At 71.7% G+C, this 112699-nt stretch carries 104 protein-coding genes, 3 rRNA genes and 3 pseudogenes (2 of these 110 cut by a window edge); 45 read left to right on the forward strand and 65 right to left on the reverse strand.

The features are described from left to right. From ACLGIH_RS14180 to hemL, 3 genes are all read right to left on the reverse strand, one after another. Positions 1 to 189: the beginning of a polysaccharide deacetylase family protein gene (locus ACLGIH_RS14180; protein WP_416525606.1), read on the reverse strand. Its footprint begins 1065 nt before the window's first position; only the first 189 of its 1254 coding nucleotides appear in the window; the start codon lies at positions 187 to 189; its stop codon lies beyond the left edge, outside the window. Positions 190 to 333: 144 nt separating this feature from the next. Further along, positions 334 to 1029, reverse strand: a complete 696-nt coding sequence (locus ACLGIH_RS14185) for a histidine phosphatase family protein (protein WP_416525607.1) — start codon at positions 1027 to 1029, stop codon at positions 334 to 336. Continuing rightward, the gene (hemL, locus tag ACLGIH_RS14190) at positions 1026 to 2342 is read right to left on the reverse strand and encodes a glutamate-1-semialdehyde 2,1-aminomutase (protein WP_416525608.1); all 1317 of its coding nucleotides are present in this window, start codon (positions 2340 to 2342) and stop codon (positions 1026 to 1028) included. The genes ACLGIH_RS14185 and hemL overlap by 4 nt, the downstream gene beginning before the upstream one ends. A 518-nt stretch (positions 2343 to 2860) precedes the next feature. On the opposite strand from hemL, the gene ACLGIH_RS14195 reads away from it, so the two are divergent. After that, complete coding sequence (locus tag ACLGIH_RS14195; protein ID WP_416525609.1) at positions 2861 to 3496, forward strand: hypothetical protein; 636 nt, start codon at positions 2861 to 2863, stop codon at positions 3494 to 3496. A gap of 113 nt (positions 3497 to 3609) precedes the next feature. On the opposite strand, the gene ACLGIH_RS14200 is transcribed toward ACLGIH_RS14195, so the two are convergent. Next, positions 3610 to 3840, reverse strand: a complete 231-nt coding sequence (locus ACLGIH_RS14200) for a DUF397 domain-containing protein (RefSeq protein ID WP_416525610.1) — start codon at positions 3838 to 3840, stop codon at positions 3610 to 3612. Continuing rightward, positions 3837 to 4718: a helix-turn-helix domain-containing protein gene (locus ACLGIH_RS14205; RefSeq protein ID WP_416525611.1), complete on the reverse strand. Its 882-nt coding sequence runs from the start codon at positions 4716 to 4718 to the stop codon at positions 3837 to 3839. Before ACLGIH_RS14205 ends, ACLGIH_RS14200 begins: the two co-directional genes overlap by 4 nt. Before the next feature lie 182 nt (positions 4719 to 4900). Here ACLGIH_RS14205 and ACLGIH_RS14210 point away from each other — a divergent pair, with 182 nt between their 5' ends. Both ACLGIH_RS14210 and ACLGIH_RS14215 read left to right on the forward strand, forming a co-directional pair. Next, complete coding sequence (locus ACLGIH_RS14210) at positions 4901 to 6223, forward strand: NsdA family TPR-like regulatory protein (RefSeq protein WP_416525612.1); 1323 nt, start codon at positions 4901 to 4903, stop codon at positions 6221 to 6223. 19 nt (positions 6224 to 6242) lie between these two features. Continuing rightward, positions 6243 to 6959, forward strand: coding sequence for a 2'-5' RNA ligase family protein (locus ACLGIH_RS14215; protein WP_416525613.1), 717 nt, complete (start codon positions 6243 to 6245; stop codon positions 6957 to 6959). On the opposite strand, the gene ACLGIH_RS14220 is transcribed toward ACLGIH_RS14215, so the two are convergent. Continuing rightward, the gene (locus ACLGIH_RS14220; protein ID WP_416525614.1) at positions 6937 to 7332 is read right to left on the reverse strand and encodes an ATP-binding protein; all 396 of its coding nucleotides are present in this window, start codon (positions 7330 to 7332) and stop codon (positions 6937 to 6939) included. The two genes, ACLGIH_RS14215 and ACLGIH_RS14220, sit on opposite strands and share 23 nt — an antisense overlap. Positions 7333 to 7432: 100 nt before the next feature. On the opposite strand from ACLGIH_RS14220, the gene ACLGIH_RS14225 reads away from it, so the two are divergent. From ACLGIH_RS14225 to ACLGIH_RS14235, 3 genes are all read left to right on the forward strand, one after another. Beyond that, positions 7433 to 7861 (forward strand): hypothetical protein, encoded by a 429-nt coding sequence (locus ACLGIH_RS14225; protein ID WP_416525615.1) that lies wholly within the window; start codon positions 7433 to 7435, stop codon positions 7859 to 7861. A gap of 25 nt (positions 7862 to 7886) precedes the next feature. Then, the gene (locus tag ACLGIH_RS14230; protein WP_416525616.1) at positions 7887 to 8282 is read left to right on the forward strand and encodes a hypothetical protein; all 396 of its coding nucleotides are present in this window, start codon (positions 7887 to 7889) and stop codon (positions 8280 to 8282) included. Between the two features lie 131 nt (positions 8283 to 8413). Beyond that, positions 8414 to 8971 (forward strand): DUF5753 domain-containing protein, encoded by a 558-nt coding sequence (locus tag ACLGIH_RS14235; RefSeq protein WP_416525617.1) that lies wholly within the window; start codon positions 8414 to 8416, stop codon positions 8969 to 8971. Positions 8972 to 9219: 248 nt separating this feature from the next. Here the strand turns inward: ACLGIH_RS14235 and ACLGIH_RS14240 are convergent. The 6 genes and pseudogenes from ACLGIH_RS14240 to ACLGIH_RS14265 form a co-directional block, all read right to left on the reverse strand. Further along, a pseudogene (locus tag ACLGIH_RS14240) lies at positions 9220 to 9403 on the reverse strand (MFS transporter); the annotation flags it as partial. Beyond that, positions 9400 to 10797, reverse strand: a complete 1398-nt coding sequence (locus ACLGIH_RS14245) for an NAD(P)-binding domain-containing protein (protein WP_416525618.1) — start codon at positions 10795 to 10797, stop codon at positions 9400 to 9402. The gene ACLGIH_RS14245 and the pseudogene ACLGIH_RS14240, both read right to left, overlap by 4 nt. Positions 10798 to 10827: 30 nt before the next feature. After that, positions 10828 to 10998, reverse strand: a complete 171-nt coding sequence (locus ACLGIH_RS14250; protein WP_416525619.1) for a hypothetical protein — start codon at positions 10996 to 10998, stop codon at positions 10828 to 10830. A 255-nt stretch (positions 10999 to 11253) separates the two neighbouring features. Continuing rightward, positions 11254 to 12318 (reverse strand): ArsO family NAD(P)H-dependent flavin-containing monooxygenase, encoded by a 1065-nt coding sequence (locus tag ACLGIH_RS14255; protein ID WP_416525620.1) that lies wholly within the window; start codon positions 12316 to 12318, stop codon positions 11254 to 11256. Beyond that, a complete protein-coding gene (gene arsB / locus ACLGIH_RS14260) occupies positions 12315 to 13424 on the reverse strand; it encodes an ACR3 family arsenite efflux transporter (RefSeq protein ID WP_416525621.1) in 1110 nt (369 codons plus the stop codon). Before arsB ends, ACLGIH_RS14255 begins: the two co-directional genes overlap by 4 nt. Further along, complete coding sequence (locus tag ACLGIH_RS14265; RefSeq protein WP_416525622.1) at positions 13421 to 13729, reverse strand: ArsR/SmtB family transcription factor; 309 nt, start codon at positions 13727 to 13729, stop codon at positions 13421 to 13423. Before ACLGIH_RS14265 ends, arsB begins: the two co-directional genes overlap by 4 nt. 180 nt (positions 13730 to 13909) lie before the next feature. On the opposite strand from ACLGIH_RS14265, the gene ACLGIH_RS14270 reads away from it, so the two are divergent. Then, positions 13910 to 14098 carry a low molecular weight phosphatase family protein gene (locus ACLGIH_RS14270; RefSeq protein WP_416525623.1) on the forward strand — a complete coding sequence of 63 codons (189 nt, stop codon included), beginning with the start codon at positions 13910 to 13912 and terminating at the stop codon, positions 14096 to 14098. Between the two features lie 40 nt (positions 14099 to 14138). Continuing rightward, positions 14139 to 14558, forward strand: a complete 420-nt coding sequence (locus tag ACLGIH_RS14275) for an arsenate reductase ArsC (protein ID WP_416525624.1) — start codon at positions 14139 to 14141, stop codon at positions 14556 to 14558. A 138-nt stretch (positions 14559 to 14696) separates the two neighbouring features. Here the strand turns inward: ACLGIH_RS14275 and ACLGIH_RS14280 are convergent, their stop codons facing one another. Then, a complete protein-coding gene (locus tag ACLGIH_RS14280; RefSeq protein ID WP_416525625.1) occupies positions 14697 to 15080 on the reverse strand; it encodes a thiol-disulfide oxidoreductase DCC family protein in 384 nt (127 codons plus the stop codon). Between the two features lie 190 nt (positions 15081 to 15270). Here ACLGIH_RS14280 and ACLGIH_RS14285 point away from each other — a divergent pair, with 190 nt between their 5' ends. Both ACLGIH_RS14285 and ACLGIH_RS14290 read left to right on the forward strand, forming a co-directional pair. Next, entirely contained in the window at positions 15271 to 15639 is a 369-nt protein-coding gene (locus tag ACLGIH_RS14285) for an ArsR/SmtB family transcription factor (RefSeq protein ID WP_416525626.1), read from the forward strand. Between the two features lie 110 nt (positions 15640 to 15749). Then, positions 15750 to 16223 carry a GNAT family N-acetyltransferase gene (locus ACLGIH_RS14290; protein WP_416529377.1) on the forward strand — a complete coding sequence of 158 codons (474 nt, stop codon included), beginning with the start codon at positions 15750 to 15752 and terminating at the stop codon, positions 16221 to 16223. Between the two features lie 17 nt (positions 16224 to 16240). Here ACLGIH_RS14290 and ACLGIH_RS14295 read toward each other — a convergent pair whose 3' ends face one another. Together ACLGIH_RS14295 and ACLGIH_RS14300 are read right to left on the reverse strand one after the other, a co-directional pair. Then, positions 16241 to 17032 carry an NAD(P)-dependent oxidoreductase gene (locus ACLGIH_RS14295; RefSeq protein ID WP_416529378.1) on the reverse strand — a complete coding sequence of 264 codons (792 nt, stop codon included), beginning with the start codon at positions 17030 to 17032 and terminating at the stop codon, positions 16241 to 16243. Between the two features lie 11 nt (positions 17033 to 17043). Next, a pseudogene (locus ACLGIH_RS14300) lies at positions 17044 to 17920 on the reverse strand (EamA family transporter); the annotation flags it as partial. Between the two features lie 78 nt (positions 17921 to 17998). On the opposite strand from ACLGIH_RS14300, the gene ACLGIH_RS14305 reads away from it, so the two are divergent. Then, positions 17999 to 18913 (forward strand): LysR family transcriptional regulator, encoded by a 915-nt coding sequence (locus ACLGIH_RS14305; protein ID WP_416529379.1) that lies wholly within the window; start codon positions 17999 to 18001, stop codon positions 18911 to 18913. A 99-nt stretch (positions 18914 to 19012) separates the two neighbouring features. Here ACLGIH_RS14305 and ACLGIH_RS14310 read toward each other — a convergent pair whose 3' ends face one another. The 6 genes from ACLGIH_RS14310 to ACLGIH_RS14335 all read right to left on the reverse strand — a co-directional run bounded on the left by ACLGIH_RS14310 (position 19013) and on the right by ACLGIH_RS14335 (position 25219). Further along, entirely contained in the window at positions 19013 to 20437 is a 1425-nt protein-coding gene (locus tag ACLGIH_RS14310) for an ArgE/DapE family deacylase (protein ID WP_416525627.1), read from the reverse strand. Between the two features lie 51 nt (positions 20438 to 20488). Further along, positions 20489 to 22024 (reverse strand): HAMP domain-containing sensor histidine kinase, encoded by a 1536-nt coding sequence (locus tag ACLGIH_RS14315; RefSeq protein WP_416525628.1) that lies wholly within the window; start codon positions 22022 to 22024, stop codon positions 20489 to 20491. Positions 22025 to 22105: 81 nt separating this feature from the next. Further along, complete coding sequence (locus tag ACLGIH_RS14320) at positions 22106 to 22840, reverse strand: response regulator transcription factor (protein ID WP_416525629.1); 735 nt, start codon at positions 22838 to 22840, stop codon at positions 22106 to 22108. Positions 22841 to 22988: 148 nt separating this feature from the next. Further along, positions 22989 to 24077: an LLM class flavin-dependent oxidoreductase gene (locus ACLGIH_RS14325; RefSeq protein WP_416525630.1), complete on the reverse strand. Its 1089-nt coding sequence runs from the start codon at positions 24075 to 24077 to the stop codon at positions 22989 to 22991. A 114-nt stretch (positions 24078 to 24191) separates the two neighbouring features. After that, a complete protein-coding gene (locus ACLGIH_RS14330; RefSeq protein ID WP_416525631.1) occupies positions 24192 to 24668 on the reverse strand; it encodes a MarR family winged helix-turn-helix transcriptional regulator in 477 nt (158 codons plus the stop codon). Between the two features lie 74 nt (positions 24669 to 24742). Then, the gene (locus tag ACLGIH_RS14335; protein ID WP_416525632.1) at positions 24743 to 25219 is read right to left on the reverse strand and encodes a hypothetical protein; all 477 of its coding nucleotides are present in this window, start codon (positions 25217 to 25219) and stop codon (positions 24743 to 24745) included. A 364-nt stretch (positions 25220 to 25583) separates the two neighbouring features. Here ACLGIH_RS14335 and ACLGIH_RS14340 point away from each other — a divergent pair, with 364 nt between their 5' ends. Then, on the forward strand, positions 25584 to 25922 hold the full coding sequence (locus tag ACLGIH_RS14340) for a YnfA family protein (protein WP_416525633.1): 339 nt from the start codon (positions 25584 to 25586) through the stop codon (positions 25920 to 25922). A gap of 66 nt (positions 25923 to 25988) precedes the next feature. Further along, entirely contained in the window at positions 25989 to 26756 is a 768-nt protein-coding gene (locus tag ACLGIH_RS14345) for an SDR family NAD(P)-dependent oxidoreductase (RefSeq protein WP_416525634.1), read from the forward strand. 354 nt (positions 26757 to 27110) lie between these two features. Here ACLGIH_RS14345 and ACLGIH_RS14350 read toward each other — a convergent pair whose 3' ends face one another. Then, positions 27111 to 28304: an RtcB family protein gene (locus ACLGIH_RS14350; protein ID WP_416529380.1), complete on the reverse strand. Its 1194-nt coding sequence runs from the start codon at positions 28302 to 28304 to the stop codon at positions 27111 to 27113. 267 nt (positions 28305 to 28571) lie between these two features. Between ACLGIH_RS14350 and ACLGIH_RS14355 the strand changes: the two genes are divergently transcribed. The 9 genes from ACLGIH_RS14355 to ACLGIH_RS14395 all read left to right on the forward strand — a co-directional run bounded on the left by ACLGIH_RS14355 (position 28572) and on the right by ACLGIH_RS14395 (position 37937). After that, positions 28572 to 29480, forward strand: coding sequence for a DUF3558 domain-containing protein (locus ACLGIH_RS14355; RefSeq protein ID WP_416525635.1), 909 nt, complete (start codon positions 28572 to 28574; stop codon positions 29478 to 29480). Between the two features lie 131 nt (positions 29481 to 29611). Continuing rightward, entirely contained in the window at positions 29612 to 30514 is a 903-nt protein-coding gene (locus ACLGIH_RS14360; RefSeq protein WP_416529381.1) for a DUF3558 family protein, read from the forward strand. A 108-nt stretch (positions 30515 to 30622) separates the two neighbouring features. After that, the gene (locus ACLGIH_RS14365; RefSeq protein WP_416525636.1) at positions 30623 to 31918 is read left to right on the forward strand and encodes a DUF2637 domain-containing protein; all 1296 of its coding nucleotides are present in this window, start codon (positions 30623 to 30625) and stop codon (positions 31916 to 31918) included. Between the two features lie 472 nt (positions 31919 to 32390). Then, positions 32391 to 33341, forward strand: coding sequence for a hypothetical protein (locus ACLGIH_RS14370; RefSeq protein WP_416525637.1), 951 nt, complete (start codon positions 32391 to 32393; stop codon positions 33339 to 33341). After that, positions 33342 to 33854, forward strand: a complete 513-nt coding sequence (locus tag ACLGIH_RS14375) for a hypothetical protein (protein ID WP_416525638.1) — start codon at positions 33342 to 33344, stop codon at positions 33852 to 33854. 54 nt (positions 33855 to 33908) lie between these two features. Beyond that, positions 33909 to 36167 (forward strand): glycoside hydrolase domain-containing protein, encoded by a 2259-nt coding sequence (locus ACLGIH_RS14380; RefSeq protein ID WP_416525639.1) that lies wholly within the window; start codon positions 33909 to 33911, stop codon positions 36165 to 36167. Positions 36168 to 36173: 6 nt separating this feature from the next. Continuing rightward, the gene (locus tag ACLGIH_RS14385) at positions 36174 to 36659 is read left to right on the forward strand and encodes a hypothetical protein (protein ID WP_416525640.1); all 486 of its coding nucleotides are present in this window, start codon (positions 36174 to 36176) and stop codon (positions 36657 to 36659) included. A gap of 17 nt (positions 36660 to 36676) precedes the next feature. After that, on the forward strand, positions 36677 to 37447 hold the full coding sequence (locus tag ACLGIH_RS14390; RefSeq protein ID WP_416525641.1) for a hypothetical protein: 771 nt from the start codon (positions 36677 to 36679) through the stop codon (positions 37445 to 37447). Between the two features lie 106 nt (positions 37448 to 37553). After that, on the forward strand, positions 37554 to 37937 hold the full coding sequence (locus tag ACLGIH_RS14395; RefSeq protein ID WP_416525642.1) for a hypothetical protein: 384 nt from the start codon (positions 37554 to 37556) through the stop codon (positions 37935 to 37937). Positions 37938 to 38021: 84 nt separating this feature from the next. Here the strand turns inward: ACLGIH_RS14395 and lysS are convergent, their stop codons facing one another. Next, positions 38022 to 39764: a lysine--tRNA ligase gene (lysS, locus tag ACLGIH_RS14400; RefSeq protein ID WP_416525643.1), complete on the reverse strand. Its 1743-nt coding sequence runs from the start codon at positions 39762 to 39764 to the stop codon at positions 38022 to 38024. A gap of 152 nt (positions 39765 to 39916) precedes the next feature. On the opposite strand from lysS, the gene argS reads away from it, so the two are divergent. Then, positions 39917 to 41689, forward strand: coding sequence for an arginine--tRNA ligase (argS, locus tag ACLGIH_RS14405; protein ID WP_416525644.1), 1773 nt, complete (start codon positions 39917 to 39919; stop codon positions 41687 to 41689). 99 nt (positions 41690 to 41788) lie between these two features. Here argS and ACLGIH_RS14410 read toward each other — a convergent pair whose 3' ends face one another. After that, positions 41789 to 42181 (reverse strand): peptidase inhibitor family I36 protein, encoded by a 393-nt coding sequence (locus tag ACLGIH_RS14410; protein ID WP_416525645.1) that lies wholly within the window; start codon positions 42179 to 42181, stop codon positions 41789 to 41791. 304 nt (positions 42182 to 42485) lie between these two features. On the opposite strand from ACLGIH_RS14410, the gene ACLGIH_RS14415 reads away from it, so the two are divergent. Both ACLGIH_RS14415 and ACLGIH_RS14420 read left to right on the forward strand, forming a co-directional pair. Then, entirely contained in the window at positions 42486 to 43268 is a 783-nt protein-coding gene (locus tag ACLGIH_RS14415; RefSeq protein ID WP_416525646.1) for a peptidoglycan-binding protein, read from the forward strand. Positions 43269 to 43275: 7 nt separating this feature from the next. Next, positions 43276 to 44118 (forward strand): helix-turn-helix domain-containing protein, encoded by an 843-nt coding sequence (locus ACLGIH_RS14420; protein WP_416525647.1) that lies wholly within the window; start codon positions 43276 to 43278, stop codon positions 44116 to 44118. Between the two features lie 204 nt (positions 44119 to 44322). On the opposite strand, the gene ACLGIH_RS14425 is transcribed toward ACLGIH_RS14420, so the two are convergent. The 3 genes and pseudogenes from ACLGIH_RS14425 to hemB all read right to left on the reverse strand — a co-directional run bounded on the left by ACLGIH_RS14425 (position 44323) and on the right by hemB (position 48145). Then, positions 44323 to 46482, reverse strand: coding sequence for a peptidoglycan recognition protein family protein (locus ACLGIH_RS14425; protein WP_416529382.1), 2160 nt, complete (start codon positions 46480 to 46482; stop codon positions 44323 to 44325). 380 nt (positions 46483 to 46862) lie between these two features. Continuing rightward, a pseudogene (locus tag ACLGIH_RS14430) lies at positions 46863 to 47054 on the reverse strand (PLP-dependent aminotransferase family protein); the annotation flags it as partial. Positions 47055 to 47149: 95 nt separating this feature from the next. Next, entirely contained in the window at positions 47150 to 48145 is a 996-nt protein-coding gene (gene hemB / locus ACLGIH_RS14435; protein WP_416525648.1) for a porphobilinogen synthase, read from the reverse strand. A 237-nt stretch (positions 48146 to 48382) separates the two neighbouring features. Between hemB and ACLGIH_RS14440 the strand changes: the two genes are divergently transcribed. Continuing rightward, positions 48383 to 49774: an FAD-binding oxidoreductase gene (locus tag ACLGIH_RS14440; RefSeq protein ID WP_416525649.1), complete on the forward strand. Its 1392-nt coding sequence runs from the start codon at positions 48383 to 48385 to the stop codon at positions 49772 to 49774. An 18-nt stretch (positions 49775 to 49792) separates the two neighbouring features. Here ACLGIH_RS14440 and ACLGIH_RS14445 read toward each other — a convergent pair whose 3' ends face one another. Beyond that, positions 49793 to 50725, reverse strand: a complete 933-nt coding sequence (locus ACLGIH_RS14445; protein ID WP_416525650.1) for a helix-turn-helix domain-containing protein — start codon at positions 50723 to 50725, stop codon at positions 49793 to 49795. 361 nt (positions 50726 to 51086) lie between these two features. Between ACLGIH_RS14445 and ACLGIH_RS14450 the strand changes: the two genes are divergently transcribed. Both ACLGIH_RS14450 and ACLGIH_RS14455 read left to right on the forward strand, forming a co-directional pair. Next, positions 51087 to 51911 carry a helix-turn-helix domain-containing protein gene (locus ACLGIH_RS14450; RefSeq protein WP_416525651.1) on the forward strand — a complete coding sequence of 275 codons (825 nt, stop codon included), beginning with the start codon at positions 51087 to 51089 and terminating at the stop codon, positions 51909 to 51911. Beyond that, positions 51908 to 52126 (forward strand): DUF397 domain-containing protein, encoded by a 219-nt coding sequence (locus ACLGIH_RS14455; protein ID WP_416525652.1) that lies wholly within the window; start codon positions 51908 to 51910, stop codon positions 52124 to 52126. Before ACLGIH_RS14450 ends, ACLGIH_RS14455 begins: the two co-directional genes overlap by 4 nt. 119 nt (positions 52127 to 52245) lie before the next feature. Here the strand turns inward: ACLGIH_RS14455 and ACLGIH_RS14460 are convergent, their stop codons facing one another. The 5 genes from ACLGIH_RS14460 to ACLGIH_RS14480 all read right to left on the reverse strand — a co-directional run bounded on the left by ACLGIH_RS14460 (position 52246) and on the right by ACLGIH_RS14480 (position 58018). After that, positions 52246 to 53940 (reverse strand): bifunctional uroporphyrinogen-III C-methyltransferase/uroporphyrinogen-III synthase, encoded by a 1695-nt coding sequence (locus ACLGIH_RS14460; RefSeq protein WP_416525653.1) that lies wholly within the window; start codon positions 53938 to 53940, stop codon positions 52246 to 52248. After that, positions 53937 to 54947, reverse strand: a complete 1011-nt coding sequence (hemC, locus tag ACLGIH_RS14465) for a hydroxymethylbilane synthase (protein WP_416525654.1) — start codon at positions 54945 to 54947, stop codon at positions 53937 to 53939. The genes ACLGIH_RS14460 and hemC overlap by 4 nt, the downstream gene beginning before the upstream one ends. Beyond that, on the reverse strand, positions 54944 to 56689 hold the full coding sequence (locus tag ACLGIH_RS14470) for a glutamyl-tRNA reductase (protein WP_416525655.1): 1746 nt from the start codon (positions 56687 to 56689) through the stop codon (positions 54944 to 54946). Before ACLGIH_RS14470 ends, hemC begins: the two co-directional genes overlap by 4 nt. Further along, on the reverse strand, positions 56686 to 57447 hold the full coding sequence (locus ACLGIH_RS14475) for a redox-sensing transcriptional repressor Rex (RefSeq protein WP_416525656.1): 762 nt from the start codon (positions 57445 to 57447) through the stop codon (positions 56686 to 56688). Before ACLGIH_RS14475 ends, ACLGIH_RS14470 begins: the two co-directional genes overlap by 4 nt. A gap of 274 nt (positions 57448 to 57721) precedes the next feature. Further along, positions 57722 to 58018, reverse strand: coding sequence for a glutaredoxin family protein (locus ACLGIH_RS14480; protein WP_416525657.1), 297 nt, complete (start codon positions 58016 to 58018; stop codon positions 57722 to 57724). 174 nt (positions 58019 to 58192) lie between these two features. Here ACLGIH_RS14480 and ACLGIH_RS14485 point away from each other — a divergent pair, with 174 nt between their 5' ends. From ACLGIH_RS14485 to ACLGIH_RS14495, 3 genes are all read left to right on the forward strand, one after another. Next, positions 58193 to 59107, forward strand: a complete 915-nt coding sequence (locus ACLGIH_RS14485) for an HAD family hydrolase (RefSeq protein ID WP_416525658.1) — start codon at positions 58193 to 58195, stop codon at positions 59105 to 59107. Between the two features lie 330 nt (positions 59108 to 59437). After that, positions 59438 to 60226, forward strand: a complete 789-nt coding sequence (locus tag ACLGIH_RS14490; protein WP_416525659.1) for an ECF subfamily RNA polymerase sigma factor, BldN family — start codon at positions 59438 to 59440, stop codon at positions 60224 to 60226. Between the two features lie 240 nt (positions 60227 to 60466). Continuing rightward, the gene (locus tag ACLGIH_RS14495) at positions 60467 to 61711 is read left to right on the forward strand and encodes a DUF5667 domain-containing protein (RefSeq protein WP_416525660.1); all 1245 of its coding nucleotides are present in this window, start codon (positions 60467 to 60469) and stop codon (positions 61709 to 61711) included. A gap of 58 nt (positions 61712 to 61769) precedes the next feature. Here ACLGIH_RS14495 and ACLGIH_RS14500 read toward each other — a convergent pair whose 3' ends face one another. The 10 genes from ACLGIH_RS14500 to ACLGIH_RS14545 all read right to left on the reverse strand — a co-directional run bounded on the left by ACLGIH_RS14500 (position 61770) and on the right by ACLGIH_RS14545 (position 72887). After that, positions 61770 to 62840: a lysophospholipid acyltransferase family protein gene (locus ACLGIH_RS14500; protein WP_416525661.1), complete on the reverse strand. Its 1071-nt coding sequence runs from the start codon at positions 62838 to 62840 to the stop codon at positions 61770 to 61772. Between the two features lie 14 nt (positions 62841 to 62854). Beyond that, entirely contained in the window at positions 62855 to 63916 is a 1062-nt protein-coding gene (locus ACLGIH_RS14505; protein ID WP_416525662.1) for an NAD-dependent epimerase/dehydratase family protein, read from the reverse strand. Positions 63917 to 64164: 248 nt separating this feature from the next. Next, the gene (locus ACLGIH_RS14510) at positions 64165 to 64263 is read right to left on the reverse strand and encodes a 30S ribosomal protein bS22 (RefSeq protein WP_003948845.1); all 99 of its coding nucleotides are present in this window, start codon (positions 64261 to 64263) and stop codon (positions 64165 to 64167) included. Between the two features lie 154 nt (positions 64264 to 64417). Next, on the reverse strand, positions 64418 to 64627 hold the full coding sequence (locus tag ACLGIH_RS14515; RefSeq protein ID WP_416525663.1) for a helix-turn-helix domain-containing protein: 210 nt from the start codon (positions 64625 to 64627) through the stop codon (positions 64418 to 64420). A 129-nt stretch (positions 64628 to 64756) separates the two neighbouring features. After that, complete coding sequence (locus ACLGIH_RS14520) at positions 64757 to 65572, reverse strand: phosphatase (protein ID WP_416525664.1); 816 nt, start codon at positions 65570 to 65572, stop codon at positions 64757 to 64759. A gap of 193 nt (positions 65573 to 65765) precedes the next feature. Beyond that, positions 65766 to 66938, reverse strand: a complete 1173-nt coding sequence (locus ACLGIH_RS14525; RefSeq protein ID WP_416525665.1) for an acetoin utilization protein AcuC — start codon at positions 66936 to 66938, stop codon at positions 65766 to 65768. Between the two features lie 72 nt (positions 66939 to 67010). After that, positions 67011 to 67655, reverse strand: a complete 645-nt coding sequence (locus ACLGIH_RS14530) for an HAD family hydrolase (protein ID WP_416525666.1) — start codon at positions 67653 to 67655, stop codon at positions 67011 to 67013. 61 nt (positions 67656 to 67716) lie between these two features. After that, positions 67717 to 67833: ribosomal RNA gene (gene rrf / locus ACLGIH_RS14535) — 5S ribosomal RNA — on the reverse strand. An 87-nt stretch (positions 67834 to 67920) separates the two neighbouring features. Further along, a 23S ribosomal RNA gene (locus ACLGIH_RS14540) occupies positions 67921 to 71042 on the reverse strand. A gap of 316 nt (positions 71043 to 71358) precedes the next feature. After that, a 16S ribosomal RNA gene (locus ACLGIH_RS14545) occupies positions 71359 to 72887 on the reverse strand. The 16S, 23S and 5S rRNA genes sit together here, the layout of an rRNA operon. Before the next feature lie 821 nt (positions 72888 to 73708). On the opposite strand from ACLGIH_RS14545, the gene trpS reads away from it, so the two are divergent. Continuing rightward, positions 73709 to 74743, forward strand: coding sequence for a tryptophan--tRNA ligase (gene trpS, locus ACLGIH_RS14550; protein WP_416525667.1), 1035 nt, complete (start codon positions 73709 to 73711; stop codon positions 74741 to 74743). On the opposite strand, the gene ACLGIH_RS14555 is transcribed toward trpS, so the two are convergent. Next, positions 74674 to 75693 (reverse strand): GlxA family transcriptional regulator, encoded by a 1020-nt coding sequence (locus tag ACLGIH_RS14555; RefSeq protein ID WP_416525668.1) that lies wholly within the window; start codon positions 75691 to 75693, stop codon positions 74674 to 74676. The two genes, trpS and ACLGIH_RS14555, sit on opposite strands and share 70 nt — an antisense overlap. Before the next feature lie 81 nt (positions 75694 to 75774). Between ACLGIH_RS14555 and ACLGIH_RS14560 the strand changes: the two genes are divergently transcribed. Next, the gene (locus ACLGIH_RS14560; RefSeq protein WP_416529383.1) at positions 75775 to 76359 is read left to right on the forward strand and encodes a cysteine hydrolase family protein; all 585 of its coding nucleotides are present in this window, start codon (positions 75775 to 75777) and stop codon (positions 76357 to 76359) included. A 113-nt stretch (positions 76360 to 76472) separates the two neighbouring features. Here ACLGIH_RS14560 and ACLGIH_RS14565 read toward each other — a convergent pair whose 3' ends face one another. From ACLGIH_RS14565 to ACLGIH_RS14595, 7 genes are all read right to left on the reverse strand, one after another. Beyond that, positions 76473 to 78281: a laminin G domain-containing protein gene (locus ACLGIH_RS14565; RefSeq protein ID WP_416525669.1), complete on the reverse strand. Its 1809-nt coding sequence runs from the start codon at positions 78279 to 78281 to the stop codon at positions 76473 to 76475. Between the two features lie 204 nt (positions 78282 to 78485). After that, positions 78486 to 79298, reverse strand: a complete 813-nt coding sequence (proC, locus tag ACLGIH_RS14570; RefSeq protein WP_416525670.1) for a pyrroline-5-carboxylate reductase — start codon at positions 79296 to 79298, stop codon at positions 78486 to 78488. 143 nt (positions 79299 to 79441) lie between these two features. Continuing rightward, positions 79442 to 80245, reverse strand: coding sequence for an ABC transporter permease (locus ACLGIH_RS14575; RefSeq protein ID WP_416525671.1), 804 nt, complete (start codon positions 80243 to 80245; stop codon positions 79442 to 79444). Beyond that, complete coding sequence (locus tag ACLGIH_RS14580; RefSeq protein ID WP_416525672.1) at positions 80242 to 81156, reverse strand: ABC transporter ATP-binding protein; 915 nt, start codon at positions 81154 to 81156, stop codon at positions 80242 to 80244. Before ACLGIH_RS14580 ends, ACLGIH_RS14575 begins: the two co-directional genes overlap by 4 nt. Before the next feature lie 32 nt (positions 81157 to 81188). Beyond that, the gene (locus ACLGIH_RS14585) at positions 81189 to 82046 is read right to left on the reverse strand and encodes a class I SAM-dependent methyltransferase (RefSeq protein WP_416525673.1); all 858 of its coding nucleotides are present in this window, start codon (positions 82044 to 82046) and stop codon (positions 81189 to 81191) included. 116 nt (positions 82047 to 82162) lie between these two features. After that, positions 82163 to 82687 carry an EamA/RhaT family transporter gene (locus ACLGIH_RS14590; protein ID WP_416525674.1) on the reverse strand — a complete coding sequence of 175 codons (525 nt, stop codon included), beginning with the start codon at positions 82685 to 82687 and terminating at the stop codon, positions 82163 to 82165. A 44-nt stretch (positions 82688 to 82731) separates the two neighbouring features. Next, positions 82732 to 83055: an SH3 domain-containing protein gene (locus ACLGIH_RS14595; RefSeq protein ID WP_416525675.1), complete on the reverse strand. Its 324-nt coding sequence runs from the start codon at positions 83053 to 83055 to the stop codon at positions 82732 to 82734. A gap of 194 nt (positions 83056 to 83249) precedes the next feature. Between ACLGIH_RS14595 and ACLGIH_RS14600 the strand changes: the two genes are divergently transcribed. After that, the gene (locus tag ACLGIH_RS14600; protein WP_416525676.1) at positions 83250 to 85433 is read left to right on the forward strand and encodes a serine/threonine-protein kinase; all 2184 of its coding nucleotides are present in this window, start codon (positions 83250 to 83252) and stop codon (positions 85431 to 85433) included. Positions 85434 to 85563: 130 nt separating this feature from the next. On the opposite strand, the gene ilvD is transcribed toward ACLGIH_RS14600, so the two are convergent. From ilvD to ACLGIH_RS14620, 4 genes are all read right to left on the reverse strand, one after another. Next, positions 85564 to 87417 carry a dihydroxy-acid dehydratase gene (gene ilvD / locus ACLGIH_RS14605; RefSeq protein WP_416525677.1) on the reverse strand — a complete coding sequence of 618 codons (1854 nt, stop codon included), beginning with the start codon at positions 87415 to 87417 and terminating at the stop codon, positions 85564 to 85566. Between the two features lie 401 nt (positions 87418 to 87818). After that, positions 87819 to 88451 (reverse strand): TetR/AcrR family transcriptional regulator, encoded by a 633-nt coding sequence (locus ACLGIH_RS14610; protein ID WP_416525678.1) that lies wholly within the window; start codon positions 88449 to 88451, stop codon positions 87819 to 87821. Further along, positions 88448 to 89278: a sugar phosphate isomerase/epimerase family protein gene (locus ACLGIH_RS14615; RefSeq protein ID WP_416525679.1), complete on the reverse strand. Its 831-nt coding sequence runs from the start codon at positions 89276 to 89278 to the stop codon at positions 88448 to 88450. The genes ACLGIH_RS14610 and ACLGIH_RS14615 overlap by 4 nt, the downstream gene beginning before the upstream one ends. A 231-nt stretch (positions 89279 to 89509) precedes the next feature. Beyond that, a complete protein-coding gene (locus ACLGIH_RS14620) occupies positions 89510 to 90442 on the reverse strand; it encodes a Ppx/GppA family phosphatase (protein WP_416525680.1) in 933 nt (310 codons plus the stop codon). 107 nt (positions 90443 to 90549) lie between these two features. Between ACLGIH_RS14620 and ACLGIH_RS14625 the strand changes: the two genes are divergently transcribed. Beyond that, positions 90550 to 91380, forward strand: a complete 831-nt coding sequence (locus ACLGIH_RS14625; protein ID WP_416525681.1) for a DUF3109 family protein — start codon at positions 90550 to 90552, stop codon at positions 91378 to 91380. Positions 91381 to 91501: 121 nt separating this feature from the next. Here ACLGIH_RS14625 and ACLGIH_RS14630 read toward each other — a convergent pair whose 3' ends face one another. Then, positions 91502 to 93316: a BACON domain-containing protein gene (locus ACLGIH_RS14630; RefSeq protein ID WP_416525682.1), complete on the reverse strand. Its 1815-nt coding sequence runs from the start codon at positions 93314 to 93316 to the stop codon at positions 91502 to 91504. Between the two features lie 226 nt (positions 93317 to 93542). On the opposite strand from ACLGIH_RS14630, the gene radA reads away from it, so the two are divergent. Further along, complete coding sequence (radA, locus tag ACLGIH_RS14635) at positions 93543 to 94952, forward strand: DNA repair protein RadA (protein ID WP_416525683.1); 1410 nt, start codon at positions 93543 to 93545, stop codon at positions 94950 to 94952. Positions 94953 to 95032: 80 nt separating this feature from the next. Further along, entirely contained in the window at positions 95033 to 96157 is a 1125-nt protein-coding gene (disA, locus tag ACLGIH_RS14640; RefSeq protein ID WP_416525684.1) for a DNA integrity scanning diadenylate cyclase DisA, read from the forward strand. A 103-nt stretch (positions 96158 to 96260) separates the two neighbouring features. Here disA and ACLGIH_RS14645 read toward each other — a convergent pair whose 3' ends face one another. Further along, positions 96261 to 97103: a hypothetical protein gene (locus tag ACLGIH_RS14645; RefSeq protein WP_416525685.1), complete on the reverse strand. Its 843-nt coding sequence runs from the start codon at positions 97101 to 97103 to the stop codon at positions 96261 to 96263. 174 nt (positions 97104 to 97277) lie between these two features. Here ACLGIH_RS14645 and ACLGIH_RS14650 point away from each other — a divergent pair, with 174 nt between their 5' ends. Then, the gene (locus ACLGIH_RS14650; protein WP_416525686.1) at positions 97278 to 97925 is read left to right on the forward strand and encodes a phosphatase PAP2 family protein; all 648 of its coding nucleotides are present in this window, start codon (positions 97278 to 97280) and stop codon (positions 97923 to 97925) included. 8 nt (positions 97926 to 97933) lie between these two features. Here the strand turns inward: ACLGIH_RS14650 and ACLGIH_RS14655 are convergent, their stop codons facing one another. Further along, a complete protein-coding gene (locus ACLGIH_RS14655) occupies positions 97934 to 98599 on the reverse strand; it encodes a response regulator transcription factor (protein ID WP_416525687.1) in 666 nt (221 codons plus the stop codon). Continuing rightward, on the reverse strand, positions 98596 to 100137 hold the full coding sequence (locus tag ACLGIH_RS14660) for a sensor histidine kinase (RefSeq protein WP_416525688.1): 1542 nt from the start codon (positions 100135 to 100137) through the stop codon (positions 98596 to 98598). Before ACLGIH_RS14660 ends, ACLGIH_RS14655 begins: the two co-directional genes overlap by 4 nt. 845 nt (positions 100138 to 100982) lie before the next feature. Between ACLGIH_RS14660 and ACLGIH_RS14665 the strand changes: the two genes are divergently transcribed. The 5 genes from ACLGIH_RS14665 to cseC all read left to right on the forward strand — a co-directional run bounded on the left by ACLGIH_RS14665 (position 100983) and on the right by cseC (position 105793). Then, positions 100983 to 101936, forward strand: a complete 954-nt coding sequence (locus tag ACLGIH_RS14665) for an HhH-GPD family protein (protein ID WP_416525689.1) — start codon at positions 100983 to 100985, stop codon at positions 101934 to 101936. 494 nt (positions 101937 to 102430) lie between these two features. Beyond that, complete coding sequence (locus tag ACLGIH_RS14670; RefSeq protein ID WP_416525690.1) at positions 102431 to 102970, forward strand: SigE family RNA polymerase sigma factor; 540 nt, start codon at positions 102431 to 102433, stop codon at positions 102968 to 102970. Continuing rightward, positions 102958 to 103659, forward strand: a complete 702-nt coding sequence (locus tag ACLGIH_RS14675) for a hypothetical protein (protein ID WP_416525691.1) — start codon at positions 102958 to 102960, stop codon at positions 103657 to 103659. Before ACLGIH_RS14670 ends, ACLGIH_RS14675 begins: the two co-directional genes overlap by 13 nt. A 64-nt stretch (positions 103660 to 103723) precedes the next feature. Beyond that, positions 103724 to 104425, forward strand: coding sequence for a two-component system response regulator CseB (gene cseB, locus ACLGIH_RS14680; RefSeq protein ID WP_416525692.1), 702 nt, complete (start codon positions 103724 to 103726; stop codon positions 104423 to 104425). Positions 104426 to 104434: 9 nt separating this feature from the next. Then, entirely contained in the window at positions 104435 to 105793 is a 1359-nt protein-coding gene (gene cseC, locus ACLGIH_RS14685) for a two-component system sensor histidine kinase CseC (protein WP_416525693.1), read from the forward strand. Positions 105794 to 105967: 174 nt separating this feature from the next. Here the strand turns inward: cseC and ACLGIH_RS14690 are convergent, their stop codons facing one another. The 4 genes from ACLGIH_RS14690 to ACLGIH_RS14705 all read right to left on the reverse strand — a co-directional run bounded on the left by ACLGIH_RS14690 (position 105968) and on the right by ACLGIH_RS14705 (position 108732). Next, entirely contained in the window at positions 105968 to 106414 is a 447-nt protein-coding gene (locus ACLGIH_RS14690) for a VOC family protein (protein WP_416525694.1), read from the reverse strand. 40 nt (positions 106415 to 106454) lie between these two features. Continuing rightward, positions 106455 to 106901, reverse strand: coding sequence for a helix-turn-helix transcriptional regulator (locus ACLGIH_RS14695; RefSeq protein ID WP_416529384.1), 447 nt, complete (start codon positions 106899 to 106901; stop codon positions 106455 to 106457). 65 nt (positions 106902 to 106966) lie between these two features. After that, positions 106967 to 107647 (reverse strand): ABC transporter ATP-binding protein, encoded by a 681-nt coding sequence (locus ACLGIH_RS14700; RefSeq protein WP_416525695.1) that lies wholly within the window; start codon positions 107645 to 107647, stop codon positions 106967 to 106969. Further along, the gene (locus ACLGIH_RS14705; RefSeq protein WP_416525696.1) at positions 107644 to 108732 is read right to left on the reverse strand and encodes an ABC transporter permease; all 1089 of its coding nucleotides are present in this window, start codon (positions 108730 to 108732) and stop codon (positions 107644 to 107646) included. Before ACLGIH_RS14705 ends, ACLGIH_RS14700 begins: the two co-directional genes overlap by 4 nt. Before the next feature lie 171 nt (positions 108733 to 108903). On the opposite strand from ACLGIH_RS14705, the gene ACLGIH_RS14710 reads away from it, so the two are divergent. Next, positions 108904 to 110229 (forward strand): sensor histidine kinase, encoded by a 1326-nt coding sequence (locus tag ACLGIH_RS14710; RefSeq protein ID WP_416525697.1) that lies wholly within the window; start codon positions 108904 to 108906, stop codon positions 110227 to 110229. Further along, positions 110226 to 110861, forward strand: a complete 636-nt coding sequence (locus ACLGIH_RS14715; protein WP_416525698.1) for a response regulator — start codon at positions 110226 to 110228, stop codon at positions 110859 to 110861. The genes ACLGIH_RS14710 and ACLGIH_RS14715 overlap by 4 nt, the downstream gene beginning before the upstream one ends. A gap of 240 nt (positions 110862 to 111101) precedes the next feature. On the opposite strand, the gene ACLGIH_RS14720 is transcribed toward ACLGIH_RS14715, so the two are convergent. Both ACLGIH_RS14720 and gap read right to left on the reverse strand, forming a co-directional pair. Beyond that, on the reverse strand, positions 111102 to 111803 hold the full coding sequence (locus ACLGIH_RS14720; protein WP_416525699.1) for a M23 family metallopeptidase: 702 nt from the start codon (positions 111801 to 111803) through the stop codon (positions 111102 to 111104). Between the two features lie 537 nt (positions 111804 to 112340). After that, positions 112341 to 112699: the 3' end of a type I glyceraldehyde-3-phosphate dehydrogenase gene (gene gap, locus ACLGIH_RS14725; RefSeq protein ID WP_416525700.1), read on the reverse strand. 640 nt of this gene lie beyond the right edge of the window; 359 of the gene's 999 nt are visible here — the last part of the coding sequence; the start codon falls outside the window, past its right edge; the stop codon is at positions 112341 to 112343.

The raw sequence follows: 112699 nt of genomic DNA on the forward strand, positions 1-112699 counted from the left end.
GCCGATGGGCTTGGCGGGCGGCGCACCGGTCCCGGACGGCGAGGGCCGCCGGCCGGAACCGCCCGCGGTCCCGGAGCCGTCGGTGGAGGTGTGCGGGTCCGACGAGTGGGAGCCGCAGCCCGCCAGTCCGACGGCCGCCGCGGCGCCCGCGCCGAGCCCGAGCATTCCCCTGCGGGTGAGAGAGCGCATCGCTTCCCCGATTCTCACGTCCTCTGGTGGTCACCCAGTCAGAGGACGTGAGAAAGAGGGAGGTTCCTGCCACTTACCGGAAATGTGTGCGGATTCCGTAACGAACGGCGATCAAGACGGACGAACCGCTCGGCTGATACGGGCTCAGGCCCCGTACGCCTTGGACTGTCCCCGGACCGGCTTGGCGCCGGCGAGGAGATGGGGCGGGACGAGGTCGCGGGCCGGCTCGGTGTAGCCGACGGACACGATCCGGTCGCCCTGGTACGTGAACGTCGTCAGGGACGCGAGCGTGCACTGCCGCTTGCGCGGGTCGTGCCACAGGCGGCGCTTCTCGACGTACGACCGCACGATCCAGATCGGCAGCTGATGGCTGACCAGCACGGCCTCGTGGCCGCGGGCCTTGTCCTTGGCCGCGTCGAGCGCGCCCATCATGCGCACGACCTGGTCGACGTACGGCTCGCCCCAGGACGGCTTGAACGGGTTGACCACGTGCCGCCAGTTGCCCGGCCGGCGCAGGGCGCCGTCGCCGATGCCGAAGGTCTTGCCCTGAAAGACGTTCTCGGCCTCGATCAGCCGCTCGTCGCTGTCCAGATCCAGACCGTGCGCCTTGGCGATCGGCGCCGCCGTCTCCTGCGCCCGCTCCAGCGGGGAGGAGACGACGTACGTGATGTCGCGGGGGGCGAGGTGCTCGGCGACCCGGTCGGCCATCCGCCGGCCCAGCTCGGACAGGTGGTAGCCGGGCAGACGGCCGTAGAGGATGCCGTCCGGGTTGTCGACCTCACCGTGCCGCATCAGGTGGACGACGGTGACGTCACGGTTCGCGTCGGCCGCGGCGCTCATGCCGTGGCCTCCGCCGCCGCCCGGGCCGCCGCCGGGAGGGCGTCGGCGATGCGCTGCACGGCCCGCTCGTCGTGCGCGGTGGAGACGAACCAGGACTCGAAGGACGACGGCGGCAGGTAGACGCCGTCGGCGAGCAGCGAGTGGAAGAAGGCGGTGTACCGGAAGGACTCCTGCGCCTTGGCCTCCTCGTAATTCGTCACCGGCCGGTCGGTGAAGAAGACGGAGAACATGTTGGAGGCGTTCTGCAGCCGGTGCGCGACGCCTTCCTTGCTCAGCGCCTCGGTGACCAGGGCCTGGATCTGCTCCGACACGGCGTTGACCTTGTCGTACGCCGCGTCGTCGAGAAGCCGCAGCTGGGCGAGGCCGGCGGCGGTGGCGACCGGGTTCCCGGAGAGGGTGCCGGCCTGGTAGACGGGGCCGGCCGGGGCGAGGTGCGCCATGACGTCGGCCCGCCCGCCGAACGCGGCGGCGGGGAAGCCACCGCCCATGACCTTCCCGAAGGTCATCAGGTCGGGGACGACGCCCTCGACGCCGTACCACCCGGCGCGGCTGGTGCGGAACCCGGTCATGACCTCGTCCGAGACGAACAGCGCGCCGTTCGCGGCACAGGCGTCCTTGAGCCCCTGGTTGAAGCCGGGCAGCGGCGGTACGACGCCCATGTTGCCGGGCGAGGCCTCGGTGATCACGCAGGCGATCTCGCCGGGGTGGGCGGCGAAGGCGGCGTGCACGGCGTCGAGGTCGTTGTACGGCAGCACGATGGTGTCGCCGGCCTGGGCGCCGGTGACGCCCGGGGTGTCGGGCAGGGCGAAGGTGGCGACACCGGAGCCGGCCGAGGCGAGCAGCGAGTCGACGTGCCCGTGGTAGCACCCGGCGAACTTGATCACCTTGGTGCGCCGGGTGAAGCCGCGGGCGAGCCGGATGGCGGACATGGTGGCCTCGGTCCCGCTGGAGACCAGCCGCACCTGCTCCAGCGGCGCGATCCGGGCGACCATCTCCTCGGCGAGCGCGACCTCGCCCTCACCGGGCGTGCCGAAGGAGGTGCCGCGGGCGACCGCCTCCTGTACGGCGGCGATCACCTCGGGGTGCGCGTGCCCGAGGATCATCGGCCCCCAGGAGCACACCAGGTCGACGTACTCCCGCCCGTCTGCATCCGTCAGGTAGGGCCCGGTCCCGGACACCATGAACCGGGGCGTGCCGCCCACGGCGCGGAACGCCCGCACCGGGGAGTTCACACCGCCGGGCGTGACGGCCGCCGCACGGTCGAAAAGGGCCTGCGAGGCCGGGGCTTCGTACGGGTATGCCTGTTCGCTCATGACCTGCGACTTCTCCGACCTTCTCGACCTTCTCCGACTTCTCGGACTCCGGTTGCGGGGGTGACCTCCTCAGGGTAGGCGACCGGGGGACGACGGTCCGAGGCGATCCGGTACAGCACGGCGACCGGGCCTGATGCGGGGCGATGACCGGTTCCGGTGCGGCACGGTGACCGGCCCGGAGGTGCCGGGGTGACCGGCCCGGAGGTGCCGGGGTGACCGGCCCGGTGTGGTGGGGTGACCGGCCCGGAGGTGCCGGGGTGACCGGCCCCGAAACGGCGCGATGATCGGACAACCCGTCCCTGCGCCGTGTCGTCTGCCAGACTGGAGCCGGATACACGCAGTTCACACGCGCATGCGGGCAGGGCATGCGGATCGAGGGCTGCCAAAATCCTGCGGACATCCTGCGGACAGATGTTTCACCGCACGTTTCGGCGGGCGGCCGTGGGGGAGGTCACTGACACGATGATCGGGTTGCGCGGCGGGGGCCACGCGTCCTAGAAAAGCAGTCGGGTGGAGATATGCATCGCGGTGGCGGACTGGGCGAGGGGACCGACGACCTGGGTCCTCGACGCGCCCGGCGGGGAAGGCACCGGCGCGACGCGGAGGAAACGACCGAGGCACGTCAGGCGTACGGTGCGGAGAGCGCACCGAGCGGGCCGGACCGGCACGACCGACGGGTCGACCGGCCGGGGGCGGGGAGCAGAAATGGTGGTCGGGTGGGGGTGACGTACAAGTACTTCGGCGCGCCCGACGGCGCCACCGCGGCCCGGGTCCCGATCTCCATGCGCCCCGAGGAGCTGGGCGGCGACGAGCTCGGCATGAACGGCATGTTCACCAAGATCAAGCCGGAGACCATGGCCGCCATGGTCCTCACCGGCATCGAGGGCGTTCCGCTCCACAAGGTGCCCCCGCTGGAACTGGTCGTCCTGCACCCCGACTACGCGGTCGTGAAACTCCCGATGACCGTCGTCGACCCCCTGCGCGGCATCGGCGAGGAGGCGGTCGGCGCCGCGGCCTTCATCTGGTCGACGGTGCCGGACCGGGGCGGGCCGCGGGATGCGTTCAACGTGTACCAGTTGCTGCACGAGTGGCAGGACTTCTCGCATCGGCTGCATGAGGCGGGGCATCAGCCGTATTGCCTGGTGTGGCCCTGAGCTGGGGTTTCGGAGGCACGATCTGGAGGAACAGCTTGTCGGACTGATCGCTCACGCGGGCATTCTCCAGTTGTCGGCTGAAACGGGCGCATGTGTGCGGCTCGGGCAGTGCCTCAGCCGATACAAGTCTCGCCGTCGGTGTATTGGTCCAGCAGATCGCCCAGGGCGGAACGGCTGAGGATCACAGGTGCCAGGTCGAGAGCCTTGGAATCGCGCACCGCCGCGTACGCACCGAGGTCGGCAATCTCGACGCAGTCGTTGGCGCCTCCGCTGTAGGAGCTCCTGCGCCAGTGCGCGTTGTGCAGTTCATCAGCGCGGGGGCGGCGGGACGGAATCGTGCTCAAGGTTTGAGCTCCTCGGCAGTGCGGATGAGGCGGGTAAGGGTCTCGGCCGGGCTGAGGGCGGAGGCCCTGAGCTGGTCGAAGGTGTCCGTGTAGTTCTGGACGTCGCTGCGGGACTCCAGATACACGGAGTTGTTGGGGTTCTCCAGCCAGACCAGCGGAGCTGTGGGCTCAGGGAAGGTAAGGATGACGAAGGGGCCGTACAGACCCGGATGGGCGCCGAGGGCGAACGGGAGGAGCTGGATGGTGACGTTCGGTTGTTCGCCGACCTGGACCAAGCGCGCGAACTGCTGGCGCATCACGATGGGTGAGCCGATGACGCGATGGAGGACGGCTTCGTCCAGGACGGCCCGCAGTTCGGCGGGGTGCTCACCGGACAAGCGGCTTTCCTGGCGTTCCATGCGTACCTTGACCAGAGCGTCCACCTGATCGGCACTGAGATCAGGACGCATCTGGGCGATGACGGCACGGGCGTAGTCCTCCGTCTGAAGCAGGCCGGGAACGAGCAAGGGCTGGTAGTTGGCCAGCGCGATGGCACCTGCCTCCAGGGCCAGGTAACCGTCGTAGCGGGTCGGGGCGAGAACCGTGGAGTACTTGCGCCACCAGGGCTTCTGCTGTTCCTTGTCGGCACGCACCAAGTCCAGGATGCCGTCGCGCAGCTCGGTGTCCGTGACGGCGTAGCAGTCGAGGAGAGCCCGGACCAGAACCGGAGTGGTGCCGCGCTCACCGGTCTCGATCCGGCTGAGAGACCCCTGGTTGACTTCGATCTGCTCCGACACCTCGGTGAGGGTCAGGCCGGACGCCTCCCGTAACTCGCGCAGCCGTGTGGCGAGCTGGCGTCGGTAGACCGACTGAGGGACCAGCTTCCTCTTCAGTGCCATGGAGGCAGTCTGTCCATCCACCCGTTGGCGGACAACCCGAACGGGCCAACTTGGCCAGGCATATTGCCTAGTTGTGCTTTGCGTCGGCACTCTTGCGTAAGACACCCCGTACGTCGCACGGTCCGGCGTGCGTGCCGTTCGCCGAGGAGCCCCTGGTTCCGCGACGTGTTGGGAGGTCTTCCATGCCCCGGAACACGCTGCTGCGGCAGTTACTCGAAGAGCGCCACCTCACGACCTACACGGCGTTCGAGGTGCAGTTCTCCCGCGCGGCCCGGAACCTGGCCAAGGAGGCGGGTGACCCTCGGCTGGCCTCGGTCGCGGTCTCTTCGCGGCAATTCGACCGGTGGCTGAGTGGGGAACTGAAGCAGCTTCCCCGCCCCGACACGTGCCGCATTCTGGAGGAGCTGCTGGGCAGGGCTGCCCGCGACCTGTTCGCTTCGGCCTCGGCTTGTCCGCCGACCGCCCCAGAGCCGCTACCTGCGGACGTTCCGCCTTCTCCCCAGGCCGGCCCGACCGCCCACGATGACGACCCGGCGGAGATCGTCGCCCGAGCCCGCCAGCTGGCCTGCGGCAACGTCGACCAGACCACTCTGTCTTTTCTCGCCTCCCGGATCGAGATGATCACCGAGCGGTACGAGAAGGAGGGGCCGGACGGCCTGTGGGGACAGACGAACAGCCTGCGCAGCATGGGGCACGCCCTGCTCGCCGGTCAGCAACCTCCGTACGCACGCAGGGAACTGTTCCGGATCACCGCACGCGCTGGCGGGCTGCTCGGCTACATGGCGGTGAACACCGGCGCGTTCCCCCTGGCTGAGGCGTACTGCGCCGAAGCGCTGGAACTGAGCCGGGCGATCGGCGATCTCGACACCGAGATGTGGGCCTGCGGCACCCAGTCCTTCGCGGCGTACTACGCAGGCCGTTACGACGAGGCCGACGCGCGGGCCGCCGCCGCGGTGGACCGGGCGCCGAACCACCCGCAGGCCATCCGGCTGCTGGTCAACGGCCGGGCCCGGGCGCTCGGCAAGCTCAGTGACCGGAACCAGGCCGAGCGGGCCATCGGGCGGGCGCTGGAGCTCTCCGACCGGCATGACGTGGCCCCCGGCCTGACCTCCTGCATCTCCTTCGTGCCGTATGGGCGGGCCCGCACCCTGGCCAATGCGCTGACCGCCCGTGTCGCTCTGCAGGACACCGGGCACGTGCTGCGGGACGCCGAGGACCTCGACGACCTGGTCGAAAAGTCCGACTCTGCGTGGAGCCGCTCACTGGTCCGCCTCGACGTGGCCACCGCTGTGCTTCAACAGCGAGCACCGGACGTGGAGCACGCCATGTCCCTCGGGCAACAGGCGATCACTCTGGCCAGTCCGCTGCCGATCAGCTCGGTGCGGCAACGCTCTCGGGACCTGTACGAGCGAGCAGCCCCTTGGCGGTCCCGGCCGGCGGTGCGCGAGTATGGCGAACAGCTCCGTGCCTGGGGCCGTCAGCTCCCGCCTGCCGAGGCGGGGTGATCACGAAGGAGTTCGCCGGGTGCCTTGGCCGCACGTCCAGCTCAGCGCCGATCCCGCAGCCTTCCCTACCCACCCCCCGGCCGACCTGAGTGACCCGGCGGTGATCGCGGCACACGACCAGGCTGCCTTCGACGCCGTGGAGACCATGGTCGATCACTGGGATCGGCCCGGCTGGACGGCACAGACCCGGGCGTACTACTGGATGCTCACCTTCCCCGGCAGCCCAGCTTTGGCCGACCTCGCTCTTCGCTGCCAGCAGCACCTCGCGCGGCTCGGCCTGGACCCGGTCCCCGACGACGGGTTGCACATCACGCTCACACGCGTCGGCTCCGCCGCAACGCTGCCGCTGAGCCGTCTCGATGACGTCATCAGCGCAGCGGCCCCGCTTCTCCCGGCGGCCTTCCGCCTGCGGGCGGTCCCGCTCGCGGGTTCTCGGGGAGCCGTACGCCTGACGGTCGCCCCTTGGGGCCCGGTACTGGCGCTGCACTCGGCCCTCAGCGAGTCCATGGCTTCGCTCGGGCTGGCGCCCCGCAAGCCGACCGCGCTGTTCCGCCCCCACCTGAGCCTGGCCTACAACAACCGGCCACGCCCCGCTGCCCCGGTCATCGAGGCCGTCACCCCACTCCGGGGCCTTGCACCAGTCGATCTGCACGTCCAGGAAGTGCAGTTGGTGGAGCTGCGACGCGAGGACCGCGCCTATCGGTGGAACGTCGTCAAGAGCCTGCCGCTCGGCTGACTGCCGTTTCCCCGCGCGGCAGGACGGCAACGACCGCCTTGCCGACGGCGGTGGTCTCCACGTACCACCGACGTGCCAGCGTCTGCACCAGCCACAGCCCACGGCCGGACTCGGCCAGCGGATCGGCAGCCGTCTCCGACAGGTGCACACGACCGTCGTCAGGCTCCGGGTCGTGGACCGCGACGATGACCTGATCCCCGCCGATCTCGATGGTCAGACAGTCAGGGCCGGCCGTCGTGTGTCGCACGGCGTTGCCCACCAGCTCGGATACGACCAGCACAGCGTCGTTCACGCAGGGGGCGACGTCGGCCAGGACGGTACGTGCCCGGTCACGGGCCGAGGCAAGGGGATCGCACCGACCGGCCAGGGCCACCCAGTGCGTGTGCGGACTGGGCACTGCCGGGCTTGAGTCGTTCAGCATCGCGGTCGCTCTTCCGGGCGGATTCCTGCGCGTCACCGTCCGCCCGCACATCATGGGCCCCCTCAACCCGAGGGTCGCCGACCTCGGTCCCTCCAACCCGCGCTCACTGAAGTGGCTGGGCCGCGCCGCGTTCAACGCACTCGTCGACATCTACGTCGGCCTGGACCGGCTCGTACGCCGCAAGACCCGCCCGCGCCCCGAACTTGACCCGGGCAGCGGACCCGTCAGCCTCCGCGAGGTCTATAGCGTCCGTCGCCTGGAGGACATGCACATGTACGACGACGCCCGCTACTACGTGCAGATGATGCAACGCCGGGTCTTCGACTCCACCGAGATCTTCCTACGCGACCACAACGTCGACATCGCCGCCTACCGCCAGCAATCCACTGCGATCTACAACTTCGGCGTCATGAACGGCGGCACGATGAGCGGCCCGGTCCAGGCCGCGCCGTTCTCGGCCAACCCCTCCATGACCAACTGACCCACAAGCCCGACAGGAGACCCACGTGTCCATCCGCCGACAGCCTGACCCAATTCCGAGCGGCACCAACTTCGGCATCATCAACACCGGCCACATGACCGGACCCGCCCAAGCCGCGCCATTTTCTCAGAACACCACCCAGACCAACAACATCACCAACGAAGCTGTAGACAAAGCCCGCGAAAGCATCGATGACCTGCGGCGACGCCTTGAAGAACTGCGCGGCCAGTACCCCGAGGTGGACGCCGCGCTGCGCGACCTAGACATGATCACCCCACGGCTGGACGAACCAGACCACGATCCGGGCACCATGCGCTACATGCTCCAAAACCTCGTCGAACGATGCGGGGGCATCCCTGGCGTCCTGGCAGCAGCCCAGCTCGTCCAGTCCACGGTCGTGGCACTACTGCCCGGTTCTTGAATCCCCTCGCCGCACAGGAGACATCCACCGACGCGCTCGCCCGTTCAAATGGCCAGGAGGGAAGGCAGTGACCAAGTCAGTACCGTGGCAGGAGCACCTGTCCACCGGCACGGAAGCCGTCCAGTGAAGACGTGATCCGCTGGTATCAGCGCACGAAAGAAGGCAAAGCGTACGTCCCCAACATGATCTGGGGGACTCTCCAGACCGAGGCGTACGCCACCGTAATTCTGAAGCAGGTCGTACGCTTTCTCGGCGTTCCCGACGACGTGCCGGCCGGAGTTGCCAAGCGCATGGAGCGGCAGCGGATTTTACACGAGGGCGAGCACCACTACGACGTCATCCTCGGTGAGCAGGCCCTCTACACGAACATCGGTGGCCCCACGGTAATGCGCGGCCAGATCGACCGCCTCCTGCGCGACATCGACCTGCCATCCCTCACCTTGGGCATCATCCCTGCCGCAGCGCGCCTGGCCATGTTCCCCGCCCCCGCCTTCGGGATCTACGGCGAGGGCGACACCGTCAACGTGGAACTCGTCTCCTCCGAGCTGGACATCACCGACGAGAGCGAGGTCGATCTCCACCACAAGATGTTCGACTTGCTACGTGAGGGAGCCGCCTACAGCACAGAGGCCGCTTCTCTTCTGCGACAGGCTCAGTCCTTCTGGGCCGAGACACCTCTCACGGACTAGGTCCGACGGACAGCCGCATCGCCCCCACCTCGATGCTCCGAGCCGCAAAGCTCGGCGGCCGCGCACACAGCGTCGGCGCGGACCGGTCGATGATGGCCCATGGGAGCAGGGCGTTGGTTCCTTCGAGGCCGTTCAGCGATTTCGAGCCCGGGGCTGGATGCCCAGCCGCTGGGCTCAGTACCCCACCCCTCCCAATCGCTGCACGAGTGGCAGGACTTCTCGCATCGGCTGCGTCGTCGGCGCCCCTCTGTCGCTCCGGCCGACCAGCCGGTCGCGGCGGTGATCTGGGGGTTGAGGACGGGGAAGGCGTAGTGGACGATGCCCCAGCCTCACGATCTGCGTCGGGCAGAGGGCGGGCAGAGTGGCGCGGGGCCGCGACCGGTCCCCTGTTCCGGTCGCGGCCCCGGCGTCGTGGGTGCTGAGGCCGGTCACGAGCCGCAGCAGCCGCCCGCCGGAGCTTCTTCGGCGGCCGGGCCCACTGCCGCGGGCGCGGCGAGCTGGACGAGCGGCGGTTCCGGGGCGGCGCAGCAGCCGCCGCCTTCGGCCTGCTGGGGGTCGGGGGTGTCGAACAGGCCGGCGCCGCCGCAGACTCCGGTCTCGGGGAGGGTGAGTTCGACGCGGTCGGCGGAGTCGAGGTCGCCGGCGATGGCCGCGGCGACGGAGCGCACCTGCTCGTACCCGGTCATGGCCAGGAAGGTGGGGGCGCGGCCGTAGGACTTCATGCCGACCAGGTAGAAGCCCTGTTCGGGGTGGGAGAGCTCGCGGTGGCCGTGCGGGTAGACGGTGCCGCAGGAGTGCTGGTTGGGGTCGATCAGCGGGGCGAGTTCCACCGGGGCCTGGAGGCGCTCGTCCAGGCCGAGGCGCAGCTCGTCCAGGAAGGACAGGTCGGGGCGGAACCCGGTCAGCACGATCACCTCGTCCACCGCGTCCAGGCGGCGTCCGTCCTCGCCGAGGAGGACGAGACGTCCGTCGCCGTCGCGTTCGAACGCCTCGGTGCGGAAGCCGGTGACCGCGTCCGCGTGGCCCTTGTCGACGGCGGCCTTCGCGGCGAGGCCGAGCGCGCCGCGGGCGGGGAGCTGGTCGGCGGTACCGCCGCCGAAGGTGGAGCCGGACATGCCGCGGCGCAGGATCCACACCGCGTGCGTCCCCCTGCCGTCCTCGGACTCGGCCAGCTCGGAGAGGTGGGCGAGCGCGGTGAAGGCGGAGGCGCCCGAGCCGATGACGGCCGTGCGCCTGCCCGCGTACCGGGCACGGACGGCCGGGTCCTTCAGGTCCGGCACGCGGTAGGTGATCCGGTCGGACGCCGCCTTCTCGCCGAGCGCGGGCAGGCCGCTGCCGCCGGCCGGGCCGGCCGTGGCCCAGGTGCCGGAGGCGTCGATCACCGCACGGGCGAAGAGGCGCTCCTCGCGGCCGTCGGCGTACCCGACGTGCACGACGAACGGCTGCTGCTCCCGGTCGGCGTCGACGATCCGGTCGCGGCCGGCCCGGGAGACGCCGGTGACGGTGGCACCGGTGCGGACCTTGTCGCCGAGGGCGTCGGCGAGCGGCTGCAGGTACTGCTCGGCCCAGTCTCCGCCGGACGGATAGGTCGCCGGGTCGGGCCTGGTCCAGCCGGTGGGGGCCAGTAGCTTCTCGGCGGCCGGGTCGACGACCTCGCCCCAGGTGGAGAACAGCCGCACATGGCTCCACTCACGAACGGCCGCGCCGGCACGGTCGCCCGCTTCCAGAACGAGGGGCTCGATGCCGTGCTCGACGAGGTGGGCGGCGGCGGCGAGTCCGGTGGGACCGGCGCCGATGACGACGACGGGGAGTTGCTGGGTGCTCATGATGCTCGGTCTCCTTCGGGGACGAGGGGGTCAGCGCGTGTGCGTGAGGGCGGCCGGCTGGGCGTGCTGCCGGCGTTCGGCCGCCCGGGTGGCGCTGTCGCCGACCTGAGCGCAGCTGTCGCAGAAGCTGACGCCGGCCAGGTGGCGGGCGGTGCGGCGGGCCCGGGCCGCGGTGAGCACGGTACGGAGGGCGGTGATCACGGCGGCCCCTTGCTTCGATGCCTGTCGATGCCTGTCCACGCCTCGGAGCTTGCCACCCATATCGACGAGTGTCAACATAGACGCATGTCAAAGTCAGGGCCGCGGAACTGCCCGTCCGCAGGCCGCACGCGTGCTGTCCCGGCTCAGTCACTCACGCTGACAACGGCGTTCCGGGCGCGTTCCGCTCCGGGCTGCCGGAAGCGGCGGCACGCCCGGCAGCGGGCCTCCGGGCGTGCCGTACCGCTGGTTGCGGGGTCAGGTGTGCAGCTGACGCGCGATCCGGTGGGCCGCCTCGCGGGCAGGACGGCCCACGCCGACAAGGGTGGCGGAGGCGGGTCCGGTCCAGTCGCCGTAGCCGAGCAGGTGCAGGCGGGGCTCACCAACGGCGAGAGTCCCGGAGGTCGCGACGCGGCCGCGCGGGCCGCGCAGTCCGAGCGGGGCGAGGTGAGCCAGGGCGGGCCGGAAGCCGGTGCACCAGATGATCACGTCGGCGTCCGACCGGCTGCCGTCAGCCCACTGGACGCCGGCGGCAGTGAGCCGGGTGAACATCGGCCGGGCTCCCAGGAGTCCGGCATCACGGGCGGCGCGGACAGGGGGGACGGCGACGACGTCCCCGAGCGAGGCGACCCCACCGGTGTCGCTGCGTCCTTCATCGAGGGCGCGGCGGCGTGCGGTGGCGACGTCGAACAGAACGCGGCCGTCGACGTCGTCGGGGAGGAAACGGGGCGGGCGCCGGGTCACCCAGGTCGTCTCGACGTTGTCATCCAGTGCGAGGTCGGCTGCGATCTGGGCGCCGGAGTTTCCTCCACCGACTACGAGGACGCGTTGACCGGCGAAATCGCCTGGACGGTGGTAGTTCACGGTGTGCAGTTGCCGACCGGTGAAATCGGTGCCGCCCGGCACGGCGGGGACGAAAGGCCGCGACCAGGTGCCGGTGGCGCTGACGACTGCCCGGGCCCGCCAGGTGCCGGAGTCGGTCTCGACCAGGAGCCGGTCGCCGTCGCGGTGCACGGCGTCGACCTGGGTGCCGTGCTGGACGGGCAGGTCGTAGCGCTTCTCGTAGTCGGCGAGGTAGTCCACCACGTGCCCGGCGTCCGGATAGGTCTCGCCGGGCTGGGCGGGCATGAGCCGGCCGGGCAGGGAGGAGTGGTCGGCCGGGGAGAACAGGCGCAGCGAGTCCCACATGTGCTGCCAGGACCCGCCCGGCGCCGGATCGGCGTCGAGGACGGTGAAGTCAAGGCCCTGGCGACGCAGGTGGTAGCCGGCGGCGAGCCCTGCCTGGCCGCCGCCGACCACCACCACGTCCACGTGCCGCGTCACGGGGCCGTGGTCACCGCGTCGGTGGCGAACTTCCTGCGCCAGGCGAGCGCGACGTAGACCAGGCCGATCAGCACCGGGACTTCGATGAGCGGCCCGACGACGCCGGACAGGGCCTGGCCGGAGGTGACGCCGAAGGTGGCGATGGCGACCGCGATGGCCAGCTCGAAGTTGTTGCCCGCCGCGGTGAACGCCAGCGTCGTGGTGCGGTCGTAGGCCAGGCCGAGGCCCTTGCCGAGGAGGAAGGTGCCGAAGAACATGACCGCGAAGTACACCAGCAGCGGCAGCGCGATCCGGGCAACGTCCAGCGGCTGCGAGGTGATCGTCTTCCCCTGCAGGGCGAAGAGGATGACGATCGTGAACAGCAGCCCGTACAGCGCCCACGGCCCGATCTTCGGCAGGAAGCGCTGCTCGTAGCCCTCGCGGCCCATCTTCTTCTCACCGACGCGGCGGGTCAGGAAGCCGGCCAGCAGCGGGACGCCGAGGAAGATGACCACGTTCAGCGCGATCTCCCACATCGAGATGTCCAGGTGCTCGCCGTCACCGAGGCCGAGCCAGCCGGGCAGCAGGTCGAGGTAGAACCAGCCCAGCAGACCGAACGCCAGAACCTGGAACACCGAGTTGAGCGCGACGAGCACGGCAGCGGCCTCGCGGTCGCCGCAGGCGAGATCGTTCCAGATGATCACCATGGCGATGCAGCGGGCCAGGCCGACAATGATCAGTCCGGTGCGGTACTCGGGCAGGTCCGGCAGGAAGATCCACGCCAGGGCGAACATGACCGCGGGTCCGAGCACCCAGTTGATGACCAGGGAGGAGATCATCAGCTTCCGGTCGCCGGTGACGGCATCCAGCCTGTCGTAGCGGACCTTCGCCAGGACCGGATACATCATGATCAGCAGTCCGAGGGCGATCGGCAGGGAGACACCGCCGATCTCGACCTTCGCCAGCGCGTCGTTCAGCCCTGGGACGAGCCGTCCGAGCCCGAGGCCGACGGCCATGGCGATGAGGATCCACACCGCCAGGAAGCGATCGAGGGTGGAGAGCTTCTTGACGATCGAGTCGTCCCCGCCCCCGGCCTGAGCGGAGGTGGTGGGCTCGGTGGCGGTCACGGGCAGGCCCTCTTGTTCTCGGCGGCGTTGCGGGCGGACTCGGCCAGGCCGGCGAACTGCCCGGCGAGCTGGGCGATGACATCGGGGCGCAGCTTGTAGTAGGTGAAGCGCCCGCACGGCTCGGTCTCGACGACCCCGGCCTCGCGCAGGACCCTCAGGTGGTTGGAGAGGTTGGTCTGCCGGGCGCCGGTCTCCTCGACGAGGTGGGTGGTGCACAGCGTCTCGCGGGCGAGCAGGGTCACGATCCGGAGCCTGAGCGGGTCGGCCAGCACCCGGACCAGGTCAGCGTCGACTGACGTCATCATGGGCTGATACTGTCACATCACCCGGCGCTGATACCAGCCGGGGCTGACCCACAGGCCCGTCGAAAGGGTCTTCCCATGTCCGCCGTCCCCACTCCCGCTCCGCCCGGCGGGCGCCTTGCCGCCGGGGAGCGTTGTGCCGCCGGGAGCGTTGTGCCGCCGAGCGCCTCGACGCTCTCGCCCATGTCCAAGGCGCACCGGGCGCCGGTCACCATGGGCTGCGGGGACGCCTGCCCGATCGTGTCCGGCCGTCGCCACCTGGACTGGCCGGTGGCCGACCCCGAGGGCGCCCCACCCGGGCTCGGCCGTCGAATCCGCGACGGCATCGGCCATCGAATCACCGATCTGCTCACCGGCCTGCCGAGCACCTGAACTCCGCACCACCTGCCGCCACTTCGTGAAGGAAGAACGCATGCCCTCCGCTCCGCTCGCCTCCGTGCTCTTCGTCTGCGTCCACAACGCCGGCCGCTCCCAGATGGCCGCGGGCTTCCTCCAGCACCTCGCGGGCGACCGCATCGAGGTCCGCTCCGCCGGCTCCGTCCCCGGCGACCGGGTCAACCCGGCCGCCGTCGAGGCGATGAAGGAGGTCGGGGTCGACATCGCCGACGCACAGCCGAAGATCCTCACCACCGAGGCCGTCCAGGCGTCCGACTACGTCATCACCATGGGCTGCGGCGACGCCTGCCCGGTCTTCCCCGGCAAGAAGTACCTCGACTGGGCCCTGGAGGACCCGGCCGGCAAGGGCGTCGAAGCCGTCCGCCCCATCCGCGACCAGATCAGGACTCGCATCGAGGCGCTCATCGCCGAGATCGACGCGAAGCGGGAGGCATGACCTCAGCGACCGACGACGGAGTACGACCACCTCCAGGCCCAGGCCCTCAGCCCCGAGAGCAGTCGGGGCCTCATCACCGACGTCACCAAGACGTACATCGACGCGGCGATCCGCCCCTGTGCGCGCGCAGTGCCGGCGTCAGCGGCGGCGGCCCGCGGGGAGGGCGCAGGCCGCGGTGCCGCCCGGCAGACGACCGCGGTTGTTCGCGACGATCCGGTAGACGCCGTGAGCGATCCAGCGCAGGGGCGGCAGGGTGAGCAGCGCGCCGAGAACGGCCCACCCCCTGCCCGCCCGCAGCAGCAGCCGGGCGACCGCCTGCGCACCGCCGTACACCGCCCCGGCGGGGGTGATCCACAGCACCTCGTACTCGGCCCGCCGCTGAGTGGCGCCGAGGGCGGCCAGGTCCGCGAACTGCCACGGCGTGACGGAGCAGTCGGGCCGCAGCAGGCGTTCGAGGAAGGTCACTGACGTCGTGCAGAAACGGCAGTCACCGTCGTAAACCAGCACAGGTCGGGTCCGCATGACACGATCCTGCCTCACCAGCGCACCCGGTGCCGAAGCGGAACCCTGCCCGAGCGGCTGCTCGGTGATCGGCCGCTCAGCAGCCGGCGGAGGGCGTGGTCGCGTCGGCGGCGCCGATCCGAAGGGTGGCCGGGGCGCCGCGACAGCCGCCACCTCGACCGTCTGGATCGACGTGTGTCAACATAGATGCATGTCGAATGACACGGTTCTCCCGCTGATCGAGTCCGACGCCGTGGCGCCGTGCTGCCCGCCGCTGACCGAGCGTCCGTTCACCGCCGAGGAGGCCGAGACGGCCGCGCGGATGTTCAAGGCGCTGGGCGACCCGGTGCGGCTCCGCCTGTTCTCCGCGGTCGCCTCGCACGAGGGCGGCGAGGCGTGCGTGTGCGACATCTCCGACGTCGGTGTCTCCCAGCCGACCGTCTCCCACCACCTGAAGAAGCTGAAGGAGGCCGGGCTGCTCACCTCCGAGCGACGCGGCACCTGGGTGTATTACCGGGTCGAGCCATCGGTGCTGGCCGCGATGGGCAAGCTGCTGGCCGTCGCGCCGGCCACGGCGTGACCGGCGGGCGGGAGGCGAAGGAGATGAAGGAGGCGAAGGAGGCGAAGGAGGCGAGGTACACGGGGGAGTACGCCGCCGTGGCCACACCGACCAGCGTGTCCGTCGTGCCGATGACCACCGCGCACGCCGATGAGGTCCTCGCCATCTACCAGGCGGGGATCGACGAGGGAAACGCCACCTTCGAGACGACGGCGCCGACCTGGCGGGCGTTCGACGAGGCGAAGCTGCCCGAGCACCGCTTCGTCGCCCTCGACGAGCACGGCACGGTGCTCGGCTGGGTCGCCGCCACCAAGGTCTCCGACCGCTGCGCCTACACCGGTGTCGTCGAGCACTCCGTGTACGTCCACGCCGACGCCCGTGGCCGCGGTGTGGCCTCCGCGCTGCTGAAGGCGCTGCTCGACTCCACCGACGCGGCCGGGGTCTGGACCGTCCAGTCCGGGATCTTCCCCGAGAACACCGCCAGCCTCGCCCTGCACCGGCGGGCCGGGTTCCGCGTCATCGGCACCCGCGAGCGCATCGGCCGCCACCACGGCCACTGGCGCGACGTCGTACTCCTGGAACGCCGCAGTCCGGTGGTCGGCTGACCGCCCGCCGGCCCCGCTCAGACCGGCAGGCGTTCCTCGCGGTGGGCGACCGTGATGTGCGGTACGGCACCGGGGGCCTCGACTTCGTCGAGCACGGCGACGGCAAGGTCCTCGGCACTGATCCACGACCGCCCGTCGGCGCCGGTGAGCAGGGTGTCGGTGCCTCGCCGGTAGCGGCCGGTCCGTTCGCCGGGTTCGAGCAGGGCCGGCGGGCTCAGGTAGACCCAGTGGCTGCCGGGGTGGTCCTGGCAGGTCCGCAGCTGGGCGACTCCGGCGGCGGCGACGGCCTGCCACTCCGAGGGCACGTAGGCGGGGTCGTCGGCGACCAGCAGACCGTGGTCGCCGGGGCTGCGCAGCGCGCCCGCCCCACCGACCACGAGGACGGGGATCCCCAGCTGCGCGGAAACGTCCAGCACCGCACGGGTGGCACCGACCAGGAACTCCCGGTCGACCGGCATGGTCCGCACGGTCAGCACGACGGCGTCCGCTCCGCCGTGCGTGCCGGACCCGGCAAGTGCCTCGCGCAGGGCGGGAACGTCGGTCACGTCCACGGCGATCGGCGTCACCCCCGGGTCCTCGCTCGTCGGCTTGCGGGACAGGGCGAGCACACGGTGTCCCCGGGCGCGCGCCTCGGTGATCACCCGGCTGCCGACCATGCCGGTGGCGCCGAGCACGGCGATCGTCTTCACCGGATCGGTCTCCATCGGATCGGTCTCCGTGAGATCGCTCTTCATCGGTTCGGTCTCCGTCAGATCGCTCTTCATCGGATCGGTCTCCATCGGATCGGTCTGCATCGGGTCGGTCTGCATCGGGTCGGTCCTCCTGCGGACGTTTCGGGGGTCGAGCTGCGCGGCGAGCAGGGCGGCCAGGGCGAGGACGAAGCCGAGGGACTGGAGCGGGCTCAGGGATTCGCCCAGCGCGATGCCGATGACCGTCGCGACCAGCGGCGACAGGAGCACGAGCGGCGCGGAGGCACCGACCGGCAGCCTTCCGATGCCGCCGAACCACAGGGTGTACGCGATCAGCCCGCCCATGCTGCCGAGCCACAGGTAGCCGCCGACGGCTCCGGCGTCGATCCGCTGCGGAACCCCCTCGGCCGCGAGCGTGAGCGGCAGCAACAGCAGGCCGCCGGCGGCCAGTTGCCAGCCGGCCAGGGTCAGGGCGCCGACCCCCGCGGGGCGGCCCCAGCGCTTGGTCAGGACGACTCCGCCGGCCATGGCGGCCGTACCGCCGAGACCGGCGAGCACGCCGACGGCGTCCAGCCGGGCCCCGGGCCCCAGCACGACGAGTCCGACACCGAGCACCCCGAGCACCCCCCAGGCCAGTCCCCATGCCGTCGGCCGGACGCGGAGCACCGCGACGGCCAACCCGGCGACCAGCAGCGGCTGGCCGGCGGCGAGGGTGGCGGCGACACCTCCGGGGAGCCGTTCGGCCGCCAGGAACAGCAGGGGGAAGAGGGCGCCGATGTTGAGCGCGCCGAGCACGGCGGCCTTCCACCACCAGTCCCCGCGCGGGAGCACCCGGGTGATCGCGAGCGCCAGCAACCCGGCGGGCAGGGCGCGCATCAGGCCGGCGAACAGCGGGTGCCCGGGCGGTAGCAGCTCCGTGGTCACGACGTACGTCGTGCCCCAGGACGCGGGAGCGAGGGCGGTCAGCGCGACCGTCGCCGTCTGCTGCGCGTACGTCGAGAAACGCATGTGATGAAGTCTCGGGCCCACACGCCATGAGTCCAACGCATGCTTGTCATGGCAACCATGAACGAGAACGATGCCCGGGTGGATCTCCAGCAGATGCGGTACGTCGTCGCCGCCGCCGAAACCCGCAACTTCACCCGTGCTGCGGAGCGTTGCTCCGTCGTGCAGTCCTCGCTCAGCCACCGGATCGCCGCCCTGGAACGCGAACTCGGGGTCAAGCTGTTCGCCCGGTCCAGCCGTCGCGTCGAACTCACCAGCGCGGGGGCGGCGTTCGTGGCCGAGGCGCGTGAGTGCCTGGCCGCCGCCGACCGCGCGGCCGCCGGCGCCGCCGCCGCGACCGGCGTGGTCCGCGGCCGGCTCGCCGTCGGCGTGATCGTGACCACGGCCGCCGTGGACGTACCGGAGTTGCTCCAGCGGTACCGCGCCCGGTACCCGGACGTCCGTATCGCCCTCCGTTCCGGGCGCAGTGACGAACTGGCGGCTGCGGTCCGCAACGGCGACCTGGACATCGCCTTCCTCGGACTGCCGGAGGGTGAACAGCCGTCCGGTGTGGAGACCGTCGTCCTCGATCACGACGAGCACGTCCTCGTCGTGCCGGCCGGGCACCGGCTCGCGGACGCTCCCCGGGTCACGCTGGCGGAGATCGCCAGCGAGCCGTTCGTGGAGTTCGTGGCCGGGACACCCGCCCGAGCCCAGTCCGACCAGGCGTTCGCCGCCGCGGGCCTGGTCCGGGACGTCGCGTACGAGGTCGGTGTGGTGGAGCTGATCACCGGGCTGGTCCGGCGCGGCCTCGGCGTCTCGCTGCTGCCGTCGGCGTTCATCCGGTCCCTGGCCGCCGACGACCCGGAACTGGCCCTCGTCCCGGTGGTCGACGGGCCGCGTCGCCTCGAGTACCTGGTCTGGGGCCGGTTCAACCCGAGCCCGGCCACCCGGGCGATGCTCGGCGTCCTCGGCGTTCTCGACGTTCTCGGCGCCGGGCCGGCTCCAGGGGCTTGAGGCGCCACGGTCCGCCGTCGGTGCTCGGCGCCGGGCCACCGCGTGAAGGTGGTGCGGGGTGTGGCCGACGTCAGGCGGTGGAAGGGGCCGCCGCCCGGCTCAGCCGCTGACGCGTCTCACCGTCGTACCTGTCGTCCCCGTCGTACCCGTGCCCGTCGTCCCCGTCGTACCCGAGCCCGTCGTCGCCGTCGTACCCGTCGTCCCCGACGTACCCGTCGTACCCGAGCCCGTCGTCCCCGTCGCACTCGTGCCCGTCGTCGCCGTCGTCCCCACGGTCCGCAGTACCGTCACCACCAGGGTCCGCGTCACCTCCAGCACCTCCCGCAGCGCGACGTGCTCCCGCTCGCTGTGCGCGACCTGGATGTCGCCGGGGCCGTACTGGAGCGTGGGTATCCCGGCGGCGGCGTACAGGCGCAGGTCGCTGCCGTAAGGTGCGCCGCGTTCGCGCAGGTGCGGCCCGCCGGTCGCGTCGGCGCGCGCGGTGCGGAGCACGCCGGGCAGCGGGTGGCCGTCCGGGAGCCGGCCGGAGGCGAACCGGCCGCCCGGCCAGGTCACCGTCGCCGGATGGTCCCGCAGCCAGGGGTCGGCGGCGCAGGTCTCGGCGACCCTGGCCTCCAGCGCGGCCCGGGCGTCGGCCGGGTCCTCGTCCAGGCGGACGCCGAGCCGCCCCTCGGCGACCAGCAGGTCGGGCACGCTGCTCGCCCAGTCGCCCGCGCGCAGCGTGCCCACGGACAGGGTGTAAGGGACGGGGTAGTCCGCCATGAGGGGCGCCACGTCTGCGTTCCGCTCCGCCTCCAGCGCCGCCAGCGCCCGGTGCAGCGGCGCGTAGGCGTCGATCGCGCTGATCCCCGCGTACCGCGAACCGGCGTGCGCCGCCCGCCCCGGCACGCTGATCTGGAAAGTCAGCGCGCCCGCGTTGGCGGTGATGAGCGTCCCGGCGGTCGGCTCGGCGATGACGCAGGCGTCACCGCGGTGGCCGCGGCGCAGGGTGCCGAAGGCCCCGATGCCGCCGTCCTCCTCGCCGACCACGAAGTGCACGGCGACCCGGCCGCGCAGCCGGACTCCGGACGCCCGGATCGCGGCGAGCGCCGCCAGGTGCGCGGCCAGGCCGGCCTTCATGTCGCAGGCCCCGCGGCCGTGGACGACGTCGCCGGTCACGCGCGGCACGAACGGGTCGCCGGCCCAGGACGAGAGGTCGCCGGGCGGTACGACGTCCACGTGGCCCTGGAGGATCAGCGTCGGGCCGTCGCCGCCGTCCGCCGTGGCCCCGACCAGCCCCCAGGCCTCGTCGCGGGGCGCCTCCGTACCCGGGAAGTCCGGGTCGGACAGCAGGGCGGGCAGGTCCATGGACCACAGGTCGACGTCCAGGCCGAGCCACTCCAGCCGGCCCGCCAGCTGGTGCTGGAGCTCCGACTCCGCCGGGCTGCCGGTCACACTGGGCACCGCGATCAGCTCCAGCAGCGTCTGAGCCAGACCCGTCTCGTCGATCGCCGCCAGCGCGGCGGCCTCCTCGTCACTGAGCACGGCGCCCGTCCTCCCCCTCGGTCAAGTACCCGTCTCCCGACCGATACCTGCTCATCCGGGCCCGTCGGTATGCGGGCCGCGGTCCTGCCCGGCCCCCTGACCCACCGTGAAACCGATCACCGCTCCGCCGCCGTCCCGCCGGAAGGCGAACGGCGCTCCCCCATGGGCCAGGGCCACCTCCCGCACGATGGACAGGCCCAGCCCCGAGCCGGGCCGGGAGCGGGCCTCGGCGGCGCGGTAGAAGCGGTCGAAGACCCGGGTCAGATCGCCGTCGGCGATACCGGGGCCGCGGTCGCGGACCTCGATCCGGACGATCCCGGCGGACCCGGCGGACCCGGCCGACCCGGCCGACCCGGCCGACCTCGCCACCCCGGCCCTGCGGCGGGCCGGGCCGCTCACCGCGACCTCGATGGGGGCCACGCCCTCGGGGTCGAACTTGGTGGCGTTCTCCACCAGGTTGGAGATGGCCCGGGTCAGCATCCCCGGCCGGCCCTCCGCCGCCGTGTCGCCGGCGGCCTGCACGGTGATCTCCCGGCCGGTACGGCGACGGGCCAACGCCGCGACGTCGTCGGCGAGTTCGGCGACGTCCACCCGCTGCGGCGGCTCGGCGTCCGACTGGCCGGCCGCCAGATCGACCAGCTCGTTGACCAGATCGGTCAGTTCGCGGGCCTCCTGGCCGAGGTCCGCGACCAGTTCCTCGCGGGCGGCGGGCGGCAGTTCATCGATCCTGCGCAGCAGCGAGATGTTGGTACGCAGCGAGGTCAGCGGCGTGCGCAGCTCATGACCGGCGTCCTGGACCAGACGGCGCTGGTCCTCCTCGGACTGCGCGAGCCGGCCCAGCATGCGGTCGAAGGCCCGGCCCAGCCGGCCCACCTCGTCGTGTCCGGTCACCGGGACCTGGATGCCGAGCCGGCGGGTGCGGGCGACGTCCTCGGCCGCGGAGGTGAGGACCACCAGCCGGCGCGTGATCCGCCGGGCCAGCCACCAGCCGAACAGTCCCGCCGCGGTCACCACCGCCGCCATCAGCAGCAGGGTCCGCCGTTGCAGGGCCCGCAGCAGGTCCTCGGTGTCGCTGAACTCCTGCGCCACCTGCACCGCGCCCCGGCCGCCGCCGAGGGCGACAGTCGCGATGCGGAAGACGTCGGCGCCGACGTACACGTCCTGGTGCTGCACCATCCGCCCGGCGGTCGCGGCGCCCGCGATCCGCCGGTCGGCGTCGGTGACCGGCAGCCGCGGGCCGGAGTCGTCGGTGACCGTGCCGTCCGGGCCGAGTACCTGCACATCGGTGCGGGCCGGGCGCACGACGTCGTGGCCGGGCGCGGAGGACAGGAAGTCGCCGGGGGTCATCCGCTGCTGCCGCACCTCGTCCCGCAGGTCCCGCACGACCTGGCCGAAGACGGTCTCCTGGTCGACGCGGAGCAGCCGGGCGGCGGCGCTGTACGAGAGCACGCCGATGAGCACGGTCACCACGGCGGTCACCGCCGCGAACGACACGGCGAACGTGGTCCGCAGCGAGGCCAGCCGGGGCCGCCGCCCGTACGGCACCGATCCGGCGGCCGACGCCGCCCCCGTGGCCGACGTCCGCACGGCCGGCCTCCCCGCGGCCGGCCTCCCCGCGGCCGAGGCGTGCTCCTCCCGCGTCCCCGGCCATGCCGAACGGCCCCCCACTCAGTCCTCCCGCAGCACGTAACCCACCCCGCGCACCGTGTGGATCAGCTGCGGCGTGCCCGGCTCGTCGAGCTTGCGCCGCAGGTAGCCCACGTAGACGGCGAGGTTCTTCGAGCCGGGCCCGAAGTCGTAGCCCCAGATGCGGTCGTAGATGGTGGAGTGGTCCAGGACGATGCCCGCGTTGCGGACCAGCAGCGCCAGCAGCTCGAACTCGGTCCGGGTCAGCTCCAGTTCGCGTCCGCCCCGCCAGGCGCGGCGGGCCCCCGGGTCCATCCGTACACCGGCCGCCTCCAGGTACCGGGCCGGCGGCGGCCCGGGGGTCCGCCGTGGCTTCGGAAGCCCCGGGGAAGCGGCCTGCGTCTCGGCGGAGGCGGTGCGGCGCAGCAGGGCGCGCAGCCGGGCGAAGACCTCCTCCACGTCGAACGGCTTGACGACGTAGTCGTCGGCACCGGCGTCCAGGCCCGCGATCCGGTCGGCGGTCTCCACGAGCGCGGTCAGCATCAGGATCGGCGTGGCGTCGCCCTCGGCACGCAGTTCCCGGCAGACCTGGAGCCCGTCGAGGCCCGGCATCATCACGTCCAGCACGACCACGTCCGGCCGGCCGCGGTGGGCCTGCGCGAGCGCCTCGGCGCCGTCGGCGACCGCGGTCACCCGGTAGCCCTCCAGGGTGAGCGCGCGTTCCAGGGCGTTGCGGATGGCGCGGTCGTCCTCGGCGAGCAGCACAGTCTGGGGCACGCGTCCAGTCTGCCAAGCCCCCCGGCGCGGGACCGGCCCGGACGGTTCCCCTTCTTACCGGGCTCTCACCTGGCCGCTCACCTGGCCGCTCTTCGCGCGCCCACCCGGCCGGGACGACCCGGCCGGGTGGGCGCGCGAAGAGCGAGCCTCACGCCACGGTCGCCTTCCGGGCGTCGGCCAGCAGCGAGGCGTGGGTGGGCGCGTCCGGCACGTCGGCCGGCCGCCCCTTGGCGAACTCCTCGCGCAGCACCGGAACGACCTCCTCGCCCAGCATGTCGATCTGCTCCAGCACGGTCTTCAGCGGCAGCCCGGCGTGGTCCATCAGGAACAGCTGGCGCTGGTAGTCACCGGCGTACTCCCTGAAGCCCAGCGTCCGCTCGATCACCTGCTGCGGGGATCCCACGGTCAGCGGCGTCTGCGCCATGAAGTCCTCCAGCGAGGGACCGTGCCCGTAGACCGGCGCGACGTCGAAGTAGGGCCGGAACTCGCGCACGGCGTCCTGCGAGTTCTTCCGCATGAACACCTGGCCGCCGAGGCCGACGATCGCCTGCTCGGGCGTGCCGTGCCCGTAGTGGGCGTACCGGGTCCGGTACAGCTCGACCATGCGCTTGGTGTGGTCGGCCGGCCAGAAGATGTTGTTGTGGAAGAAGCCGTCGCCGTAGAACGCGGCCTGCTCGGCGATCTCCGGGGAGCGGATCGACCCGTGCCAGACGAACGGCGGGACCCCGTCCAGCGGGCGGGGCGTGGCGGTGAAGCCCTGGAGCGGCGTACGGAACTTGCCCTCCCAGTTCACCACGTCCTCACGCCACAGCCGGTGCAGCAGGGCGTAGTTCTCGATGGCGAGGTCGATGCCCTGCCGGATGTCCTGCCCGAACCAGGGGTAGACGGGCCCGGTGTTGCCGCGGCCCGTCATCAGGTCCACCCGCCCGTCGGCCAGGTGCTGGAGCATCGCGAAGTCCTCGGCGATCTTCACCGGGTCGTTGGTGGTGATCAGGGTGGTGGACGTGGACAGGATCAGCCGTTCCGTCCGTGCCGCGATGTAGCCGAGCATCGTGGTCGGGGACGACGGCACGAACGGCGGGTTGTGGTGCTCGCCGGTCGCGAAGACGTCGAGCCCGGCTTCCTCGGCCTTCAGAGCGATGGCGACCATGGCCTTGATGCGCTCCCGTTCGGTCGGCGTACGGCCGGTCGTCGGGTCCGGCGTGACATCGCCGACGGAGAAGATCCCGAACTGCATGGTCGCTCAACCTCCATGTTGTTTATCGTTCAACTATACCGTCGAACGGTCCCCCTGCCGGCGTTATTCCACCGCCGCCGCCCCCTGCCCCACCCCCTACGGCCGGCCGGGCGCTCAGACCGCGCCGCCCCGCAGCCGCTCCACCTGCGTCACGCTGAACTCGGTCGTCCGCCGCAGGTGATCGATGAGCAGCGTCAGCTGCGCCTCGTCCAGGTCGTCGAAGAGCGTCACCCAACCGTCGCCGAGCCGCTCCCACGTCCGCCGGAACTCGGCGATCCGCTCCGGCACCGTCGCCACCAGCACCCGCCGCCGGTCGGCCGCGTCCCGCTCCCGGACGACGTACCCCGCCCGCTCCAGCCGGTCCACCAGCCGCGTCGCCGACCCGGTCGTCAGCCCCGTCAGCTCGGCGACCCGCCCCGTGGTCACCGACCGCCCCTCCAGCATCAGCAGGTTCAGACACTGAAGATCGGTGGGGTGCAGGCCCAGACGGTCGGCCGCGGCCTGGTTGAACAGGGCGTACGAGGCCAGATACCGGCGGGAGACGGTGGACAGCTCCTCCAGCAGCCGCTCCCGCGCCCTTCCGGTGCCCATACCGCTCGCCTCCGCCTCTCCCCCCTCCGTCGCTCCGTCTCTCCCCACCCGGCCGCGCCCGGCCGCCGCCCCGGTCAGAAGTGGTACGCGTCCCCCGTGTCGAGGACGAGCACGCGCTGCCGGTCGTTCTGCCGGTTGCGGTCCACCGCGCCCCCGCCCCACACCGTCTCCAGCTCCACTACCACCTCCGACGGCGCGTCCGGCAGCCACATCCGCAGCGCGATGCGCTCGCCCGCGCCGTCCGCGGCCAGCGCCCCCGTTCGGCACAGCACCACGTGCGGCTCCGACCGCGCACACCCGGCGGGCAGCTCGTGCCGCACCGCCGGCGGCACCGACCAGCGCAGCCGCACGGTCGCGTCCGGGACGGCGGCGGGACCGTGGTTGAGCGGCACGAAGGCGACGTCCACGCGCCCGCCGTCCAGGACCGCAGACCCGTGATACGCCAGATCGGCCTCCGGCGCCCCGGCCGCGCCCGCCTCGCCCGCCAGACCGCCGGCCGCCATCAGCACGGCCCCGCAGACCGCGAGCACCCGCACCCTCCGCTTCGGCATCGGTGCCTCCCGCGCACATGTCGTCGGACGATCGCCCCATCAGCTCATACGCATGTATTCCACGCAGACCCGGCGCCAGGCGCCCTCCATCAGGTGACGCGGAGGGCAACGCGGCCGGCACCGGGGCGCCGGCGGGGCCGTCGGCGGGGTCCACCGGGCCGACCGGACGACGGCAGGACGACGGACCCGCGCCAGCAGGGGCACCGACCGGGACAGCAGCCGACGCGACGGACCGGTGCCGGCACCGGACAGCGAAGGACCGGTGGCGGCACCGGACAGCGAAGGACCGGTGGCGGCACCGCCATCCGCACAGGCCCCGACGCGGCCCCCGGGGCCCCGGCCGAGCCGTGCGAAGCTGCCCCCCATGCTCATCCTCCGCTCCGCCGCCCTCTTCGTCGTCGCCGCCCTGTTCGAGATCGGCGGCGCCTGGCTGGTCTGGCAGGGCGTGCGGGAGCACCGGGGCTGGCTGTGGGTCACCGGGGGCGTGCTCGCGCTCGGCGCCTACGGGTTCGTCGCCACCTTCCAGCCCGACGCCCACTTCGGCCGCATCCTCGCCGCCTACGGCGGGATATTCGTCGCCGGCTCGATCCTGTGGGGCGTGGTCGCGGACGGGTACCGCCCCGACCGCTGGGACATCACCGGCGCGCTGATCTGCCTCGCCGGCATGGCGGTGCTGATGTGGGCCCCGCGCAACGGCGGCTGACCGCTCCGGGCGCCCCGTCGCCTACCCTGAGCGACGACCGGTCGTCCCCATGCCGAGGAGCAGCCCATGGCCACCGCCGCACCGTCCCGCATCGCCGTCGTCACCGGTGCGAGCAGCGGAATCGGCGCCGCCACCGCCCGGCAGCTCGCCGCCGCCGGTTACCGGGTCGTCCTCACCGCCCGCCGCAAGGACCGGATCGAGGCGATCGCCGAGGAGATCCACGCCGCCGGGCACTCGGCGACGGCGTACCCGCTCGACGTCACCGACCGGGCCGCCGTCGACGAGTTCGCGACCGCCTTCAAGACCATCGGCGTCCTGGTGAACAACGCGGGCGGCGCACTCGGCGCCGACCCGGTGGCCACCGGCGACCCCGACGACTGGCGCCGGATGTACGAGACGAACGTCATCGGCACGCTCAACCTCACCCAGGCCCTGCTGCCCAAGCTGGAGGCGAGCGGCGACGGCACGGTCGTGGTCGTCTCCTCCACCGCCGGCCACGCCACCTACGAGGGCGGCGCGGGCTACGTCGCCGCCAAACACGCCCAGCACGTCCTCGCCGAAACCCTCCGCCTGGAGATCGTCGGCCGCCCGGTGCGCGTCATCGAGATCGCGCCCGGCCTGGTGAAGACCGAGGAGTTCGCCCTGACCCGCTTCGGCGGCGACGCGGAGAAGGCGGCCAAGGTCTACCAGGGCGTGGCCCAGCCCCTGACCGCCGACGACGTCGCCGACACCATCACCTGGGCGGTCACCCGCCCCGCCCACGTGAACATCGACCTCCTCGTCGTCCGCCCCCGCGCCCAGGCGTCGAACACCAAGGTGCACCGGGAAGGCTGACGCCGACGGGTAACTCACAGGAGTGAATGAACTCCGGTCCCTCGAACGGGAGTTGGACTGACGATCCAGGCTCGCGCCACAACAGCAAACATGACGGCCCTCGGCCGGGATGCCGGTCCCGACCGAGGGCCTGACCAGCAAGGAAGTGGGTCTTCCCGGTGGCTGAAGGCGAGCCTGGTGGTTACCAAGCTCGGCAGCCCGACGGCAGCCGCCGAAGTGCTCGGAAGGACGCCACAGAGTTGCAACCTCCGCTTGTGGCGTCTCCGCTCCGGCCAAGTGCTCCTTGCCCACTGAGCAATGATCGGTTGAGCGAAGCCCCTGGAACCCGCCGTCCGGGACCGGGGGTTTCGCGCATCAGCCCTTGACGCACACGAACTGCTTCAGCTTCGCCACCACCTCGACGAGATCGCGCTGCTGCTGCATCACCTGGTCGATGTTCTTGTAGGCGCCAGGAATCTCGTCCAGCACACCGGAGTCCTTGCGGCACTCCACACCCCGAGTCTGCTCCTCCAGGTCCCGCACTGTGAAGCGCCGCTTGGCCGCATTGCGGCTCATGCGCCGACCAGCGCCATGTGAGGCGGAATTGAAGGCCTTCTGGTTGCCAAGGCCCTTCACGATGTACGAGCTGGTGCCCATCGAGCCCGGGATGATCCCGTACTCGCCCGAGCCGGCCCGGATCGCGCCCTTCCGGGTCACGAGCAGGTCCATGCCCTCGTACCGCTCCTCCGCCACGTAATTGTGGTGGCAGGAGATCTCTGACTCGAAGGTCGGCTTCGCCTTCTTGAACTCCTTGCGGACCACATCCTTCAGGAGTGCCATCATGATCGCGCGGTTGTACTTGGCATACTCCTGAGCCCAGTAAAGGTCGTTGCGGTAGGCCGCCATCTGCGGCGTGTCCGACACGAACACCGCCAGGTCTCGGTCGATCAAGCCGTGATTGTGCGGAAGCTTCTGCGCGACACCGATGTGGTGCTCAGCCAGTTCCTTGCCGATGTTCCGGGAGCCCGAGTGCAGCATGAGCCAGACCGAACCTGACTCATCGAGGCAGAATTCGATCATGTGGTTGCCCCCGCCCAGCGTCCCCATCTGCTTCTCGGCACGCTCGTGACGGAACCTGACCGCCTCGGCCACCCCGCCGAACCGCTCCCAGAAGTCACCCCACCCCGATGTGGCGAACCCGTGCAGCCGCCCGGGGTCGACCGGGTCGTCGTGCATGCCCCGCCCCACCGGAATCGCCTGCTCGATCCTCGACCGCAGCCGGGAGAGGTCACCGGGCAGGTCGTTCGCCGTCAGGGACGTCTTCACCGCCGACATCCCGCAGCCGATGTCCACACCCACCGCCGCCGGGCATACCGCCCCCTGCATGGCGATCACCGAACCGACCGTGGCGCCCTTGCCGTAGTGCACGTCCGGCATCACGGCCAGGCCCTTGATCCACGGCAGGGTCGCGACGTTCCGCAGCTGCTGGAGGGCCCCCTCCTCGACCGTCGCCGGGTCGGTCCACATCCGGATCGGCACCTTGGCGCCCGGCATCTCCACGTACGACATATCGTCCTCATTCCCCCGAAAAGCAACAGAAGTCTCTGAACGCAAAACCGGCGCCAAGGTCAACGAACAGGACATCCGACCGGCATCCACGGCAGCGCGTGCGATACACATTGTCTCCGGGGGGCGCCCCCGTGCGGCAAGCGAATAACCGGCGGGGACACTGGAACGCCGAGCCGAGTCCCCCTGGCCCCACCGGCCCACTGGTCCCGTCGGCCCCACACCGGCCCCACCGGTCCCACCGGTCCCACTGTCGAGAGGAGCCTGACCGTGCAGCGGAAGGCCTACGTACCCGGCGCCGCCGCACTGCTCGCGGCGTTGCTGGCCGGCTGCACCGGCGGCTCCGGTGAGGGCGGCACCGCGGACGACTCCAACCCGGGCGACACCGGCGCCGCTTCGGCGGTGGCCGAGCCGGGGAAGTACCGCACCCTCCCCGACCCCTGCACCGTGATCCGGCACGAGACGCTCGACGCGCTGCTGCCCGGCATCGGGCAGATCACGGACGAGGAGCAGCGCGAGAAGACGTACGAGGGCGAGCCGACGCTCACCTACGACACCGACCGCAAGGTCGGCTGCGGCTGGAAGGTCGAGTCGGCGGACGCCACCAACCACCTGTTCGTCGACTTCGAGCGGGTGGTGTCGTACGACGGCACCGTCAGCGACGACGACCAGGCGCAGACCCTGTTCGCGGCAAAGGAACTGGCCGCCGACCTCCCCGCGCCGACCGTGACCTCGTCCGACGCGCCCGGCGAGGCGACCGGCGGCGAGACGGTGAGCGAGACCGGCGACGGTTCCGCGGTCGAGGCCGCGGACGGAGTCGAGGCCGCGGACGGAGTCGAGGCCGCGGACGGGAGCGCCGGACCGAGCAGCTCCCCCGCCTCCCCCTCCGCGTCGGGCAGCCCCTCCGCCACCCCGTCCACGAACGCCACCCCCACCGGACTCCAGCCCCGCGTCCTGGACGACCTCGGCGACGAGGCGTTCGTGGACGACGAACTGAACAACACCGGTTCGACGGCCAAGCGCCGCACGGTCACTGTGGCGTTCCGCACGTCGAACGTCATCGTGACCATCGAGTACGCCGAGCAGCCGGCCACGGTCGGAGTGGTGCCGGACAGCGAGGAAATGCAGGACAGGGCGCGGAAGCTGGCCGCCGGCCTGGCGGATTCGCTGGGCGGCTGAGCCGCGTTCGGCCCGCCGCCGCCCCGCGCGCGAAGCTCGCCGACCGGAACCGCGGGGTTGGCTCACCGCGTACCGTGGCCCCCCGGACCCGTTCCATCGCAGGAACCACGAGCGTCATGAGTGAAGGAACCATGCAGCGACGAGCCCAGCTTGACCAGCGTGTACAGCGTGACCCGGGGGTATCGCCCACGCCGTCCGGGCAGCGGGGGAGAGCCAAGCGCCGCCACCGCGCCCTTGTCTGCGTGACCGCCGTGCCCGCGATGCTGGTGGCCGCCGGCTGTTCCTCCGACTCCGGCTCCGAGGGCGGCGGGGACAAGAGCGCCGAGAAGTCCGCCTCGGCGTCCGCGAGTCCGTCCCCGACGGTGCGGGCGGCGGTGTACGGGCAGCTTCCGGCGGAGCCCTGTTCCGCGGTGACCGAGAAGACTTTGGGTGAACTGGTACCGAAGGGTGCGAAGTCGGGCAAGGAGGGCGCGTCGAACGACACCGCGACGCGCGCCAGCTGCTCCTGGGACAGCCTCGACAACAACGGCGTCAAGGGCTCGCAGTTCCGCTGGCTGAACGTCTCGATGCTGCGCTTCGAGTCGGACGTCACGCGCGGCGAGGGCGACAAGCGGGCGCAGGAGTACTACCAGAAGCAGGTCGAGGACGCCCAGGCGGTCGAGGGCGCCAAGGGGACGAAGACGCAGCCGCTGTCCGGGACGGGCGACGAGGCGACGGCGGTGCGCTACGACCTGAAGAAGAAGGAAGGCACGTTCAAACAGCAGACCGTCGTGGTCCGCACCGAGAACGTCGTCGTCACCGTCGACTACAACGGCGCGGGCCTCGCCGGGGACAAGACCCCGGACGCCGACGACCTGATGAAGGACGCCCGGAAGGCGGCCGAGGAGGCGGTGGCCGCGGTGGCCGCCGCGAACGACGAGGGCGGTGCGTCGAAGGCCCCCTCGAAGGACCCGTCGAAGACCCCCTCCGGCGACGCGTCCAAGAGCTCCGCCAAGGGTGCCTCCAAGAGCGCCTCGCCGTCCACGAAGAGCTGACGAGGCGCACCGGCCACCCGTCCCCCGTACACATGTGCCACCCTGTTGCGCGCAACATCAGGCACTGGGAGGGGAGTACGGGTGGCCGCGCCACTTAAGCTGACACGGATGCACCGCGTTCTCATCGGCGTGGTCGTCTTCGGTGCCGTCATCATCGCCGCGATCGGTTTCGCCGGTTCGTACGCGGCCGTCCGCGAGCTGGCTCTCAAGAAGGGCTTCGGGGACTTCAGTTACGTCTTCCCGATCGGCATCGACGCGGGCATCTGCGTCCTGCTCGCCCTGGACCTGCTGCTGACGTGGATCCGCATCCCGTTCCCGCTGCTGCGCCAGACGGCGTGGCTGCTGACGGCGGCGACGATCGCGTTCAACGGCGCGGCGGCCTGGCCGGACCCGCTGGGCGTGGGCATGCACGCGGTGATCCCGGTCCTGTTCGTGGTGGCCGTCGAGGCCGCCCGGCACGCGATCGGCCGGATCGCCGACATCACCGCGGACAAGCACATGGAGGGCGTCCGCCTCACCCGCTGGCTGCTCTCCCCGGTGCCGACGTTCCTGCTGTGGCGCCGGATGAAGCTGTGGGAGCTGCGCTCCTACGACCAGGTGATCAAGCTGGAGCAGGAGCGCCTGGTCTACCAGGCCCGGCTGCGCTCCCGCTTCGGCCGCGGCTGGCGCCGCAAGGCCCCGGTGGAGTCCCTGATGCCGCTCCGCCTGGCCCGCTACGGCGTCCCGCTGGCCGACACGGCCCCGGCCGGCCTGGCGGCGGCGGGCATCGAACCGGCTCTGCTGCCCCCGGCGCCGCAGCAGGCCGAGGCGGTCGGGGACGGCCGTGCCGCCGGGGCGGCGCCCGTGGCGCGGCAGGCAGCGCCTCCCGCCGAGCAGCGCCCGGAGCTGGTCGGCGGCCCGGGCACGGAGAACCCGGCGCGCCCGGCGGGCTCCGCGGACCCCGCGGACGCCCCCGAGCCCGAGCAGAGCCCGTGGTTCAACACGCCCCGCCAGGTCGAATACCACGGCGGCTACGACCCCGCCTACGACCCGGCCGAGCAGTACGCGCACTGGTACGAGGAGCAGCAGCAGGCCGACCAGTACCGCGACCAGTACGAGGAGGAGCCGCCGCTCCAGGAGCCCTCTCCCGAGGAGACCGGCAGCTTTCCCATCCCGGTGGGCCCGAACCGCACACGCGAACTGGGCGACGGCGGCGGCCTTCCCGCGCCGGAGCCGGACGAGGAGGCGTACTACCAGGTCTTCAAGAAGTCGATCACGGGCAGTGGCTACCCGACGCCCCGGGAGTTCGGCGACAACGTCGAGGCCGAGTTCCGCATCAGCCTCCCCGAGCAGGAGGCCAAGCGCATGGTCAACCGCTTCACCAACCGCTTCAACGCGGAGCTGGAGGAAGACCACATCGCGTAGGACGACGTCGCGTGCGCGCACCACGTCGCATAGGCACGCAGGCGTGCAGGCGTGCAGGCGTGCAGGCGTGCAGGCGTGCAGGCGTGCAGGCGTGCAGGCGTGCAGGCGTGCAGGCGTGCAGGCGAGAATCAGCCGTCCCTCACACACGGCATCGGCACCGCATCGACACCGCCACCACCATCTTCACGAAAAAGCCACAGGCCACCGCGCCCGCCGGGGCCGCGCCGGCGGCCACGCCGCCCCGACGGCATGGTCGGCTGATTCCGGCCAGTGTGAGGACGGGACATTGCACCGGCCGACGCGGCGCTTAAAGTGATCACACCGGGAATTGGACCAGACCACCACTCACCCCCCTCCCCTGTCGTCTGCATGTCATGCCCATGATGGCCGCAACGGCGCGGCTCTCGGCGCCACCGGACGGAGCAGGACGAACGGCCCTATCACCGCACCCTGAGAGACGGGACCTGGGACTTTGGCCACCAAGAGGATCGCCTTGGGCTGCGCCGTGCTCGTACTGGCGCTCGCCGGCTGCGGGACGCAGCGCGCCGGCGACGCCGCCGGCGGCCGGCAGCCGGCCGGAGCGGCCGCCGCCGCGCAGCCCGTCACCGGCGTCCCGCTGAGCAGCGTGCCGACGGCTCCCACGAAGGGGCTGGCCAAGGGACTGACGCTGCCGCTGGACGAGTACACCTACAGCGCCAGGGACCGGTACGCCTGGCAGATGGCCGTCCAGCAGGGGTGGCGGGCGTGCATGCAGCGCTACGGCTTCGCCGGCTTCGGCCCGCCGCCCCCGCCGGCCGGGACCGTCACCACACAGGCGGAGTCGGACATGGGTCGCCGCTACGGGATCACGGACCTGGCCGGTGCGCAGAAGCACGGGTACCACCTGGAGGGGACGGCCGAGTCCCCGCACTGGGAGCCCGCTCCCGGGGCCGAGACGGCCGTGTTCACCGGCGCGGGCCCCGAGCTGAGCGAGGGCACCTACGACGGCAAGGAGGTCCCCGAGGGCGGCTGCCGCGGTGAGGTCGGCCGCCAGTTCCCGCTCCCCCGGTCCACCGAGGCCGAGAAGGCCGAGATGGAGGCGTTCGAGGAGTCCCGCGACGACTCCCGGGTCGTCACCGCGGTCGCCGCCTGGTCCGCCTGCATGGAGAAGAAGGGCTACCGGGTGGAGCACCCGTTCGACGCTCCCGACCTGGTCAACGAGTCCCTCTCCGCCCCGGAGCCCTCCGCCGAGGAGATCCGGCTCGCCTCCGCCGACGTCGCCTGCAAGGGCCGGACGGGCCTGGTCCCGGCATGGCACGAGGCCGAGACGGAACGGCAGCGCTCGAAGATCTCCGAGCACAGGGCCGGGCTCTCCGAGAACAAGAAGGCCAAGGACGCCGCAGTCGCCAAGGCCGTCACCGCGTACGAGCAGGGGGCGAAGTAAGTGACCGGGAGATTCCTCGAGCGGGCGGCCGTCGTCGTCGCGTCCTTCGCGGCGGTCATCGGCTTCACCGGCCCGGCCTCCGCCGCCACGTCCTACTCGGCCGACGAGTGCACCTCCAGCGGCAACGCCTACTGCTTCGTCATCCACTACAACAGCCGCTCGGCGGCGACCTACTACTCGGCCAGCTCCTGCTTCGTGGCGAACCGGAGCATCCCCGACTACTACGGATACTCCCCCAACGGTGCCGTTCTGCTCCGGTTCGTTTTCGAGTACGGCATGATCTCGGGGAACTACAACACCTGCCGGCTCGGCAACTCCGGCGAGGGACAGCCGGTGAAGAACAACGCCGCCTCCGCCTCGAACGGTGAATGCGTGGCCAGTCACCGGGTCTACTACAACTCCGGTCACCAGGGCACCAGCCAGACGTTCTCCCCCACCTGCGGCGACTACTGGCCGTCGGAGAACCTGATCTCCGCCCTCAAGAACGAGAACGCCTCGGCGAAGCGCCTGTGACGCAGCGCCCCTTCCCCTTCCTGAGACATCCGCCACTCCTGCGAGAGGGATTTCGTGGCCGACGAGATGGTGCTTCGCGCCCAACGGTTCATCAACACCACGTACAACAACGGCGCGACACTCGGAATATCCAAGCTGGACGAGAACGGCCGGACCAGCTGGACCGTGATGTACGCCCTCACCCGAGCACTCCAGTACGAGATGGGCATCACCGCCCTGTCGAACAACTTCGGTCCGACCACCCTGGCGACGATCGGGGAGAAGTACGGCAAGCTGGACGAGACCACCATCCCGTCGGCGAACTTCTGCCGCGTCATCCAGTCCGCCCTGTACTGCAAGGGCTACGACGGCGGGGGCATCGACGGACAGTACAGCGACCGCGTCAAGGCCGCGGTGTGGCAGCTGAAACGGGACATGGGCGCGCACGTGCCCTACCCGGACGACGCGCTGTGGCCCAAGGTGGTCAAGGGCCTGTTCAACATGGACGCCTACGTCACCGTGAACGGCGGATCGAGCACGATCCGGCTCATCCAGCAGTGGCTGAACGGCCAGTACCTGCTGCGCAAGGACTTCTACATCATCCCCTGCGACGGTCACCACTCCCGGGACGTGGCCAAGGCGATGCTGCTGGCCATCCAGTACGAGCTGGGCATGGCCGACGGCGTCGCGAACGGCGTCTTCGGCCCCGGAACGCAGAGCGGGCTGCGCAACCACACCCTGTCCGCCGGTTCCTCGGGCGTGTGGGTCCAGCTCTTCACCGCGGCCATGACGCTCAACGCCCGGCCCGGCGGCTTCGCTAGCGCCTGGTCGTCCAGTCTGACGGCCGCCGTCCGGGAGTTCCAGGCATTCGTCAAGCTCCCCGTCACCGGCCAGGGCGACTTCCCGACCTGGTCCTCGCTGCTGGTCTCCTACGGCGACCAGTCCCGCAAGGGGGAGGCCTGCGACGGCGTCACGGCCATCACCGCCGCCCGCGCCCAGACGCTGAAGAACGCGGGATACAAGTACATCGGCCGCTACCTGTACAACCCCTCCACGACCAGCCTGCCGGAGAAGGAGATCCAGCCCGGTGAACTGGCGACCATCAAGGAATACGGCCTGCGCTGCTTCCCGATCTACCAGACGTGGGCGCGTTCGGTCGACTACTACAGCCCCGAACAGGGCGTCTCCGACTGCATGCACGCCGCGTACAAGGCCGAGGAGCACGGGTTCAAACCGGGCAGCCGGATCTACTTCGCGGTCGACTACGACGCGGTGAACGACGAGGTCACCTCGCACATCCTGCCGTACTTCCAGAGCCTCAAGGCCCGGATGGACCGGATGGGAAGCCCCTACCGGATCGGCATCTACGGCCCCCGTAACGTCTGCTCACGGGTGTCCGACGCCGGCTACGCGGAGACGAGCTTCGTCTCCGACATGTCGTCCGGGTTCTCCGGCAACCTCGGCTACCCCCTGCCGGCGAACTGGGCCTTCGACCAGATCGTCACCAAGACCCTGGGCACCGGCGCCGGCGCGATCGAGATCGACAACAACATCGCCTCCGGACGCGACACCGGCCAGGGCGACTTCGTTCCCCGCCCGTCCCAGAAGCTCGACATCGGCTTCAGCCTCGCCTACTGGGACGCGCTGCTGAAGGAAGCCGACGACTACATGGTGTCCATCGGCCGGCCGGCGAGCGGCGGCGAGTCGGGCAACGGCTACGTGTACACCAGGCGGCAGTGCCTGGAGACGATCATCGACCTCGACGATGTGGTCACGTCCGGGGCGCGCAGGTACCGCATGCGCAAGGCCCTCATCCAGACCTCGGCCTTCTGGGAGTTCTGCCACTACAGCCAGGTGGACGTCGTCCAGGACGCCGGAGTGGTCTGGTACTACACCGGGGCGATTCCCGACTGGGCCACCGGACTTCCCGGCATCTCCAAGCTGACCGACAGCAGCACCGGCGTGTCCAAGATCCAGGGGCGGACCGGTATCCTCGCCCGGAACAACTCCGTCCGGGCAGGACTCCTCGACGGGCAGATCCTCGACCCGGCACCGGGTGACGACCGCTGGGCGATGTGGCAGCGACTCAACCAGGACAACCCGTACAACCTGAGCACCGTCCCGCACATGCACATCTGGGGGGCGGACGGCAAGGCCGGCGACTCGGACGAGACACCGATGCGCAGGCCCGCACTCGACTACACCGCGGACGAGACCTACGAGATCCTGCGCCGCTACCAGGGCTCGGGCCCCGAGGCCGAGGCGGACGCGGAGTTGCGCATGCCCCTCTACGCCATCTTCGAGAAGTACAACCGCCTCATCCGGGAGGCCTGAACCCTCATGACAACGGCGTCCGGCACCGGCACGGGCCACCACGGCCTGGTCCTCGTCGCGATCATCATGGGCGGGCTGGTCGCCGTTGTCGCCCTCTGCGCCTACCTCGGCTCGGCGGTGACCCGGCGCCGCCGCCACGCCTCCACCCCCGTCACCCGGTGGCGCGACCTGTCCCTCCTGTGCGCCACGGCGGCGCTCGCCCTGTACGTCTGGGGGTGCCTGCGCATCTTCCTCCTCTACGGGAAGGAAGGCGGAGAGGACTGCTTCACCCTGGACGACCTGCGCAGCGGCGTGCGGCTGGACGAAGCCGCCGGGGACTTCGTGCCGCTGCGGCTGGTCTGCCACATGTCGGACGGACGCAGCGTCTCCATCGTCGTCCCCGACTACGTCAACCCGACCATCGCCGTGCTGCTGCTGCTCTCGCTGGCCTGTGGCGTCACCTCCGCCCTCCTGCACCGCAAACGGCACACCACACCTCTGAAGGCAGGCTGACCACGATGCACGGAGAGATGTCCCGCAGACGGGCCCTCGCCACCACGGCCGGCGTCACCGCCGCGGGCCTGACCACCACCGGCCTCCTCGCCTCCCCGGCCACCGCGGCACCGCGGCTCCCCGGCGCGGCACCGGCGCAGGCCTCGAAGCGGAAGCCCCCGAGGAACGAGGAACTCAAGCGGGCCCTGCGCGAGTTCGAGGCCCGGCGCCGCCACATCCTCACCGGCCGTCCGTCCGCCAACCAGTGGGACATGCAGAAGGCCGTCGACGCCGACGGCGACATCGTCACGCGCCCGGTGCCCGGCACCGGACTGGACGTCGCGGTACGCACGGGCGACGCAGGAACGCTGCTGATCCACGCGGTCAGGCGCTTCCACTACGAGATCGACGCACTCGGCCTGCCGGGCGAACCCACGCCACTCGTGGGCTGGGTCGCTCCGTCGGCCGTCCGCGACAGCCGCCTTCCGCTCTCGAACCAGGCCTCGGGCACCGCCGTACAGATCCGGCCGGGTTCCTACCCGCCCGGAGCGCGGGGCGGCTTCACCAAGGCGCAGCAACTCGTCATCCGGGACATCATCGCCGACACCGAGGGCCTGCTCCGGTGGGGAGGCGACGACCGCCCGGCCCACGAGGGCCTGTTCCACGTCACCGCACGGCCCGGCGACCCTCGCCTGCCCCGCGTCGCCGCCAAGCTGCGGACCTGGAACGAGACCCCCGGCACCGGGGCCGGCGTCATCGCCGACATGACCGAGCCCACCCGGCGCCGTCGCGCCGCGCGCTATCAGTGAGCGCCTGACGTACGACGGCAAGGGGGCGCCCTGCACCGGTACGCTGAGTTCCCTTTTCGGATGATCGGATGATCACAGGATGACCGCCGAGCGCTGAAGGGCGCCCATGCTCACATCCGTACCCCTCGCAGGGCTGTTGCTGCTGGCCGCGGCCGCCACCGCCCTGTCCAGCTGTGTCCTGGGCAGCTGGATCCCCTTCCGCCCGTTCCGTATCGCCTACCCGGTGACCATGGTCACCCTCGGCGCGGTCCTGGTCGTCGTCTGCCGGTTGCAGGGCTTCGGTCTGGCCGAGGCACTCGTCATGTACTCCTGCGCCCACATCGGCCTGACGCTCGGACTGCTGCCCCAGCGGAGGCTGTTCCGGGAGGTGCTGGAGCTGTGGCGCCGGGGAGAGCCCACTCACCACCTGAAGGCCCGGGCCGGCCACCAGGTCTTCCTCGCCGTCTGTGTGGTCGGCGTCCTGTTCGCCGGCTTCGCCCTGACCCGCTGACCCGCTGACGACGAAAGGGGGCGCCCGGTGTTCGCCGGGCGCCCCCCTTTCGTCGTAGCACGCGGTCCGCGCGCCTGCCGCCGGCTACTCGCCGAGCAGGCGCCGCACCCGCTCCTGCCCCACCGCCAGCAGCAGCGTCGGCAGCCGCGGACCGGTGTCGCGGCCCACGAGCAGGTGGTAGAGCAGGGCGAAGAAGGACCGCTGGGCGGTCTTGATCTCCGGCGGCAGCTCCTTCGGCGTGGCGTCGGCGGAGAACCCGGCCTGCACCTTGGGCACGCCGTAGACGAGGTGGGTCAGCCCGTCCAGCGACCAGTGCTCGGCCAGGCCGTCCAGCAGCAGCCGCAGCGACTGGCGGCCCTGCTCGTCCAGCGACTTCAGCAGCTCGGCGTCGGGCTCCTCACGCACGATGGTCCGCTGGTCGGCGGGCACGTACGTGTTGATCCACGCCTCGGCCTTGTCGTACCGCGGCCGGGCCTCCGCCAGCGAGGCCGGCGGGTCGGACGGGTCCAGCTCGCTCAGGATGCGCAGCGCCTGGTCCTCGTGGCCGGCGGTGACGTCGGCGACCGAGGCCAGCGTCCGGTACGGCAGCGGCCTCGGCGTCCGCGGCAGGTCACCGGCGGCCGTGCGCACGGCGCGCGAGTGCGCGGCGACGTCGGCCGGCAGCGCGGTGCCGTCGGCGACCTTGGCGTCGAGCCGGTCCCACTCGTCGTACAGCCGCTGGATCTCCTGGTCGAAGGCGATCTTGAAGGACTGGTTGGGCCTGCGCCGCGCGTACAGCCAGCGCAGCAGCTGCGGCTCCATGATCTTCAGCGCGTCGGCGGGCGTCGGGACGCCGCCGCGCGAGGAGGACATCTTGGCCATGCCGCTGATGCCGACGAACGCGTACATCGGCCCGATCGGCTGCTTGCCGCCGAAGATCCCGACGATCTGGCCACCGACCTGGAACGACGACCCCGGCGAGGAGTGGTCGACACCGCTGGGCTCGAAGATCACGCCCTCGTACGCCCAGCGCATGGGCCAGTCGACCTTCCAGACCAGCTTGCCGCGGTTGAACTCGCTCAGCCGGACCGTCTCGGAGAAGCCGCACGCGGTGCAGGCGTACGTCAGCTCGGTGGAGTCGTCGTCGTAGGCGGCGACGGTCGTCAGGTCCTTCTCGCAGTTGCCGCAGTACGGCTTGTACGGGAAGTACCCGGCGGAGCCGGAGCTGCCGTCGTCCTCGCTCGCCGCGCCGGAGCCCTCGGCGGCCTCCAGCTCGGCCTCGTCGACCGGCTTCTGCTGCTGCTTCTTCGCCGGGGCCTTCTTGGTCCGGTACTGGGCGAGGATCGCGTCGATGTCCGCGCGGTGCCGCATGGCGTGCAGGATCTGCTCGCGGTAGACACCGGAGGTGTACTGCGCGGTCTGGCTGATGCCGTCGAACTCCACGCCCAGCTCGCCGAGCGCCTCGACCATCGCGGCCTTGAAGTGCTCGGCCCAGTTCGCGTGCGGGGAGCCCTTCGGGGCCGGGACGGAGGTGAGCGGCTTGCCGATGTGCTCGGCCCAGGACTCGTCGACCCCCGCGACACCGGCCGGCACCTTGCGGTAGCGGTCGTAGTCGTCCCACGAGATCAGGTGCCGGACCTGATACCCCCGCCGCCGGATCTCGTCGGCGACCATGTGCGGGGTCATGACCTCGCGCAGGTTCCCGAGGTGGATGGGGCCGGAGGGGGACAGCCCGGACGCGACGACGACCGGTTTGCCCGGGGCACGGCGCTCCGACTCGGCGATGACCTCGTCCGCGAAACGGGAGACCCAGTCGGTGGTCTCTGTGCTCTGAGCCACGATCGGCACGTCCTTCTTTCTCCATCTTGGGCAGCCGGTACGGTCGCACGGCCGGCCGCTCCATTGTCCCAGTCGCGACCGCGTCCGCGAAAACCGGTTTACCCCCCATGGGATACTGGCCGGGTCTATCCATCCCCACGAGGAGAACGGCACCCCAACTTATGGCCTCGGTCACGTCCCTCAGCGACTCCGTCCAGCAGCAGCTCGCGTCCGCCCTGACGGCCACCCGGCCCGAGGCGGCCGGCGCGGACCCGCTGCTGCGACGAAGCGACCGGGCCGACTACCAGGCCAACGGCATCCTCGCACTGGCCAAGAAGGCGAAGGCGAACCCCCGGGAGCTGGCCGCCGAGGTCGTCTCGCACATCACCACCGGCGGTCTGATCCAGGACATCGAGGTCTCCGGCCCCGGCTTCCTGAACATCACCATCGGCGACCGGGCGATCACCGAGAACCTCGCCGCGCGGTACGCGGACGACACCGGCCGCCTCGGCGTGCCGTACGCCGGGCACCCGGGCACCACGGTGATCGACTACGCCCAGCCGAACGTGGCCAAGGAGATGCACGTCGGCCACCTGCGCTCCGCGGTGATCGGCGACTCGGTGGCGCAGCTGCTGGAGTTCACCGGCGAGACGGTGGTCCGCCGGCACCACATCGGCGACTGGGGCACCCAGTTCGGCATGCTCATCCAGTACCTGGACGAGCACCCGCACGAGCTGGACCACAAGACCGGCGAGGACCTCCAGGCCTCCGGCGAGGAGGCGATGTCCAACCTCGACCGGCTCTACAAGGCGGCCCGCAGGCTCTTCGACGCCGACGAGGAGTTCAAGACGCGGGCCCGGCGCCGGGTGGTCGACCTCCAGGCGGGCGACCCGCGGACACTGGCCATGTGGCAGAAGTTCGTCGACGAGTCGAAGATCTACTTCTTCTCCGTCTTCGACAAGCTGGACATGGAGATCCAGGACGCGGACATCGTCGGCGAGTCCGGGTACAACGACATGCTGGCGGAGACCTGCCGGCTGTTGGAGGAGTCCGGCGTCGCGGTCCGCTCCGAGGGCGCGCTGTGCGTGTTCTTCGACGACATCAAGGGCCCGGACGGCAAGCCGGTCCCGCTGATCGTGCAGAAGTCGGACGGCGGCTACGGCTACGCGGCCACCGACCTGTCGGCGATCCGCGACCGCGTGTTCAACCTCAAGGCGAACACGCTGCTGTACGTGGTCGACGCCCGACAGTCGCTGCACTTCAAGATGGTCTTCGAGACGGCGCGGAAGGCCGGCTGGCTCAACGAGGACGTCAAGGCCGTCCAGCTCGCCTTCGGCACGGTGCTCGGCAAGGACGGCAAGCCGTTCAAGACCCGTGAGGGCGAGACGGTCCGGCTGGTCGACCTCCTCGACGAGGCGATCGACCGCGCCTCGGCGGTCGTCCGGGAGAAGGCCCAGGACCTGTCCGAGGAGGAGATCGCCGAGCGGGGCACCCAGGTGGGCATCGGCGCGGTGAAGTACGCGGACCTGTCGACGTCGGCGAACCGCGACTACAAGTTCGACCTGGACCAGATGGTCTCGCTGAACGGCGACACGTCGGTCTACCTCCAGTACGCCTACGCCCGTATCCGGTCCATCCTGCGCAAGGCCGGCGACACCCGCCCGCAGGCCCACCCGGAGCTGGCGCTGCACGAGGCCGAGCGCGCGCTGGGCCTGCACCTCGACGCCTTCGGGGAGACGGTGGCGGAGGCGGCCGCGGAGTACGCCCCGCACAAGCTGACGGCCTACCTGTACCAACTGGCGTCGCTGTACACGTCGTTCTACGACAAGTGCCCGGTGCTGAAGGCCGGGACGCCGGAGCAGGTGGCCAACCGGCTGTTCCTGTGCGACGTGACGGCCGGGACGCTGCACCGGGGCATGGCCCTGCTGGGCATCCGCACCCCCGAGCGGCTCTGAGCGCGCCTCTGCGACGAACCGCGGCCCGTCCTCTCCCCCGCTGGGAGGACGGGCCGCGGCCGTTCATGGGGTCGGTTCAGACGGTCGGACCAGGGCGCGTCAGCGGCAGTTGACCCACTTGTTGGACTTGATGTAGTGGTACGCGCTGTCGGTCGTCTTGTAGCCCCTCGGGATGACACCGCTGGAGCCGCGGTAGTTCTTCGCCGAGTACCACTTGAAGTCGCAGGACGCGCCGTGGTTGTACCACGACCTGAAGCCCTGGAAGACCGAGTACTTGGTCAGGTCCTCGTTCTTGCCCGCGACCTTCTGCATCCGGCCGGTGTAGTTCTTCCCGGACCAGACGCAGAACCAGCCCGACGGGCAGTCCTTCGCCGCCGTCGGCGCGGCCGGTGCCGCCGGTGCCGCCCCGGCCGTCCCCGCGCTCCCGGCCAGCAGACCCCCGGTCAGTGCCACGCCACTGGCGACGACAGCGAGCTTCTTGGTCAGGTACATGCTGTTCCCCCTTCAGGTCTGGGTGGGCCGGCCTGCACCGGCCGGCTCGGCACCAAGACTGCGGGGCCCGGGGCACAGGTCTCCACAGTTGCCGCGGAACTGACGCACTCACGGGACGTCCCACCCGCTGACCTGCAAGGACGCCGCCCGCCGAGTCGGTGCGGCGGGACGCCCGGGACGGGCGGGTGGCCGATTCCGCACCCGTGCGGAAGCCACCGTTCGGTACGGACCGGGGCCACTGGGGCAGAATGCGGCCAGGGGAAGGGTCCCGTGACCGGGGACCGCGTACGCGAGTGGGGGGAACATGTCGCGTTGGAAAGAGCTGCCCGCAGACCTCGACCCGCGCGTGCGCCAGTTGGTGGTGCGCCTGCGCCGGCTGAAGGACCACGGCGGTTTCAGCATGCGCCAGTTGGCGGCGAAGACCGGGTACAGCGCCAAGTCGTGGGAGCGGTATCTGAACGGCAGGTCGCTGCCGCCGAGGGAGGCCGTCGAGGCCGCCGCCCGGCTCGGCGGTGACGAGCCGACCCGGCTGCTCGCCCTGCACGAGGTCGCCGCCGCGGTCTGGGCGGACCGGCGCGGGGACGCGTCCGCGCCGCAGACGCCCGGCGATGCGCACGGAACGTTGCCGCGCGAGCGCCTGCGCGGGCGCTCCCTCGTCGCGCTGGTGGCGGCGGCCGTGGCCCTGGTGCTGGCCGCCTCCTCGGCGGTGCTGCTGGTGGCCCAGAAGACCGGCGGCGACGGCGAGGACGCGGCGGGCCAGTCGGGCCCGGCCACCACCGCCCCGGCGTCCGCTCCGGCGTCGGCCGCCCGGTCGCCGGTCACCTACAGCTGCCGGGTGGAACGGATCGACGGACGCTGGTACGCGGGCAACAGCCGTACCCGGGACGCCATCCTGGCGTACGGGCACGCCGGGCCGGAGGTCGCCGAGGCGCAGTGCCTGCTGCACCGGGCGGGCCTGGAGCCGGGGGAGATCGACGGGATCTACGGCCCGCTGACGCAGAGCGCCGTCAAGCGCGTCCAGAAGCGGGAGGGTCTGGTCGTGGACGGCATCATCGGCCCGCACACCTGGCGGGCGCTGCGGAGTTGACCACGGTATGACCAGTACGTCGACGTCCACGTCACCGGAGCGGGCGCGGCTCACCGCCGCGCTGCGGGAACTGAAGGCGCGCACCGGCCTGAGCCTGGCGGGCCTGGCGGAACGCACCACGTATAGCAAGTCCTCGTGGGAACGCTATCTCAACGGCAAGGCGCTGCCGCCCCGCCGGGCGGTGCGGGACCTGTGCCGGCTCGCCGGTGAAGCGGACGGGCGGTGCCTGGCCCTGTGGGAGATCGCGGAGGCGGAGTGGAGCGGACGCGGTACGCCGTCACCGCCGCCTGCCGAACCGGTGGCGGCACCGGCACCGGCACCGGCGCCACCGCGGGACGACGGCCGTACCGGCGCCCGGCGGAGCAGGGCGGCCGTGACACTCCTGGTGCTGCTGTGCGCGCTGGCCGCGGGCAGCGTGGCGGTGGCCGCCGTCCTGCTGGCCCGCCAGGACGGCACATCTCGGTCGTCCCCGCCGGCCCCGTCGCCGTCCGCGCCCGGACCGCGCTGCCGGGACGCCGGCTGCGAGGGCCAGAACCCGATGCACATGATCTGCGGCGGCGCCCCGAAGACCCTGTCCACGCACCGCACGGCCACCGGGGCCCGGGTGGAGCTGCGCTACAGCGAGGAGTGCCGGGCGGGCTGGGCCCGGATGTGGGGGACGCGCGTCGGCGACCGGCTGGAGGTGGCCGCGGGCGGCCCCACCCATGACGTCGAGATCGCGGACGCCCTCGACGCGGAGGCGTACATCCACACCACCATGACCGCGGCCCGCCCCGGAGCCGTCCTGCGCGCCTGCTTCGGCCCCGCGGCGGACGGCGAGCGCGAGTGCTTCACCACCCGGGTGGAGTGAGCCGCGGCCGGCGCCACGCTCCCGGAAGGGTGTGTTCAAGGCGAGCGGCGGGCATCACCTTCGGGCGGTGACGTGCGGTCCCGCCGTGGGAGGGGAACACCACGGTCGGCAGACGTCCCGACCAGGGGGACGGCGGGGTCGGTCTCGGGGGGCTGCCCGGAAGCCGGGCCCCGGGCACGGACGTCGCCCGTGGCCGGGGAGACGTCATCGGAGGTAGACGAGTCCGTCGGTGGTGACGGTCGGACGGCCCTGGGTGCCGACCACGACGATCTTGATGGTGTGCTTGGCGCTGGTGCTCCAGGTCCTGGTCCAGATCGCGTCGCGGTACTTGGTGGTGGCCGACTTCAGGTCGACGGTGGCGGCTTTGACGCCGTCGACGTAGACGTGCGCCTGTCCGGAACCCGAGGCGCGGGAGACCACCCAGGCCGCTGACCGGCCGGTGAAGGTCCACGTCAGGCTCGCGTTCCTGGCCGTGCTGGAGTACGACTTCCCGCCCAGGTAGCTGGTGGACGACTTGGTGCTCCAGGTGCCGGAACGGGTGGCGGAGGTCTCCTGGAGGATGACGGGAGTGCCGGTGACAGAGGCGGAGGCAGCGTTGCCGGCCTGGTCGTGGGCGGTCATCCTCCAGGTCGTGGCCACACCGGACTTCGCGGTGTGGGAGGCGCTGTAGGTGGTGGGGCCGTACGTCTTGGCGACCGGCGCGGTCAGGCGTACCTCCTTCAGTGCGGCGCTGTCGGTGGCCTTCCACTTCAGCGTGAGCGGGACGGCCGTGGTGTTGACCGTGCCGGTGCGCAGGGCGAGGTTCGGCTTGGTGGTGAAGCTCGGGGCGGTGGTCTCCGCGACGACGGTGGCCGCGGGTGTCGTGGAGGTCCTGCCGGACTGGTGCACGGCCCCCACCGCGACCTTGTGACTGCCGACGGCGAGGGTGGCCTTGGCGGAGGTGGCGGTCGCCGCGGCGGTGGAGAGGGGCTTGCCGTCGACGAGCAGCTCGTACCGCGAGATCAGCGATGACGGTGTGCCTGCCGACCAGTTCACCGTGATGCCGGCTTTGGTGTAGTAGGTCGTGCCGGACACCCCGGCGCCGGTGACCGACTTGATGGCCAGGCCGGTGACGGGACCGGCGGCCCAGGAACGGACGGTGGCGAGCCGGCCGTAGAAGGCGTCACCGGGACACTGGGTGTTGTAGCCGTCGCGGTGGCCGTGGACGGCGGGGAAGGACACCTGGGCGCCACTGGCCCAGGTCTTGCCGGAGTAACTGCGGCCGCTCGCACCCGCGGTGAGCGTGGCGGTGCTCGCGGGATCGACGCCGTACTGGCCGAGCTTCCAGGCGGCCACCCGCGCCACGGCGGCCATCGCGGCCTGTGACGGGGCGGTGTCGGTGTAGGTGCCGAGCACGGAGATGCCGGTGGTCTCGGAGTTGAAGCCGTAGGCGTGCGCTCCCATGACGGGCCGGTCGACGCCGCCCTTGCGGCCCTCGTAGACGGTGCCGCACTTGTCGACGAGGAAGTTGTAACCGATGTCTTTCCAGCCCAGCTGCTTCACGTGGTAGGCGTAGATGCCGCGGACGACCGCCGGGGCCTGGGCGCAGGTGTAGCTGTTGGACTCGGCGGTGTGGTGGACGACGACGGCCTTGATCCTGCCGCCGGGAAGATATCCCGGCTCCTCCGGGCTGATCGACTCGTCCGCGCCCCAGCCGGCCCGAGAGGTGATCGGCGGTTGCTGCACGGTGGACGGCGGGGCCGGGGGGACGCTCACCGTCGGCGCGGGGCTCGACGATGCGGAGGACTCGGGGGCGGAGGGCGTCGGGGAGATGCTCGGGGTACCGGACGGGGTCGCCGAACCGGTGCCGGCGGGCTCCTCGGGTGTGGCGCCGGCCGGGGGAGTCTCCGGTTCGGTCGGTGCCGCCGAGGGCGTGGGAGCATCGGCCGACTCCGAGGGCACGTCGGCCGGAGGCGGGGACGCGGGCACCTCGGCCGGAGGCGGGGACGCGGACTCCTCGACGGCGAACGCCGCCGGCTCCATACCGCTGGCCCTGCCACTGCCGGGGTCGATCATGTCCAGTCGCAGACCGGCGGGGAGCCCGGCCGATGTCCTCCCGTCCGCCGCGCGCAGACGAACCTCGACGCCGTCCGAGGGCCCGGCCCACGCGGGTTCGGTGCCGCCGCGCGAGGCTCCCCTCTCGCCCTGACCGCTGTCGCCTTCGAGTCGCAGCCACGTCGACCACTGCCCGGACTCCGTGGAGCGCGTCCGGACCTCGACCGTGCCGCTCACGCGTGCCGACGGATCGGTCCATGTGACGCCCAGCATGCTGAACGGCTCCGTGTCACGCTGCGGAAGAGAGGCGGAACGGCCCTCGTCATCCATCGTCAACCGCACGGTCCGCGACTCGGCACTGACCGGCGTCGGCCCCGCGCCGACCGTCCCGTCCTGGTCCGAGGTACCGGTCAGCCCCTGGAAGCAGAGCACTCCGCCCAGTCCGGCGACCGCGGTGGCCGCCGCCACCCATGCCCGACGCTGCCGCACGCGGCCCTCCCCCTTGGTAGAACGCCCTCGACGGGCGCCACGGGGCGACTCGGCCGCCCCTCCCTCCCCCTGCGAAGAGAGAAAGTACACCGTCGTGCGGCGGCGCTCTCCTCCGGGTGGGCAGGCAAGGCGCATCAATGTCCTGGACCCGGGTAGAGATCTATGGATTTGCGACCCGGACCGCTGCGTGTCTCACCATCCCGCCACCCGTGGTGCCCGCGTCATGGCCGCTCCGGCGACCGGGCCGCCCCCAGCGCCTCCCCCGGCCTGCGCAGCCCCTCGGTGGTTTCCTCCGGCGTCTGCGTCACGAAGCACAGCCGGAGCGTGCGACGGTCGGCGTCCCCGGCGGAGGAGGGCGCCCCGGGGACGTACGCCACGTCGTGCCGGACCACCTCGGGAAGCAGGGGAGATGTATGTGCCGCCTACAAGCACATTTCCGCGATGTGGGCCGGGCTGCGGGGCCCCGCCCGCCACCCGCCGGCCGCCCGGGCGCCCGCCTCCGGGCGGGCTACCGGCCCAGCTTCTGCGCCACCTCGGTCGCCCAGTACGTCAGGATGTTGCGCGCCCCGGCCCGCTTGATGCCGGTCAGGGTCTCCAGGATCGCCCGGTCCCGCTCGATCCAGCCCTTCTCGGCGGCGGCCTCGATCATCGCGTACTCGCCGGAGATCTGGTACGCGGCGACCGGTACGTCCACTGCGTCCGCGACGCGCGCGAGGATGTCGAGGTAGGGCCCCGCCGGCTTCACCATCACCATGTCGGCGCCCTCTTCGAGGTCGAGCGCCAGCTCCCGCATCGACTCCCGCGCATTGGCGGCGTCCTGCTGATAGGTCTTCCGGTCGCCCTTGAGGGACGACCCGACGGCCTCCCGGAACGGCCCGTAGAAGGCGGAGGCGTACTTGGCGGTGTAGGCGAGGATGGCGACGTCCTCCCGCCCGATCTGGTCGAGCGCGTCCCGGATGACGCCGATCTGCCCGTCCATCATCCCGCTCGGGCCGACCACATGGGCCCCGGCGTCGGCCTGCACCTGCGCCATCTCGGCGTACCGCTCCAAGGTGGCGTCGTTGTCGACCCGCCCCTCGGCGTCCGGTACCCCGCAGTGCCCGTGGTCGGTGAACTCGTCGAGACACAGGTCGGACATGACGAGCAGCTCGTCACCGACCTCGGCCCGCACATCGCGCAGCGCGACCTGCAGGATCCCGTCCGGATCGGTACCCGCCGTCCCCGCGGCGTCCTTCTTCGACTCCTCCGGCACGCCGAACAGCATGATCCCGGAGACCCCGGCCGCCACCGCCTCCGCGGCGGCCTTCTTCAGGGTGTCCCGCGTGTGCTGCACGACCCCCGGCATCGCCCCGATCGGCACCGGCTCGCTCACACCCTCGCGCACGAAGGCCGGAAGGATGAGGTCGGCGGGGTGCAGCCGGGTCTCGGCGACCATCCGACGCATGGCCGGGGTGGTCCGCAGCCGCCGGGGCCGGGTGCCGGGGAAGGATCCGTACGTCGTCATGCCACCTACGCTACGCCCGCCCCGGCGGTGCCTTTGCCGACGCCCAGTCGGTGCGACGGCCCCCGCGTGCGGGCGGCCCCGGCCGGGAGGATGCTGGTGGAACAGGGACCCGGCAACTCCCTGCGCCACGAACCCGATCCCTGCGACAAGGACCCCGACGGCGTCCGCCTTCCGCCGCTCGTCGACGCCTGACCGGTGCCGCCGCCGTCCCTCCGTAGCCGCACCGCGGAGGACGCGATGACCGCCACCCACCACCCCCGCCCCGACCTGTCCGGCGCCGTCCGCGGCCCGGTCCTGTACCCCGGCGACGACGCCTACGCCGCCGAGGTGACCGGCTTCAACCTGGCCGCGCCCCACAATCCCGACCTCGTCGTCGGAGCCACCTGCGCCGACGACGTGGTGGCCGCCATGCGCTGGGCCGCCGCCACCGGCACCCCGGTCGCCGTGCAGGCCACCGGTCACGGCGCCAACTTCCCGATCATCGGCGGCCTGCTGGTCACCACGAGCCGGATGACGGACGTCCACGTCGACCCGCGCGAGCGCACCGCGACGATCGCCGCCGGCGCGAAGTGGCGGCACGTCCTGGAGGCGGGTGCCCCGCACGGGCTGGCCGCGCTCAGCGGCTCCTCCACGGACGTCGGCGCCGTCGGCTACACCCTGGGCGGCGGCCTCCCCGTCCTCGGCCGCACCTACGGCTACGCCGCCGACCACGTCCGCTCCTTCGAGGTCGTCACCCCCGACGGCACCCTGCGCCACACGGACGCCCTGCATGAACCCGAGCTGTTCTGGGCGCTGCGCGGCGGCAAGGGCAACGTGGGTGTGGTGACCTCCCTGGTGTGCGAACTGCTGCCGCTCTCCCGCATCCTCGGCGGCGGCGTCCACTGCCGCGGTGAGCACGCCGAGGCCCTGCTGAGCGCCTGGGCCGACTGGACGCGGACCGTACCGGAACAGATGTGCAGCGCCTTCTCACTCCTGCGCCTGCCCCCGCTCCCCCAGATCCCGGAGCCGCTGAGGGGCGGCTTCTGGGCCCGCGTCGCGGTGGCCTGGACCGGCGACACGGCCGAGGGCGAGCGCCTGCTGGCACCGATCCGCGCCGCCGCCCCGGTGGCGATCGACACCGTCGAGGAGATCCCGTACACCGCCATCGACAGCGTCTACGCGGAACCGTCCGACCCGCTCCCCGCCCGCGAGACGTGCGCACTGCTGCGCGAACTGCCCCCCGAGGCGCGGCGGGCCCTCCTCGGCCAGGCCGGCCCCGGGGCAGCGGAGGACTACCCGATCCTGAACGTGGGACTGCGCCACATGGGCGGCGCCCTGGCCCGCCCCACGCCCGTCGCGGACGCCGTCAGCGGACGCGACGCCGGCCACCTGCTCGAAATCGTCGCGGTCCTGGCCGCTCCACAGGCCGCCGCACACGTCGAACGCGCCCTCCGGGGCCTCTGCGGGGCGATGGCCCCCTACGGCACCGGCTGCACCCTGGTCAACATCCACGGCGCCCCCGGCAACGCCACCGACCGGGCCCGCGCGTGGACCCCGGACGTCTACGCCCGCCTGGTCCGCGCCAAGCAGCACTACGACCCGGCGGACCTCCTGCGCTACGGCCACGCGGTGCCGGTGGACGCGGTCTGACCGGACGCCGGGCCCGGCTCAGGCCGCACGCACGGCATCCACCGTCGCCGTGCGGGCAGGGGACACGGAGCGGCAGTCGCGGCAGCGGCCCGGCTCGGGTGCGCGGAAGACGCGATGACAGCCGTCGCAGTCCTGGAACGGGTGCGGCCGGTGCCGCCCGGTCCCGGTGCCGGTTGCAGGGGCCTCCGGCTGGGGTGGCAAGGGCGGCGGGAGCAGTTCTCGCAGCCGGTGGGCGAGCAGGCTGGCCGGGCATTTCACGAGGGCGGGAAGGTCGGCGGTCAGGGCGTGGTGCACGGCCGCCCTGCCGATCCCGTTGTCGAACCAGGCGGTGACCGCCGGGGTCAGCCGGTGCACGTCCCGCGCGGAGAGGGTGAGGCGGCTGTCCGTGCGGCGCAGACCCGCGAGGAGGGCGAAGGCCTGGTCGTGATGCTCACTGCGGGGCGGCTCCGCAGGCTCGACACGGTCAGCGGGCGGGGGCGGTACGCACTCCCGTGCCGGGGGTTCGTCCCGTACGGCTACGGCCGCCTCGCTGCCACCCGCCTCGCACGCCTCGCGCGGCATCTGCCGCTCCGCCGCGGCCCGGCTCAGGGCCGGGGCATGGTGGGCGTACGTCCGCGTGACCACCCGCCCACCGCCGACCCGCTCCCGCACCCGGTCGATGTACCCGGTCGCCTCCAGCTCCCGCAGCGCGAAGGCGATGCGGTCGCGTCCCTCGGGAAAGTGGGCGGCGAGGGTGCGGATGTCCGCGGAGGCGCCCTCCGGCAGCGACAGGATGTGGACGGCGAGCCCGATGGCGGTCAGGGACAGCCCCCGGTGCTGGGCCAGGTGGTTCCCGATGATCGTGTACCGGTTGGGCTGGTACGCACGTACGTGGGTGACACCGGAGTGGGTGGCGCTGTGCGGAACGCCCTGACGCGGGCGCAGGGCAGCGTTAGGCTTCGTCTCAGCCATGGGGAAGGTCCGTTCTTCCTCGTTGGTCAGGCCCTCGCACTGGGATTGCCGTCCCGGCGGGGGCCGATGCATGTCTGCGGTTGTCTGGCCCGAGACTGCCCGCCCAATCCCCCACCGCGCCAGCCGAGTTGCGGCGGTTCACTCCCCCGGGTGACGTACACGGGGTTTGGTCGGGTTGGGAAGGTTCTTTCCCCACAGTTCTTTCTCTTTGACCGCCCGCACCCCCGGCGGACAGCCCACCGGCTCCCGAGTTTCCGGCCTCCGGTTGTTCACCGATTACCGTCACCCAACGTGTTCATGCGTGCGTACGCTGTAAAGAGAGCGGCCCGTACGGCCAAGGGGTATCGGGAGGGCAACGGACGTGAGCGACTGGGACGCGGGGCCGGATGACGAGGAGGCCGGGGCCGTCATGCGGACGGTGTCCCGGCAACTGAAGCTGTGGCGCGAGGCGGCCGGGCTCACCCAGGCCGAGTTCGGTGCGGCCATCGGGTACGGGGAGGACCTGGCGTCGTCGGTGGAGCGGGGGCGGCGCATCCCCCGTCCCGAGTATCTGGACGGCGCGGACGAGGTACTGGGGGCCGGAGGCAAGATCGCGGCACTGAAGCGGGATGTGGCGGAGGTCCGGTATCCGAAGAAGGTGCGGGACGTGAAGCGCCTGGAGGCCGGGGCTGTAGAGATCTGCTCCTACAACAACTCGGTCATCGACGGCCTGTTGCAGACCAGGGAGTACGCCCGGGCCGTGTTCAGTTCCCGTCGCCCGCCGTTCATGGAAGAGGAACTGGACCAGCGGGTTGCGGCACGGATGGCCCGGCAGGAGATCCTCTTTTGCAACCCTATGTTCAGCTTCGTGCTGTGTGAAGCGACCCTCCGCCGCCGGATCGGCGGCGAGATGGTGCTGCGCGGACAACTCGAACGGCTGTTGGAAACAGCCGAGCAGCCGAACGTGGACCTACAGGTATTGCCGCTGGGCCGAGAGGAGAACTCGGGCCTCGGCGGCCCCTTCCGGCTGCTCAAGCTGAAGGACGGAACCACAGTCGGCCTCTACGAGGTACAGCTCACCAACCGCGCGATCACCGACCCGAAAGAGACCACGATCCTCGACATGCGCTATGGGATCATCCGGGCGCAGGCTCTCACGCCACGGGAGTCGTTGGCCTTCATCGAGAAAGTGCTGGGAGAGTCATGACCCTCAAGTCCTCTGGCGGAGCCGGTAGCGAGCTGGGGTGGATAAAAAGCAGTTACAGCTCGGACGACGGCCCGTCCTGTGTGGAGGTCGCCGCCATCCCCCACCGCATCCTCGTCCGCGACTCCAAGAACCCCCACGGACCCCGCATCGCCCTCACCCCCACCACGTGGGCCGACTTCCTGCCGTACGCCACCGCGTACGGCGACATGCCCTAGCGATCCCGGGCGCGGGATGCCGTGGCCCCGGTGTCCACCACCGCGAGCCCGGAACGTGTCGGCCCACAGCCCTGCGTCGCCGAGGCGGGGCGGCCCCGTCGAGGGCGCCCCGCCTCACCTCACGTGGTCGTCGACCGGCGTCTGCGCGCCCCCGGCCGCCGCTCGCTCGGCCGGGTCACCGGGTCGCCGGCCTCGATCGCCGCCGCCCGGCGCTTGGCGCCGAACTCGGCCAGCGCCTCGGCCAGCTTCAGCACGGACGGCTCGGGCGCCATCACGTCGACCCGCAGCCCGTGCTCCTCCGCGGTCTTGGCCGTGGCCGGGCCGATGCAGGCGATCACCGTCACGTTGTGCGGCTTGCCCGCGATGCCGACCAGGTTCCGCACCGTCGAGGACGACGTGAACATGACCGCGTCGAAACCGCCGCCCTTGATCGCCTCACGGGTCTGGGCCGGCGGCGGCGAGGCGCGCACCGTCCGGTAGGCGGTGACGTCGTCCACCTCCCAGCCCAGCTCGATCAGCCCGGCGACGAGCGTCTCCGTGGCGATGTCCGCACGGGGCAGGAAGACGCGGTCGATCGGGTCGAAGACCGGGTCGTACGGCGGCCAGTCCTCCAGCAGGCCGGCGGCCGACTGCTCGCCGCTCGGCACCAGGTCCGGCTTGACGCCGAAGGCGATCAGGGCCTTAGCCGTCTGCTCGCCGACCGCGGCGACCTTGATCCCGGCGAAGGCGCGGGCGTCGAGGCCGTACTCCTCGAACTTCTCCCGGACCGCCCTGACCGCGTTGACCGAGGTGAACGCGATCCACTCGTAGCGGCCGGTCACCAGGCCCTTGACCGCACGTTCCATCTGCTGGGGCGTGCGCGGCGGCTCGACGGCGATGGTCGGCACCTCGTGCGGCACGGCCCCGTAGGACCGCAGCTGGTCGGAGAGCGACGCCGCCTGCTCCTTGGTCCGCGGCACGAGCACCTTCCAGCCGAACAGCGGCTTGGACTCGAACCACGACAGCTGGTCGCGCCGGGCGGTGGCGCTGCGCTCGCCGACCACGGCTATCACCGGGCGGCCGCCGTCCGGGGACGGCAGCACCTTCGCCTGCTTCAGCGTCTGCGCGATCGTGCCGAGGGTCGCCGTCCAGGTGCGCTGGCGGGTCGTGGTGCCGGCGATCGTCACCGTCAGCGGGGTGTCCGGCTTGCGGCCCGCCGACACCAGCTCGCCCGCGGCCGCCGCCACCGAGTCCAGCGTGGTCGACACCACGACCGTGCCGTCGGAGGCGCCGACCTCGGTCCAGCAGCGGTCCGAGGCGGTACGGGCGTCCACGAACCGGACGTCCGCGCCCTCGGCGTCGCGCAGCGGCACACCGGCGTACGCGGGGACGCCGACGGCGGCCGCGATGCCGGGGACCACCTCGAAGGGGACTCCGGCGGCGGCGCAGGCCAGCATCTCCTCGGCGGCGTACGTGTCGAGCCCGGGGTCACCGGACACCGCACGCACGACCCGCCTGCCGCCCCGCGCGGCCTCCATGACAAGATGTGCGGCATCCCTCATCGCAGGGGCACCAACGGTTTTTGACGTGCCGTCAACGACCGTGAGCTGAGGCGTGCCCGACGAGGACTCGTCACCGTCGGTCTGCACCTCGGCGACGCCCTGCCGCGCATGCGTACGTACGACGTCGAGCACCTCGTGCTCGGCGACGAGGACGTCCGCGTTCGCCAGCGCCTCCACGGCGCGCAGAGTCAGCAGTCCCGGATCCCCGGGTCCGGCACCGAGGAAGGTGACGTGCCCGTGTTCCGGACCGGCGGGAAGGGTGGTGGGGCTCATCGTGCTCGCTCCCCCATCAGACCGGCCGCGCCCTGGGCAAGCATGTCGGTGGCGAGTTCGCGACCGAGCGCCAGCGCCTGGTCCTGCGTCTCGGGCACGGGACCGGTGGTGGACAGCTGCACCAGCGTGGAGCCGTCGGTGGTGCCGACGACGCCCCGCAGGCGCATTTCCTTGACAATCTGCCCGTGGGCCTGGGGGTCCCCCCGCTCGAGCGGAGCCGAGAGCAGGGGAAGGTCGGCCAACGCGCCCACGGGGGCGCTGCAGCCGGCCTCCAGGGCGGCGAGCAGGGACCGCTCGGCCGTCACGGCGGCCCGCGTGAGCGGGTCGTCGAGCTCGCCGAGCGCGGCGATCAGATCCGCGTCGTCCGCGGAGCATTCGATCGCCAGGGCCCCCTGGCCGGGGGCGGGCAAAACCGTGTCGACCGACAGGAAGTCGGTCACCTCGTCGGTCCGGCCGATCCGGTTCAGTCCGGCGGCGGCGAGCACGACGGCGTCCAGCTCGCCCTTGCGGACGTACCCGATCCGGGTGTCGACGTTGCCGCGGATCGGCACCGTCTCGATCTCCAGCCCGTGCGCGCGGGCGTACGCGTTCAGCTGCGCCATGCGCCGGGGCGCACCAGTACCGATCCGCGCCACCCCGGTCGGGGAGGACGCGGCCAGATCGGTGAACTTCAGCGCGTCCCGGGCGACGAGCACGTCCCGCGGGTCCTCGCGCTGCGGCACGGCGGCCACCACCAGGTCGTCGGGCTGCGCGGTCGGCAGGTCCTTCAGCGAATGAACCGCGAAGTCGACCTCACCCCGCAGCAGCGCCTCACGCAGTGCCGCCACGAACACGCCCGTGCCGCCGATCTGCGCGAGCTGCTCCCGCGACACATCGCCGTACGTGGTGATCTCGACCAGCTCGACGGGCCGCCCGGTCACCTGGCTCACGGCCTCGGCCACCTGCCCGGACTGGGCCATGGCGAGCTTGCTCCGCCTGGTCCCCAGCCTCAGTGCCTTGTCAGTCATGCCGGCCCTCGGTTCTTCTCGGTGCTGTTTCCGGCCCGGGAGACGGACGCGACCGTCTCCGGGTCGAGGTCGAACAGGGTGCGCAGCGCGTCCGCGTACCCGGCGCCGCCGGGCTCCGCCGCGAGCTGCTTGACCCGCACGGTCGGCGCGTGCAGCAGCTTGTCGACGACGCGCTTGACGGTCTGGGTGATCTCCGCGCGGTGCTTGTCGTCGAGGCCGGGCAGCCGCCCCTCCAGCCGGGCGATCTCGCCGGCCACGACCTCCGCGGCCATGCTGCGCAGCGCCACGACGGTGGGCGTGATGTGCGCGGCCCGCTGCGCCGCGCCGAAGGCGGCGACCTCGTCGGCGACGATCCGGCGGACCATGTCGACGTCGGCCGCCATCGGTGCGTCGGCGGAGGCCTCGGCCAGCGATTCGATGTCCACCAGCCGCACCCCGCCCAGCCGGTGCACGGCGGCGTCGATGTCCCGCGGCATCGCCAGGTCGAGCAGGAAGAGCGCGGGCCGTGGGCGCGGCACCTCGGCGACCGGCTCGGGCCGGCGGCGCTCCGGGATGCGGCCGACGGTCGCGGCGGTGGCGGCGAGCGCGGTGATCAGCTCGGCGTCGGCCTCGGCGTCCGCCTCGGGGCTGCGGCGCCCGCTCTCCCGCGTCCGGTCCACGGCCGTGCCGCCCGCGACCCACGCCGCGTGCTGCTCCAGCGTCGCCGCGTCCATGCCGGCCACGGCGGCCTCGCCCATGACGGAGAAGCCGGACGGCACGGTGGACAGGTCCAGCGGGCAGCCGTCCTCGGCGACGGAGGTGGGCGGCAGCGGCGTCTCGCGGACGTCGCGCCCCTCTCGCACGTCCGTGGCGGCGGCGGTGCCACGGCGGTCACTGCCGGTCTCCGCGACCGGCTCGCCGGTGCGGCCCTCGACGGCCGTCACCACCGCGTCGGCGGTCAGCACCAGGCCGGTCGCTCCGGTGCAGGAGACGGCCACGTCGGCACGTGTCAGCTCGACCGGCACCGACTCCATCGGTACCGCGCGGGCCAGCACGTCCGTGTCGTCGCCCTCGCTCAGGATCGCGGCGAGGCGCTCGGCGCGGTCGAAGGTGCGGTTGGCGACGACGACCTCGGCGACCCCGGCCCGCGCCAGCGTGGCGGCGGCCAGCGAGGACATCGAACCGGCGCCGATGACCAGGGCCTTCTTGCCGCGGGCCCACGCCGCCACATCGCCTCCGGCAGCCAGCTGCTCCAGGCCGAAGGTGACCAGGGACTGCCCGGCGCGGTCGATGCCGGTCTCGGAGTGGGCGCGCTTGCCGACCCGCAGCGCCTGCTGGAACAGGTCGTTCAGGAGCCGTCCGGCGGTGTGCTGGTCCTGCGCCTTGGCGAGGGAGTCCTTGATCTGGCCGAGGATCTGCCCCTCGCCGACCACCATCGAGTCCAGCCCGCAGGCCACCGAGAACAGGTGGTGGACGGCCCGGTCCTCGTAGTGCACATAGAGATAGGGGGTGAGTTCCTCCAGGCCGAGCCCGCTGTGCTGGGCGAGCAGCGTGGACAGCTCGGCGACACCGGCGTGGAACTTGTCCACGTCGGCGTACAGCTCGATGCGGTTGCAGGTGGCCAGCACCGCGGCCTCGGTGGCGGGCTCGGCGGCGACGGTGTCCTGGACCAGCTTGAGCTGCGCGTCCGCGCTGAGGGAGGCCCGCTCCAGCACGCTGACCGGCGCGCTGCGGTGGCTCAGTCCGACGACGAGGAGGCTCATGCCGGCATCACGGCGGGGACGTCCCCGTCTGGCCCTTCGTGGGCGGACCGCTTGCGGGCGGCGACCGCCGGTACGGCACCCTCGGCGGCGGCCTCCTCGCCGGCCTTGCGCTGCTCGTGGAAGGCGAGGATCTGCAGCTCGATGGAGAGGTCGACCTTGCGCACGTCGACGCCCTCGGGGACGTTCAGGACGGTCGGCGCGAAGTTCAGGATGGAGGTGACCCCGGCGGCCACCAGCCGGTCGCAGACCTGCTGGGCGGCGCCGGCCGGGGTGGCGATCACGCCGATGGAGACGCCGTTGCCCTGGATGATCGACTCGAGCTCGTCGGTGTGCTGCACCGGGATGCCGGCCACGGGCTTTCCTGCCATCGTGGGGTCGGCGTCGATGAGCGCGGCGACCCGGAAGCCACGGGAGGCGAAGCCGCCGTAGTTGGCGAGCGCGGCGCCGAGGTTACCGATACCGACGATCACAACCGGCCAGTCCTGGGTCAGGCCGAGTTCACGGGAGATCTGGTACACGAGATACTCGACGTCGTAGCCGACGCCCCTGGTCCCGTAGGAGCCGAGGTAGGAGAAGTCCTTGCGCAGCTTCGCGGAGTTCACGCCCGCCGCGGCCGCCAGCTCCTCGGAGGAGACCGTGGGTACCGAGCGCTCCGAGAGCGCGGTGAGGGCACGGAGGTACAGCGGAAGCCTGGCGACGGTGGCCTCGGGAATCCCTCGGCTACGGGTCGCCGGTCGGTGTGTTCGGCCAGTTGCCACGGTGCTCCTGCGGGTAGAGCGGGGCTCTAGGCGGTCATACGTCCCTACATGACCGCCCCGTCGAATGCAGGCTATGTCTTTGTGAACGCGTGCACAAAGATGGTGTCCGATTTGCCCGGCCAACGTGACCGGGGTCACGCGCCCCCGGCGCACGGACGCGGAACCGGCGCACTCGCGCACTCGTTCCTCTCTCATTGGGGGCAAAACCGCACACGCTCCTCACGATCATCGCCCCCGAGACCACGTCGCCATCGATCCTAAGCGACCATCCGGACTACTTGGACTGCTCGGTCAGTGCCTTGCGCAGCCGGCCCTCGTTCACACGCCAGAAGGTGTGCTGCCTGCCGTCGACCAGCACGACGGGGATCTGCTCCCAGTACTGGTCGTGGAGTTGGCGGTCCTGGGTGATGTCCTTGGACTCCCAGGGAACGCCGAGATCGGCACACACCTTCTCGACGACGGTCTGTGCGTCATCACACAGGTGGCAGCCGGGTTTGCGGATGAGGGTGACGAGATGGTTCTCAGGGCGCTGAGAGGTCTTTCCGCGGAACAGGGGACTCATGTCGGCCATTCTCCCGCGGTGCGGCCCGTCGGGGAGCCCCGCCGGGACGAGCAGTCCGCCCGCCCCGGCCGCACGCCGCCGCGCCGGCCGGACGAGCCGTTTAACGACACGGTCGCGGAGAGTTCACAGCCTGCGAACCTCTCGACTCCGGTACGCCCGAACAAACTGGCTATGCTCACGGGCATGGCCGCTCTCGGATGGCTCACCCCCCGTAGGCGCTCCGCCACGGCGCGGAGCGTGTTGGCAGGCGAGGCCTCGGCGGAGGCAGCCCGCAAATCCACGCAGGAGGCACCGGTCACCGGGGAACCGGATTTCCCGGTCCACGGCGACGAGCGGGCGGCGGCGTTCTTCGACCTCGACAACACCGTGATGCAGGGCGCGGCGCTGTTCCACTTCGGGCGGGGCCTGTACAAGCGGAGGTTCTTCGAGACCCGGGACCTGGCCCGGTTCGCCTGGCAGCAGGCGTGGTTCCGGCTGGCAGGGGTCGAGGACCCGGAGCACATGCAGGACGCGCGCGACTCGGCGCTGTCGATCGTGAAGGGCCACCGGGTCTCCGAGCTGAAGTCGATCGGCGAGGAGATCTACGACGAGTACATGGCCGAGCGCATCTGGCCGGGCACCCGGGCCTTGGCCCAGGCCCACCTGGACGCGGGCCAGAAGGTGTGGCTGGTGACGGCGGCACCGGTGGAGATCGCGCAGGTCATCGCCCGCCGACTGGGCCTGACCGGCGCGCTGGGCACGGTGGCGGAGTCGGTCGACGGCGTCTACACGGGCAAGCTGGTCGGCGAGCCGCTGCACGGCCCGGCCAAGGCGGAGGCGGTCCGCGCGCTGGCGATCGCGGAAGGGCTGGACCTCACCCGCTGCGCCGCCTACAGCGACTCCCACAACGACATCCCGATGCTGTCGCTGGTCGGTCACCCCTACGCGATCAATCCCGACTCGAAACTGCGCAAACACGCGCGCCGGCTGGACTGGCGCCTGCGGGACTACCGCACGGGGCGGAAGGCGGCGAAGGTCGGCATCCCGGCAGCGGCCGGCGTGGGCGCGGTGGCGGGCGGCACGGCGGCGGCCATCGCCCTGCACCGCCGCAGGCGCTGACACGGGCCGCGGAGCCGCGGAGGCGCGGGCAATTCAACTGACGTACCCGCCCGGGACCCGCCCCACTCCTCCCTCATCCCACCCGACCACAAGACGCGCTACGAACATCCGGAACCCGGACCGTTCCGATCAGAAATCGATCACTCTCTGGCATCTGATCAGCCGTCAATCGGCTACAGAAGCGACGTAATCGATGATTTGAGCAACTGGGCGTAGCAGGGCCTGCACGAAGCGTTATTCTCCTCAGACGCAAACCGGTACCCCTCCGTCGCTACGACGGGTGAAAGGTCCCGCACTGCACGTGATGGAAGCTCTGCCTCTGGGAGTCCCGTGTACCCACACGTCGGGGTTGACGCCTCGGGCCTGGCTACGCTGCGCGCAACGGTCGATTCGGTCAAAGGCCTGCTGCGCGAGTTCGTCCCCACCGCGTACGCCGTCCCCGCCCTCGCCGCAGCCACCGCCCCCGCCGCGCCGTGCTACGCGCTCGCCGACGGCAGCGCCGCCGTCGGCAGACGCGGTCGGTCGTCCGGGGCGGGGGCCACCACCACCCGGCGTCCCGCCGCGGACAGCGACAGCGCCCGCATGATGGACCTCGTGGAGCGCGCCCAGGCCGGCGAGGCCGACGCCTTCGGGCGGCTCTACGACCAGTACAGCGACACCGTGTACCGCTACATCTACTACCGGGTGGGAGGCAAGGCGACCGCCGAGGACCTGACGAGCGAGACCTTTCTGCGGGCGCTGCGCAGGATCGGCACCTTCACCTGGCAGGGCCGCGACTTCGGCGCCTGGCTCGTCACCATCGCGCGCAACCTCGTGGCCGACCACTTCAAGTCCAGCCGCTTCCGGCTGGAGGTGACCACCGGCGAGATGCTCGACGCCAACGAGGTCGAGCGCTCCCCGGAGGACTCCGTCCTGGAGTCCCTGTCCAACGCCGCCCTGCTCGACGCCGTCCGCCGGCTCAACCCCCAGCAGCAGGAATGCGTGACCCTGCGCTTCCTGCAGGGCCTCTCCGTCGCCGAGACCGCCCGCGTCATGGGCAAGAACGAGGGCGCCATCAAGACCCTCCAGTACCGGGCCGTCCGCACCCTGGCCCGGCTGCTGCCGGACGACGCACGCTGACACCGGCAGCGCAACTCTCCGCCATTCCCAAGTCACCTTCGGTGAAGTTCTGTTGACTCCGCGGTCCGCTCATCCACCGTCCGTAACCCAAGTGCCGCGCCACTCGTTGTGCGGGATGCAGGCTCCCTGTGGTCACTCCCTGGCCGACTCCGATCACACGATCGTGTGGTTTCGGTCGGGGTGTGCAACCCTCAGGACCCCCTGGGGAGTCGACCGTCATGACGAGAGGAGGTGCCGCCAGTGATCGCGAACGTATCGGCGCACCGGCGGGCGAACGCCTTCGCCCAGGCTCTGGAGGAGCAGTCCGATCGGGGCGCGGCAGCCGAGCAGACCGAAAGATCCGCACCGGCCGACGATGCGGCGGAACAGACCGAGCAGGGGCGCCTGTTGGCCCTCACCACCGGTCTCGAGTCGCTGCCCCGTCCGGAGCTGGACCCCGAGGTCAAGGTCGTCCAGCGGGCCCAGCTGGTGGCCGCGTTCGAGGCCATGCTGCAGGAGGGCGGCGCCGGAGGCGAGGCGGCGGACCCGTCGGTGCCCGAGCAGCGCCGGGCCCGTGGGGCCCATCGGGCGACCCCGCTGAAGCGGTTCCGGCCGCGCACCCGCCTGGCCAAGGGCCTCACCGCGGGCGGACTCAGCGTCGGCGTGGCCGCGGGAGCCTTCGGCGGAGTCGCCGCTGCCAGTTCGGACGCCCTGCCCGGCGACTCGCTCTACGGCCTCAAGCGCGGCATCGAGGACTTCAAGCTCGGTCTCGCCGACGGGGACGGCGAGCGCGGCCGGGCCTTCCTGGACCAGGCGTCGACCCGGCTGAGCGAGGCCCGCCGGCTGCTGGAGCGCGGCCGCAGCGGCCACCTCGACCACGAATCCGTCGGGGAGATCCGCCGCGCCCTGTCCGGCATGCGGCACGACGCGTCCGAGGGCCACCGCCTGCTCAGCGCGGCCTACGCCCGCGACCCCGACTCGCTCGGCCCCATGCAGGCCCTCTCCGCCTTCTCGCAGGCCCACCGCGAGACCTGGGGAGCGATCCGTGAGCGCCTGCCCGTGCAGCTCGGGGACGTGAGCGAGCAGGTGACGTCGGTGTTCGACGCCATAGAAGAGGACGTGGCCCCGCTGCGGTCCCTGCTGCCGGAACCCCCGGCACAGGACGACGGCGAAGGCCGGCAGCGCGGCGGCTCCGAGTCGACGGTCACGGACACGCCCGGCCACGACCGCTCGACGCCGCCCAGCACCGGCAGCCGCGACAGCTCGTCCGACGGCGGCCGCACCGACAGCAAGCGCCCCAGCGAGTCCGCGGGCTCCGGCAGCGAGGACGACGGCCTGATCGGCGGCGGCACGGGCGGACTGCTCGATCCCCCGAAGGACAGCGGCAGCGCCTCGCCGTCCACGGGCGGCGGCCGGACGCCGGTCCCCGAGCCCGACGTCACGCTCCCGCCCCTGCTGCCCGGCCTGCTGCCCGGCCTGGGCATCGAGGGCGAGGACACCGACTGAGGCGGCTGATCGACACGGCGATGGGGGCGCTCCCTGCGACAGGGGGCGCCCCCGTCGCCTAGAAGAACACCGACCGGCGCTGCACCAGCAGCTTGTAGAGGGTGTGCTGGATCTGCTCCCTGACCTGGTCGGTCAGGTTGAACATCAGCATCGGGTCCTCGGCCGCCTCCGCCGGATACCCGTCCGTCGGGATCGGCTCGCCGAACTGGATCGTCCACTTCGTCGGCAGCGGCACCGCCCCCAGCGGCCCCAGCCACGGAAACGTCGGCGTCAGCGGGAAGTACGGGAAGCCCAGCAGCCGCGCCAGCGTCTTGGCGTTGCCGATCATCGGGTAGATCTCCTCCGCCCCCACGATCGAGCACGGCACGATGGGCGTGCCCTGCCGCAGCGCCGTGGAGACGAAGCCGCCGCGGCCGAACCGCTGGAGCTTGTAGCGCTCGCTGAAGGGCTTGCCGATGCCCTTGAAGCCCTCCGGCATCACCCCGACCAGTTCCCCCTGGCCGAGCAGCCGCTCGGCGTCCTCCGCGCAGGCCAGGGTGTGGCCGAGCTTCCGGGCGAGTTCGTTGACGACCGGGAGGACGAAGACCAGGTCGGCGGCGAGGAGGCGCAGGTGCCGGCCCGCCGGGTGGTTGTCGTGCACGGCGACCTGCATCATCAGGCCGTCCAGCGGCAGCGTCCCGGAGTGGTTGGCGACGATCAGCGCACCACCCTCGGCCGGGATGTTCTCCACGCCCTTCACCTCGACCCGGAAGTACTTCTCGTACACCGGGCGCAGCAGGGACATCAGCACCTGGTCGGTCAGTTCGGCGTCGTAGCCGAAGTCGTCGACCTCGTAGTCGCCGGTGAGGCGGCGGCGCAGGAAGGCCAGGCCGCCCGCGACACGGCGCTCCAGCCCGCCCCCGGCCTCGTCGTCCGGCTGCTCCCGGGGCGGGTCCACCGGACCCTGCCGCGTCACCGGGACCTCGTCCTGCGCGGCCCCCCGCACCGGCAGGGGCTGCACCTCACGTACCGGCGCGGGCTCCGCCGCACCCTTGCGCCGGCTCCCCGCCGTGCGGCGCCGCGACGGGCGCTGCACCGCGCCCCCGCGGGACCGGTCGTCGTCGAACGGAATGACCTTGGCGTCCGCCATCGTTGATGCGCTCCTCAGTTGGCGCTCTGCGTCGGGGGGTGACCGCTGCCCCTGAGGGACAGCGCCGCGATCCGGTCGACGGCCCCCGCAAGGGCCTCCGGCGGGAGCAGTCCGGGTCCTCGGCTGCGCGCGAAGTCCGCGAACGCCTCCGCGGTCGTGTGTTTCGGCTGGAACCCCAGCGTTTCGCGCATCTGGGTGGTGTCCACGACCCGGCCGTGGGTGAGCAGCCGGATCTGTTCGGGAGAGAAGTCCGTCATCCCCAGCGTACGCATGACGGTGCCCGCCCAGGTGACCGCCGGCAGCAGCAGCGGCATCGTGGGGCGGCCCAGCCGCCTCGAGCACTGGGAGAGCAGCAGGACGCCGTCGCCGGAGATGTTGAAGGTGCCGCTGTTGAGGGTGCCGCGCCGCGGCTCGTGCGAGGCGATCCGGAGCACCTCGATCACGTCGTCCTCGTGCACGAACTGCAGCCGCGGGTCGTAGCCGAAGACGGTCGGCAGCACCGGCAGCGAGAAGTAGGAGGCGAGCGGGGTCTGAACGGTCGGACCCAGGATGTTGGCGAACCGCAGCACGCACACCGCGACGTCCGGCCGCCGGCGCGCGAAGCCCCGTACGTACCCCTCCACCTCGGCCGTGTCCTTGGCGAAGCCGCCGCTGGGCAGGGACTTCGGCGGGGTCGTCTCGGTGCAGACGGCCGGGTCGCGGGGCGCGGAGCCGTAGACGCTGGTACTGGACTTCACCACCAGCCGCTTCACCGCCGGGGACTTCTGGCAGGCGCCGAGCAGCTGCATGGTGCCGATGACGTTGGTCTCCTTGACCGAGGTCCGGCTGCCGCTGCCCAGCGGGGTGCCCGTCACGTCCATGTGGACGACCGTGTCGGCGCCCGTCTCGGCGAGCACCCGGCCGATGGTGGGCTGCCGGATGTCGGCCTGGACGAAGTCGGCGCCGCCCAGGTGGTGGCCGGGCGGGGCGGCGTCCACGGCCACGACCCGGTCCACGTCGGGGTCGCGCTGGATCCGCCGGACGAACCGGCCCCCCAGCTGTCGGGCCACTCCGGTCACGAGCACGACCTTGCCCAAGATCAGCGCCTTCCTTCCGCCCTGGCCGCCCGGTCGGCAGCCGGACCCTGCCGTCGTTCCGCTGCTCGTACCCTGCCGGGTTCCCCGTCTGCGGCCAACTTAGCGGGTCGGTGTCGCGCTGTGATGACCGCCGGATGCACCAAGTGACGAGAATTCGCGGTCGTCCGCCGAAGGCCCCGGACACGGCTGTGGCCCCTCACCGCATGCGGTGAGGGGCCACAGGTCACGCTCTCGCGGCGTCGCGACGCTTACTTCTTGTTACGACGCTGAACGCGCGTGCGCTTGAGCAGCTTGCGGTGCTTCTTCTTCGCCATCCGCTTGCGCCGCTTCTTGATAACAGAGCCCACGACTACCCTCGCTCACTTCTCATCACTCGGTTGTTTGGGCGCCATGGGCCCACACGACCTACGAGGGGCTAGCCTACCCGCCCGAGCGCTGAGGTCGTAATCGAGGGGGCGGAGGAGGCCCGACGAAGCTCTGAGGGCCTCCTCCGGGCCGCCGTCAGGCGGTGTCCACCCCCACGAAACTCTCGCGGAGGTAGTCGTGAACCGCGTTCTCCGGGACGCGGAACGACCGTCCCACCCGGATCGCAGGCAGATGACCGCTGTGCACCAACCGGTACACGGTCATCTTCGACACTCGCATCACCGAGGCTACTTCCGCCACGGTCAGGAATTGAACCTCGCTCAGAGGCCTCTGGTCAGCAGCCATGACACACCTGAACCTTCCGCACTCGACGGCCACCGGCTTCCCCTTCCGGTGACTCTTCGTCGCTGCGTGCTCACTCCCCAATGTAGGTGCGGGTGATGCGAGTGGGGAAGAGGTGCACCCATCAACGTCCTACTGGGACAGACACGCTCGTTTGAGTACGTAGCGGGTAAGCGGCCGGTAGTAATCAGACCGCACAGCGTCATCAAGTGGAACGACCACGGACACGGACCCCTCCGCCTCACCGACGAACAGCGCGGGGTCGTCCGTATCGGCCAGCCCGATGGCCTCGAACCCCAGCTGACCTGCTCCGCAGACCCATCCGTGGTCTCCGATCACCAGCTCCGGCAGCGGTCCGCCGGCGTCCGCCGCCGCGGCCAGCACGGTACGAACCGGCAGCGGCGAATGCGTGTGTGCGCCGGGCTCACAACCGGGGCGGGAGGCGCCGGGTTCTCGCATCAGCGCGACTCCTCGTACGTAGGCGAGGTTGTACGTGCGTAGGCCGAACCGGGTCGTTATGTCGACACAGCGACCCTGCGCCGGAGTGAGGACAACACATCCCGCCGCCGACAGAGCGTCTGCGAGACCGGCGTAGAAGCCGAGGAGCCGGTGCGGGTGCCCGGTGCCGAGCAGCACCGGCGCCCGTCGCCGCGCCACCGCGGCGAGCCGGCCGGCGAAGGCGTCCAGGGCCGTCAGCGTCCGGTCCGGGTCGATCACATCCTGACCTTCGGTGTGCCGCGGATCGGCCGAAACCCCGCACCTGTCCGCCATCAACCCGATCAAATCCCGCTGCGTCCATGCACCTTGGGGATCGATGCCAATCAGCACGCGCGGGTCCCGGGCCGCGAACAGCCGGTAGCTCCGCAGACTCACCTCTCGGGAGGTGGCTACGACCCCGGCCAGCCGGGCGCGCAGAAGATGAGCCCGAAGCGCTCCACGATCCCACACCCTGCGAGCGTGCCGAATCAATGCCGGGAACGCCCGAAGAACGGGAAAACACCCCACGCCCGGCGTAAGCCCCGGCCCCGCCCCACCGAACCTGCCCAGTACCCCCGGGACGGCACGGGCGGACACGGGCGCACCTCACCGCCCGCCCCGCAAATCGCCGATCAGCCGCAGCCGCAGCCGCGCCGTGCAACCGTCACGCCAACAATCCCCGCAGCGGAAACACCGCCCGCCGAGCCGCCAGCACCGCCTGATCCAGCCGGTCGGCCGGGTCGTACCCGTCCTCCCACCCGCCCCACTCCACAGGCCACCGCCCATCGGTCATCCGTGCCGGCGCCAACTGCCGAGTCCGGGCGAAGACCTCCTGCCGCCACCCCGCAGGGATCACCGCCTCCGGCTCCACCGCCTTCCCGGCCGCGATCCCCACCAGATGCGTCCACGACCGCGGCACCACGTCCACCACCGCGTATCCACCCCCACCCAGCGCCACCCACCGCCCGTCGGCGTGCTCGTGCGCCAGGTCGTGGCACGCCACCTGCACCGCCCGCTGCGCATCCAGCGACACCGCCAGATGCGCCAACGGATCCTCGAAGTGCGTATCGGCGCCGTGCTGCGTCACCAGCACCTGCGGCCGGAAGTCGGCGATCACCTCCGGCACCACGGCGTGGAACGCCCGCAGCCATCCCGCGTCCCCGGTCCCCGCCGGCAACGCCACATTCACGGCCGACCCCTCCGCGCAGTCGGCCCCCGTCTCCTCCGGCCATCCGGTCTGCGGGAACAGCGTCCGCGGATGCTCGTGCAGCGACACCGTCAGCACCCGCGGGTCCTCCCAGAACGCCGCCTGCACCCCGTCCCCGTGGTGCACGTCGACGTCCACGTACGCCACCCGCTCGGCCCCCAGTTCCAGCAGCCGCGCGATCGCCAGCGCCGCGTCGTTGTAGACGCAGAACCCCGATGCGCACCCGGGCATCGCGTGGTGCAGCCCGCCGGCGAAGTTCACCGCGTGCGGCGCCTCTCCGCGCCACACGGCCTCCGCCGCCCCGACCGAGAGCCCGGCGATCAGTGAGGAGACCTCGTGCATCCCCGCGAACGCCGGATCATCCATCGTGCCGAGCCCGTACGACCCGTCCGCGGCCCCGGGGTCCGCGGACGCCGCCTTCACCGCGTCGATGTAGTCCTGCCGGTGGACGAGCCGCAACGTCGATTCCCCGGCCGCCTTCGCGGCGACCACGTCCATCTCCCGGTCCAGCCCGAAGGCGTCGACCAGGCGTCGGGTGAGGGCGAGCCGGACCGGGTCCATCGGATGGTCCGGGCCGAAGTCGTAGCCCGTTACTGCCTCGTCCCACATCAGCTGTGCGCGGCCGCTCATGCCGGCCACCGTATCGGTCCGGTTGAGCCTCCAACGACCGGGCTCGCGACCGGCGTCACCAGCGCCGGCACGTCACGCCAGCAGGGCGGCCAGCTCCCCCATGCCGGAGAAGAGCCCCGTGGCCCCGCCGAGCTTCGCCGCGGGCGTCATCCCGGTGAACCCGTAGACGTCCATCCCGGCCGCCACGGCCGCCTGGACGCCGAGGGGACTGTCCTCCACCACGACACACCGCCCCGGCTCCACACCCATCCGCTCGGCGGCGTGGAGGAACAGATCCGGCGCCGGCTTCCCCCGCCCCACATCCTCGGAGCTGTATATCCGCCCGTCGTCGAACCACCGATCCAGCCCGGTCTTCCGGTGCCCCACCCGAATCCGCTCATGACTCCCGGAGGACGCCACACAGTACGGAACCCCGTCCGCGGCAAGCTTCTCCAGTACGTCGACGACCCCGTCCACCGGCTCCAGGTCCCGCTCGAAGGCGGCGAACACCCTCCCGTGGAACACCTCGTCGAAATCCTCCGGCAGGGCAGCACCCGTACGCTCCCGGATCAGATCGTGAACCCGGTGCATCGCGGCCCCCATGTAATCCCGCAACGAGTCCTCGTACGACGTCGGATGCCCCAGCTCCGTCAGATAGCCGGCCAGCAGCCGGTTGGAAATCGGCTCGCTGTCGACAAGCACGCCGTCATTGTCGAAGATGACCAGGTCATAACGCATGGGACGACCCTAAACGCAGAGAACCCCGCACCGTTTCCGGTGCGGGGTTCTCCCAAAAATTGTTCGGCGGCGTCCTACTCTCCCACAGGGTCCCCCCTGCAGTACCATCGGCGCTGTAAGGCTTAGCTTCCGGGTTCGGAATGTAACCGGGCGTTTCCCCTACGCTATGACCACCGAAACACTATGAAACAAACAACCAACCAGCCACCCAAACATGGGCGGGTCGTTCGTGGTTTCAGAACCAACACAGTGGACGCGAGCAACTGAGGACAAGCCCTCGGCCTATTAGTACCAGTCAACTCCACCGGTTACCCGGCTTCCATATCTGGCCTATCAACCCAGTCGTCTACTGGGAGCCTTACCCCATCAAGTGGGTGGGAGTCCTCATCTCGAAGCAGGCTTCCCGCTTAGATGCTTTCAGCGGTTATCCCTCCCGAACGTAGCCAACCAGCCATGCCCTTGGCAGGACAACTGGCACACCAGAGGTTCGTCCGTCCCGGTCCTCTCGTACTAGGGACAGCCCTTCTCAAGACTCCTACGCGCACAGCGGATAGGGACCGAACTGTCTCACGACGTTCTAAACCCAGCTCGCGTACCGCTTTAATGGGCGAACAGCCCAACCCTTGGGACCGACTCCAGCCCCAGGATGCGACGAGCCGACATCGAGGTGCCAAACCATCCCGTCGATATGGACTCTTGGGGAAGATCAGCCTGTTATCCCCGGGGTACCTTTTATCCGTTGAGCGACGGCGCTTCCACAAGCCACCGCCGGATCACTAGTCCCGACTTTCGTCCCTGCTCGACCCGTCGGTCTCACAGTCAAGCTCCCTTGTGCACTTACACTCAACACCTGATTACCAACCAGGCTGAGGGAACCTTTGGGCGCCTCCGTTACCCTTTAGGAGGCAACCGCCCCAGTTAAACTACCCATCAGACACTGTCCCTGATCCGGATCACGGACCCAGGTTAGACATCCAGCACGACCAGACTGGTATTTCAACGACGACTCCACCCACACTGGCGTGCGAGCTTCACAGTCTCCCAGCTATCCTACACAAGCCGAACCGAACACCAATATCAAACTGTAGTAAAGGTCCCGGGGTCTTTCCGTCCTGCTGCGCGAAACGAGCATCTTTACTCGTAGTGCAATTTCACCGGGCCTATGGTTGAGACAGTCGAGAAGTCGTTACGCCATTCGTGCAGGTCGGAACTTACCCGACAAGGAATTTCGCTACCTTAGGATGGTTATAGTTACCACCGCCGTTTACTGGCGCTTAAGTTCTCAGCTTCGCCACCCCGAAGAGTGACTAACCGGTCCCCTTAACGTTCCAGCACCGGGCAGGCGTCAGTCCGTATACATCGCCTTACGGCTTCGCACGGACCTGTGTTTTTAGTAAACAGTCGCTTCTCGCTGGTCTCTGCGGCCACCCCCAGCTCAGAGTGCAAGACTCATCACCAGAAATGGCCCCCTTCTCCCGAAGTTACGGGGGCATTTTGCCGAGTTCCTTAACCATAGTTCACCCGAACGCCTCGGTATTCTCTACCTGACCACCTGAGTCGGTTTAGGGTACGGGCCGCCATGAAACTCGCTAGAGGCTTTTCTCGACAGCATAGGATCATCCACTTCACCACAATCGGCTCGGCATCAGGTCTCAGACTATTGCCAGGCGGATTTACCTACCTGACGTCCTACACCCTTACCCCGGGACAACCACCGCCCGGGATGGACTACCTTCCTGCGTCACCCCATCACTCACCTACTACCAGCTCGGGTCACCGGCTCCACCACTCCGACCTCGTCCGAAGACTCAGCCGACGGCTTCACGGGCTTAGCATCACTGGATTCGATGTTTGACGCTTCACAGCGGGTACCGGAATATCAACCGGTTATCCATCGACTACGCCTGTCGGCCTCGCCTTAGGTCCCGACTTACCCTGGGCAGATCAGCTTGACCCAGGAACCCTTAGTCAATCGGCGCAAACGTTTCCCACGTTTGTATCGCTACTCATGCCTGCATTCTCACTCGTCAACCGTCCACAACTCGCTTACGCGGCTGCTTCACCCGGCAGACGACGCTCCCCTACCCATCCACACACCCGTTGGGGCTAATATGTGAATGACACGACTTCGGCGGTACGCTTGAGCCCCGCTACATTGTCGGCGCGGAATCACTTGACCAGTGAGCTATTACGCACTCTTTCAAGGGTGGCTGCTTCTAAGCCAACCTCCTGGTTGTCTCTGCGACTCCACATCCTTTCCCACTTAGCGTACGCTTAGGGGCCTTAGTCGATGCTCTGGGCTGTTTCCCTCTCGACCATGGAGCTTATCCCCCACAGTCTCACTGCCGCGCTCTCACTTACCGGCATTCGGAGTTTGGCTAAGGTCAGTAACCCGGTAGGGCCCATCGCCTATCCAGTGCTCTACCTCCGGCAAGAAACACACGACGCTGCACCTAAATGCATTTCGGGGAGAACCAGCTATCACGGAGTTTGATTGGCCTTTCACCCCTAACCACAGGTCATCCCCCAGGTTTTCAACCCTGGTGGGTTCGGTCCTCCACGAAGTCTTACCTCCGCTTCAACCTGCCCATGGCTAGATCACTCCGCTTCGGGTCTTGAGCGTGCTACTAAAAACGCCCTATTCGGACTCGCTTTCGCTACGGCTACCCCACCCGGGTTAACCTCGCAACACACCGCAAACTCGCAGGCTCATTCTTCAAAAGGCACGCAGTCACGACTGATGAGCAAGCCCATCAGCGACGCTCCCACGGCTTGTAGGCACACGGTTTCAGGTACTATTTCACTCCCCTCCCGGGGTACTTTTCACCATTCCCTCACGGTACTATCCGCTATCGGTCACCAGGGAATATTTAGGCTTAGCGGGTGGTCCCGCCAGATTCACACGGGATTTCTCGGGCCCCGTGCTACTTGGGTGTCTCTCAAACGAGCCGCTGACGTTTCGACTACGGGGGTCTTACCCTCTACGCCGGACCTTTCGCATGTCCTTCGCCTACATCAACGGTTTCTGACTCGTCCCACGGTAAGCAGACCGTGGAAGAGAGATCCCACAACCCCGTACACGCAACCCCTGCCGGGTCTCACACGTATACGGTTTAGCCTCATCCAGTTTCGCTCGCCACTACTCCCGGAATCACGGTTGTTTTCTCTTCCTGCGGGTACTGAGATGTTTCACTTCCCCGCGTTCCCTCCACACTGCCTATGTGTTCAGCAGCGGGTGACAGCCCATGACGACTGCCGGGTTTCCCCATTCGGACACCCCCGGATCAAAGCCTGGTTGACGACTCCCCGGGGCCTATCGTGGCCTCCCACGTCCTTCATCGGTTCCTGGTGCCAAGGCATCCACCGTGCGCCCTTAAAAACTTGGCCACAGATGCTCGCGTCCACTGTGCAGTTCTCAAACAACGACCAACCACCCATCACCCCGGAAAAACTCCCGAGTGCACTGGGGCCGGCACTGAAGGCAGCCACACGGGCCGTACCCTCAGATACCCAACAGCGTGCCCGACACCCCCGCGCCTCCCGTAGTCCGCGTTCCACGCTCCGAAGAGCAGTACTAGCGGCCCGAACAGACCGAGTGTGCCGAGTAGTCAACGTTCCACCCATGAGCAACCAGCATCAGACACTCGCTGATGTACTGGCCTCTGACCGCGTCCCGAAGGACTCGGTGAGAAGTGCTCCTTAGAAAGGAGGTGATCCAGCCGCACCTTCCGGTACGGCTACCTTGTTACGACTTCGTCCCAATCGCCAGTCCCACCTTCGACAGCTCCCTCCCCACAAGGGGGTTGGGCCACCGGCTTCGGGTGTTACCGACTTTCGTGACGTGACGGGCGGTGTGTACAAGGCCCGGGAACGTATTCACCGCAGCAATGCTGATCTGCGATTACTAGCGACTCCGACTTCATGGGGTCGAGTTGCAGACCCCAATCCGAACTGAGACCGGCTTTTTGAGATTCGCTCCACCTCGCGGTATCGCAGCTCATTGTACCGGCCATTGTAGCACGTGTGCAGCCCAAGACATAAGGGGCATGATGACTTGACGTCGTCCCCACCTTCCTCCGAGTTGACCCCGGCGGTCTCCCGTGAGTCCCCAGCACCACAAGGGCCTGCTGGCAACACGGGACAAGGGTTGCGCTCGTTGCGGGACTTAACCCAACATCTCACGACACGAGCTGACGACAGCCATGCACCACCTGTACACCGACCACAAGGGGGCACCCATCTCTGGATGTTTCCGGTGTATGTCAAGCCTTGGTAAGGTTCTTCGCGTTGCGTCGAATTAAGCCACATGCTCCGCCGCTTGTGCGGGCCCCCGTCAATTCCTTTGAGTTTTAGCCTTGCGGCCGTACTCCCCAGGCGGGGCACTTAATGCGTTAGCTGCGGCACGGACAACGTGGAATGTTGCCCACACCTAGTGCCCACCGTTTACGGCGTGGACTACCAGGGTATCTAATCCTGTTCGCTCCCCACGCTTTCGCTCCTCAGCGTCAGTATCGGCCCAGAGATCCGCCTTCGCCACCGGTGTTCCTCCTGATATCTGCGCATTTCACCGCTACACCAGGAATTCCGATCTCCCCTACCGAACTCTAGCCTGCCCGTATCGACTGCAGACCCGGGGTTAAGCCCCGGGCTTTCACAACCGACGTGACAAGCCGCCTACGAGCTCTTTACGCCCAATAATTCCGGACAACGCTTGCGCCCTACGTATTACCGCGGCTGCTGGCACGTAGTTAGTAGCGCTTCTTCTGCAGGTACCGTCACTTTCGCTTCTTCCCTGCTGAAAGAGGTTTACAACCCGAAGGCCGTCATCCCTCACGCGGCGTCGCTGCATCAGGCTTTCGCCCATTGTGCAATATTCCCCACTGCTGCCTCCCGTAGGAGTCTGGGCCGTGTCTCAGTCCCAGTGTGGCCGGTCGCCCTCTCAGGCCGGCTACCCGTCGTCGCCTTGGTGAGCCATTACCTCACCAACTAGCTGATAGGCCGCGGGCTCATCCTGCACCGCCGGAGCTTTCCACCACCAGAGGATGCCCCCAGTGGTTGTATCCGGTATTAGACCCCGTTTCCAGGGCTTGTCCCAGAGTGCAGGGCAGATTGCCCACGTGTTACTCACCCGTTCGCCACTAATCCCCTCCCGAAGGAGGTTCATCGTTCGACTTGCATGTGTTAAGCACGCCGCCAGCGTTCGTCCTGAGCCAGGATCAAACTCTCCGTGAATGCTTTTCACGGGAGCGGAACAGCCAGGAGGAATATCCCCGGCCGTTCACAGCGTCCTCGCTGTATTTTTTCAAAGGAACCTCGCCACCAGACCAAAATGGTCCGGTAGACGGGGTATCAACATATCTGGCGTTGACTTTTGGCACGCTGTTGAGTTCTCAAGGAACGGACGCTTCCTTTGTACTCACCCGAGAGACTCTCTCGCGGCTTTCCTCCGGGCGCTTCCCTTCGGTGTTTCCGACTCTATCAGATCCTTTTCCGATCCGATTTCCTCGGCGCTTTCCAGGTTCCCGCTCTCGCGGTTTCCTTTCCGGCGGTTCTGACTCTATCAGATCCTTTCGGGCCCGATTCCCTGTCAGAAGGGCTTGTCTTCACGGCTGTTGGGCCGTTCCGACGGGGTGAGACTTTAGCGGATCCTCGGCTCTCGAGCTAATCGAGGGCCGCGTTCTTTCGAACTCGGATTCCTCATTCCGCAAATGCACGCACCACTGGAGCGGCGACAGGTCTGGCGACGACTGTCGTCGAGGTGGTGGGTACTTGCGGGATGGTCGTCCGGGGACCGACCGGGGTCGGCGCTCACGTCGGACAACTCGGAGAACACTACGGATGGGGTCCAGGCGTGTCAACTTCGGGGCGGGCCCGGCCCCGGCGGCGTACTCTGGGGGCGTGATGACGCGTACGTGCACCCAGCTGTGGTGGGCCGCCTGACGGCGGCCGTACTCACGTATGCATGCAACGGCCGCCGCCTCGGCGGCCGTTCTCGTATCTCCCTCCCGGAGGGGCGGCCGCCGCGGCGGCGGTCCTGACCAGGAGGTGGAGAGATGAAGCGGGTCTTCAGCGGGGTCAAGCCGACCGGGCATCTGACGCTGGGGAACTACCTCGGGGCCATGCGGCAGTGGGCTGCCGTCGATCAGCACCGGGCCGACGCGCTGTTCTGCATCGTCGATCTGCACGCGCTGACCGTGGACCACGATCCGGCGCGGGTGCGGCGGCTCAGTCGGCAGGCGGCCTCGCTGTTGCTGGCGGCCGGGCTGGATCCGGAGCTGTGCACCGTGTTCGTACAGAGCCATGTGGACGAGCACACCCGGCTGTCGTACCTGCTGGAGTGCGTGGCCACCGACGGGGAGATGCGGCGGATGGTCCAGTACAAGGAGAAGGCGGCGCGGGAGCGGGTGCGGGGCGGGAGCGTGCGGCTGTCGCTGCTGACGTATCCGGTGCTGATGGCGGCCGACATCCTGGCGTACGGTGCCGACGAGGTGCCGGTCGGGGAGGACCAGGCGCAGCACGTGGAGCTGACACGGGACGTGGCCGTGCGGTTCAACCAGCGCTACGGGCACACGTTCGTCGTTCCGCGGGCGACGGTGCCGAAGGTGGCCGCCCGGGTGATGAACCTCCAGGATCCGACGTCGAAGATGGGGAAGAGCGACGACAGCGGGCCCGGGATCGTCTATCTGCTGGACGAGCCCGACGTGGTGCGGAAGAAGGTCATGCGGGCGGTGACCGACAGCGGCCGGGAGGTCGTGTACGACCGGGCGGAACGGCCGGGGGTGGCCAATCTGCTGGAGATCCTGGCCGCCTGTGCCGGCGGGGTCCCGGAGGAGCTGGCCGCCGCGTACGGGTCGTACGGGGATCTGAAGCGGGATGTCGCGGAGGCCGTGGTGGAGGTGCTGCGGCCGGTGCGTGAGCGGCACCGGGAGTTGTGCGCCGACCCCGGTCACGTGGAGGGCGTGCTGCGGCGCGGGGCGGAGCGGGCGCGGGAGACGGCGCGGCCGACCGTGGATGCCGCCTATCGGGCGATCGGGCTGCTGCCGCCGGTGCCGGAGGCGGCGCCCGTGGTGGTGAACGCGGCGCGGTAGGCGCGGGGGCTGGTGGCGAGGCGCGATGCGAAGTGCTGGCGCATCGTGACCTCGCTGCCGAAGCCGGACCGGCGGGCGACCTCGGGCATGGGCAGGTCGGTGCGCTCCAGCAGTCTCTGGGCCGCGGCGAGACGCTGGTCGAGGAGCCAGCGGCGGGGGGTGGTGCCGGTGGCGGTGGTGAAGCGGCGGGCGAAGGTGCGCGGGGACATGGCCGCGCGTGCGGCCAGGTCGGCGACCGTGAGGGGCTCGTGCAGGTGGCGCAGGGCGTGTTCGCGGACGGCGGCGAGAGCGTCGGCGTCGCGGTCGGCCCGGGGGGTGGGGTGTTCGATGAACTGGGCCTGCGTGCCCGTGCGGAAGGGGGCGGTGACCATCGAGCGGGCGATGGTGGCGGCGGCCTCGGCGCCGTGGCACACGCGGACCAGGTGGAGACAGAGGTCGATGCCGGCTGCCGTGCCGGCGGAGGTCCAGATGGTGCCGTCCTGGAGGAAGAGGGCGTCCGGGACGACGGTGACTCGGGGGTGCCGGGTGCGCAGGAGGTCGATGAGCCTCCAGTGGGTGATGGCGCGGCGGCCGTCGAGCAGTCCCGCCTGGGCGAGCGTGAAGGCGCCGCCGCACAGGGCGGCGATGGTGGTGCCGCCGGCGTGGGCGCGGCGGAGGGCGTCGAGGACGGGGGCGGGGGCCGGGGTGATGTGGTCGTCGAGGCCGGGGACGACGACCAGGTCGGCGCCGTCGAGCCAGGCCAGGCTGCGGTCGGGGTGGAGAGCGAGGCCGCCGCGCATCGGGATGGCGTCGGTGCCGTCGGCGGCGACTCGGCGCAGGTCGAAGGCGGGGGCGCCGCGGTCGGTGCGGTCGGTGCCCCAGACCTCGGTGATGACGGAGACGTCGAAGGCCCGGATTCCGGGGAAGGCCAGGAGGGCGACGCGGTAGGGGGCGGTGGCCGGGGCTGCCATGGGTGGCAGTAAACCATCGATCGATGACTTTCCGTCCGCTGGGAGGGGCGGGCCCTCGGCGGCACGATCGGGGGCATGGACATCGACATCGCGGGCAATGCGGCGCTGGTCGTCGTGGATGTGCAGCAGGGCTTCGAGGAGCGGGAATTCTGGGGGCCGCGGAACAACCCGGCGGCGGACGACAACATCGCCGCCCTCATCGACGTATGGCAGTCGACGGGGCGGCCGGTCGTGTTCGTGCGGCACGACTCCCGGGAACCGGAGTCTCCCCTGCGGCCCGGGCGGGACGGCAACGGGTTCAAGGAGTACGTGGAGCGGCGCCGCGGGAAGGGGGCCGGCGCGGAACTGCTGGTGACGAAGTCCGTGAACTCGGCGTTCCTCGGGACGCCGGATCTGGCGGACTGGCTGCGCGCGGAGGGGATCGCGCAGCTCGTGCTGGCCGGGATCCAGACGAACATGTGCGTCGAGACGACGGCCCGGATGGGCGGGAACCTGGGGTTCGGCGTGTTCGTCGCGTTCGACGCGACGTACACCTTCGACCTGGAGGGTCCCTTCGGGTGGCGGCGGAGCGCGGAGGAGCTGGCCCGGGCCACGGCGGTGTCGCTGCACGGGGGCGGGTTCGCGACGGTGGTGACCACCCGGGAACTGGTGGCGGCGGCACAGTGAGCCGGTCTCCGGCCGGGGGCGGGGGCGGCGGACGCCGGGGGGTGCGGCGGACGCCGGGGGGGTGCGGCGGACGCCGGGGGGGTGCGGCGGTGGGACGCGCCCCCCGGCTGCGGTCACGCGCCGTCGATCTCGTCGACCTGCTGCGCCGAGGCCATGGCGCCGTCCCAGACCCGGACGATCTTGACGCGGGCGGGCAGGTGGTGGGTACGGGTCTCGCCGTTCGTCGCGGCGCCGACCGTGAACGCCCCCGATCCCGGGGCCGCGGCAAAGGGGCGGGCGTCACCGTTGCGAACGGAGCCGATGTAGAGCGCGATCGTTCCGTCCTGCGCGTCGTGGACCGCGGTCAGCCGGACGGGGGTGTCGGTCCGGGCGGCCTCCTCGGAACTGACCGCCTCGTACGTGCCGTCGGTGTTCAGTCGGCCGAAGCGCCAGAGGCCGACGGGGACCAGCTTCTCCTCGAAGGTCTCCGGGTCCAGCACAGTCGTCCAGCCGGTCGCCTCGTACCACAGTCCCCAGGTGGAGCCGTCGGCCGAGCGGCGGCCGAGGACCATGCCGACGTAGCCCGGTTCCTTCTCGGCCAGAGCGGCTCCGTCCAGCGTGACCTCCGTGCTCACCGTGAACGAACCGGTGTCGTCGACCAGCGGTCCGTTCGCCACCGCCGCGTCGTCCACGCCGTCGAACAGGAACTCCTCACCGTCCGGTGCCGTGCCGCCGGACAGCGTCAGTGTGTGGCCGTAGCCGGAGGTGGTGTCGGGCAGGGTGGTGCCGCTCGCGCCGTCGGCCGACCACACGGCCACCGGCTCCACGGCGTTGTACGCGCCGTTGACGACGAGACGGGCCTCGTCGGCGATCTCTGTGTCCGTCAGCGGGCGACGCCAGACAGCTGCCTCGTCGAGGGTGCCGCCGAAGTGGTCGCCGTACTCGCCGGAGGCCGACCGCAGGGGCGCCCGGCCGAACTGCAGGGGGCCGTCCGACTCGCCGGGGGCGGCCGCGGTGCCGGTGGCCTGCAACCTGCCGTTGACGTACAGCCGGGCTTCATCGGCCGGTGCGTCGTACACCGCTGCCAGGTGGGTCCACACCTGCGGTGACGCGGGCTGCTGGGCTGTGAGCGTCCGGTGCTCCGCCTCGCCCGGCGCGGCGGTGCGCAGCGCCCAGGTGCCCCGGGCCCCTTCATAGAACAGGCGGAATCCTCTGGGCCCGCCCTGGGCCAGAACCGCCTGGTCGGCGGCGCCGAGTCGATCCGGACGTACCCATATCGACAACGTGTACGAGGTGGAGGAGTCGATCACGGAGTCGGTCGTCGTCGCGTGTCCACTGGTGCCGTCCAGGGTCAGGCCGCGGTCCGTGACGGACTGGTTCAGCCGGGCGCCCTGAGAGTCGTGGGTCAGGACGCCGCGTCGTCCGCGGTCGTCGCGGGTGGCGCCGTCGGACAGGGCGGCGTCGTGCCGCGGGGCCCCCGTCGCCGTGCCCGAGTCGAGCGCCGGGCCGGTGGCTTCGTCGAAGTGCCAGCGACCCGTCGGCGTTTCACCGGCCGCAACCTTGAAGTCCAGTACGGCGGTGGTGCCCGGCCGGCCGGCTTCGTCGACCGCCCGCACCCGGAGCCGGTGGAGACCGGGCTGCTGTGGGATGTAGGTGACCGAAGCGATGGAGCCGGACACCGACGACCAACTGGGCCCGGAGGACAGCCGGTACTCGTAGGAGGCGATGTCCGTGTCGGGCTCGCCCGGGGTGAACGTGAACGTCACGGCCGTGCCCGGCCCCCCGCGGCCCGGACAGGCTTCGGCCAGGCACGCGGTGTAGGGCTCGGACAGCGTGATGCGGGGTGGCAGCGGTGCCGAGGCGGTCTGTCGGCCCTGGCCGGCGTGGCGTTCGGGAGCCGCTTGCGCCGTCGTCGCGGGCACCGTCAGTGCGGCGGCGGCCATCACGAGCGTGGCGGCCGCCGCTCCGGCCGTCCGATGCCGCCGTCTCCTGTCACGCCCGTCGCTGTCGGATCGTCCCCACCCCAGTGACACGATGTGTCCCCTCCTACGCGATCTTGACATGTGCGCGGAATTCAACATCTCTGTTCACGTAGCGTCAAGACATCGGCGGGCGGGGCGGGTACGGGTACGCGCGGCAGTGCGGTGTCAGTCCTTGGTGCCCGAGGCGAGTTCGCGGCTGCGGTCCCGGGCGGCTTCCAGGGCGGCGATGAGGGCGGCTCGTACGCCGTGGTTCTCCAGTTCGCGGATGGCGTTGATGGTGGTGCCGGCCGGTGAGGTGACGTTCTCGCGGAGCCTGACGGGGTGTTCGCCGCTGTCGCGGAGCATCACCGCCGCGCCGATGGCGGACTGGACGATCAGGTCGTGGGCCTTGTCCCGGGGGAGGCCGAGCAGGATGCCGGCGTCGGTCATGGCTTCGACCAGGAAGAAGAAGTACGCCGGGCCGGAGCCGGAGAGGGCGGTGCAGGCGTCCTGCTGGGACTCGGGGACGCGGAGGGTCTTGCCGACGGCGCCGAAGATCTCCTCGGCGTGGGCGAGGTGCTCGGCGGTGGCGTGGGTGCCGGCGGAGATGACGGACATGGCCTCGTCGACGAGGGCGGGGGTGTTCGTCATGACGCGGACGACCGGGGTGCCGGGAGCGAGGCGTTCCTCGAAGTAGGCGGTGGGGATGCCCGCGGCGCCGCTGACGATGAGGCGGTCGGCGGGGACGTGGGGGGCGAGTTCGTCGAGGAGGGCGCCCATGTCCTGCGGCTTGACCGTGAGGATCAGGGTGTCGGCGGTCTTGGCGGCCTCGGCGTTGGTGACGGGGGTGACTCCGTAACGGCTGCGGAGTTCGTCGGCCCGTTCCCGGCGGCGGGCGGTTACCAGGAGGTCGGCCGGGTCCCAGCCGGCCCGGATCACTCCGCTGAGCAGGGCTTCGCCGATCTTGCCGGTGCCGAGGACTGCGACTTTCTGGGTCATGGCTTTCGGTGCCCTCCTGGGGTGCCCTCCGGGGGTGCGTCGTCCGTCGTCATCCTCGCATTTCCGGGGGCGGGCGGGGGGTGGGTGTCCGGTGGGCGGGATGTCGGGCGGTGGGCGGTGGGAGAGGGGAGTGTCTTCCCCTGCTACGTCGTGCGGCGGCGCAGGGTTGCGGCGCCCAGGGCCAGGACGAGGAGCGCGCAGCCGGCGACGATCAGGATGCCGCGCAGGAAGGCGGCGGTCAGGTCGGTGTGGTGCAGGACCTCGTTCATGCCGTCGACCGCGTAGGACATGGGGAGGACGTCGGAGATGGCCTCCAGGACCGGGTGCATGCTGTCGCGGGGCGCGAAGAGGCCGCAGAGGAGGATCTGCGGGAAGATCACCGCGGGCATGAACTGCACCGCCTGGAACTCCGAGGCGGCGAAGGCCGAGACGAACAGGCCGAGGGCCGTGCCGAGGAGGGCGTCCAGCAGGGCGACGAGGAGCAGCAGCCAGGGGCTGCCGGCGACGTCCAGGCCCAGGAGCCAGAGGGCCAGGCCGGTGGCCAGTGCCGACTGGACGATCGCCAGGGTGCCGAAGGCGAGGGCGTAGCCCGCGATGAGGTCGCCCTTGCCCAGGGGCAGGGCGAGGAGGCGTTCGAGGGTGCCCGAGGTGCGCTCGCGCAGCGTGGCGATCGACGTGACCAGGAACATCGTGATCAGCGGGAAGATCCCGAGCAGCGAGGCGCCGATGTTGTCGAAGGTGCGCGGGCTGCCGTCGAAGACGTAGCGGAGCAGGAGCAGCATCACGCAGGGGATGAGGAGCAGCAGCGCGATGGTGCGCGGGTCGTGGGCGAGCTGGCGCAGGACACGGGCCGCGGTGGCGGTCGTGCGGGAGAGGCTCAGGGCGCGGGGCGGGGCGGGACGCGGGGCGATGGCCGGGTGCGTCGTGGCCGGGCGCGTGGTGGTCATCGGGTGCGCTCCTCGGTGCGGACGGTGGCCTTCGCCTCGCGGACGGTGGCCTTCGCCTCGTCGACCAGGTGCAGGAAGGCCGCTTCGACCGTCTCGGAGCCGGTACGGGTGCGCAGGGCGTCCGGGGTGTCGTCGGCGAGGAGTTCGCCCGCGCGCATGAGGAGGAGGCGGTGGCAGCGCTCGGCCTCGTCCATGACGTGGGAGGAGACGAGGAGGGTGGCGTCGCGGTCGGCGGCGAGGCCGTGGAAGAGGTCCCACAGGTCCCGGCGCAGGACGGGGTCCAGGCCGACCGTCGGTTCGTCGAGGACCAGCAGCTGCGGGGCTCCGAGCAGGGCGACGGCCAGCGAGACGCGGCTGCGCTGCCCGCCGGAGAGCGTGCCGGCCAGGGCGTCGGCGTGACCGGTGAGGCCGACGTCGGCGATGGCTCGGCCGACGTCGGTGTGGCGCTGGTCGGCGAAGGCGCGGCCGGGGGTGAGGATCGCGGCGAAGTAGTCGAGGTTCTGGCGGACGGTCAGGTCGTCGTAGACGGACGGGGCCTGGGTGACGTAGCCGACGCGGCTGCGCAGGGCGGGGTGGCCGGCGGGCCGGCCGAGGACGTCGAGGGTGCCGGTCACCTTGGCCTGGGCGCCGACGACGGCGCGCATCAACGTCGACTTGCCGCAGCCGGAGGGGCCGAGGAGGCCGGTGATCCGGCCGCGCGGGACGGTGAAGTCGAGGCCTCGCAGGACCGTGCGGGGGCCCCGGGCGACGGTGAGGTTCTCGGCGCGGACGGCGGGGGCGGCGGAGAGCGGTGGCGCGGGGGCCGGTGGTGCGGGGGGTGGTTCGTGAGCGAGTGGTTGTCGATCGGGGGGTTCGTGGTCGCGTGGGTCGTGGTCGGGTGGGTCGGGTGCCCCGGGAGATTTATTCATCATCTGATGAATAGTCCTCCCGGGGATGGGCCGCGTCAAGCCACCGATGGCCGGTCCCGGGACTTGGTGGCGAGGAGGAGGACGACGTCGTACGTCTCCTCCACGGCTCCGTCCGGGAAGAGGTCCAGAAGGCGGTTCCGCTCCTCGGCGAGGAACGCCGCGCTGCGCTGCTCGCCGTGGACGAGGAAGATCGAGTGGCTGCCGATGTTGGCCAGGTGGGTGTCGATCGGGACGCGGCGGCTCCAGCGCACCTCGCGGCGGGCGAAGTCGAGACGGCCGGAGGGGTCGGCGACTCGGGGCCCCAGCTCCTGTTGCTCGGCGGAGACGTGCCGGCCGAAGTGACGTGCGGCGCGCTCGGCCTGCTCGGCGATCCACGGCACGTCGAGGGCGTCGGTGTTCCACCACAGCGCCAGGGCGCCGCCCGGCCGCAGCACGCGCAGGGCCTCGGGCACGGAACGGGCGGGGTCCGTCCAGTGCCAGGCCTGGGCGTAGGTGAGGACGTCGACGGAGTCGTCGGCGAGGGGGAGGGCGTCGCCGGTGCCGCGGACGATCGGCACGTCGGGCAGGGTACGGCGGAACTGGGCGGCCATGCCGTCGCCGGGTTCGACGGCGATCACGTCGGCGCCGCGGGCGTGCAGCAGGGCGGTCGCGAGGCCGGTACCGGCGCCGATGTCCGCGACGCGGGCGCCGGTGAGGGGGCGGGCGGCGAGTTCCTCGATCGCGTCCAGGAGGGCGGGCGGGTAGGAGGGGCGGTGGGCGGCGTACTGGGCTGCGGCGGTGTCGAAGGAGCGGGCCCGGGCGGAGTGGGTGGGGTGAGGGGTGGAGGTGGGTGTGGAGGTAGGTGTGGAGTTGGAGGCGGAAGGGGAGGCGGAGGTGCCGGGGGATGTCGTCATACGGCCATGGTGGCCGGTGGGGTGCGGGCGGGGCTGGGCGATTTTCGGCGGAGTGCTGCGGGGGCGGGGCCTGCCCCGCCCCCCGCGGCCGCGGCGGCGCAGGTGGGCCGGTGGGGTCAGCGGCGGCGCTTCTTGGGGTTGCCCGAGCGGCGGGACGTGCGCTTCGCGTGCTGGGCGCGGGCCGTCTCGTACTCGGCGCGGTGCAGCTTCTCGCCGGGGGCCTCGACGAGGGAGCGGAAGAAGTACGCCACCAGGGAGCCGACGAAACCGACGGCCAGCAGGCCGCGCAGGGACGCCTGGCGGTCGGGGTCGGGGCGGGTGGTGAAGCCGGACCATGTGTGGCGGAACGCCAGGGCGCTGCACACCGCGAACATCACGACCATCAGGAGCGTGACGAAACCGCCGATCTCGGCGATCCGAAGGCCCTGGTAGGCGACGCGCAGGAGCAGGCAGGCGGCGACGGCCGCGGCGAGCGAGCCGACGGAGACGGCGACGCGGCGGGCCGCATAGCCGCCGTCGTGGTCCACCCAGGTGGTGCCGAAGAAGCGGATCGCCTCCGGGCTCGGGCCGGCGATCGGCGTGGAGCCCGCGGGGGTGTCCGGGGTGCCGTTGGTTCCCTTGGTGCCGTTCTCTGCGCTCACGCGTCGATTATGGCTCCGGCACCCCCGCGGGCCATGGGCGGTGGCTACGAGCAGCGGTGGGTGACGTAGCCGTCGCTGCCCGTGCGGACGTAGGTGTCCGAGACGTACTGGCCGTTGCCGATGTTGTCCCAGATGTTCGACGTGCCGTACGGGCCCGTCACCGTCTGCCCCGGAGTCTGGCAGTAGATCTGGACACTGGCGCCCTCGGGCAGGACGCGCACGATGGCGTACTGGGTGCCGGGGCCGCTGCGGACGTTCAGGCGGACGCCCGGTGCGACGGAGTAACGGCGCGCGGCCGCGATCGCTGTCGTGGCGACCGCCTCTCGCTCGTCCCCGCCCTCGACTTCCGCAACGTTCTCCACGGTCATGGTGAAGCCTCCCCCGTTTGACGCTCGCCCCATGGCCGGTACTGCCATGGGGGCCCGTTGATTCCCCGGATCACGCCTTCAAACACCTGTGCGCGATTCGCACACGGAGGCTAGCAAGCCGCCTCCGCCTCGTACGCCTCATCGACTAGGCTCCGTGCGTCGCGCGCGCGAACGAACAGCACGGGGGTGGTTCCATGGCGCCACAGCGGAACGCCGGAGCGGGCGCGGAAGCGGAACGTCCGGAAGAGCTTCCGGAATACGCCGGTCACTACCGGCTGGAGTCTTGTCTCGGGTCCGGCGGCATGGGTGTCGTGCACCTGGCCCGCAGCACCTCGGGGATGAAGCTCGCGGTGAAGGTCGTGCACGCCCAGTTCGCCAAGGATCCCGAGTTCCGGGGAAGGTTCCGGCAGGAGGTGGGCGCGGCGCGGAGGGTGAGCGGCGCCTTCACCGCACCCGTCGTCGATGCCGACCCGGAGGCCGAACGGCCGTGGATGGCGACGTCGTTCATTCCCGGCCCGACCCTCTCGGAAGAAGTGAAGCGGAACGGGCCCATGGGCCCCGCCCAGTTGCGTCGCCTGATGGCCGGGCTCGCCGAGGCGCTGCGGGACATCCACCGGGTCGGGGTCGTGCACCGGGATCTGAAGCCGAGCAACGTGCTACTGGCCGAGGACGGGCCGAAGGTCATCGACTTCGGCATTTCCCGGCCGGCCGACAGTGAGCTGCGCACCGAGACGGGCAAGCTGATCGGCACGCCGCCGTTCATGGCACCCGAACAGTTCCGGCGGCCCCGCGAGGTGGGTCCGGCGGCCGACGTCTTCGCGCTCGGCTCGGTGCTGGTGCACGCGGCACGCGGGCGAGGGCCGTTCGACTCCGACAGTCCGTACGTCGTCGCCTATCAGGTCGTACACGACGAGCCCGACCTGACGGACGTACCGGAGGAGCTGGCTCCGCTGGTCCGGCGATGTCTGGCCAAGGAGCCCGAGGAGCGGCCGACGCCCGACGAGCTGATGCGGGAACTGCGGTCGGTGGCGGCCTCGTACGACACGCAGACGTTCACAGCGTCGCGCGTGGCGGAGGCGAACGGCCCCGAGCAGGAGCCGGCGGCCCCCAAAGCCTCGGCAGCCCCCAACACCTCCGGCACTCCCGCCACCTCCGACTCTCCGGGCAACCCCGTACGCCCCGCCAGGCGCCGCCCCGTCAAGTGGGCCGCCCTCGGTGGCGGGGCGCTGGTGGCCGCCGTGGCCGCCGCGCTGGTCCCGCTGCTGTCGGCGGGCGGCGACGAGGCGCCGCGCGGTGGTGGGCCGCACCAGGCCGTGGCCGCCCGGTTCACCGCCTGGGAGGCCGAGCCGGTGGGCGGGCAGGGCATGCCCCAGTGCTCGTACGGGGCGGACGCGCTGATCTGCGCCCGTACCGGACTGGTCTTCGCCCTCGACCCGGCAGAGGGGCGCCCACTGTGGCGGCAGCACGTCGATCCGGTGCTGCGCAGCACCCCGCCGGTGCTGTCGGCCGGACTGGTGCAGCCGGTCCTGGACCACGGCACGGGCCTGCGGGCGCTCGACCCGGCCTCGGGAGAGACACACTGGCAGCGCGGCGACCCGGCGTACAGCGGGGTGACCGCGGCCGGCGGGACGCTGCTGCTCACCCGGGCCGACGGGACGGTCACCGGGATGGACGCCGCCTCGGGCGACATCGAGTGGAACCGGCGGTTCCAGGGGCAGCCGCGGCCGTACTTCCGCTGGTTCGGCGACGAGGCGACGAGGTCTGCGACGACGTCTGCGACCGCGTACGCGACAGCGGTGACCGACGACGGCTCGCGCACCCGGGTCACCGCGGTGGACCCGGCCACGGGTGAGGTGCGCTGGGACACAGAGCTGTCGGGCACGCTGGATCTGCTCGGCGCGGCGGACGGCTTCGTGTACTTCGCCGAGGGAGACACCGTGTACGGGCGGGCCGAGGCCGTGGTCCGCTACACCCCGGACACCGGATCCGTCCGCCGGGTGACACTGCCGGTGCCGGTCGACACCGCCCAGGGCACCGTGCACGGGACCGACGTCCACCTGATGGGCGCCGGCGGTTCCCTGGTGGCCGTGGACATGGCGGCGGGCAGGCAGCGCTGGCGGCTGGAGACCGGTATGGCCCGCGGCTCCGCCCCCGCCGCCGACGGCCGGCACGTCTACGTCACCGGCCCCGACGGGCGGCTCCTCGGCGTGGACGCCCGCGAGGGGCGGCTGCTCGGCCAGACGCCGCCCCGGCTCGGCGCCGGGGACACGGTGCCCGCCGCGCTGCCCGCGCCCGTGGCCGCCGGTGGCCGGGTCTACGCCGGTGCCCCCGACGGCACGGTGTTCGCGGTGGACGGACGGGACCCGGCCGCCTGGTAGGTCTGTCCGCCAGGACGCCGGAGCGCCACGGCGCCCGGAGGACACCTGCGCGCCGCACGCCGGAGCGCCACGGCGCCCGGTCGCTCGTGCGCGCCTACGGCGGTCAGGGGCCCCGCGCGCGCCCGGCGGCTCAGCCGAGCTTGCTGACGTCCCGGACGGCTCCCTTGTCGGCGCTGGTGGCCATCGCGGCGTAGGCGCGCAGGGCCGCCGAGACCTTGCGCTCGCGGTTCTTCGGCGCGTACGAGCCGTTCAGCGCCTGCGCACGGCGGGCCAGCTCGGCGTCGTCGACCAGCAGGTCGATGGAGCGGTTGGGGATGTCGATGCGGACCCGGTCGCCGTCCTCGACCAGGGCGATGGTGCCGCCCGAGGCCGCCTCCGGGGAAGCGTGGCCGATGGACAGGCCGGAGGTGCCGCCGGAGAAGCGGCCGTCCGTGATCAGGGCGCACGCCTTGCCCAGGCCGCGGCTCTTCAGGTACGAGGTCGGGTAGAGCATCTCCTGCATGCCGGGGCCGCCCTTGGGGCCCTCGTAGCGGATGACGACGACGTCGCCCTCCTTGACCTGCTTGGTGAGGATCTTCTCGACGGCCTCCTCCTGCGACTCGCAGACGACCGCCGGGCCCTCGAAGGTCCAGATCGACTCGTCCACGCCCGCCGTCTTGACCACGCAGCCGTCGACGGCGAGGTTGCCGCGCAGCACCGCCAGGCCGCCGTCCTTGGAGTAGGCGTGCTCCGCGGAGCGGATGCAGCCGCCCTCGGCGTCCTCGTCCAGGGAGTCCCAGCGCTCGGACTGGGAGAAGGCCTCGGCGGAGCGCTTGCAGCCGGGGGCCGCGTGCCACATCTCCACGGCCTCCGCCGACGGGGAGCCGCCGCGGATGTCCCAGGTCTTCAGCCAGTCGGCCAGCGAGGGGCTGTGGACGGCGTGGACGTCCTCGTTGAGCAGGCCCGCGCGGTGCAGTTCGCCCAGCAGGGCCGGGATGCCGCCGGCGCGGTGCACGTCCTCCATGTAGTACGTGCGGCTCTTGGCGACGTTGGGCGCCACCTTCGCCAGGCACGGGACGCGGCGGGAGAGGGCGTCAATCTCGGTGAGACCGAAGGGGACCTCGGCCTCCTGGGCCGCGGCCAGCAGGTGCAGGATCGTGTTGGTCGAGCCGCCCATCGCGATGTCCAGGGCCATGGCGTTCTGGAAGGCCTCGAAGGTGGCGATGTTGCGGGGCAGGACCGAGTCGTCGTCCTGCTCGTAGTAGCGGCGGGTCAGGTCCAGCACCGTGCGGGCCGCGTTCTCGTAGAGCGCCTTGCGGGCCGTGTGGGTGGCCAGCACCGAGCCGTTGCCCGGGAGGGAGAGGCCGATGGCCTCGGTCAGGCAGTTCATCGAGTTGGCGGTGAACATGCCGGAGCAGGAGCCGCAGGTCGGGCAGGCGTTCTCCTCGATCCGCAGCACGTCGGCGTCGGACACCTTGTCGTTCGCCGCCTCCACCATGGCGTCGATCAGGTCCAGCGTGCGGACCGTGCCGTCGACCAGGGTGGCGCGGCCGGCCTCCATCGGGCCGCCGGAGACGAAGACGGTCGGGATGTTCAGGCGCAGGGCCGCGTTGAGCATGCCCGGGGTGATCTTGTCGCAGTTGGAGATGCAGATCAGGGCGTCGGCGCAGTGGGCCTCGACCATGTACTCCACGCTGTCCGCGATCAGGTCCCGGGAGGGGAGGGAGTAGAGCATGCCGCCGTGGCCCATCGCGATGCCGTCGTCGACGGCGATCGTGTTGAACTCGCGCGGGATGCCGCCGGCCTCCTTGACGGCCTCGCTGACGATCCGGCCGACCGGTGCCAGGTGGGTGTGGCCGGGCACGAACTCCGTGAAGCTGTTGGCGACGGCGATGATCGGCTTCCGGCCGATGTCCCCGCCCGGTACACCGGAGGCACGCATAAGGGCGCGGGCGCCCGCCATGTTGCGGCCGTGGGTGACTGTGCGGGACCTCAGCTCGGGCATCGTCGCTCGCTCCTTCAGAGAGTGCTGCCAGAGAGTACTGACTGTCGACGAGCGTACGCCGGTCATCCAGGGGCCGGGACAAGGTGTCCGGAATGCGGGACGCACGTCTCGCGGGCGGGGGTGTGGCGGCGCAGGGGCCGGCCGCCGCCAGGGCACGGGCACGGGCACGGGACCGGGCACGGGACCGAGTGCCGGCGGTCTGCGGGATCAGGCCGCCCCGGCGGTTCGCGGGAGCGAGGGCCGCCGGTCCACAGGGCAGGCACCGCCGGTCCACAGAGCAGGCACCGCCGGTCCGCAGGGCCGAGGGCCGGCGGTCCACCGGATCGGGCGCCGTCGCCGGATCGGGCGCCGTCGGCCGGGTCGGGCGCCGTCGGCGGGGTCGGGCGCTCTCGGTCCGGGGGTCAAGGGCCGGTGAGGTGGCCCTGTACGACCGGCGCGAGCCGGGCGATGATCCGCTCCGGGTCCGCCGAGGCCAGCGGCTCGACCTTGATCACGTAGCGCAGCATCGCGGTCCCCACCAGCTGCGCCGCCGCCAGCTCGGCGCGCAGCTCCGCCTCCCCCTCCGGCAGGTCCAGCTGGGCGGCGATGCGGTGCAGCAGCTGGGTGGCGATCAGCCGGCGGAAGACGGCGGCGGCGGTCTCGTTGTTGACGGCGGAGCGGACGATCGCCAGCAGCGGGGTACGGGTGGCCGGGTTCTCCCAGACGCCGAAGACGAAGCGGGTCAGCCGCTCGCCGACGCCGTCGAGCGGGCCCTCGGCAACGGCGTTCGGTGCGTTGAGGGCGGGGGCGAAGGCGACCTCGACGGCCGCCGCGAAGACCCGTTCCTTGGTCCCGAAGTAGTGGTGGACGAGCGCCGGGTCGACGCCGGCCGCCTTGGCGATGCCGCGGACGGACGTCTTGTCGTAGCCGCGTTCGGAGAACTCCGCGCGGGCCGCGGTGAGGATGCGGTCGCAGGTGCCGGCGGACTGAGTGCGCGGCGGGCGGCCGCGGCGGCGGACGGGCGTGCCCGGTGTGTCCTCGGTGCTGTCGCTCATCGGCGCGGTACCCGGGCCGCGCCGGCCAGGTGCCGTCGGGTGAAGGCCAGCGCCTCGGCGAGGTCGGCCTCGCGCTCGGCACCGGACATCGCGCGGCGGGTGTTGACCTCGATGACGACGTGGCCGCCGAAGCCGGTGTGCGCGAGGCGCTCCAGGACCTCGGCGCAGGGCTGCGTGCCGCGGCCGGGGACGAGGTGCTCGTCCTTGGCCGAGCCGCGACCGTCGGCGAGGTGGATGTGGCCGAGGCGGTCGCCCATGCGGTCGATCATGTCCAGCGCGTCGCTGCGGGCCGTCGCGGTGTGGCTGAGGTCGATCGTGAAGTGCCGGTAGTCGTCCTTGGTGACGTCCCAGTCGGGGGCGTAGGCGAGCATCTCGCGGTCGCGGTAGCGCCAGGGGTACATGTTCTCGACGGCGAATCGCACATCCGTCTCGTTCGCCATCCGCCAGATGCCGTCGACGAAGTCGCGGGCGTACTGGCGCTGCCAGCGGAAGGGCGGATGGACGACGACCGTGCTCGCGCCGAGCTTCTCGGCGGCGGACCGGGCCCGCTGGAGTTTGGTCCACGGGTCGGTGGACCACACCCGCTGGGTGATCAGCAGACAGGGGGCGTGGATGGCCAGGACCGGCACGTGGTGGTAGTCGCTGAGCCGGCGCAGCGCCTCGATGTCCTGGCTGACCGGGTCGGTCCACACCATGACCTCGACACCGTCGTACCCGAGGCGCGCGGCGATCTCGAAGGCCGTCGCCGTCGACTCCGGGTAGACGGAGGCCGTCGACAGGGCGACCTTCACATCCGGGATGCGGACAACGTCCCTTCGTTCTGCCACGAGGGACAGGTTACGGGGTGGAGTCGGTCGTCCGCGGGGCGCCTGTTCGTCGTTGTGGCGTTTGCCATAGGCGGGTGCGGTGAGTGCCCGGCCGGGGCGCCCGCCCGTGGCAGCCCCGGGCCGAGGGCGCCCGCCCATGGCAGCCCCTGGCCCCTGTCCGGGCGCGCCCGCCCGTGGCAGCCCCGGGCCGAGGGCGCCCGCCCGTGGCAGCCCCCGGCCCCTGTCCGGGCGCTACCCCTGGCCCATGTGGTCGAGGCGCCGCAGGATCACGCCCTCCCGCAGGGCCCACGGGCAGATCTCCAGCGTCTCCACGTCGAACAGGTCCATCGCGCCCTCGGCGACCAGTGCGCCGGCCAGCAGCTGGCCGGCCCGGCCCTCCGAGACCCCGGGGAGTTCCGCGCGCTGGGCCGTCGTCATTCCGGCCAGCCGGGGGACCCACGCCTCCAGGGACGCCCGCTTCAGTTCGCGCTGGACGTAGAGGCCCTCCGCGGAACGGGCGGCGCCGGCGATGCGGGCGAGCTGCTTGAAGGTCTTGGAGGTGGCGACGACGTGGTCGGGGGCGCCGAGGCGGGTGAACTCGCCGACCGTGCGGGCGATCTCGGCGCGTACGTGGCGGCGCAGGGCGCGTACGTCGTCCGGGCGGGGCGGGTCGTCGGGCAGCCGGAGGGCGGTCAGGCGGCCCGCGCCGAGCGGCAGGGAGACGGCCGCGTCGGGTTCCTCGTCGATGCCGTAGGCGATCTCCAGGGAGCCGCCCCCGATGTCGAGGACCAGCAGTCTGCCCGCGGACCAGCCGAACCAGCGGCGGGCGGCCAGGAAGGTCAGCCGGGCCTCCTCCTCGCCGCTGAGGACCGTCAGCTCGACGCCGGTCTCACTGCGTACGCGCGCGAGGACGTCGTCGGCGTTGCGGGCCTCCCGTACGGCGGAGGTGGCGAACGGCAGCAGGTCCTCGACGCCCTTGTCCTCGGCGGCCTGGAGGGCGTCGTGGACGACCGCGATCAGCCGGTCGACGCCGTCGGGGCCGATCGCGCCGTCCTCGTCGAGGAGCTGGGCGAGGCGCAGTTCGGCTTTGTGCGAGTGCGCGGGCAGCGGGCGCGCGCCGGGGTGCGCGTCCACCACCAGCAGATGCACCGTGTTCGAACCCACGTCGAGGACACCGAGTCTCATGTACGGAACGCTACTGCCAGCGGGGCCGCGGACCGTCCCCGGTACGGGTACGAGGTGCTGCTCGGGGGTGGTGTATGGACCGCGTCCCGGCGACTTACCCTGGACGGGTGCCAAAGACGAAAAAGGCGAAGGACGGCAAGTCTGACAAGACTGCCAAGACGGCCAAGGCAGACGAATCGACCGAGACACGGGACGAGAAGGGTCTCGACTTCGCGCGCGCGTGGGTGGAGTTTCCGGATCCGGCGGACGACGAGCAGGTCTTCCGCTGCGATCTGACGTGGCTCACCTCGCGCTGGAACTGCATCTTCGGCAGCGGCTGCCAGGGCATTCAGGCGGGTCGCGCGGACGACGGGTGCTGCTCGCTCGGGGCCCATTTCTCCGACGAGGACGACGAGCGCAGGGTGGCCGGGCACGTGGCCCGGCTCACGCCGGACATCTGGCAGAACCACGCCGAGGGCACGCGGCACGGCTGGACCACCGAGGACGAGGAGGGCTCCCGGCAGACCCGCCCCCACCAGGGCTCGTGCATCTTCCAGAACCGGCCCGGCTTCTCCGGCGGCGCGGGCTGCTCGCTGCACATCCTGGCCCTGAAGGAGGGCCGCGAGCCGCTGGAGACCAAGCCGGACGTGTGCTGGCAGCTGCCGGTCCGGCGGACGTACGAGTGGATCGACCGGCCGGACGACACCCGCGTGCTCCAGGTGTCGATCGGTGAGTACGACCGCCGGGGCTGGGGTCCGGGCGGCCACGACCTGCACTGGTGGTGCACGTCGGCGACATCGGCGCACGGCGCCGGGGACCCGGTGTACGTCTCCTACCGGGCGGAGCTGACCGAGCTGATGGGCAAGGCCGGCTACGACCGGCTGGTCGAGCTGTGCGAGGAGCGGCTGGCCTCGCGGCTGCCGCTGCTGGCACCGCACCCCGCCGATCCGGTGGACTAGAACTCAGGGCCCCTGAGCCCGGGGGCCGGGGCCCGGGGTCCAAGGCCCAGGGCGCCCCCGGCCCGCTGGGGCTCCGGGGCACCAGACACCGGGCCCCCGGGACCCCGGGACTCCATGGCGTCTATGACGCGGGCGGGCTCGGGGCGTCGCTGTCGCCGGTGGGCGGTGTCGAGCCGGTCGAGCCGGTCGGGGCCGGCTCGGTGGGTGCGGGATCCGTGGGCGGCGGGGAGCTGGGCGTCTGGCTCGGGGTCGGGCCGGGGGGCGTCGAGGCCGAGGGGGTCGGGTCCGGGGCCGGGTGCGACGGGGGCGGGGAGCTGGGGCTGCCGGACGTGCCGGGCGCGGTGGGGCGGGGGTTCGACGGGCTGGGCGCGGTGCCGTAGCCCTCGATGGAGACGACGGCGCCGGCGGGTGAGACGGCCACCCGCGCGCTCCAGTGGCCGGACGGCTCGCGCAGGTGGTCCACGTACACCTTGATCGTCAACGTCTCGCCGGGATGGAGCGTTCCCGACGACTGGCTCAGGTAGAGCCAGGGGGCGCTCGTGGACGCGGACCAGCGCACCGCGGACCGGCCGCTCGCGGTGAGGGTGATGAGCGTGGTGTCGCCGCTGTGCCCGCCGGTCACCTCCAGATGACCGGCGCCCTTCGCACCGGCCCCCGTGACGCTGAGGACCTCGACCGAGACGTCGGCCTTGCCGTCCTCGCCGAAGCGGGTGCCGGGCGCGGTCGTGGCGTTGCCGGTGTTCTCGTAGCCGTCCAGGGCCTCGCCGTCCAGGCCGTCGGGGCCGTGCGCCTCGCTGGCGCTGGCCGCGCGGCCGTCCTCGCCGTCGCCGACCGGGGTGCCCCGGTAGGCCGCCCACAGGGCGAGCACGGGGGCGGCGACGACGGTGGCGACGACGGTGGTGGTGACGGCCCGCGCGCGGAGCCGGTCGCGCCGGGCCGCCCGGTCCTTGGGATCCATCGGGAAGCCGCGCCGGTCGAAGCGGGGCGCGGCGACACGCGCGCGAGGGAGGTGCGCCATGAGGACGTGCAGCGCCGCGCGGGGCGCCGGGAGGACCGGGAGCTCGGCGGGCGTGACGCTGGTGCCGGGCCAGCGGCCGGGGATGGCGCGCTCGGCGGTGCGGCGGCAGCGCGGGCAGTCGTCGACGTGCCGGACCAGTTCGCGGCGCAGGGCGGCGCTGAGCACCAGCCGGTCGTCGCCGGTGAGGCGGGCCACGCTCGGGCAGGTGCCGGTCTCCACGACGGCGAGGGCGGCACGGGTGCGCTCGACCTCGCAGGCGGCGGAGGCGAGCAGTTCCCGGGCGGCGGCCAGTTCCATGCCGAGGACGGCGGCGACCTCGTGCGCGGCCAGGTGGTGGCGCACGGCGAGTTCGAGTGCCTCGCGCTGCTCCGGGGTGGTGCCGGCCGCCTCCGGCCAGGCCAGCAGGGCCAGTTCGCGGCGGCGCTGCTCGCGGACCTCGTCGGGGACGGCCGGGTCGGCGGGCTGCGGGCCGGTGCGGCGGTGGGCGGCGGCGGGGCGGTCTGCGGTGGTGGGGCGGTCTGCGGTGGTGCGGCTCCCCGCGGTGTGGCTCCCGGTGGCCGGGTTCCCGGTGGTGCGGCCCGCCGCATGGCTGCCCGGACGTTTCTGCTTCGCCTCGGCCAGCTTGCGCAGGCATGCCCAGCGGGCCAGCGCGTACAGCCAGGCCCTGCGGTCCGCGGGGGCGTCGGGGCAGCGGTGGCCGCGGCGCTCGGCGAGCGCCAGGACGTCGCCCAGGGCGGCGGTCGCCGCGTCGTGGTCGCACAGCACGGAGAGGCAGTAGGTGAACAGGCCGTCCAGATAGGGCTCGTAGCGCGCGGGCGTTCGCTGCGCCACCGTGCGCGCCGCAGCGCGGTCACGCGCTTCCCGGTGCGCCCGGTGTGCGCCGGTCGTGCGGGTCGTGGTCTGCGGACTGCTGCTCATCACTCGGCGACCGTAGGGGGATATGGGTGGCGCGAACTGGCGCGATAGCCACTTTTAATCCGTACGGGTGAAACGATCCCTCAATAGGGGACAGGAGCCTTTCGTTCCGCCGGAGACCCCGGAGTCCGGGGCGGGCAGATGGCCGGTACCGGGTGGCGGATGGCCGGTACGGTGCCCTCGCGGGCCTGCGGGCGGCGCTGTCAGTGGCGGCGGCTACCGTTTCGGCATGGCTGCCCGTACGAAGACCACCAAGGACCGGCCGTCCTACCGCTGCACCGAGTGCGGCTGGCAGACGGCCAAGTGGCTCGGCCGCTGCCCCGAATGCCAGGCATGGGGGACGGTCGAGGAGTACGGCGCGCCCGCGGTCCGTACGACGACGCCGGGGCGCGTCACCACCTCCGCCCTGCCCATCGGCCAGGTCGACGGCCGCCAGGCCACCGCCCGCCCCACCGGTGTGCCCGAACTGGACCGGGTGCTCGGCGGCGGGCTGGTGCCCGGCGCCGTGGTGCTCCTCGCGGGCGAGCCCGGCGTCGGCAAGTCCACCCTGCTGCTGGACGTGGCGGCCAAGTCCGCGAGCGACGAGCACCGGACGCTGTACGTCACCGGCGAGGAGTCGGCGAGTCAGGTGCGGCTGCGCGCCGACCGGATCGGCGCCCTGGACGACCACCTCTACCTCGCCGCCGAGACCGACCTCGCCGCGGTGCTCGGCCACTTGGACGCGGTGAAGCCGTCCCTGCTGATCCTCGACTCGGTGCAGACGGTGGCCTCCCCCGAGATCGACGGTGCGCCCGGCGGCATGGCGCAGGTGCGGGAGGTGGCGGGCGCCCTGATCCGCGCCTCCAAGGAACGCGGCATGTCCACCCTCCTGGTGGGCCACGTCACCAAGGACGGCGCCATCGCCGGCCCGCGCCTCCTGGAGCACCTGGTGGACGTCGTCCTGCACTTCGAGGGCGACCGGCACGCCCGCCTCCGCCTGGTCCGCGGCGTCAAGAACCGCTACGGCGCCACCGACGAGGTCGGCTGCTTCGAACTGCACGACGAGGGCATCGTGGGCCTCGCCGATCCGAGCGGACTCTTCCTGACCCGGCGCGCCGAGCCGGTCCCGGGCACCTGCCTGACCGTCACCCTGGAGGGCCGCCGTCCGCTGGTGGCCGAGGTGCAGGCGCTCACGGTCGACTCGCAGATCCCCTCCCCCCGGCGGACCACGTCCGGCCTGGAGACGTCCAGGGTGTCGATGATGCTGGCCGTCCTGGAACAGCGCGGCCGCATCAGCGCCCTGGGCAAAAGGGACATCTACTCCGCCACGGTCGGCGGGGTGAAGCTGTCCGAGCCCGCCGCCGACCTGGCCGTGGCCCTCGCGCTGGCGAGCGCGGCCTCCGACACCCCGTTGCCGAAGAACCTCGTCGCGATCGGCGAGGTGGGCCTCGCGGGCGAGGTGAGACGGGTCACGGGCGTCCAGCGCAGGCTCGCCGAGGCGCACCGCCTGGGCTTCACACACGCCCTGGTGCCGGGCGATCCGGGCAAGGTGCCGTCCGGCATGAAGGTTCTGGAAGTCGCGGACATAGGGGACGCCCTGCGGGTCCTTCCGCGCTCCCGTCGCCGAGAGGCCCCACGGGAGGCGGAGGACCGCCGGTAGACTTTGCCCAGGTCTCGCCCGTCCGTACGACCGAGTGTGCGATACGGGAGCGCCCCAGAACCTGCGACCGGAGGAGTGCAGTGGCAGCCAACGACCGGGCAGCAGCTCCCGGAAAGTCCGGTGGGAGTGCCGGTTCCGATGGCCTGATGCGCGCCTCCCTGAGCGCCGTGGCTCCCGGCACGCCGCTGCGCGACGGACTGGAGCGCGTCCTTCGCGGCAACACCGGCGGTCTGATCGTGCTGGGCTCCGACAAGACCGTCGAGGCGATGTGCACGGGCGGCTTCGTGCTGGACGTCGAGTTCACCGCGACCCGGCTGCGCGAGCTGTGCAAGCTCGACGGCGGCATCGTGCTCTCCTCGGATCTGTCGAAGATCCTGCGGGCCGGTGTCCAGCTGGTGCCGGACCCGACGATCCCCACGGAGGAGACCGGCACCCGGCACCGCACGGCGGACCGCGTCAGCAAGCAGGTCGGCTTCCCCGTCGTCTCCGTGTCCCAGTCCATGCGGCTGATCGCCCTGTACGTCGACGGTCAGCGCCGCGTCCTGGAGGACTCCGCGGCGATCCTGTCCCGGGCCAATCAGGCCCTGGCCACCCTGGAGCGCTACAAGCTCCGGCTCGACGAGGTCGCGGGCACGCTGTCGGCACTGGAGATCGAGGACCTGGTCACCGTCCGGGACGTCTCCGCGGTCGCGCAGCGGCTGGAGATGGTGCGCCGTATCGCCACCGAGATCGCCGAGTACGTGGTGGAGCTGGGCACCGACGGGCGCCTGCTCGCCCTCCAGCTGGACGAGCTGATCGCCGGCGTGGAGCCGGAGCGCGAACTGGTGGTGCGGGACTACGTGCCCGAGCCGACCGCCAAGCGTTCCCGCACGGTGGACGAGGCGCTGGCCGAGCTGGACAAGCTCTCCCACGCGGAGCTGCTGGAACTGGCCACGGTGGCACGGGCGTTGGGGTACACGGGCTCGCCCGAGACGCTGGACTCGGCGGTCTCGCCGCGGGGCTTCCGGCTGCTGGCGAAGGTGCCGCGGCTGCCGGGGGCGATCATCGATCGGCTGGTGGAGCACTTCGGGGGGCTGCAGAAGCTGCTGGCCGCCAGCGTCGACGACCTCCAGACGGTGGACGGCGTCGGGGAGGCGCGGGCGCGGAGCGTGCGCGAGGGGCTGTCGCGGCTGGCGGAGTCCTCGATCCTGGAGCGGTACGTCTAGCCTCCCGCGGGGTGCCGCTTCGGACCGGTCGAGGCCGCGCTTTCCCGGAGGGCGCCCCGGCGTCCGGGGCCCGGGCCGGGCCCGCCACCGCGTCGGCCAGGCGTCAGTCGCTGTCCAGGACGAAGGACGTCTGCACCTTTGCGAAGCCCGGAGCCTTGGCCTCCACCAGGTACGTTCCCGCCTTGGCCGAGCCGGCCGGAGGCGTTCCGCACTCGGGGGCGCTCGGTTTGCGGTCCCACTTCACGGTGTAGGTGATGGCGCTGCCCGCGGGCACCCGGTACTGCAGGCTGCCGGAGCCCTTGGGGCAGTCGGCGGACGACCAGTAGGCGTCCTCGGCGCCCGCCTGAGTGATCGTCAGAACCGCACGCTTCGGGCCGAGATCGACCCTGCAGTCGCCGGTGGACGTGTTGCGCGCGGTCAGCTGGAAGGTGGGCGTCTGACCGGGGTCGTAGGTGTTGCGGACGCTGCGCAGGTTCAACTCGACCGCGTCGGCGGTGCAGTTGGGCAGCCCGGAACCGGCCGGCAGAGTGTCTCCGGCGCCGACCCCCGCGCCCGTACCGCCGTCGGAGCCGCCGCCCGCGCTGCCACCGGCACCGCCGCTCCCGCCGGAACCGGAACCGGAGCCGTCACCCGAGCCGTCACCGGAGCCGTTGCCGTTGCCGTCACCGGATCCTGATCCGGCGGAGTCCTCGTCGCCCGACTCGTCCCGCCCGCCCGGCGCTTGGCTGATCGCCGGGCCGGGACTGGAGGGTCCGGGAGTGATCGACGGGGCGGGATTCTTGCCGTCGGCGCCGTTGTCGTGGCCCGTGCCGCCGCCCCCGCCGCCCGCGGTCACGATCCACGTGATCAGCAGCGCCGACAGGGCTATCACGGACAGCAGTACGACCCTCCGACGCCAGTAGATGGAGGAGGGAAGCGGTCCAACCGGATTGCGCAGAGATCCCACGGCGCAAACTGTACGAGAGATCGGCGCGTTCGCCGTCCTCACCCGCCGTTCCGGGCCGCAACTTTTCCGGATCATCATCCCGGAAGCGACCGCGCATCCCTGACTTTCGTCAGGGGATCGACATGACGATCGCAGGGTGTGACCGTTCCGTGCCGAAGCCTACGGTCCGTGACCATGGACTTCGACGACACCGAGCTGTACCGCGACATCACCGGCCTCGCCCACGACACCCCCGCGTGGGTCCAACACACGGCGGAAACAGGCACGGAGGCCGGCATTCTGCTGTTCGCCGCACTGTTCGTCGCCGCCTGGTGGCGGGCGCGGCGCGACAGCGCCCATGCGTTCGCGATCGCGGTGGTTGCACCGCTGGCCACGGCCCTGGCGTACGTGTGCAGCGAACTGCTCAAGTCCGGCTTCGCGCAGGAGCGTCCGTGCCGGGCGGTCGCCGACGCCGCCGCCTCGCTGGCGGCCTGCCCGCCGCACGGCGACTGGTCCTTCCCCAGCAACCACGCCACGACCGCCGGTGCCTCGGCGGCCGGCCTGGTCCTGGTGCGGCGCGCGCTGGTCCTGCTGACCGCGCCGCTCGCGCTGCTGCTGGCCTTCTCCCGGGTATTCGTCGGCGTGCACTACCCGCACGACGTCGCCGCCGGGCTGCTGCTCGGCGCGGCCGTCGCCGTCATCGCCGTACGCCTGGCCACGCGTCCGGCGACCCGGCTGGCCGAGGCGATGCGCAGCTCGTCGGCACCCGCCGTGCGGTGGCTGACGGGGCCCGGCCCCCAGGCGGTGCGGGTCTCGTCGTACGCCGGCCACCGGCGCACGTGACGCCCGGCTCAGGGTTCCACCAGGCCCGCCTCGTACGCGACGATCGCCGCCTGCACCCGGTTGCGCACCTGAAGCCGGTCCAGGACCGCGCTGACGTACGCCTTCACCGTGCCCTCGACGAGGTGCAGCCGGGCGGCGATCTCCGGGTTGGACAGGCCGGCGCCGACCAGGCCGAGCACCTCGCGTTCGCGCGGGCTGAGCCGCGCCACGCGCGCGCGTGCCCGCTCCTCGCGGGCGAGCCGGCCGCCGCCTCCGGCCCGGCCCAGGTCCTCCACCACGTAGCGGGCCACCTTCGGGGAGAGGAAGGCGGCGCCGCCCGCCACCGCCCGTACGCCCGCCATCAGCTCGTAGGGGTCGCCGGACTTCAGCAGGAAGCCGGTGGCGCCGCCGGTCAGCGCGCGGGCCACGTAGGCCTGTTCGGAGAAGGTGGTCAGCATCGCGACCGCCGTGCCGGGGGCGGTGCGGGCGATCTCCTCGGCCGCCGCGAGGCCGTCCAGGCGGGGCATGCGGATGTCGAGCAGGGCGACGTCCGGGCGGTGGGCGTGGGCCAGTTCGACGGCCTCCCGGCCGTCTCCCGCCTCGGCGACGACCTCGCACTCCCCGCCGCTCGCCAGGATGGCGCGCACACCCGCGCGCACCATCGCCTCGTCGTCGGCCAGCAGTACGCGGATCACGGTGAGGGCTCCTCGGGTCGTCCGGTGGCCGGTCCGATGCGCGGGATCACGTCCTTGGCGGCCAGTCGTCCCGATCCGGTGTCGCAGCAGAGGCGGAAGTGGTCGACGGAGACCAGGAGTTCGCCGCTCGCGCGGTAGTAGTGGCAGTCCGTGCCCGGCGGCTTGGCCGGTGCGCGGTCGACGGGCGGGTCGCGGACCTCCCGGTCCGGCAGCACGCGGGCGACCTGCGCGGCCGGCATGCCGGGGCGCAGCTTCGCGTACGCGCTGGGGCTGAGGACCGAGTGCGTCTCCGTGTAGACGTACCAGGCGAAGGCGCCGCCGACCAGGACGACGCCCGCGCCGGCGGCGGCGCCGAGACCGAGGGCGACCCGGCGGCGGGCACGGGTGAAGGGCGCGGCGGGCGAGCGGGGGACGGCGTGGGCGGTCTGCTGGGTGGGCACGTGCGCACGCACGCGGAAGCCCGCTCCATGCGGGCCCGCCGTGAAGTCGCCGCCGACTGCGGTCACGGCGGCGCGCAGCCCGAGCAGGCCGGAACCGCCACGGGAGGGGGGACTCTCCTCGGTCGCCCGCCCGTTGGTGACGGTGACGGTGCTTCCCCGCGTGTTCCCGGTGAGCGTCACGGTCACGGGGGCGCCGGGTGCGTGGCGGGCGGCGTTGGTCAGGGCCTCGCGCACGACCCGGTGCAGCAGTCGTTCGGCGATGCCGCCGGGCTCCGGGGCGGGAGCGTCGGCGGCCGGCTGCCAGCGCACGGGCAGGCCCGACTCGGCCGCACGGGCGACGAGTTGCTGGATGCTCTCGCCCGCCGGGGACAGCGGGACGGGGTCGTCGTCCTCGCGCAGGACGCCGATGATGCGGTGCAGCCGGTCGGTGGCGTCGGCCGCGGCGGCGCGCAGGTCGGCGGCCGCGGCGCGGTGGTGGACGGCGAGGTCGGGGGCGACCTGGAGGGCGCCGGCGCGCAGGGCGATGAGGCTCAGTTCGTGACCGAGGGAGTCGTGCATGTCCTGGGCGATACGGGCCCGTTCGCGCAGCCGGGCGCGTTCCTCGGCGAGCCGCTGTTCGTCCTCCAGCCGTGCCGCGCGGAGCCAGCCGGCCTCGGCCAGGGCGCGGCTCTGCCGCCAGTAGCGTCCGCCGAGCCAGGGGAAGACACAGCCGAAGATCAGCGTGCCGGTCAGCACCATCAGCTCCGGGGCCGGGTCCATGCCGACGAGCGCGATGCGCGCGGCGCCGAGGCCGGCGGCCGCCGCGAAGCACACCACCGCGGGCCGGGCGCCGGGTGCGCGCAGGCCGAGCAGCAGGGCGAGGACGGCGAGGGCGGGGCCGTAGGCGACGGTGAACAGGGCAGGGGCGGTGGCCAGGCTCAGGGCGGCGGTGAGCGCGAAGGCGGTGAGCGGGCGCCGCCGGGCGAGGGCGGCGGAGACGGCGAGCACACCGAGGGCGGCCGGTTGCCACCGGCCGGCGTCCGGCTCGGTCAGCCCGAGCCGCTCGGCCGCGACCGCCGGGAGGGCCAGGGCTGCCCACAGCAGCGCACCCCTGACCACGCGCGCCGACCGGGCCGACCGTCCCGGTCCGCCCGAGGCGCTTGCACCGGCGGAGCGCGCCGTGTCCACCGGGCCGGCGTCACCGCCTGAGCCTGCGGGAGCGACCGGGTCGCCCGCACGGGCGGCAGGGGCACAGCCGACCGGGCCATCCGCACGGTCCCCAGGGGCGCAGCCGACCGGGCCATCCGCACGGTCCCCAGGGGCGCAGCCGACCGGGCCACCCGTACGCCCCCCAGGGGCGCAGCCGACCGGGGCGGCTTCACGGTCCCCAGGGGCGCAGCCGACCGGGCCACCCGTACGCCCCCCAGGGACGCAGCCGACCGGGGCGGCTTCACGGGCCGGGTCAGCCCGATCGGCCGGATCGGCGAGGTCGGCGAGGTCGGCGAGATCGGCCGGGTCAGCCGGGTCAGCCGGGTCAGCTAGGTCAGCCGGATCGGCCGGGTCAGCCGGGCCAGCCGGATCGGCCAGGTCAGCCGGACCCGCCAGGCCAGCCGGATCGGCCAGGTCAGCCGAATCCGCCACGCCAGCCGGATCCGCCAGGCCGGCCAGGTCGGGCAGGTCGGCTGAGGCGGGTTTGCCGGGCGTCCGTGTCGGGGCCGTGGGGTCGTTTCGGGCATTGGCGTCAGCGGGACCGGGCCTGTCTGGCCGCCGGGTGCGGTCGGCCGGATCCGCCCGGCCGGGCCGGCGGCGCCGGTGGTTCGCAGGGGCCTGGCCGGGGTGTTCCATGCGCCCGACGCTACAGGCGGGCGGCAGCCCCGCACCGCTGTCGATCGTCAGGTACCGAGACCTCCTCAGGGTGGCGGTGCGCCCGTGCGGGCGTCCTCCCGTGGCAGGATCGGAGGGTCATGACTGCGTCCACGAAGCCCACGCCCACCGGTTCCGTCCGCTCCGCCCCGGCGGCCCCCGCCGTCTCCGCGGCCCCCGCCGCCGCCACGCTGCACTCCCCCGTCATCGACTGGTTCGACGAGCACGCCCGCGACCTGCCCTGGCGGCGCCCGGAAGCGGGCGCGTGGGGTGTGATGGTCAGTGAGTTCATGCTCCAGCAGACGCCGGTCAACCGGGTCCTGCCGGTCTACGAGCAGTGGATGGCCCGCTGGCCGCGCCCCGCCGACCTCGCCCTGGAGGCCCCCGGCGAGGCCGTCCGCGCCTGGGGCCGGCTCGGCTATCCGCGCCGCGCCCTGCGGCTGCACGGCGCCGCCGCCGCCATAGCGGAACGGCACGGCGGCGACGTACCGGCCGACCACGCCCAGCTCCTCGCACTGCCCGGCATCGGCGAGTACACGGCCGCGGCCGTGGCCTCCTTCGCCTACGGCCAGCGGCACCCGGTACTGGACACCAACGTCCGCCGGGTCCTGGCGCGCGCCGTCACCGGAGTGCAGTACCCGCCGAACGCCACCACCGCGGCCGAACGCAAGCTGGCCCGCGCGCTGCTCCCGGAGGACGAGCCGACCGCCGCGCGCTGGGCCGCCGCCTCCATGGAACTGGGCGCGCTGGTCTGCACGGCCCGCAACGAGTCGTGCCACGCCTGCCCGATCGCCGCGCAGTGCGCCTGGCGGCTGGCGGGCAAGCCGGAGCACGACGGGCCGCCGCGCCGCGGCCAGACGTACGCGGGCACCGACCGGCAGGTGCGCGGCCGGCTGCTCGCCGTGCTGCGGGAGGCGCACGGGCCGGTACCGCAGGCGGCCCTGGACCGCGTGTGGCCGGAGCCGGTCCAGCGCGCCCGGGCCCTGGACGGCCTGGTCGCCGACGGCCTGGTCGAGCCGCTCGCCGACGGCCGGTACCGCCTGCCGCTGACCTGACCTGACCTGACCTGGCCTGGCCCGCGGAAGGGGAACGGGAACGGAAGGGGGCCGGGACACGGACCGTGCGTGGCGGGGACCGCTCACGGCGCGCGTACGGCCGCCCGGACACCGGCCCCCGCAGCCGGGCCCGGACCCGGACCGGCCCGTGCGGCCGTGCTCGTCTTCCTCGCCGGCCTGCCCTGCCCGCCTGCCCTCCCGGTGGGTCGGCCCGGGCCGGGCAGGGGGCGCCGCGGGCGCCCGCGGGGTCACGGCCGTACGCGGCTCCGTGACAGTCGGCCGTCCTCCGCCCCGCCGCCCGAATCGCCACCTATCAGCACCAACCGGCCCGCCCTCTCACCCCGCATCCACGGCCGTTACACAACCGACGGACAGCCGAGGGTTAGCCGCAGGCTGCCTCGCACAGTGCCGTGACAACGCTTCCCTACCTTCATTTCGTGCCCGCCGGATACGGCACGGCTGAGGACCAACGGGGAAAGGGGAGGCGATTCACCATGGCGCAGGTCGAGGTGCTCGAGTTCGAGGAGTACGTCCGCACTCGGCAGGACGCGCTGCTGCGCAGTGCCCGGCGCCTGGTCCCGGACCCCGTGGACGCCCAGGACCTGCTCCAGACGGCGCTGGCGCGGACGTACGGCCGCTGGGAGACCATCGAGGACAAGCGGCTGGCCGACGCCTACCTGCGACGGGTGATGATCAACACCCGGACGGAGTGGTGGCGGGCGCGCAAGCTGGAGGAGGTGCCCACCGAGCAGCTCCCGGACGCCTCGGTGGACGACGCCACCGAGCAGCACGCGGACCGCGCCCTGCTGATGGACGTCATGAAGGTGCTCGCCCCGAAGCAGCGCAGCGTCGTGGTGCTGCGACACTGGGAGCAGATGTCCACGGAGGAAACGGCCGCCGCCCTCGGCATGTCGGCCGGAACGGTCAAGAGCACGCTGCACCGGGCGCTCGCCCGGCTCCGCGAGGAGCTGGTCGCCCGCGATCTGGACGCACGCGCGCTGGAGCGTGAGGAGCGGGAGCGTTGCGCGGCCTGACCGGCGGCCGGGAGACCGGCCCCACCCGGGGCACCGGGAGCGACCGGAGCACCCGGAGCACCCGGAGCAACCGGGGTGGTTTCCAGGCGGCGAGCACGGCGGGGGCCGGGCTCGTCGCCCTCGGCCTCGTGGTCGCCGGCTGCGGCACCGGGGGCACCGGCGCCCGTGACGAGGGCCCGGCCCACGCCGAGGCGGTGACCGGCATCGACTCCTCCCCCCCGATCTCGCCGTCGAAGGTCTCCGACCGGGTGGACGCGGTCCGCCTGGTGCAGGGCGATCCGCGGGTCTCGGCAGAGGTGAAGCGCGAGCTGAAGCCGTGCGTCGGCGACGAGTACCCCGTCGACGTCAGTTACGGCGAGCTGACCGGCGGATCGGTGGAGGACGTCGTCGTCAACGTGCTGACCTGCGGTGACGCGGTCGGCGTTGGCAGCTACGTGTACCGCGAGACGGACGGCCGGTACGAGAATGTGTTCAAGGCCGAGGACCCCCCGGTCTACGCGGAGATCGACCGCGGCGACCTGGTGGTGACCAAGCAGGTGTACGAGGAGGGCGACCCGGTGGCGAGCCCGTCCGGCGAGCACGTGATCACCTACCGCTGGTCCGGGGACCGGTTCGACGAGCAGTACCGCACGCAGAACGACTACAGCAACGCCGCCGGGAACGTGCCCACGCCGGCCCCCGACAACTGACGGGGCGGAGACTGCCCGTGGACACGGCCTGGACGCGACACACATGAGGACTGAGAGCACCGGGATGGCAGACCAGACCCACGTCCTGTTCGTCGAGGACGACGACGTCATCCGCGAGGCCACCCAGCTCGCCCTGGAGCGGGACGGCTTCGCGGTCACCGCGATGCCCGACGGCCTGGCCGGCCTGGAGGCGTTCCGGGCCCGGCGGCCCGACATCGCGCTGCTGGACGTCATGGTGCCCGGCCTCGACGGCGTCAGCCTGTGCCGCCGTATCCGGGACGAGTCCACCGTGCCGGTGATCATGCTGTCGGCGCGGGCGGACTCCATCGACGTGGTGCTGGGCCTGGAGGCGGGCGCCGACGACTACGTGACCAAGCCGTTCGACGGGGCGGTGCTGGTCGCCCGGATCCGCGCGGTGCTGCGCCGCTTCGGGCACGCGGGCGGTGGCGACCGCAAGGACGCCGGGGCCGGCGCGGACGACGCGGTGCTGACCTTCGGCGAACTGGAGATCGACACCGAGGGCATGGAGGTGCGCCGGGCCGGGCAGCCGGTGGCGCTGACGCCCACCGAGATGCGGCTGCTGCTGGAGTTCTCCTCCGCACCCGGGACGGTGCTCTCGCGGGACAAGCTGCTGGAGCGGGTCTGGGAGTACGGCTGGGGCGGGGACACCCGGGTCGTGGACGTCCATGTGCAGCGGCTGCGGACCAAGATCGGCCAGGACCGCATCGAGACGGTCCGTGGCTTCGGCTACAAGCTGAAGGCCTGAGAGACGGGTATGCGGGGGTTCTTCCGGCGGCTGATCGCCTCGTCCGTGCGCCGCGCGGACATCCGTACGGGCCTGAGATGGAAGCTCAGCGCGGCCATCGCGCTGGTCGGCGCGCTGGTCGCGATCGCGCTGAGCCTGGTCGTGCACAACGCCGCGCGGGTGTCGATGCTGGACAACGCCCGCGACCTCGCCGACGACCGCGTCCAGATCGCCCAGCGCAACTACGAGCTGTCCGGGCGGCTGAACTTCCCCAACGCCCAGATCGACGACCCGGAACTGCCGGCGGAGCTGCGCAAGAAGGTGGAGCGCGGGCGGCGGGCGACGTACGTCTGCGACCGACCGGACGGCGTGACCGACATATGGGCGGCCGTGCCGCTCAAGGACGGGCACGTGATGTCCCTGCACACCCCGTTCACCGACCGCAGCGCGGACATCCTCGACGACCTCGACCAGGCGCTGGTGATCGGCTCCATCGCGGTGGTCCTAGGCGGCAGCGCGCTCGGCGTGCTCATCGGCGGGCAGCTCTCCCGCCGGCTGCGCAAGGCGGCCGCCGCCGCCAACCAGGTCGCCAGGGGCGAGAGCGAGGTACGGGTGCGGGACGCCATCGGCGGGGTGGTCCGGGACGAGACCGACGACCTGGCGCGGGCCGTGGACGCCATGACCGACGCCCTCCAGCAGCGGCTGGAGGCCGAGCGCCGGGTCACCGCCGACATCGCGCACGAGCTGCGCACCCCGGTGACCGGACTGCTGACCGCCGCCGAACTGCTGCCGCCGGGCCTGCCCACCGAGCTGGTGCTCGACCGGGCCAAGGCGATGCGCACGCTGGTCGAGGACGTGCTGGAGGTGGCCCGGCTGGACAGCGCCTCGGAGCGGGCGGAGCTGCAGGACATCATGCTGGGCGAGTTCGTCACCCGGCGGGTGGCGGCCAAGGACCCGGACGTCGACGTGCTGGTGGTGCACGAGTCGGAGGTCACCACCGACCCGCGCCGCCTGGAGCGGGTGCTGTTCAACCTGCTGGCCAACGCCGCCCGGCACGGTCGGCCGCCCATCGAGGTCAGCGTCGAGGGGCGGGTCATCCGGGTCCGCGACCACGGGCCGGGGTTCCCCGAGGCGCTGCTCGCCGAGGGCCCGAGCCGCTTCCGCACCGGCAGCGCGGACCGCGCCGGACGCGGGCACGGACTGGGGCTGACGATCGCGGCCGGGCAGGCGCGGGTACTGGGCGCCCGGCTGACCTTCCGCAACGTACGGCCGGCCGGGGCGCCCGACGACGTGCCGTCCGAGGGGGCGGTCGCCGTGCTGTGGCTGCCGGAGCACGCGCCGACGAACACCGGCAGCTATCCGATGCTGCCGCTGTCCGGGCAGAAGTGACGGACGGGCGCCCGATCCCGGCTCACGGCTCACGGCTCACGGCTCACGGCTCACGGTGCCTGATTGGCGGGCAGCCGGCCTGCGGAGCCGGTCCGCGGGCCCGGTCCGTGGGCCCGGTCCGTGGGCCCGGTCCGTGGGGCCCTGTCTTTCGGGGCCCGGCCTGCGGGATCCGGTCTACTGGCACCACTCCTGGTCCATGTCCAGGCCGCCCTCGCGGGGCTGGGTGAAGGAGAACCAGTTGCCGGAGTCGTCGCGGAACAGCGCCTCCGTGCCGTAGGGCCGCTCCTGCGGCTCCTGGAGGAACTCGACGCCGCGGTCCTTCAGCTTCTGGTAGTCGCCGTGGATGTCGTCGGTGGTCAGCACCCCGGCACCCAGTGCTCCCTTGCCCACCAGCTTCTTGACCATCTCGGCGGACTCGGGGTCCATCCCGCCCGCGGTCGGGACCATCAGCGTCAGTTCGACGTCGGGCTGGTTCGGGGAGCCGACGGTGAGCCAGCGCATGCCGCCCTCGCCCATCGTCATGTCCGTACGGACCTCGAGGCCCAGCTTCTGGGTGTAGAACTCCTTCGCCCGGTCCTGGTCGAGGACCCAGACGGTCGAGATGGCGAGACCCTTGATCATGGTGTGCTCCTGTCGGGGACGACCAACCTGGCCTGCCCTGTCACGGTAGGCAGCGGGCCGCTCGGTCGGCTTCTCCGGAATTGCGGCGCCCGGCGGCGGGCGGTCCGCTGCGGAAACCGCCGGCCCAGAGCATGGCGTAGCAGCCGGGTATGAGCGCGGCTCCGCGTCCGACGTTCTTCGCCCGGTACTCGCTCGGGGTGAGGCCCGTCCAGGCCTTGAAGCGGGCCGAGAAGGTGCCGAGGCTGCTGAAGCCGACCAGGTGGCAGACCTCGGTGACGGTCAGGTTCGCCGTGCGCAGCAGGTCCTCGGCCCGGTCGATGCGGCGGTGCGTCAGGTACTGGCGGGGGGTTCCGCCGTACGCCTCCTTGAAGGCCCGGATGAAGTGGTACCGGGAGTACCCGGCGTGCGCGGCGACCGCGTCCAGGTCGAGGCCGGGGTCGGCCCAGTCGCGGTCCATCGCGTCCTTGGCCAGCCGCAGCTGCCGCATCTTGTCCATGGGACCGATGGTGGCACGGGGCACTGACACCGGCCGTTCGGCGGATGAACGGCAGGTCAGGCCGCCGTACGGGCACGCAGCCGTCCGTCGTGGACCTCGGTGATCCGGTCCACCGCGGTGAGGTGGGTGCGGTCGTGGGTGACCAGGACGGTGGCGGTGGCCCGCTGGTGGGTGAGGCGGACGATCAGGTCGACGACGGCGGCGCCGCGCTCGTGGTCGAGGGCGCTGGTGGGTTCGTCGACCAGGAGCACGGTGGGGTCGTTCATCAGGGCGCGGGCGATGTTGACGCGCTGGCGCTGGCCGCCGGAGAGCTGGTGGGGCCGGCGGCCGGCCTGGTCGGCCAGGCCGACGGCGTCGAGCAGTTCCAGGGCCCGGGCGCGGGCGGTGCGGGGTGCGCGGCCGGCGATGTGGGCCATGACCTGGAGCTGTTCGGCGGCGGTGAGGGAGGGCAGCAGGTTGGGCTGCTGGAAGACGATGCCGATCTTGCGGCGCCGCAGGCCGGTGAGCTCACCGCGGGTCAGACCGGCGGTGGGCGTGCCGTCGACGGTGACGGTGCCGGCGTCGGGGGCGATGAGGGTGGCGGCGACGGCCAGGAGGCTGGACTTGCCGGAGCCCGAGGGGCCGACGACGGCGGTCAGGCTGCCCCGGGGCACCTCCAGGGAGACGTGGTCGAGGGCGGTCAGCCGGGAGTCGCCGTCCGGGTAGGTGAGGGTGACATCGGTCAGGCGCAGGCTCATCGGGCACTCCCCAGGGCGGTCAGCGGGTCGACGGAGGTGATGCGGCGGACGGACAGGGCGGCCCCGAGCAGGCCGAGCGCGGTCATCACCGCGGCCGGGACCAGTACGGTGCCGGGGGTGAGGACGAACGGCACGGCACGGCCGGCGACCAGGGCCCCGAGGCCCGCGGCGAGGCCGGTGCCGAGCAGGGTCCCGCCGGCCAGCAGGACGGCGGCCTGGCCGAGCGCGTCCCTGAGCAGGTGGGCGGTGGACGCGCCGAGCGCCTTCAGGACGGCGACGTCGCCGCTGCGCTGGATGGTCCACACGGTGAAGAAAGCGCCGATGACCAGTGCGGAGATGGCGAACAGGAAGCCGCGCATCAGTTGCAGCGAGCCGTTCTCGGAGGCGTAGGAGCCGATCGCGGACAGCGAGTCCTCGGTGGTGACCGTCTTGGTGCCGACCCGCCTGTCGGTGTCCGCGATCCCCGCGTCCGAGGTGGTCTCCAGGGCGATGACGGTCGCGGTCGGCCCGTCGGCGCCGCCCGCCGGGGGCGCGGTCCCGCGCCAGGTGTCCAGGCTGGTCCAGACGACCGGGGTGTGACTGAAGTGGGCGTTACCGCTCACGGCGGCGACCGCCAGCCGCCGGCCGGCCAGGGTGACGAAGCCGCCGGGCCGCACGCCGAGTTCGTCGGCGGCCGCGGTGGACAGCACCACCGCGCCGTCACTGATCCTGCGGCTCTGAGGGGCGAGACGGGAGCCGGGTTCGACGCCGAAGGCGGAGACCCCGGTGCTCCGGTCCCCGGCGGTGGCCTTGGTGGTGGTGATCCCCAGCGGTTCGGCGTTCTTCACGCCGGGGGCCTCGGCCCACTGCCGCCACTGCTGCCGGGTGACGGTGGAGTCGGCGTACGACAGGTCCCGGCCGCCGGTGGGGGCCTGGAAGGCGATCCGGTCGGCGGGCAGGCCGGTGATGGCGGAGACGTTCTGCCGGCCCAGCCCGGCGGTCAGCCCGGACAGCAGCCCGACGAGCAGAGTGATCAGCACGATGACGGTGCCCATCAGGGCGAACCGTCCCTTGGCGAACCTCAGGTCCCTCCAGGCGACGAACACGGCGTTGGCCAGTCCTTCCGGTCGGTGCGGCGGTGTGCCTCCACCGTCGCCGCCGGCCCCCCGCGCGGGCATCCGGCGGGCGGCGGCACTTCGCGGATCGAAGGACGGCACCCCGGTTGTGACTTTCGATGGAGGCCGCCCGAGGATCCGTCTCCGTACCCTGAACTCACTGTGAACACCGCCGCCCCTGTCCCGGCCCCCACCACCCGGGCCCTGACCTGGTGCCTGCACCTGCTGGTCGCCGCCCTGCTCGCGCTGGCCGCCGGGCGGGCCGTGGCGGACGGCCGTCCGCACGCCGGGCTGATCGTGGCCGCGACGGCGGTGTGCGGTCTGGTGTACGCGGCCGGGCCCGCGCTGCCGCGCGTCGGCCGCTCGCTTCGGGCCGCCGCGCTGTGGCTGGCCGCCGTGGGGGCCGGGTGGCTGGCCCTGCTGGCCCTGTCGGCGGACGGGGTGTGGGTGGCGTTCCCGCTGTACTTCCTCCAGCTCCACCTGCTGCCGCGGCGGGCCGGCCTGGCCGCCGTGACGGCCACCGCGGTGGCGGCCGTCACGGGCTTCGCCGCCCATCAGGACTCCTTCGGCGCGGCGATGGCGATCGGGCCGGCCCTCGGCGCCGCCGTGGCGGTGGCGGTGGTGTGGGGCTACCAGGCCCTGTACCGGGAGAGCGAGCAGCGCAGGCGGCTGATCGAGGAGCTCACCGCCACCCGCGCCGACCTGGCCCGGGCCCAGCACACCGCCGGGGTGCTGGCCGAACGCGAACGCCTGGCCCGCGAGATCCACGACACCCTCGCCCAGGGCCTGTCCAGCATCCAGCTGCTGCTGCGGGCCGCCGAACGCTCCCTGCCGGACACGCCCGAGAGCGCCGCCCGCCACGTCGAGCAGGCCCGCCAGGCCGCCGTCGACAACCTCGCCGAGGCCCGTCGCTTCGTCGCCGCGCTCTCCCCGGCCGCCCTGGAGGGCACCACCCTCGCCGGCGCCCTCGAACGCCTGTGCGCCACCACCAGCGCCCGGCACCGGCTCACCGCGCGCTTCCACGTCACCGGCGACCCGGTGCCGCTGCCGGCCGCGCACGAGGTCGCACTGTTGCGCATCGCCCAGTCGGCCCTCGCGAACACCGTCCGGCACGCCCGCGCCGACGCCGCCGAGGTCACCCTCAGCTACCTCGGTGACCACATCGCCGTGGACGTCGTCGACGACGGACGCGGCTTCGCCCCCGACCGGCTGCCCGTGCCCGACCCGCAGGCCGGCGGGTTCGGACTGGCCGCCATGCGCGCCCGGGCCCACGCCCTCGGCGGTACCTTCACCGTCGAATCGGCCCCCGGCCGCGGCACCGCACTGGCCGCCCAGCTGCCTCTGACTCCGGCTCCGGCCCCGGCTCCAGCCCCGGCTCCGGGCCCGGCCTCGGCCCCGGCCTCGGCCCCGGCCGGCGAATCGGAACAGGCCGAGCGCCCGCCCGCCGGCTCCCCGCCCACCGCATCCGCACTCGAGGCCCGCCCGTGACCGACGCCCCCATCCGCCTGCTCCTGGCCGACGACCATCCCGTCGTACGGGCCGGACTCCGCGCCGTACTGGAGACCGAACCCGGCATCGAGGTGGTGGCCGAGGCCGCCACCGCCGAGGACGCCGTCGCCCGCGCGGCCCGGGGAGACGTCGACGTCGTCCTCATGGACCTCCAGTTCGGCAAGGGCATGAACGGCGCCGAGGCCACCGCCGCGATCACCGCCCGCCCCGAGGCCCCCCGTGTGGTGATCGTCACCACCTACGACACCGACGCCGACACGCTCCCCGCGATCGAGGCCGGTGCGACCGGCTACCTTCTCAAGGACGCCCCGCCCGAGGACCTGGCCGCCGCCGTACGCACCGCCGCCGCGGGCCGCACCACCCTGGCACCGGCCGTCGCGGACCGGCTGATGAACCGGCTGCGTGCCCCCGGCACCGCCCTGACCCGGCGCGAGACCGAGGTGCTGGCGCTGGTCGCCGCGGGCCTGTCCAACCAGGCCGTCGGCGCCCGGCTCCACCTCACCGAAGGGACCGTCAAGTCCCATCTGACCCGTATCTACACCAAGCTCGACGTCGACTCCCGCACCGCCGCCGTCGCCGCCGCCACCGACCTCGGCCTCATCCGCCGCTAGCGCCCCGGCAGCCGGCGGCCCTCCCGCCGGCCGAGGGCCCCGGGGCCGATGGCGCCCCGGAGGAGGCGGCAGGACGACGAAGGCCCCCGGCCGGCACCGAAGTACCGTCCGGGGGCCCTGCGCCTCCGTACGTGCGGGTCAGACCGCCTCCCCCACCCGCGACTCGCCCGGCACCGGGTCGTCACCGGACCCGTCGTCCGCGGTACGGGGCGGGGCGGAGAGTCCCTGGGGCGAGAGCCCTCAGACGGTCACGCCCTTGGAGCGCAGGAAGGCGACCGGGTCGACGGCCGAGCCGTAGTTCGGGGTGGTGCGGATCTCGAAGTGCAGGTGCGGGCCGCTGGAGTTGCCGGTGTTGCCGGACTTGGCGATGTGCTGACCGGTCTTCACGACCTGGCCCGGCTTCACGTCGACCTTCGACAGGTGGGCGTACTGGGAGTACGTGCCGTTGCCGTGCTTGATCACGACGGCGTTGCCGTAGGCGGGGCCGTCACCGGCACCGTTCGGGCCGGCCTTGACGACGGTGCCGCCATGGGTGGCCACGACATCGGTGCCGACCGGCACGGCGAAGTCCTGGCCGCTGTGCTTGGACGCCCACATGCCGCCGTTCTGGGCGAAGCTCGCGGTGAGCTTGTACTTCTTGACCGGGTCGACCCAGGAGGCGGCCTTCTTCTTGGCGGCGGCCTTCTTGGCGGTGACCTTCTTCGCGGCGGCGGCCTTCTCGGCCTTGACGGCCTTCGCGGCCTCGGCCTGGACGGCGGCCTGGGCCTCGACGGCGTGCGCGGCGGTCGACGCGGTGGTGGCGCTGGAGGCCGCCGTGGTGTCGACGGCGACCGCGACCCCGGCTCCCAGTGCGACCGAAGTACCGAGGCCGGCGGCCAGCACGGCCGCACGGGTGCGGAGGGTGGTCGGACCGGAGAGACGGGACGTGACACGCGAGAACATTCGAACCTCATGGGGAAGGGGGCACAGGAACGCCCATCCGACGGGCGCACAGGCATTCGCCGGGCGGGCCCCACCTTGGTAACCCGATCGGTCGTAACCGCACAAAGGTGTGACCTACGACCAGATCTAGTACTTCATCCCCAAACTTCCCGGCGCACGACAGAAGTGTCATTTGGGACAGACCAGCTCAGAGCACCGGATTCCCCCCCCGCTCCATGCGGAGATATGTCCGATTTCGTAGTCCTCGGCCACTCTCCTATTCCGCGTAGTACGTGACGCACGTCCTGTGCGGCACATCACCGGCAGGCCCCGTCGAGGGGCCCGCGAATGTGACCCGGGCTACTCCGGCACCAGGCGACGCGCCCCTCCCGAAAGGCGGTTCAGCCGCCGTCGGCCTGTGGTCGGCGCCACATCGCCAGGGGCCCTGGACGGGCCGGGAGCCGGACCCGTCGAACGGCCCGCGCGGCCGTAGGCGCCGCCGTCGTTCCGCCGCGAGAAGCGCAGCGTCGCCCCCGGCGCCCTCCGGAAACCGGCCGGTCAGCGGGTGGCGAGGAACTCGAGCGTGTCGATCACGCGGTTCGAGAAGCCCCACTCGTTGTCGTACCAGGCGACCACCTTGACGTGGCGGCCGTCGACGCGGGTGAGGGCCGAGTCGAAGACCGACGAGGCGGGATTGCCCACGATGTCGGAGGAGACGAGCGGGTCGTCGGAGTACTCGAGGATGCCGGCGAGCGGCCCCTGCGCTGCGGCGCGGTACGCCGCCAGCACGTCGTCGCGTGTCACGTCGCGCGCGACGGTGGTGTTGAGCTCGACGATCGAGCCCACCGGCACCGGTACGCGGATCGAGTCGCCCGACAGCTTGCCGTCGAGGTTCGGCAGCACCAGGCCGATCGCCT

The sequence above is a fragment of the Streptomyces hamibioticus genome (assembly GCF_047946815.1).
Taxonomy (GTDB): Bacteria; Actinomycetota; Actinomycetes; order Streptomycetales; family Streptomycetaceae; genus Streptomyces.

What these genes read in the sequence shown, in the direction of transcription:
- ACLGIH_RS14295 (WP_416529378.1), bottom strand. Translation starts at nt 17,032, where the DNA reads ATGCAGACCGACCCGATGCAGACCGATCCGATGGAGACCGATCCGATG.
- ACLGIH_RS14555 (WP_416525668.1), bottom strand. Translation starts at nt 75,693, where the DNA reads ATGGCAGCCCCGGCCACCGCCCCCTACCGCGTCGCCCTCCTGGCCTTC.
- ACLGIH_RS14575 (WP_416525671.1), bottom strand. Translation starts at nt 80,245, where the DNA reads ATGACCACCACGCGCCCGGCCACGACGCACCCGGCCATCGCCCCGCGT.
- trpS (WP_416525667.1), top strand. Translation starts at nt 73,709, where the DNA reads ATGAAGCGGGTCTTCAGCGGGGTCAAGCCGACCGGGCATCTGACGCTG.
- ACLGIH_RS14485 (WP_416525658.1), top strand. Translation starts at nt 58,193, where the DNA reads ATGGCCGCTCTCGGATGGCTCACCCCCCGTAGGCGCTCCGCCACGGCG.
- ACLGIH_RS14360 (WP_416529381.1), top strand. Translation starts at nt 29,612, where the DNA reads ATGCAGCGACGAGCCCAGCTTGACCAGCGTGTACAGCGTGACCCGGGG.
- ACLGIH_RS14285 (WP_416525626.1), top strand. Translation starts at nt 15,271, where the DNA reads ATGTCGAATGACACGGTTCTCCCGCTGATCGAGTCCGACGCCGTGGCG.
- ACLGIH_RS14440 (WP_416525649.1), top strand. Translation starts at nt 48,383, where the DNA reads ATGACCGCCACCCACCACCCCCGCCCCGACCTGTCCGGCGCCGTCCGC.
- radA (WP_416525683.1), top strand. Translation starts at nt 93,543, where the DNA reads ATGGCTGCCCGTACGAAGACCACCAAGGACCGGCCGTCCTACCGCTGC.
- ACLGIH_RS14210 (WP_416525612.1), top strand. Translation starts at nt 4,901, where the DNA reads ATGCCCCGGAACACGCTGCTGCGGCAGTTACTCGAAGAGCGCCACCTC.
- ACLGIH_RS14695 (WP_416529384.1), bottom strand. Translation starts at nt 106,901, where the DNA reads ATGCGGCAGCTGCGGCTGGCCAAGGACGCGATGGACCGCGACTGGGCC.
- ACLGIH_RS14515 (WP_416525663.1), bottom strand. Translation starts at nt 64,627, where the DNA reads ATGGCTGCTGACCAGAGGCCTCTGAGCGAGGTTCAATTCCTGACCGTG.
- ACLGIH_RS14325 (WP_416525630.1), bottom strand. Translation starts at nt 24,077, where the DNA reads ATGCAGTTCGGGATCTTCTCCGTCGGCGATGTCACGCCGGACCCGACG.
- ACLGIH_RS14445 (WP_416525650.1), bottom strand. Translation starts at nt 50,725, where the DNA reads ATGGCTGAGACGAAGCCTAACGCTGCCCTGCGCCCGCGTCAGGGCGTT.
- ACLGIH_RS14270 (WP_416525623.1), top strand. Translation starts at nt 13,910, where the DNA reads ATGTCCAAGGCGCACCGGGCGCCGGTCACCATGGGCTGCGGGGACGCC.
- ACLGIH_RS14280 (WP_416525625.1), bottom strand. Translation starts at nt 15,080, where the DNA reads ATGCGGACCCGACCTGTGCTGGTTTACGACGGTGACTGCCGTTTCTGC.
- argS (WP_416525644.1), top strand. Translation starts at nt 39,917, where the DNA reads ATGGCCTCGGTCACGTCCCTCAGCGACTCCGTCCAGCAGCAGCTCGCG.
- ACLGIH_RS14600 (WP_416525676.1), top strand. Translation starts at nt 83,250, where the DNA reads ATGGCGCCACAGCGGAACGCCGGAGCGGGCGCGGAAGCGGAACGTCCG.
- ACLGIH_RS14265 (WP_416525622.1), bottom strand. Translation starts at nt 13,729, where the DNA reads ATGATGACGTCAGTCGACGCTGACCTGGTCCGGGTGCTGGCCGACCCG.
- ACLGIH_RS14595 (WP_416525675.1), bottom strand. Translation starts at nt 83,055, where the DNA reads ATGACCGTGGAGAACGTTGCGGAAGTCGAGGGCGGGGACGAGCGAGAG.
- ACLGIH_RS14580 (WP_416525672.1), bottom strand. Translation starts at nt 81,156, where the DNA reads ATGATGAATAAATCTCCCGGGGCACCCGACCCACCCGACCACGACCCA.
- ACLGIH_RS14340 (WP_416525633.1), top strand. Translation starts at nt 25,584, where the DNA reads ATGCTCATCCTCCGCTCCGCCGCCCTCTTCGTCGTCGCCGCCCTGTTC.
- ACLGIH_RS14500 (WP_416525661.1), bottom strand. Translation starts at nt 62,840, where the DNA reads ATGGCGGACGCCAAGGTCATTCCGTTCGACGACGACCGGTCCCGCGGG.
- ACLGIH_RS14700 (WP_416525695.1), bottom strand. Translation starts at nt 107,647, where the DNA reads ATGAGCCTGCGCCTGACCGATGTCACCCTCACCTACCCGGACGGCGAC.
- ACLGIH_RS14335 (WP_416525632.1), bottom strand. Translation starts at nt 25,219, where the DNA reads ATGCCGAAGCGGAGGGTGCGGGTGCTCGCGGTCTGCGGGGCCGTGCTG.
- ACLGIH_RS14530 (WP_416525666.1), bottom strand. Translation starts at nt 67,655, where the DNA reads ATGCGTTATGACCTGGTCATCTTCGACAATGACGGCGTGCTTGTCGAC.
- ACLGIH_RS14620 (WP_416525680.1), bottom strand. Translation starts at nt 90,442, where the DNA reads ATGAGACTCGGTGTCCTCGACGTGGGTTCGAACACGGTGCATCTGCTG.
- ACLGIH_RS14470 (WP_416525655.1), bottom strand. Translation starts at nt 56,689, where the DNA reads ATGAGCCTCCTCGTCGTCGGACTGAGCCACCGCAGCGCGCCGGTCAGC.
- ACLGIH_RS14630 (WP_416525682.1), bottom strand. Translation starts at nt 93,316, where the DNA reads ATGAGCAGCAGTCCGCAGACCACGACCCGCACGACCGGCGCACACCGG.
- ACLGIH_RS14275 (WP_416525624.1), top strand. Translation starts at nt 14,139, where the DNA reads ATGCCCTCCGCTCCGCTCGCCTCCGTGCTCTTCGTCTGCGTCCACAAC.
- ACLGIH_RS14665 (WP_416525689.1), top strand. Translation starts at nt 100,983, where the DNA reads ATGACTGCGTCCACGAAGCCCACGCCCACCGGTTCCGTCCGCTCCGCC.
- ACLGIH_RS14455 (WP_416525652.1), top strand. Translation starts at nt 51,908, where the DNA reads ATGACCCTCAAGTCCTCTGGCGGAGCCGGTAGCGAGCTGGGGTGGATA.
- cseC (WP_416525693.1), top strand. Translation starts at nt 104,435, where the DNA reads ATGCGGGGGTTCTTCCGGCGGCTGATCGCCTCGTCCGTGCGCCGCGCG.
- hemB (WP_416525648.1), bottom strand. Translation starts at nt 48,145, where the DNA reads ATGACGACGTACGGATCCTTCCCCGGCACCCGGCCCCGGCGGCTGCGG.
- ACLGIH_RS14420 (WP_416525647.1), top strand. Translation starts at nt 43,276, where the DNA reads ATGACCAGTACGTCGACGTCCACGTCACCGGAGCGGGCGCGGCTCACC.
- ACLGIH_RS14415 (WP_416525646.1), top strand. Translation starts at nt 42,486, where the DNA reads ATGTCGCGTTGGAAAGAGCTGCCCGCAGACCTCGACCCGCGCGTGCGC.
- ACLGIH_RS14480 (WP_416525657.1), bottom strand. Translation starts at nt 58,018, where the DNA reads ATGGCCGACATGAGTCCCCTGTTCCGCGGAAAGACCTCTCAGCGCCCT.
- ACLGIH_RS14395 (WP_416525642.1), top strand. Translation starts at nt 37,554, where the DNA reads ATGCTCACATCCGTACCCCTCGCAGGGCTGTTGCTGCTGGCCGCGGCC.
- ACLGIH_RS14385 (WP_416525640.1), top strand. Translation starts at nt 36,174, where the DNA reads ATGACAACGGCGTCCGGCACCGGCACGGGCCACCACGGCCTGGTCCTC.
- ACLGIH_RS14585 (WP_416525673.1), bottom strand. Translation starts at nt 82,046, where the DNA reads ATGACGACATCCCCCGGCACCTCCGCCTCCCCTTCCGCCTCCAACTCC.
- ACLGIH_RS14670 (WP_416525690.1), top strand. Translation starts at nt 102,431, where the DNA reads ATGGCGCAGGTCGAGGTGCTCGAGTTCGAGGAGTACGTCCGCACTCGG.
- hemL (WP_416525608.1), bottom strand. Translation starts at nt 2,342, where the DNA reads ATGAGCGAACAGGCATACCCGTACGAAGCCCCGGCCTCGCAGGCCCTT.
- ACLGIH_RS14690 (WP_416525694.1), bottom strand. Translation starts at nt 106,414, where the DNA reads ATGATCAAGGGTCTCGCCATCTCGACCGTCTGGGTCCTCGACCAGGAC.
- ACLGIH_RS14565 (WP_416525669.1), bottom strand. Translation starts at nt 78,281, where the DNA reads ATGGCCGCCGCCGCACTGACGGTGCCCGCGACGACGGCGCAAGCGGCT.
- ACLGIH_RS14330 (WP_416525631.1), bottom strand. Translation starts at nt 24,668, where the DNA reads ATGGGCACCGGAAGGGCGCGGGAGCGGCTGCTGGAGGAGCTGTCCACC.
- ilvD (WP_416525677.1), bottom strand. Translation starts at nt 87,417, where the DNA reads ATGCCCGAGCTGAGGTCCCGCACAGTCACCCACGGCCGCAACATGGCG.
- cseB (WP_416525692.1), top strand. Translation starts at nt 103,724, where the DNA reads ATGGCAGACCAGACCCACGTCCTGTTCGTCGAGGACGACGACGTCATC.
- ACLGIH_RS14525 (WP_416525665.1), bottom strand. Translation starts at nt 66,938, where the DNA reads ATGAGCGGCCGCGCACAGCTGATGTGGGACGAGGCAGTAACGGGCTAC.
- hemC (WP_416525654.1), bottom strand. Translation starts at nt 54,947, where the DNA reads ATGACTGACAAGGCACTGAGGCTGGGGACCAGGCGGAGCAAGCTCGCC.
- ACLGIH_RS14720 (WP_416525699.1), bottom strand. Translation starts at nt 111,803, where the DNA reads ATGTTCTCGCGTGTCACGTCCCGTCTCTCCGGTCCGACCACCCTCCGC.
- proC (WP_416525670.1), bottom strand. Translation starts at nt 79,298, where the DNA reads ATGACCCAGAAAGTCGCAGTCCTCGGCACCGGCAAGATCGGCGAAGCC.
- ACLGIH_RS14410 (WP_416525645.1), bottom strand. Translation starts at nt 42,181, where the DNA reads ATGTACCTGACCAAGAAGCTCGCTGTCGTCGCCAGTGGCGTGGCACTG.
- ACLGIH_RS14610 (WP_416525678.1), bottom strand. Translation starts at nt 88,451, where the DNA reads ATGAGCGACAGCACCGAGGACACACCGGGCACGCCCGTCCGCCGCCGC.
- ACLGIH_RS14195 (WP_416525609.1), top strand. Translation starts at nt 2,861, where the DNA reads ATGCATCGCGGTGGCGGACTGGGCGAGGGGACCGACGACCTGGGTCCT.
- ACLGIH_RS14290 (WP_416529377.1), top strand. Translation starts at nt 15,750, where the DNA reads ATGACCACCGCGCACGCCGATGAGGTCCTCGCCATCTACCAGGCGGGG.
- ACLGIH_RS14185 (WP_416525607.1), bottom strand. Translation starts at nt 1,029, where the DNA reads ATGAGCGCCGCGGCCGACGCGAACCGTGACGTCACCGTCGTCCACCTG.
- ACLGIH_RS14350 (WP_416529380.1), bottom strand. Translation starts at nt 28,304, where the DNA reads ATGTCGTACGTGGAGATGCCGGGCGCCAAGGTGCCGATCCGGATGTGG.
- ACLGIH_RS14365 (WP_416525636.1), top strand. Translation starts at nt 30,623, where the DNA reads ATGCACCGCGTTCTCATCGGCGTGGTCGTCTTCGGTGCCGTCATCATC.
- ACLGIH_RS14390 (WP_416525641.1), top strand. Translation starts at nt 36,677, where the DNA reads ATGTCCCGCAGACGGGCCCTCGCCACCACGGCCGGCGTCACCGCCGCG.
- ACLGIH_RS14205 (WP_416525611.1), bottom strand. Translation starts at nt 4,718, where the DNA reads ATGGCACTGAAGAGGAAGCTGGTCCCTCAGTCGGTCTACCGACGCCAG.
- ACLGIH_RS14425 (WP_416529382.1), bottom strand. Translation starts at nt 46,482, where the DNA reads ATGGATGACGAGGGCCGTTCCGCCTCTCTTCCGCAGCGTGACACGGAG.
- ACLGIH_RS14345 (WP_416525634.1), top strand. Translation starts at nt 25,989, where the DNA reads ATGGCCACCGCCGCACCGTCCCGCATCGCCGTCGTCACCGGTGCGAGC.
- ACLGIH_RS14650 (WP_416525686.1), top strand. Translation starts at nt 97,278, where the DNA reads ATGGACTTCGACGACACCGAGCTGTACCGCGACATCACCGGCCTCGCC.
- ACLGIH_RS14460 (WP_416525653.1), bottom strand. Translation starts at nt 53,940, where the DNA reads ATGAGCCCCACCACCCTTCCCGCCGGTCCGGAACACGGGCACGTCACC.
- ACLGIH_RS14225 (WP_416525615.1), top strand. Translation starts at nt 7,433, where the DNA reads ATGGGCCCCCTCAACCCGAGGGTCGCCGACCTCGGTCCCTCCAACCCG.
- ACLGIH_RS14245 (WP_416525618.1), bottom strand. Translation starts at nt 10,797, where the DNA reads ATGAGCACCCAGCAACTCCCCGTCGTCGTCATCGGCGCCGGTCCCACC.